109 protein-coding genes (2 of these 109 running past the window's edge) are annotated in these 113910 nt (G+C 67.0%); 57 read left to right on the top strand and 52 right to left on the bottom strand.

All coding sequences use genetic code 11. The annotated features are described in order from the left end of the window. The 4 genes in view from IPI67_26025 to IPI67_26010 are tightly spaced (at most 4 nt apart) and all read right to left on the bottom strand, a layout consistent with a single transcriptional unit that may run on beyond the window. Positions 1–651 carry the 5' portion of a 4Fe-4S dicluster domain-containing protein gene (locus tag IPI67_26025; GenBank protein MBK7583639.1) on the bottom strand. The gene continues 312 nt to the left of window position 1, outside the view, so only the first 651 of its 963 coding nucleotides appear in the window; its start codon is at positions 649–651; its stop codon lies off the left edge, out of view. Further along, on the bottom strand, positions 651–1211 hold the full coding sequence (locus IPI67_26020) for a hypothetical protein (GenBank protein ID MBK7583638.1): 561 nt from the start codon (positions 1209–1211) through the stop codon (positions 651–653). The genes IPI67_26025 and IPI67_26020 overlap by 1 nt, the downstream gene beginning before the upstream one ends. A gap of 3 nt (positions 1212–1214) precedes the next feature. Beyond that, positions 1215–2423 (bottom strand): polysulfide reductase NrfD, encoded by a 1209-nt coding sequence (nrfD, locus tag IPI67_26015; protein ID MBK7583637.1) that lies wholly within the window; start codon positions 2421–2423, stop codon positions 1215–1217. A gap of 4 nt (positions 2424–2427) precedes the next feature. After that, positions 2428–2907 carry a DUF1232 domain-containing protein gene (locus IPI67_26010; GenBank protein ID MBK7583636.1) on the bottom strand — a complete coding sequence of 160 codons (480 nt, stop codon included), beginning with the start codon at positions 2905–2907 and terminating at the stop codon, positions 2428–2430. Between the two features lie 574 nt (positions 2908–3481). Between IPI67_26010 and IPI67_26005 the strand changes: the two genes are divergently transcribed. Continuing rightward, entirely contained in the window at positions 3482–5110 is a 1629-nt protein-coding gene (locus tag IPI67_26005; GenBank protein MBK7583635.1) for a hypothetical protein, read from the top strand. Then, positions 5088–6428: a sigma-54-dependent Fis family transcriptional regulator gene (locus IPI67_26000; protein ID MBK7583634.1), complete on the top strand. Its 1341-nt coding sequence runs from the start codon at positions 5088–5090 to the stop codon at positions 6426–6428. The genes IPI67_26005 and IPI67_26000 overlap by 23 nt, the downstream gene beginning before the upstream one ends. Before the next feature lie 17 nt (positions 6429–6445). On the opposite strand, the gene IPI67_25995 is transcribed toward IPI67_26000, so the two are convergent. Then, positions 6446–7261 (bottom strand): hypothetical protein, encoded by an 816-nt coding sequence (locus tag IPI67_25995; GenBank protein MBK7583633.1) that lies wholly within the window; start codon positions 7259–7261, stop codon positions 6446–6448. Between the two features lie 446 nt (positions 7262–7707). On the opposite strand from IPI67_25995, the gene IPI67_25990 reads away from it, so the two are divergent. Further along, entirely contained in the window at positions 7708–8172 is a 465-nt protein-coding gene (locus IPI67_25990; GenBank protein MBK7583632.1) for a hypothetical protein, read from the top strand. Continuing rightward, the gene (locus IPI67_25985; GenBank protein MBK7583631.1) at positions 8162–8875 is read left to right on the top strand and encodes a hypothetical protein; all 714 of its coding nucleotides are present in this window, start codon (positions 8162–8164) and stop codon (positions 8873–8875) included. Before IPI67_25990 ends, IPI67_25985 begins: the two co-directional genes overlap by 11 nt. A 25-nt stretch (positions 8876–8900) precedes the next feature. On the opposite strand, the gene IPI67_25980 is transcribed toward IPI67_25985, so the two are convergent. From IPI67_25980 to IPI67_25965, 4 genes are all read right to left on the bottom strand, one after another. Continuing rightward, a complete protein-coding gene (locus tag IPI67_25980) occupies positions 8901–10001 on the bottom strand; it encodes a hypothetical protein (GenBank protein MBK7583630.1) in 1101 nt (366 codons plus the stop codon). 178 nt (positions 10002–10179) lie between these two features. Further along, positions 10180–11469: a hypothetical protein gene (locus tag IPI67_25975; GenBank protein ID MBK7583629.1), complete on the bottom strand. Its 1290-nt coding sequence runs from the start codon at positions 11467–11469 to the stop codon at positions 10180–10182. 115 nt (positions 11470–11584) lie between these two features. Further along, positions 11585–11905: a hypothetical protein gene (locus tag IPI67_25970; GenBank protein MBK7583628.1), complete on the bottom strand. Its 321-nt coding sequence runs from the start codon at positions 11903–11905 to the stop codon at positions 11585–11587. Between the two features lie 11 nt (positions 11906–11916). Continuing rightward, positions 11917–12207, bottom strand: a complete 291-nt coding sequence (locus IPI67_25965; protein ID MBK7583627.1) for a hypothetical protein — start codon at positions 12205–12207, stop codon at positions 11917–11919. Between the two features lie 182 nt (positions 12208–12389). On the opposite strand from IPI67_25965, the gene IPI67_25960 reads away from it, so the two are divergent. After that, positions 12390–14462, top strand: coding sequence for a hypothetical protein (locus IPI67_25960; protein MBK7583626.1), 2073 nt, complete (start codon positions 12390–12392; stop codon positions 14460–14462). 17 nt (positions 14463–14479) lie between these two features. Here the strand turns inward: IPI67_25960 and IPI67_25955 are convergent, their stop codons facing one another. After that, positions 14480–15691: a hypothetical protein gene (locus tag IPI67_25955; GenBank protein ID MBK7583625.1), complete on the bottom strand. Its 1212-nt coding sequence runs from the start codon at positions 15689–15691 to the stop codon at positions 14480–14482. Between the two features lie 101 nt (positions 15692–15792). Between IPI67_25955 and IPI67_25950 the strand changes: the two genes are divergently transcribed. Next, positions 15793–16254: a macro domain-containing protein gene (locus IPI67_25950; protein ID MBK7583624.1), complete on the top strand. Its 462-nt coding sequence runs from the start codon at positions 15793–15795 to the stop codon at positions 16252–16254. Positions 16255–16310: 56 nt separating this feature from the next. Here IPI67_25950 and IPI67_25945 read toward each other — a convergent pair whose 3' ends face one another. Both IPI67_25945 and IPI67_25940 read right to left on the bottom strand, forming a co-directional pair. Further along, complete coding sequence (locus IPI67_25945) at positions 16311–17093, bottom strand: hypothetical protein (protein ID MBK7583623.1); 783 nt, start codon at positions 17091–17093, stop codon at positions 16311–16313. Between the two features lie 338 nt (positions 17094–17431). Beyond that, positions 17432–17794, bottom strand: a complete 363-nt coding sequence (locus tag IPI67_25940) for a hypothetical protein (protein MBK7583622.1) — start codon at positions 17792–17794, stop codon at positions 17432–17434. A gap of 133 nt (positions 17795–17927) precedes the next feature. Here IPI67_25940 and IPI67_25935 point away from each other — a divergent pair, with 133 nt between their 5' ends. Both IPI67_25935 and IPI67_25930 read left to right on the top strand, forming a co-directional pair. After that, positions 17928–18221 carry a nucleotidyltransferase family protein gene (locus IPI67_25935; protein ID MBK7583621.1) on the top strand — a complete coding sequence of 98 codons (294 nt, stop codon included), beginning with the start codon at positions 17928–17930 and terminating at the stop codon, positions 18219–18221. Further along, a complete protein-coding gene (locus tag IPI67_25930; protein MBK7583620.1) occupies positions 18211–18573 on the top strand; it encodes a DUF86 domain-containing protein in 363 nt (120 codons plus the stop codon). The genes IPI67_25935 and IPI67_25930 overlap by 11 nt, the downstream gene beginning before the upstream one ends. A 248-nt stretch (positions 18574–18821) precedes the next feature. Here the strand turns inward: IPI67_25930 and IPI67_25925 are convergent, their stop codons facing one another. The 3 genes from IPI67_25925 to IPI67_25915 all read right to left on the bottom strand — a co-directional run bounded on the left by IPI67_25925 (position 18822) and on the right by IPI67_25915 (position 22130). Further along, complete coding sequence (locus IPI67_25925; GenBank protein ID MBK7583619.1) at positions 18822–19736, bottom strand: hypothetical protein; 915 nt, start codon at positions 19734–19736, stop codon at positions 18822–18824. After that, the gene (locus tag IPI67_25920) at positions 19733–20353 is read right to left on the bottom strand and encodes a hypothetical protein (protein ID MBK7583618.1); all 621 of its coding nucleotides are present in this window, start codon (positions 20351–20353) and stop codon (positions 19733–19735) included. The genes IPI67_25925 and IPI67_25920 overlap by 4 nt, the downstream gene beginning before the upstream one ends. Positions 20354–21410: 1057 nt before the next feature. Next, positions 21411–22130 (bottom strand): hypothetical protein, encoded by a 720-nt coding sequence (locus IPI67_25915; GenBank protein ID MBK7583617.1) that lies wholly within the window; start codon positions 22128–22130, stop codon positions 21411–21413. 240 nt (positions 22131–22370) lie between these two features. Between IPI67_25915 and IPI67_25910 the strand changes: the two genes are divergently transcribed. Together IPI67_25910 and IPI67_25905 are read left to right on the top strand one after the other, a co-directional pair. Beyond that, positions 22371–22589: a hypothetical protein gene (locus IPI67_25910; protein ID MBK7583616.1), complete on the top strand. Its 219-nt coding sequence runs from the start codon at positions 22371–22373 to the stop codon at positions 22587–22589. Continuing rightward, positions 22579–22971, top strand: coding sequence for a type II toxin-antitoxin system VapC family toxin (locus IPI67_25905; protein ID MBK7583615.1), 393 nt, complete (start codon positions 22579–22581; stop codon positions 22969–22971). Before IPI67_25910 ends, IPI67_25905 begins: the two co-directional genes overlap by 11 nt. A 38-nt stretch (positions 22972–23009) precedes the next feature. Here IPI67_25905 and IPI67_25900 read toward each other — a convergent pair whose 3' ends face one another. Next, positions 23010–23729, bottom strand: coding sequence for a hypothetical protein (locus IPI67_25900; protein MBK7583614.1), 720 nt, complete (start codon positions 23727–23729; stop codon positions 23010–23012). Positions 23730–23997: 268 nt separating this feature from the next. Beyond that, positions 23998–24534 (bottom strand): hypothetical protein, encoded by a 537-nt coding sequence (locus IPI67_25895; GenBank protein MBK7583613.1) that lies wholly within the window; start codon positions 24532–24534, stop codon positions 23998–24000. Positions 24535–25170: 636 nt separating this feature from the next. Here IPI67_25895 and IPI67_25890 point away from each other — a divergent pair. Continuing rightward, positions 25171–26031, top strand: a complete 861-nt coding sequence (locus tag IPI67_25890; protein MBK7583612.1) for a hypothetical protein — start codon at positions 25171–25173, stop codon at positions 26029–26031. Positions 26032–26162: 131 nt separating this feature from the next. Here IPI67_25890 and IPI67_25885 read toward each other — a convergent pair whose 3' ends face one another. The 3 genes from IPI67_25885 to IPI67_25875 all read right to left on the bottom strand — a co-directional run bounded on the left by IPI67_25885 (position 26163) and on the right by IPI67_25875 (position 29819). Continuing rightward, positions 26163–26441: a hypothetical protein gene (locus tag IPI67_25885; GenBank protein ID MBK7583611.1), complete on the bottom strand. Its 279-nt coding sequence runs from the start codon at positions 26439–26441 to the stop codon at positions 26163–26165. A gap of 104 nt (positions 26442–26545) precedes the next feature. Continuing rightward, positions 26546–27517 (bottom strand): SUMF1/EgtB/PvdO family nonheme iron enzyme, encoded by a 972-nt coding sequence (locus IPI67_25880; GenBank protein ID MBK7583610.1) that lies wholly within the window; start codon positions 27515–27517, stop codon positions 26546–26548. Between the two features lie 10 nt (positions 27518–27527). Next, a complete protein-coding gene (locus IPI67_25875; GenBank protein ID MBK7583609.1) occupies positions 27528–29819 on the bottom strand; it encodes a VCBS repeat-containing protein in 2292 nt (763 codons plus the stop codon). Positions 29820–29944: 125 nt separating this feature from the next. Here IPI67_25875 and IPI67_25870 point away from each other — a divergent pair, with 125 nt between their 5' ends. Both IPI67_25870 and IPI67_25865 read left to right on the top strand, forming a co-directional pair. Further along, entirely contained in the window at positions 29945–30268 is a 324-nt protein-coding gene (locus IPI67_25870; GenBank protein MBK7583608.1) for a DUF559 domain-containing protein, read from the top strand. A 374-nt stretch (positions 30269–30642) separates the two neighbouring features. Continuing rightward, the gene (locus IPI67_25865) at positions 30643–31008 is read left to right on the top strand and encodes a DUF559 domain-containing protein (GenBank protein MBK7583607.1); all 366 of its coding nucleotides are present in this window, start codon (positions 30643–30645) and stop codon (positions 31006–31008) included. 124 nt (positions 31009–31132) lie between these two features. Here the strand turns inward: IPI67_25865 and IPI67_25860 are convergent, their stop codons facing one another. From IPI67_25860 to IPI67_25850, 3 genes are all read right to left on the bottom strand, one after another. After that, positions 31133–32221 carry an AAA family ATPase gene (locus IPI67_25860; protein MBK7583606.1) on the bottom strand — a complete coding sequence of 363 codons (1089 nt, stop codon included), beginning with the start codon at positions 32219–32221 and terminating at the stop codon, positions 31133–31135. Next, positions 32218–33078: a hypothetical protein gene (locus tag IPI67_25855; GenBank protein ID MBK7583605.1), complete on the bottom strand. Its 861-nt coding sequence runs from the start codon at positions 33076–33078 to the stop codon at positions 32218–32220. The genes IPI67_25860 and IPI67_25855 overlap by 4 nt, the downstream gene beginning before the upstream one ends. A 91-nt stretch (positions 33079–33169) precedes the next feature. Then, positions 33170–33919, bottom strand: coding sequence for an SIMPL domain-containing protein (locus IPI67_25850; GenBank protein MBK7583604.1), 750 nt, complete (start codon positions 33917–33919; stop codon positions 33170–33172). A gap of 309 nt (positions 33920–34228) precedes the next feature. On the opposite strand from IPI67_25850, the gene IPI67_25845 reads away from it, so the two are divergent. Beyond that, complete coding sequence (locus tag IPI67_25845) at positions 34229–34552, top strand: hypothetical protein (protein ID MBK7583603.1); 324 nt, start codon at positions 34229–34231, stop codon at positions 34550–34552. A gap of 43 nt (positions 34553–34595) precedes the next feature. Here IPI67_25845 and IPI67_25840 read toward each other — a convergent pair whose 3' ends face one another. Next, positions 34596–35222 carry an adenylate/guanylate cyclase domain-containing protein gene (locus tag IPI67_25840; protein MBK7583602.1) on the bottom strand — a complete coding sequence of 209 codons (627 nt, stop codon included), beginning with the start codon at positions 35220–35222 and terminating at the stop codon, positions 34596–34598. 84 nt (positions 35223–35306) lie between these two features. Between IPI67_25840 and IPI67_25835 the strand changes: the two genes are divergently transcribed. Further along, positions 35307–37523, top strand: coding sequence for a DUF2330 domain-containing protein (locus IPI67_25835; GenBank protein ID MBK7583601.1), 2217 nt, complete (start codon positions 35307–35309; stop codon positions 37521–37523). Between the two features lie 288 nt (positions 37524–37811). Here IPI67_25835 and IPI67_25830 read toward each other — a convergent pair whose 3' ends face one another. Next, positions 37812–38294, bottom strand: a complete 483-nt coding sequence (locus IPI67_25830; protein ID MBK7583600.1) for an SRPBCC family protein — start codon at positions 38292–38294, stop codon at positions 37812–37814. After that, positions 38291–38656 (bottom strand): helix-turn-helix transcriptional regulator, encoded by a 366-nt coding sequence (locus IPI67_25825; protein MBK7583599.1) that lies wholly within the window; start codon positions 38654–38656, stop codon positions 38291–38293. Before IPI67_25825 ends, IPI67_25830 begins: the two co-directional genes overlap by 4 nt. A gap of 140 nt (positions 38657–38796) precedes the next feature. Here IPI67_25825 and IPI67_25820 point away from each other — a divergent pair, with 140 nt between their 5' ends. Next, a complete protein-coding gene (locus IPI67_25820) occupies positions 38797–39570 on the top strand; it encodes a class I SAM-dependent methyltransferase (GenBank protein MBK7583598.1) in 774 nt (257 codons plus the stop codon). Between the two features lie 7 nt (positions 39571–39577). On the opposite strand, the gene IPI67_25815 is transcribed toward IPI67_25820, so the two are convergent. Further along, the gene (locus tag IPI67_25815; GenBank protein MBK7583597.1) at positions 39578–40111 is read right to left on the bottom strand and encodes an ester cyclase; all 534 of its coding nucleotides are present in this window, start codon (positions 40109–40111) and stop codon (positions 39578–39580) included. Between the two features lie 99 nt (positions 40112–40210). Here IPI67_25815 and IPI67_25810 point away from each other — a divergent pair, with 99 nt between their 5' ends. From IPI67_25810 to IPI67_25790, 5 genes are all read left to right on the top strand, one after another. Further along, positions 40211–42139 carry a c-type cytochrome gene (locus IPI67_25810; GenBank protein ID MBK7583596.1) on the top strand — a complete coding sequence of 643 codons (1929 nt, stop codon included), beginning with the start codon at positions 40211–40213 and terminating at the stop codon, positions 42137–42139. 1356 nt (positions 42140–43495) lie between these two features. Next, positions 43496–44785, top strand: a complete 1290-nt coding sequence (locus IPI67_25805; GenBank protein ID MBK7583595.1) for an ISAs1 family transposase — start codon at positions 43496–43498, stop codon at positions 44783–44785. Positions 44786–45031: 246 nt separating this feature from the next. Further along, positions 45032–47746: an aconitate hydratase AcnA gene (gene acnA / locus IPI67_25800; protein MBK7583594.1), complete on the top strand. Its 2715-nt coding sequence runs from the start codon at positions 45032–45034 to the stop codon at positions 47744–47746. A 35-nt stretch (positions 47747–47781) separates the two neighbouring features. After that, complete coding sequence (locus IPI67_25795) at positions 47782–48345, top strand: hypothetical protein (protein ID MBK7583593.1); 564 nt, start codon at positions 47782–47784, stop codon at positions 48343–48345. Between the two features lie 121 nt (positions 48346–48466). Then, on the top strand, positions 48467–49411 hold the full coding sequence (locus IPI67_25790) for an NAD-dependent epimerase/dehydratase family protein (GenBank protein MBK7583592.1): 945 nt from the start codon (positions 48467–48469) through the stop codon (positions 49409–49411). Between the two features lie 18 nt (positions 49412–49429). On the opposite strand, the gene IPI67_25785 is transcribed toward IPI67_25790, so the two are convergent. The 3 genes from IPI67_25785 to IPI67_25775 form a co-directional block, all read right to left on the bottom strand. Beyond that, a complete protein-coding gene (locus IPI67_25785) occupies positions 49430–51106 on the bottom strand; it encodes a family 43 glycosylhydrolase (protein ID MBK7583591.1) in 1677 nt (558 codons plus the stop codon). Between the two features lie 302 nt (positions 51107–51408). Then, the gene (locus IPI67_25780) at positions 51409–52887 is read right to left on the bottom strand and encodes a C39 family peptidase (GenBank protein ID MBK7583590.1); all 1479 of its coding nucleotides are present in this window, start codon (positions 52885–52887) and stop codon (positions 51409–51411) included. Between the two features lie 111 nt (positions 52888–52998). Beyond that, positions 52999–53700 (bottom strand): hypothetical protein, encoded by a 702-nt coding sequence (locus tag IPI67_25775; GenBank protein MBK7583589.1) that lies wholly within the window; start codon positions 53698–53700, stop codon positions 52999–53001. 342 nt (positions 53701–54042) lie between these two features. On the opposite strand from IPI67_25775, the gene IPI67_25770 reads away from it, so the two are divergent. The 5 genes from IPI67_25770 (at position 54043) to IPI67_25750 (ending at position 60618) form a co-directional block, all read left to right on the top strand. Further along, positions 54043–54669, top strand: coding sequence for a hypothetical protein (locus IPI67_25770; protein MBK7583588.1), 627 nt, complete (start codon positions 54043–54045; stop codon positions 54667–54669). Positions 54670–54780: 111 nt separating this feature from the next. Beyond that, positions 54781–56868 carry a hypothetical protein gene (locus tag IPI67_25765; protein MBK7583587.1) on the top strand — a complete coding sequence of 696 codons (2088 nt, stop codon included), beginning with the start codon at positions 54781–54783 and terminating at the stop codon, positions 56866–56868. A gap of 325 nt (positions 56869–57193) precedes the next feature. Then, a complete protein-coding gene (locus IPI67_25760) occupies positions 57194–57862 on the top strand; it encodes a succinate dehydrogenase cytochrome b subunit (GenBank protein ID MBK7583586.1) in 669 nt (222 codons plus the stop codon). 11 nt (positions 57863–57873) lie between these two features. Then, complete coding sequence (locus IPI67_25755) at positions 57874–59808, top strand: fumarate reductase/succinate dehydrogenase flavoprotein subunit (protein ID MBK7583585.1); 1935 nt, start codon at positions 57874–57876, stop codon at positions 59806–59808. A gap of 33 nt (positions 59809–59841) precedes the next feature. After that, positions 59842–60618, top strand: a complete 777-nt coding sequence (locus IPI67_25750) for a succinate dehydrogenase/fumarate reductase iron-sulfur subunit (protein MBK7583584.1) — start codon at positions 59842–59844, stop codon at positions 60616–60618. Here IPI67_25750 and IPI67_25745 read toward each other — a convergent pair. From IPI67_25745 to IPI67_25735, 3 genes are all read right to left on the bottom strand, one after another. Beyond that, positions 60615–61202: a hypothetical protein gene (locus IPI67_25745; protein MBK7583583.1), complete on the bottom strand. Its 588-nt coding sequence runs from the start codon at positions 61200–61202 to the stop codon at positions 60615–60617. The genes IPI67_25750 and IPI67_25745 overlap by 4 nt on opposite strands. A 226-nt stretch (positions 61203–61428) precedes the next feature. Beyond that, positions 61429–61764 (bottom strand): DUF3634 family protein, encoded by a 336-nt coding sequence (locus IPI67_25740; protein ID MBK7583582.1) that lies wholly within the window; start codon positions 61762–61764, stop codon positions 61429–61431. A 79-nt stretch (positions 61765–61843) separates the two neighbouring features. After that, entirely contained in the window at positions 61844–63076 is a 1233-nt protein-coding gene (locus tag IPI67_25735) for a M20 family metallopeptidase (GenBank protein MBK7583581.1), read from the bottom strand. Here IPI67_25735 and IPI67_25730 point away from each other — a divergent pair. Next, positions 63075–63659: a hypothetical protein gene (locus tag IPI67_25730; GenBank protein ID MBK7583580.1), complete on the top strand. Its 585-nt coding sequence runs from the start codon at positions 63075–63077 to the stop codon at positions 63657–63659. The two genes, IPI67_25735 and IPI67_25730, sit on opposite strands and share 2 nt — an antisense overlap. 5 nt (positions 63660–63664) lie before the next feature. Here IPI67_25730 and IPI67_25725 read toward each other — a convergent pair whose 3' ends face one another. Continuing rightward, positions 63665–64276, bottom strand: coding sequence for a glutathione S-transferase N-terminal domain-containing protein (locus IPI67_25725; protein MBK7583579.1), 612 nt, complete (start codon positions 64274–64276; stop codon positions 63665–63667). Positions 64277–64482: 206 nt separating this feature from the next. On the opposite strand from IPI67_25725, the gene IPI67_25720 reads away from it, so the two are divergent. Next, the gene (locus IPI67_25720) at positions 64483–65712 is read left to right on the top strand and encodes an MFS transporter (GenBank protein ID MBK7583578.1); all 1230 of its coding nucleotides are present in this window, start codon (positions 64483–64485) and stop codon (positions 65710–65712) included. An 11-nt stretch (positions 65713–65723) separates the two neighbouring features. Here IPI67_25720 and IPI67_25715 read toward each other — a convergent pair whose 3' ends face one another. Next, a complete protein-coding gene (locus tag IPI67_25715; protein ID MBK7583577.1) occupies positions 65724–66641 on the bottom strand; it encodes a hypothetical protein in 918 nt (305 codons plus the stop codon). A gap of 213 nt (positions 66642–66854) precedes the next feature. On the opposite strand from IPI67_25715, the gene IPI67_25710 reads away from it, so the two are divergent. After that, positions 66855–68342 (top strand): hypothetical protein, encoded by a 1488-nt coding sequence (locus IPI67_25710; protein MBK7583576.1) that lies wholly within the window; start codon positions 66855–66857, stop codon positions 68340–68342. Between the two features lie 35 nt (positions 68343–68377). Continuing rightward, positions 68378–68923 (top strand): hypothetical protein, encoded by a 546-nt coding sequence (locus IPI67_25705; protein ID MBK7583575.1) that lies wholly within the window; start codon positions 68378–68380, stop codon positions 68921–68923. A 42-nt stretch (positions 68924–68965) separates the two neighbouring features. Here the strand turns inward: IPI67_25705 and IPI67_25700 are convergent, their stop codons facing one another. The 3 genes from IPI67_25700 to IPI67_25690 form a co-directional block, all read right to left on the bottom strand. Continuing rightward, positions 68966–69943 (bottom strand): fatty acid desaturase, encoded by a 978-nt coding sequence (locus IPI67_25700; protein ID MBK7583574.1) that lies wholly within the window; start codon positions 69941–69943, stop codon positions 68966–68968. Positions 69944–70136: 193 nt separating this feature from the next. After that, entirely contained in the window at positions 70137–71867 is a 1731-nt protein-coding gene (locus IPI67_25695; protein ID MBK7583573.1) for a hypothetical protein, read from the bottom strand. Between the two features lie 115 nt (positions 71868–71982). After that, entirely contained in the window at positions 71983–74085 is a 2103-nt protein-coding gene (locus IPI67_25690) for a hypothetical protein (GenBank protein ID MBK7583572.1), read from the bottom strand. An 80-nt stretch (positions 74086–74165) separates the two neighbouring features. On the opposite strand from IPI67_25690, the gene IPI67_25685 reads away from it, so the two are divergent. Further along, positions 74166–74933 (top strand): GAF domain-containing protein, encoded by a 768-nt coding sequence (locus IPI67_25685; GenBank protein ID MBK7583571.1) that lies wholly within the window; start codon positions 74166–74168, stop codon positions 74931–74933. Beyond that, on the top strand, positions 74930–75907 hold the full coding sequence (locus IPI67_25680; protein ID MBK7583570.1) for a serine/threonine protein kinase: 978 nt from the start codon (positions 74930–74932) through the stop codon (positions 75905–75907). Before IPI67_25685 ends, IPI67_25680 begins: the two co-directional genes overlap by 4 nt. Positions 75908–75956: 49 nt before the next feature. Here IPI67_25680 and IPI67_25675 read toward each other — a convergent pair whose 3' ends face one another. After that, positions 75957–76415, bottom strand: a complete 459-nt coding sequence (locus tag IPI67_25675; GenBank protein ID MBK7583569.1) for a DUF2269 family protein — start codon at positions 76413–76415, stop codon at positions 75957–75959. Between the two features lie 150 nt (positions 76416–76565). Here IPI67_25675 and IPI67_25670 point away from each other — a divergent pair, with 150 nt between their 5' ends. Genes IPI67_25670 through IPI67_25660 form a run of 3 tightly spaced genes read left to right on the top strand, consistent with a single transcriptional unit; the run spans position 76566 to position 78431 of the window. Then, a complete protein-coding gene (locus IPI67_25670; GenBank protein MBK7583568.1) occupies positions 76566–77375 on the top strand; it encodes a hypothetical protein in 810 nt (269 codons plus the stop codon). Positions 77376–77434: 59 nt separating this feature from the next. Then, positions 77435–78205, top strand: coding sequence for a hypothetical protein (locus tag IPI67_25665; protein ID MBK7583567.1), 771 nt, complete (start codon positions 77435–77437; stop codon positions 78203–78205). Between the two features lie 43 nt (positions 78206–78248). Beyond that, positions 78249–78431, top strand: a complete 183-nt coding sequence (locus IPI67_25660) for a hypothetical protein (protein MBK7583566.1) — start codon at positions 78249–78251, stop codon at positions 78429–78431. Between the two features lie 2 nt (positions 78432–78433). On the opposite strand, the gene IPI67_25655 is transcribed toward IPI67_25660, so the two are convergent. After that, positions 78434–78820: a hypothetical protein gene (locus tag IPI67_25655; protein MBK7583565.1), complete on the bottom strand. Its 387-nt coding sequence runs from the start codon at positions 78818–78820 to the stop codon at positions 78434–78436. Between the two features lie 585 nt (positions 78821–79405). Between IPI67_25655 and IPI67_25650 the strand changes: the two genes are divergently transcribed. After that, positions 79406–80320 carry a cation diffusion facilitator family transporter gene (locus tag IPI67_25650; protein MBK7583564.1) on the top strand — a complete coding sequence of 305 codons (915 nt, stop codon included), beginning with the start codon at positions 79406–79408 and terminating at the stop codon, positions 80318–80320. A 12-nt stretch (positions 80321–80332) separates the two neighbouring features. Here the strand turns inward: IPI67_25650 and IPI67_25645 are convergent, their stop codons facing one another. Beyond that, positions 80333–80776 carry a TM2 domain-containing protein gene (locus IPI67_25645; GenBank protein MBK7583563.1) on the bottom strand — a complete coding sequence of 148 codons (444 nt, stop codon included), beginning with the start codon at positions 80774–80776 and terminating at the stop codon, positions 80333–80335. A 56-nt stretch (positions 80777–80832) separates the two neighbouring features. Between IPI67_25645 and IPI67_25640 the strand changes: the two genes are divergently transcribed. Continuing rightward, positions 80833–81429 carry a YkgJ family cysteine cluster protein gene (locus tag IPI67_25640; protein ID MBK7583562.1) on the top strand — a complete coding sequence of 199 codons (597 nt, stop codon included), beginning with the start codon at positions 80833–80835 and terminating at the stop codon, positions 81427–81429. Positions 81430–81437: 8 nt separating this feature from the next. Here IPI67_25640 and IPI67_25635 read toward each other — a convergent pair whose 3' ends face one another. Beyond that, positions 81438–83207, bottom strand: a complete 1770-nt coding sequence (locus IPI67_25635) for a hypothetical protein (protein MBK7583561.1) — start codon at positions 83205–83207, stop codon at positions 81438–81440. 323 nt (positions 83208–83530) lie between these two features. After that, positions 83531–84568: an acetylxylan esterase gene (locus IPI67_25630; GenBank protein MBK7583560.1), complete on the bottom strand. Its 1038-nt coding sequence runs from the start codon at positions 84566–84568 to the stop codon at positions 83531–83533. Between the two features lie 117 nt (positions 84569–84685). Here IPI67_25630 and IPI67_25625 point away from each other — a divergent pair, with 117 nt between their 5' ends. After that, entirely contained in the window at positions 84686–85324 is a 639-nt protein-coding gene (locus IPI67_25625) for a bifunctional 4-hydroxy-2-oxoglutarate aldolase/2-dehydro-3-deoxy-phosphogluconate aldolase (GenBank protein MBK7583559.1), read from the top strand. Between the two features lie 101 nt (positions 85325–85425). Beyond that, positions 85426–86904: a serine/threonine protein kinase gene (locus IPI67_25620; protein MBK7583558.1), complete on the top strand. Its 1479-nt coding sequence runs from the start codon at positions 85426–85428 to the stop codon at positions 86902–86904. A gap of 35 nt (positions 86905–86939) precedes the next feature. Here the strand turns inward: IPI67_25620 and IPI67_25615 are convergent, their stop codons facing one another. Beyond that, the gene (locus IPI67_25615) at positions 86940–88298 is read right to left on the bottom strand and encodes a S41 family peptidase (protein ID MBK7583557.1); all 1359 of its coding nucleotides are present in this window, start codon (positions 88296–88298) and stop codon (positions 86940–86942) included. Positions 88299–88623: 325 nt separating this feature from the next. Between IPI67_25615 and IPI67_25610 the strand changes: the two genes are divergently transcribed. From IPI67_25610 to IPI67_25600, 3 genes are read left to right on the top strand one after another with little or no spacing between them, the layout of a single operon-like run. Further along, a complete protein-coding gene (locus tag IPI67_25610; protein ID MBK7583556.1) occupies positions 88624–88773 on the top strand; it encodes a TIGR04563 family protein in 150 nt (49 codons plus the stop codon). Further along, on the top strand, positions 88730–89647 hold the full coding sequence (locus tag IPI67_25605) for an alpha/beta hydrolase (GenBank protein MBK7583555.1): 918 nt from the start codon (positions 88730–88732) through the stop codon (positions 89645–89647). The genes IPI67_25610 and IPI67_25605 overlap by 44 nt, the downstream gene beginning before the upstream one ends. Continuing rightward, positions 89644–90678 (top strand): hypothetical protein, encoded by a 1035-nt coding sequence (locus tag IPI67_25600; GenBank protein MBK7583554.1) that lies wholly within the window; start codon positions 89644–89646, stop codon positions 90676–90678. The genes IPI67_25605 and IPI67_25600 overlap by 4 nt, the downstream gene beginning before the upstream one ends. A 33-nt stretch (positions 90679–90711) precedes the next feature. On the opposite strand, the gene IPI67_25595 is transcribed toward IPI67_25600, so the two are convergent. Next, on the bottom strand, positions 90712–91980 hold the full coding sequence (locus IPI67_25595; protein ID MBK7583553.1) for an SUMF1/EgtB/PvdO family nonheme iron enzyme: 1269 nt from the start codon (positions 91978–91980) through the stop codon (positions 90712–90714). A 34-nt stretch (positions 91981–92014) separates the two neighbouring features. On the opposite strand from IPI67_25595, the gene IPI67_25590 reads away from it, so the two are divergent. From IPI67_25590 to IPI67_25545, 10 genes are all read left to right on the top strand, one after another. Next, on the top strand, positions 92015–92236 hold the full coding sequence (locus IPI67_25590; GenBank protein ID MBK7583552.1) for a hypothetical protein: 222 nt from the start codon (positions 92015–92017) through the stop codon (positions 92234–92236). Next, positions 92233–93369 carry a DUF2088 domain-containing protein gene (locus tag IPI67_25585; GenBank protein ID MBK7583551.1) on the top strand — a complete coding sequence of 379 codons (1137 nt, stop codon included), beginning with the start codon at positions 92233–92235 and terminating at the stop codon, positions 93367–93369. The genes IPI67_25590 and IPI67_25585 overlap by 4 nt, the downstream gene beginning before the upstream one ends. 114 nt (positions 93370–93483) lie before the next feature. Continuing rightward, the gene (locus tag IPI67_25580) at positions 93484–95451 is read left to right on the top strand and encodes a 3-isopropylmalate dehydratase (GenBank protein MBK7583550.1); all 1968 of its coding nucleotides are present in this window, start codon (positions 93484–93486) and stop codon (positions 95449–95451) included. Continuing rightward, complete coding sequence (locus IPI67_25575) at positions 95452–95991, top strand: FKBP-type peptidyl-prolyl cis-trans isomerase (protein MBK7583549.1); 540 nt, start codon at positions 95452–95454, stop codon at positions 95989–95991. A 62-nt stretch (positions 95992–96053) separates the two neighbouring features. Further along, positions 96054–96314 carry a hypothetical protein gene (locus IPI67_25570; protein MBK7583548.1) on the top strand — a complete coding sequence of 87 codons (261 nt, stop codon included), beginning with the start codon at positions 96054–96056 and terminating at the stop codon, positions 96312–96314. 152 nt (positions 96315–96466) lie between these two features. Further along, positions 96467–96664, top strand: a complete 198-nt coding sequence (locus tag IPI67_25565) for a DUF1844 domain-containing protein (protein ID MBK7583547.1) — start codon at positions 96467–96469, stop codon at positions 96662–96664. A 53-nt stretch (positions 96665–96717) separates the two neighbouring features. After that, the gene (locus IPI67_25560; protein MBK7583546.1) at positions 96718–97830 is read left to right on the top strand and encodes a trypsin-like peptidase domain-containing protein; all 1113 of its coding nucleotides are present in this window, start codon (positions 96718–96720) and stop codon (positions 97828–97830) included. A 54-nt stretch (positions 97831–97884) separates the two neighbouring features. Then, entirely contained in the window at positions 97885–98700 is an 816-nt protein-coding gene (locus tag IPI67_25555) for a sigma-70 family RNA polymerase sigma factor (GenBank protein ID MBK7583545.1), read from the top strand. Beyond that, positions 98697–99323 carry a hypothetical protein gene (locus IPI67_25550; protein MBK7583544.1) on the top strand — a complete coding sequence of 209 codons (627 nt, stop codon included), beginning with the start codon at positions 98697–98699 and terminating at the stop codon, positions 99321–99323. Before IPI67_25555 ends, IPI67_25550 begins: the two co-directional genes overlap by 4 nt. Positions 99324–99489: 166 nt before the next feature. Next, positions 99490–99849 (top strand): hypothetical protein, encoded by a 360-nt coding sequence (locus IPI67_25545; protein ID MBK7583543.1) that lies wholly within the window; start codon positions 99490–99492, stop codon positions 99847–99849. A 16-nt stretch (positions 99850–99865) separates the two neighbouring features. On the opposite strand, the gene IPI67_25540 is transcribed toward IPI67_25545, so the two are convergent. Together IPI67_25540 and IPI67_25535 are read right to left on the bottom strand one after the other, a co-directional pair. Continuing rightward, positions 99866–101128, bottom strand: coding sequence for a GHKL domain-containing protein (locus IPI67_25540; protein ID MBK7583542.1), 1263 nt, complete (start codon positions 101126–101128; stop codon positions 99866–99868). Further along, complete coding sequence (locus tag IPI67_25535; protein ID MBK7583541.1) at positions 101125–103125, bottom strand: PAS domain S-box protein; 2001 nt, start codon at positions 103123–103125, stop codon at positions 101125–101127. The genes IPI67_25540 and IPI67_25535 overlap by 4 nt, the downstream gene beginning before the upstream one ends. A gap of 92 nt (positions 103126–103217) precedes the next feature. Between IPI67_25535 and IPI67_25530 the strand changes: the two genes are divergently transcribed. Next, a complete protein-coding gene (locus IPI67_25530) occupies positions 103218–103667 on the top strand; it encodes a hypothetical protein (protein ID MBK7583540.1) in 450 nt (149 codons plus the stop codon). Here IPI67_25530 and IPI67_25525 read toward each other — a convergent pair. Next, the gene (locus tag IPI67_25525) at positions 103657–105138 is read right to left on the bottom strand and encodes an insulinase family protein (protein ID MBK7583539.1); all 1482 of its coding nucleotides are present in this window, start codon (positions 105136–105138) and stop codon (positions 103657–103659) included. The genes IPI67_25530 and IPI67_25525 overlap by 11 nt on opposite strands. A gap of 2 nt (positions 105139–105140) precedes the next feature. Next, positions 105141–106550: an insulinase family protein gene (locus tag IPI67_25520; GenBank protein ID MBK7583538.1), complete on the bottom strand. Its 1410-nt coding sequence runs from the start codon at positions 106548–106550 to the stop codon at positions 105141–105143. Positions 106551–106691: 141 nt separating this feature from the next. Between IPI67_25520 and IPI67_25515 the strand changes: the two genes are divergently transcribed. After that, on the top strand, positions 106692–107003 hold the full coding sequence (locus IPI67_25515; GenBank protein MBK7583537.1) for a hypothetical protein: 312 nt from the start codon (positions 106692–106694) through the stop codon (positions 107001–107003). On the opposite strand, the gene IPI67_25510 is transcribed toward IPI67_25515, so the two are convergent. Then, positions 106992–107771, bottom strand: a complete 780-nt coding sequence (locus IPI67_25510; protein MBK7583536.1) for a hypothetical protein — start codon at positions 107769–107771, stop codon at positions 106992–106994. The two genes, IPI67_25515 and IPI67_25510, sit on opposite strands and share 12 nt — an antisense overlap. A gap of 72 nt (positions 107772–107843) precedes the next feature. On the opposite strand from IPI67_25510, the gene selA reads away from it, so the two are divergent. From selA to IPI67_25495, 3 genes are read left to right on the top strand one after another with little or no spacing between them, the layout of a single operon-like run. Next, a complete protein-coding gene (selA, locus tag IPI67_25505; GenBank protein ID MBK7583535.1) occupies positions 107844–109247 on the top strand; it encodes an L-seryl-tRNA(Sec) selenium transferase in 1404 nt (467 codons plus the stop codon). 12 nt (positions 109248–109259) lie between these two features. Further along, positions 109260–111254: a hypothetical protein gene (locus tag IPI67_25500; protein ID MBK7583534.1), complete on the top strand. Its 1995-nt coding sequence runs from the start codon at positions 109260–109262 to the stop codon at positions 111252–111254. Between the two features lie 43 nt (positions 111255–111297). Further along, entirely contained in the window at positions 111298–112803 is a 1506-nt protein-coding gene (locus IPI67_25495) for a wax ester/triacylglycerol synthase family O-acyltransferase (protein ID MBK7583533.1), read from the top strand. A gap of 17 nt (positions 112804–112820) precedes the next feature. On the opposite strand, the gene IPI67_25490 is transcribed toward IPI67_25495, so the two are convergent. Together IPI67_25490 and IPI67_25485 are read right to left on the bottom strand one after the other, a co-directional pair. Continuing rightward, positions 112821–113423 (bottom strand): 2-hydroxychromene-2-carboxylate isomerase, encoded by a 603-nt coding sequence (locus tag IPI67_25490; GenBank protein ID MBK7583532.1) that lies wholly within the window; start codon positions 113421–113423, stop codon positions 112821–112823. 53 nt (positions 113424–113476) lie between these two features. Continuing rightward, a protein-coding gene (locus IPI67_25485) for an MFS transporter (GenBank protein ID MBK7583531.1) crosses the window boundary here: on the bottom strand, positions 113477–113910 show its 3' end. 1723 nt of this gene lie beyond the right edge of the window; 434 of the gene's 2157 nt are visible here — the last part of the coding sequence; its start codon lies beyond the right edge, outside the window; the stop codon is at positions 113477–113479.

The raw sequence follows: 113910 nt of genomic DNA, 5'->3' as shown, positions 1-113910 counted from the left end.
CGCCGCAATGCAGTAGCGGCAGCCGATGCACCAGTCGTAGTCCACGACAACGAGGCCATCGGGCTCTTTCCAGGTTGCGCCAACCGGACAGACCTTGGTGCACGGGGGGTTCTCGCAATGCTGACACTGAACCGGGAAGTAGACCTTGCCCGCCACGGGCACTTCCTCGTGGTTGTAGTAGTGGTTGCCAGTCTCGAGATCGATGGTGCCTCGGTCCATCTCGATCACCCGGATGTAACGGAACTTTGGCTCGTCGGGCAGGTTGTTTTCGCGCGCGCAAGCCTCGGCGCAGCGGCGGTTGCCGTTGCACAGCGACAGATCGAGCGCGTACGCGAACTCCACCCCATCCATTGGCTGGGGGTCGCCAATCTTCACCTTCACGCCGCTCCGCTTCATCACCTCCGCCTCGAGGCGGGCGAAGAGCTGCTTTTTGTCAGCCTCCGTCAGCTCCTTGTAGTGCGCGTGGAACTTCTGTTTGTCGCAGGCCGAGCTGGCCGCTGCGGCGGCCACCGCCAGAGCGCCTTGGGCCAGGAACGCGCGGCGTGAGCCCTTCTGTTTCAACCGAATTTGGACCAGTTGTTCGGTGCGCTGCCCCTCGCTCGGAGGGGCTTCGGCGCAAGGCGAGCAAGGTTTTTCGTCACACTTCGCCATCACAGGCTCCCGGCCTTCTCTGGTGGAACCGGTGAGGCCTCGGGCTCGAGCTTGCTGAATGGCGGATTGTGGGGGTTGTGGCACGCAGTGCACGAGCGCCGAGTCTGCGCTCCCGTCCAGTTGCCCATCGTCTTGCCGTGCACAGCTGTCTTCCAATCCCGCAACTTGTCGCCGTGGCAGGAGCCACATAGGAGATAAGCCTCGTCGAAAGTCACGAGCGAACCGTTGGCGATCACCAAGCGGTCGATGTTGCCCTCGGAGTGGCACTGGTAACACCACGCCTTCGAGTCGCCGTGGTGGAGTTCTTTGTTGCGGACGCTGTGGAAGTCCACGAGTTGACGCTGCACGGGGTTGACGGCGCGTTTCGAGTGGCACCTGGCCGAACACGGGTAGGTGGCCAGGTACTGCGTTCTGTGCTCGACCTGCACCGAGGCAGGGTCCGGATTCGTGCTCGCGATGTCCTCGCGATGACGCTCGGGCTGGTGACAAGCCGCGACGAAAGGCAGCCAGACGCCGAGGAGGGCGAGAGCGAGTGACAACTGAGTCAGGTGACGCACCATGCCTCACTCGTGTTGGATGAACTGGCCGGCCTTGATGAAGACCGGGATGCTGAATTTGGCTAGAAGTGTGTACACGAGCGCGCCGCTCGCCCAGATCCCAGCTGCAATGGCCAGCTCGACCTGGGACGGAACGTACTCGTAAATCTCACCCAAGGCGTCGGGGGTGAAGCCGGGTACGACCAGCCCGAGGCCCTTCTCGATGTAGACGCCGATCAGGATGAGCACGCAGCCGATGTTGAGGAAACGCTTGTTTTCTCGAGTCTTTCGGATGATGAACAGCGTCAGTGCGGTAGAGTTTAGCGCCAGCGCGCTCCACATCAGCGGAACCAGCGCATTGTGTCCGTGCAGCCCGAAGTAGAGGTACTGCATCGGCGCCATGTGCACGCTTTGGCCGTAGAATTCCTTGAAAGCTTCGGCCGCAAACAAGAACAGGTTGAAGGCCAGTGCATAGGAAACGAGCTCGGCGATCTTGAACAGCGCTCGCTCGTCGATGGCGATTCGGAACTGCTTGCCCACCACCTGCAGCACCAGGATCATGAGCGCAGGTCCCGAGCAAAACGCCGAGGCCAAGAAGCGCGGCGCCAGGATCGACGCGTTCCAGAACGGGCGTGCTACGAGCCCGTTGTAGAGGAATGCCGTGACGGTGTGGATGCCAACGGCCCAGGGGATGCTCAGAAGAATCAGGGGCAGGATGCGAGTGTACTTTTCCCCGTGTGCGACCTTGTAGAGGATGAAAAAGAACACGCTGGCGTTGATCACGAGGTAGCCGTTCAGCACCAGGATGTCCCAGGTGAGCAGCGACATCGGGAAGTTCGGTCGCCCGACGCCCGGAAGCAGGTGCCAGAGGTTCTGCGGGCTCCCGACGTCGACCGAGACGAACAGAATGCACATGACGATGGCGGTGATGGCCATCATCTCGCCCAAGAACGCGATCTCCTTGATCGGCTTGAAGTTGTAGACGTACGCCGGGATCACCAGCAGCACGGCGGCTGCCGCCACCCCGACGAGGAAAGTGAAGTTGGAGATGTAGAATCCCCAAGCCACTTGGTTGCGCATGTTGGTGACGACGAGGCCGTCCCTCAGCTGGATGGTGTAGGCCCAGATCCCGAGCCCAATCACGAGCGAGAGGAAGAGGATCCAGGTCTTGAAGCCCCGCCCGCCTCTGGGGACAGCTTTCGCAGCAGCGATGAAATCGGCGAGGCCACCTGACATTCAACTACCTTTTGGCGCGCGTCGAGCGCTCCAGATCCGAGATGAAGTCCTCGATGTTGTGTTGCAGATCGTTGCTCAAATATCCAAGGCAGTCCGCAGTGACTCTGCACACTGCCTCGGTCCGCGGCGCGAGCTCGATGCGGTGAAGCTGCCGAAGTCGCTCGAGCCCGAGCGCACAGATCAGCGCGTCGTCCACGCGGCCCAGCGCCAGGTCATCGCCGATCATGTCGAGTGGATTGCAGACGTAGCTGAGTAGCCCGCCCGCCATGCCGCGCACGGACTCGTTGTCCGTAGATTCCACGATCACCGTCTCGACTGCCCCGACAAGCTCGGGCAGGAGCAGCTGAATGAGGCCCAGACGCACGTGGTCTGCCGCAGAAGCGGCTGGGGCAATGCGACTGCCTGCCTCGAGTTGACCGTCGACGGAGCGCGCTTCGTACTCCCGCGCCATCATGCCCCGGAGCGCGGTGGACATCTCCGCCATTACTCGGTCTCCGTCCCTGGCGCGTCCCTGGCCGCGGGCTTCTGGGCTGCGTGCTGCCTGCCGATGCGAACCACCGCTGCGGCGCCGCCGACGGCAGCGACCAGCGCGGATTTTGCGCGAACCCAGCGCGGTTGATGGCCCCCTGCGGTCCAGATCCGTGTGAACGAGCAATAGAGAGTCCAACTGCCGGGACCGCCGTCGCCGCTCCGGCGATCGCGAGATATATCCATGCCTCCATCGTTCTCCCTCCTTCGTAAGCAGATGCTTTGCACGCGATATGCCAGCGCCCGCAGCGCGCTGCATCAGGCCCAACGCCTGAACGAGGAGCGGAGTCGCCCTTCGCCGCCGAGAGAAAATTCCTCGGCTGGGGAGATCCACCCCGGCGGGCGTGCTATCAATGGACTCGTCGGGGGAGGGGCAGACCGCAGGTCGTTCCAGACCCAGCGACTCCGCGCCAGTGGTTCGCAGTTCCGCGGGCCATCCATGGACCGGGAGGGATGTTTTGGGACCGAATCGCGACATCGCAGCGCTGTCGCGCGAACTGCTCAGGCTTTCGGCGCTCGATGCGCCGAGAATGGAATTCCTTGGCCTGGTGAGTGAATCCTTCATGGCTTTCAGCGAGGCCGACGCCGTGGACGTTTGTTTGCGTGAGCGCGACCGATTCTTCTGCGTCGGCGTCGTCGGGCCGCGCACTTTCGTTCCCGAAGGGAGCGCTGCCGAAGCCGTGAAGCCTCCTCGATTCGCTTCAGGATGCTGCAATGCGGCGGACGGGGTGCGCTGCCCTGCGCTACTCGAGGGTGGTCTCGCGTGCGTGCGGCCGCTGCTGTCCGCCCGCGGATCGCAAGTGCTCGGCGGCAAGCCGAGCGAGATCCGCCTCGCGGGCAGCAACGACGCCGCGTGCGAGGTGAAGTCGACAGTATTGAGCCCGTTTGCGGTGGGCGAAGGGGCTCAGGGGCTGATGATGCTTCGGACCAGCCGCTCGCAGTGGTTCACCGCCGAGCAGACTGAACTCTACGCGAGCCTCGCAGGTTTGTTGGGCGTTGCCGTCGCGCAACAGTCAGCGCAGCGGAAGGTTCAGGTCCGCGCGCGCGAGCTCGGGACGCTGTACCGAGTGGCGCGGCTGGTCAGCTTTCCAGACGCGACCCTCGAGCAGACACTGGACCGCGTCGCTCGGGCGCTGCCAAGCGGCTGCCCTGAGCCCGAGCACACGACGGCCCGCATCGTCATTGACGGGCAGACCTACGGCGCGGAAGAACGTCCGAGCGTGTCCAGCATGTCCTCCACCGTGTCCCGCGATGTCATGATCCGCGGAGAGAACCGAGGGTCCGTCCAGCTGGCGTTTACGTCCGACGCTGAACATGCGGCCGACGATGAGTCGCTCGCTTCCATTTCGCGCCTGCTTGCCGGGGTAGCCCGACAGATCACAACGCTGGTCTGCCGCCTGCAACTTCACGCCAGCAACGTGAGCTCGCAGCGACTGCTCCGCCATGCAGATCGCCTAGCGACGGTGGGCACGCTGGCGTCCGGGCTGGGGCACGAACTCACGGAGCCTCTCACGGCCATCGTGGGCTTTACGGAGCTGCTCCACAAAGACTCCAGCCTGTCAGAGCAAGCGAAGAAGGACCTCGATCGGATCGAATGCGCGTCCAAACACGCGCGCGAAATCGTGCGTCGCTTGATGCTGCTGGCTCGTCAGTCTCCCGCCGGGTGGCAGGAGCTGGAACCGAACCGCGTCGTGGAGGAAGCGCTCTCGTTCGTGGAGCAGCGCTGCATATCGCGGAGCGTCCAGGTGAGCTGCGCTCTAGACCCGGCAGTGCCGGTCATCGTCGGCGACCGCACCCAAATCTGTCAGGTGGTCGTGAACCTGGTGCGGAATGCGGTTCAGGCCATGCCGGACGGCGGGGAGTTGCAGGTCCAGACGCGCGCGGTCTGTTCGGGCCTCGTCATTTCGGTCAAGGACTGCGGCGTGGGAATGAGCGAGGAAGTGCGTGCGCGAGTCTTCGAGCCTTTCTTCACCACGAAGACTGCGCGCGAAGGCACAGGACTGGGGCTGGCGATCGTGCACGACATCGTGAGCTTGCACGGCGGGAGCATCGAAGTGGAGAGTGTGCCCGGGGCGGGCACGACCATCTCGGTAAGCCTGCCGCTCGCTCCGCCCGGCGCGACAACCAGAGGGGACGATGCCGGTGGACACCCCGCTTAAAGCAACGACGCTCGTCGTTGACGACAGCGAAGACTCTCGCGAGCTTGCCCGTCGCCATTTGAGTGCGCACGGGCACACGGTGCGAATCGCCGCGAGTGTCGAAGAAGCGGTCGAGCTGCTGGCCCTTGGACGCTTCGATCTGGTCGTCACGGACATGCGCATGCCCAACGCCAGCGGGCTCGAGCTCGTCCGCTACGTACACGAAAATTTCGCGGCCACCGCGGTCATGGTCATCACGGGCTTTCCCGACGTGGACAACGCAGTATCCGCAGTGAAGTTCGGGGCCGATGAGTACCTGGGCAAGCCGTACACGGAGCTGGAGCTGATCCAGGCGGCACAGCGCGCGCTGCGCGGCCTGACTCGCCGCGTGCTCGGCCTGGACGACGCGGTGCAAGCGAACGTGGCGAAGCACGGAATGATTGGCATCTCGCGGCCCATCCGCCAGGTGTTTGCCCAGATCAGCAGGGTCGCTGCCAGCAACGCGGGAGTGCTGCTGACCGGCGAGAGTGGAGTAGGCAAGGAGCTGGTCGCGCGGGCCATTCACGTCGAGAGTTCGCGGCGACAGGCGCCGCTGGTTCCGGTCAATTGTGGCGCCATTCCCCAAGAGCTCTTCGAGAGCGAGTTGTTCGGCCACGCGAGAGGGGCGTTCACGGGCGCAAACACCGACCACCCCGGGTTTTTTCAAGCAAGCGACGGTGGCACGTTGTTCTTGGACGAAGTCAGCGAGCTCGGACCGAAGCTCCAAGTGAAGCTCTTACGAGTGCTGCAAGACCGTCAGGTCTACATGCTCGGCGCAACACGCCCCCGCAAGGTGGACGTGCGAATCATTGCGGCCACGAGTCGTGATTTGGCCGCCATGATCAGCGAGGGCACCTTCCGAGAAGACCTGTTCTATCGATTGAGCGTCGTGACGATTGACGTCCCGCCGTTGCGCGAACGAGGCGACGATTTGATCTTACTCGCGCGCCACTTCCTTGCACGCTTCGCCGACGAGCAGGACCGACCCCCACCCGAACTGTCCGAACCAGCGATCTGCGCGATGGAGGCCCACTCTTGGCCCGGCAACGTGCGCGAGTTGGAGAACCTCATGCATCACCTGGTGGTGATGGCCGATCGAGGCCGCATCGATGTTGTGGATCTTCCACCGCACATGCGCCACCTGGCACCGGCCAGTGAGAGGACCCCTCGCGCCCTCGAGCAGGTCGAACGCGAGCACATCCAGAAGGTGCTCGACAGCGTCAGCGGTAATCGCACCCAAGCGGCACGTGTGCTGGGCATCGACCGCAAGACTCTGCGCGAAAAACTGAAGCCGCGATGAGCGAGCGTGGCAGCGAGCTAGGGAGTTTTCACGCCTTTTCCCGTCAAATGCCAGTTGCGGTCTTCGCTCGTCAGCTGCCAGGAGTTGATGTGCGGGAACTTCCCGCAAGCGGCCGTGGGACGCAAAAGCAGGGTCACGCTGCGACCCTCGCAGCTGAGCGCCGGCCCGCCTTTCGACCAATCGACCTCGTGTTTGACGCAATCGTCCTCACCGGTGCGCGGGTCCGCTGCGCGCGCCCGCGCTGCCTGGAGCGACTGGGTGTCTAGTTCGAGGTGTTCGCGGACTTCGATGAGATGCCTCGCGCTCTTCACTCGGCGCTCGCCGGGAGTTTCCCCGGCCCACTCGACGTCGAACGGGGGTCTTACGAGACCGCCCAACGACTTCTCGTCTCCCTTCTGGAGCTGTTTGCCGAGCGCTTCCAGGAAGCCGAACGTCGCGTCGGTGAGCGCTGCAATCGAGTCTTGCGGTGGCAGCACCGCAGGTGCATCCGCAGACTCGCAGGTAGCGACGTCTCCACCCAACCTCGCCTGAGTGGTTCGGCAGCTGAGAGCGCTCGGGTGGCTAGTCAAGATAACTGCTCTACTCGAGTAGCGCGTCCCGGAAATCGTATACGCCCACTCGAGGTCTCCGGACGGGAGTTCGAACGTCGTGCTTCGACCTCTGAGCACCCAGAAACAGCCCGCCACGCGCTCGCCAGCGGCGGTGAACTCGAACGAGAGGTCGACGCTCGACCCGTTCTCCACCACGAGGTTCCCCTTGCCGTGGGATGCGCGCGCGCCAGAGCAAGGAGGAAGGCCCAGAATGCCGACGAGCGCAGCGATCAGGATGCGCATTGTTCGGACCAGCGTGCCACGTCGAGCCCGGCCCGTCATCGGAGTGATGGCAATTTTTCGGAGAATGCCCGCAGCGCATGGCCGGAAATCCTTGCGCCCCTGCCGCGACCAAGGCCAGCGGCGCGGAGCAGTAGCGCTGGCTGCACGTCAGGTCACACGTGTTCGCGACCGTCGATTGCTTGGCGGGCAACCCCTGTTGCTTCGCGCTTGCCACGAAGACGAACGGCATGCCGCCCGCAGGGGACGGTTTCGGCCTGCGAGGCCCCGGCGGCGCGTATGCGGTAGAGCAACCAGGCATGGCGCCGCCAGCCGAGCAGTCCAGGCATTACCAACGAATGCAGTCAGAGAAACGCGTTCAGGTTGAGCTTTGACGGCGTGCAGAGCCGCAAGGAGTGCCCCTCCGCGGCTTGCTTGCCCGGTCTCCGCATCGGTCGTAGCCTCGACTTATGACTGGGAAGCTATCCCTGCTCACGCTGGTGATGCTGCTCGGTTGCAGCAGCAACACGACCAACCCGGGCGGCGGCGGCGGGGGGGGTGCTGCGGGCGGTGGCAGCGGAGGAAGCAGTGGTGCGGGCGCGGGCGGGGCTGGGGATGCCGCGGTCTGCGGAGATGGCGGAAACCTGTGCGGGTTCGACAAGACCAACTGCTGCAAGTGCTCGGCGCAACACTGCGCGGCAGCGCTGGAGGCTTGCCTGTGTGACGATGCGTGCGTGCTGGCGCTGGGCTGCGCCGTCACGTGTGGCGACGCCGGCGGCTGTGCGGACGCTTGCGGGCCCAAGCGAGTCTCTTCCTGGCCCTGCGCGTTTGCACCCAGACCGCGTGCAAGGATGATTGCCCGTGAGGCTCCCGCGCGGGGAGGACCTGTACCCGGGGACCGCACGGCTTTGCGAAAGGAAGACCATGTCACGTAGATCCACGAGCCTGTTCCTGGTTGGCGTTTTCGCGCTGGCTGCCTGCAGCAGCTCGTCGACCGCCGAGCCGAGCTCAGGAGGCGGGGGCGCGGGCGGCGCAGGGACGGGTGGAGTATCCACCGGGGGTAGCGCTGGCGTGTCGACCGGAGGCGGCGGCAGCGGAGGTGGCAGCGGCGGCAGCAACCTGGTCGACCGTTGTGACGCGACCTGCAACACGCTCGTGGCCGTCGGGTGCTCCAACGGGCTGACCAAGGCGGGCTGCATGGTCACCTGTAAGGCGCTGACGTCCTCGCCCAAGTGTGACCCCACCGGCAAGGCGTACTTCGACTGCGCCGACGGCAAGAAGGCGACCTGCAACGGCGCCGGCGATCCGGTGATCGTCGATTGCGCGATCGCCAACTTGAACGCCCTCAACTGCGCCGTCGGGGAGAACCCCAACCCCGCCATCGTGGGGCCCTGCGTCAGCTACTGTGATGCCGTGACGGCCAAGAGCTGCGCGAACAACCTCCCCAAAGCCGAGTGCAACACCAACTGCCAGTGGGCGGGAGCCACCGGGATCGGGTGCGACGACGAGTGGAAGAACTTCGTCACGTGCGCCAACGGCAAACCCATCACGTGTGTCGTTGGGTACGCGTTGTCGATCGGTTGCGGCGCCGAGTTCAAGGTCTACACGAACTGTATCAACGCCGCGAGCGCCGGCTGAGCGCCGCGCCGCTGTCATCGAGTCGTCAGAGCGGGTAGGGGGAAGCCCCGATCAAGTAGGTGTGCGAGGCGAGGGCGATCACGAAGATCGCCAAGCCGAGCAGCACCCGCCAGGCTCCGATCTCCGACAACCGGAGCTGGTTGCGCCCGCGCAAAATGGCGACAAAAGGCACGATCGACGTCACCCGTGCAAAGGCCTCCCAGGCCGCTCCGTGGGCCCGGCGTCGTCGACGCTCGATGTGCAAGGTCCCGACGATGGCGAGGAGCGAGATGCTGCCGAACAGGCACAGGGATGCAAAGTCGCCGTTGGGCGGCAGATGCACGAATCCCCAGAGGGCGTTGGCGACGTTGGCCGGATGCCGGGTGATGCGCAGGATGCCGGTCGCCGCATCCGGTTTTTCGAGCGCGGATTCTTGGCCGGCGCTGGCGGGGTTCTTCGTGGTGTAACCGGCGATCATGAGCACGAAGATCAGCGGCATGCTGACTAGTGGCACATGACGCGTCCAGGCCGGTGACGCCCACAGCTGCAGGTATGGCGCCGTGCTCCAGGCGTGCAGCAGCCAGCCGAACACCCCCAGGATCACCAGTGAGTACAGCCCCATGAACGCGTTGGCCCCGAGCTTCGACGTCGCGCGCGAGCGCAACGGGTGCGACGACATCCCGAGGTGCAGCACGACGAACGCGAGCGCTGCCAGGCCCAGGCTCAGCAGTGAGCCACGCGGCTTGGGTTTGGCGTTCTGAGACAGGTGGGTCAGCGCGGCGACGATCGCCCGAGAGTCGGCGTCGCTCAGCGCGAACTTCGGCATCACCCCGGCCGGGAAACCCTCTACGACGTCGGCATCCGGCTCCTTCAGTGAGCGCTCGACGTAGCTGGCATCCACGCTGACGACTCGCAGGCTCTCGCCGGTCTTGACCGAGCGGGAGCTCCCCCAGAGACCCAGGAGGGTTGGACCCACCTGGCGACTGCCATCCAGGGTGTGGCAAGCCAGGCAGCCCTGCGAGCGCAGCAGGCCCAAGCCCTGCTCGGCCTCGCGGCTCGGTGTCTGAGCCGAGCCGGAGCGTGAAACCGCAAACAGCGCGGCGGCGACTGAGAACGCGACTGCGAGCTTGGGTCGCGAGCTCAGCATCGATTCAGCTCCCGAGGCAACCCAGTGCCAGCTCGAGCTTGGCGGTGAAGTCAGCCTGGAGCTTGCTACACAACACGGCGGCGATCGGGGTCAGGGTCGAGCGGATGGACATGATCCAGCGCAGCGTACTCAGGCGTGGGCCGGCGCGCACCCGAGAAGCGTCGCCTGAGCTCGCGCGTCAGGGTGCCAGGCTCTGAAAGATCGCCTTCAGGTCTGCAACGGACTTCTGGGCGCCGGCCAGATTCGGTGCGAAGGGGGCGAAGTTGAAACACCACGTCGCGGGGGCGCCAGCAAAGCACTGGTTGTACACGGGCGAGTATTCGGCTGCGAACCCTACGGGGCTCTGCCGCAGCAGCCAGGACACCCGGAGCCGATCGGTCGAAGCCGTGATCGCCTTCGCCTGCTCGGTGGTCTCGCCGAAACCCGCCGTCACGGCGGCGTCGCGCAAGATGTCTTCGATGGTGTCGCCGGGGAACAGTGAGAGCGCGAGCTTCTCGGTGCCGGCGAGGGTGTTGTAGGTCGCCTGCACGGCGGAGAGCCCGACCTGCCAGGCGTGCTTCGGGTCGGGGCACAGCTCGAGCGGACCGATGTGTTGGTCCGGGGGGACGCTGCAGTTGGAATACGAGAGCGGATTGTTGACGTTGAGGACGCCCTCCTTCAGCGACCACCAGGTCACGTAGGCGCCCTTGTCGACGCGCTCGGCAGCCGTCCCCGGCAGCTTGGGCACGATCTCTCTTGCGATGTAGCGCACCCACAGCTCCTGCTCGCTGTCGAGCTTGACGCCGTTCACCGTCAGCGCCCCCGGGGGCGCACAGGCGACGCTGGTGTGCAGGGTGTACTTTGCATCCGCTGGCAACGAGTCTTTGAAGGCGCTAGAAACCACGTTCGCACCAGTCATGAACACCGACAGGTGCATGCGCGTGGACGCCGTCAGCTTCACCCCCAGCGAGTCCGGTCCGGGCGCTGGTGAGACTGCGGTGACTTGGAGCGCGCTGCTCGAGTAGGGGGTCCCGGAGTCGAAGACCGTGCTGCCCTGTTCGTCGTGCACGATGAGGGCGGGACCCCAGGAGCCCGCGGTGCGGGTGGCGGTGAGCGTGATTTCGACGCCGGCGGGCGCCAGGAGCAGCGCCCGATGGATGTTGTAGTTGCCGCTGGCGAAATTCTCTTGGATGAGCTTGTCGCCGCACGCGCCGAGCGTCGGCACATTCCAGCACGCCGCGCTGGCGCAGGGGTCGTACGCCGGTGGGGTCGGGCCTGAGTCGGGTGACACGCCGGTGTCTGGCGAGCCGTCGCCGTCGGACGATGACGCGTCGAGATTGGCGCCTGTGTCCCCCGCGGCATCTCCTTGCGCGCCACCCTGGCCGCCAGCGGCGTTACCGTCGCCGCTGTCGTCGCCACAGCCCGTGACCCACGTCGCACCCGACAACGCCGCGGTGAAGGCCGCGCTGAGCAGTCGACGGACGAACATGAGCGCTTCGAGAGTACGGCAGCGTCCAGCGATTGCAAGGCCGCGTGGCAGCTCACGGTCGCGGATCAGCGCCGCTCCAAACGATTCCCGTCCCGGGCTTGCGGCCTCGGTCGGCTCAGTTCTGCGCGCTCGACCCCTTGGCCGTGCAGACGATCAGCTGCATCAGACCCGCATCCGCGGCTGCTCGCTTGTCCGTGGTCTCCTGCTGCCGCTTGGCTTTGACGGCACGCTTCTGCTCCGCGGCGGCGGCGCTCCTTTTGTCCTTCACCTGCCGATAGAGCTCCCGCCGCTGCGCCTTCGCTGCCTCTTTCATGGCGAGCACCCGCGGGTCCTTCGCGCGCCGTTCCTTCGCTCTCTGGTACGCCTGCTGGCGCAACTCGCGAGCGAGCTCCTTGCGGGACAGCACTCGTCGTTCGTTCGCATCATCTTGCGACATGCTGGTTCCCTCTAGGCGTCGTCGTTCGCGTTCTGTTCTCGCATCGCCTCGCCAAGCGCCCGCTCGAGCACGTCGACCACCGGGCGGTCCATCGATTTGGCGCGGAGTCGCAGCCCGTCCCATTTGCCGTCGGCCAGCACCGTCCAGAGCCAACTTCCCGGTGCGCGGGTCGAGATGGCCACCGCGGAGCCGAAGCCCGTGTCGATCCGGTAGTCGACGCCTTCGATCTGGGCCTGAACGATGGGTGCCTCGTCGAAGTTGACGTTCCCGGCCGAGGCTGCGCGATCTTGCGTGATTGTCATGGTTTGTACTCTTTTTGGCACTGAGTATCAGTTCAGTATCACGAGAGTTTGGCTCGCGCAATCAGGAAGGTGCGGGCAGCCGTCCACGCTCGCCTGCAGCAACGCACTGACCCGTGTTCGCGCTTCGTTTCCAGCCGAGGGGCGCACTTCCGCGCAGACCAGAGTTGATACGCTGTCCCGGTATGCGCCGCTCAACGCTCGTCGTCGTGCTCATCGGGCTCGCAGCTGCCTGTGCGCCGGCGGCGACCCAGATCGCCCGGGACACGCAGCCTCCGCGCACAGGACCCGCGCCGGCCCCGCGCGGCGACGGGGTCGTCGAGCTCTCGTCCGGCGTGGGTGTCGTGTGCGCGCGCTACGCGGACGGGCAAGGGGTGTGTTTTTCCGCGAACCGAGGGGGTGCGCTCGATCTCGAGGCGCCCAAACCGCTCCCAACTCGAGGGCTCCGCGATCTCCAGGTCGTCGAAGGTCGTGTGTGGGTGAAGGACGCTCGGAGCCGCTGGACGTCTTCGGTGCTCGAGTCGCGGTTCGTCGACGCACCCGTCCCGCCTCTCGCGCCCGCGTCCTTGCATCTCGCCCACGATGGCCTCGCGTGCGGGCGGGGGGACGACGGGCGGGTTCGGTGCGACGTGCACTCCAAATGGAGGGCACCCGCGACGGCCGCCGACAAGATCCTACGCTTGGATTTTCCCGAGGCGGGCAAGGCCAGCACGCTGGCGCTCGCACGCATCGGCGGCGGGCAGTGGCTGTGTGGGCTGCTGGCCAACCGCGAGGTGGTGTGCTGGGGCATGAGCGGCGAGCGGGTTCGCGTCGCGAGCGGTGTGAAGGAGATCGCGGGCGGCGAGCGGTTGTGCGTGCACTTCGCTGACGGGAGGTTGGCCTGTGCTCGAGACGACGCCGACCCGAGCGCGAAGATGAACTGGGACGTCATCGCGACCCATCCGTCGCTCCTGAGCATGGGGGCAGGCCGCGAAATCGGCTGCGCGCAGCTCGCCAAGGATCACGTGGAGTGCTGGTGGTGGCGACAGAAGTACGATGACAACGCCGACGCCGGCACGCTCTACTCCGGTGAGCTTCGCGGACAGCCCACGAGAGTGTCGGGCCTCGAGAGTGTGGCGGCGCTCTCGGTCGGGGATTCCCACGCCTGCGCCCTCGAGTCGGCCGGCAAGGTCTCGTGTTGGGGTCGGGTGACCCCGACGCCGCCCGAGCAGCTCGTGTCTCGGCGCGTGTCGCTGACGCGCGCGACGGCGGTCGCCCTCGGTGGTCGGCATGCGTGTGCGATCCAGCACAGGAACGCCTGGTGCTGGGGCGACAACCAGGCTGGGCAGCTCGGGCGCTCGAAGAGCAGCGTGCGCGTGGTGGAGCCCGAGCCCATCGACGATCTTGGCCCCGTCGTCGAGCTGGCGCTCGGGGAGCGGCACACCTGTGTTCGGACCGAGCTGGGGGCAGTGCATTGTTTTGGTGATCCCAGCGGCGGTGCGCTGGGCCGCGCGGGGAACAAGAATGAGCTCATGACCCGCGTTGCGGGCGTCGACGGCGCAACACAGCTGGCCGCCCACGACGATGCGACCTGCGCTGTGATCCACGACGCCAAGGTGGTGTGTTGGGGCAAACTCGCCGGCGCCGGCGCGCCTCGACCGACCACCGAGATCGCTCAGCTCCGGGGTGCCTCCGAGGTTTCCATCGACGCCGACTCGGTCTGCGCTCGCATCGAACAGAAGGTCCTGTGTGTCGGGCGCCGCGCCGTGGGTGCAAAAAAGCCCGACGTGAGCCCCCGCGTGGCCCAGGGCGTCGCTCAGCTCTCCGGGCCTTGCCTCCGGATGAGCGACGGCCGTGTGACCTGCACGTCGCTCCATTCGTTCAAGGACTACGAAGACGTGGAGCGCTCACAGCGTATCGAGCAGGCCGTGCCGGAGCTCCAAGGGGCGACGAAGATCTGGACCGGAGCGTCGGCAGTGTGCGGGAGCCGCGCTGATGGAACGACGCGGTGCAAGACGGTCGTGCTCGAGACGCGGGATGAGCCGACGGCTCCGCCGCAGCCGCCATCGCCCACGAGCCCGCTCCAGCTCCCCGGCACGTTGCGAGACGTCGTGCATGTTGCGGTGGGGCCGCACCAGGTCTGCGCGGTGACCGGCGCGGGACAGCTTGTCTGCTCCGGTGGCTTCGACGCTCCGGAACCGGTGCCGTGGGCCGATTCCGAGTGGACGTGGACCGCGATGAAGGCGCGATTGCCCGATGTTGCGGGCAAGTCACGGTGAGAGCGGCGCGTGCGAGCTCACGGGGGGCAGGGCTGGTTGCGCAGGATGTGTGAGTACAAGACGGTCTTCTTGCCGGTCACGTACACGTAGTCTCCGAGTACCGCGTACGACGCTCCCTCCAGGTGATCCTGGCCCCAGCTGATGTCGATCTGGGCATCGGGCAGCGGCGGCTGCGCCTGGAACGGCGCGAGCGTACCCTGTGCGTCGATCCTTGCACCGAACACCTTGGCACCGCGGATCACGAACAGCGTGCCGTCGATGACGAACCAGTCGCCTCGCTCGTTGTCCGTGCCGCTGGGCAGTGTGCCAAGCTCGGTCCAGGGTTCGAAGGCTCCGCCCGCGACCACCTTCGCTCGCCAGTACTTCGAGCCGCCGCCCTCCCCGCTGAAGACGTAGCCGTAGTTGGCACCGGGAGGAGACCAAAACTGAGCGCGACCCGGGCGCGTCGCGGGGTGGTTGACGCCGGTCGAGGTGAACGTTGGCTGGAGCGGGACAGCGCTCCGGTAGACGTTGGGTTTGTAGGTGTAACCCGTGAAGCTGAAACCGCCGAGATGGATCACGGTCGAGCCGCCGCCTGAGAACGCCGCAAACACCGCGCTGTCCCAGACGTAGCGGTTGCCACCAAAGGCGGTGTCTGGATTCGCCTCTTTCAGCACGACGTCGCCGGTCATCTTGCCGTTGGAGTCCAGCGGGTAGCGGGCGATGTGGCCGTTGCGGAAGTGGTAGGGCTCCGTGCCGACCACGACGGCCGTGAAGCCGTGCGGGCCGCCACCGTGATCAGCGGAGGCGAGCTGAAATGCGCTCAGGCTGCCGTCGCTCGTTTGCTTGGCGGAGTAGAGCACTCGCTCTCCGGCGGAGGAGTCCATGGTGTGCACGTAGAAGAAGCCGGCGACACCGAAGGACGGCAGTGGGTGGGACACGTGTGCCGCGTCCGCGAAAGCCGCGCTGGATTTCCACGCCGACAGGTTCGTGCAGGCCCCGCCCGCCGTCGTGCCACCCGCTCCGCCGCTACTCGTTCCGCCACTGCTCGTTCCGCCACTCGGGCTGCCACCGCTGTTCGCGCCCGCGGCGGCGTCGGGCCAGCCGCCGTCCCCCACGACTCCGCCTGCTCCGCCCCCGGCGCCGGTGGACGCGCCGGAGCCGCCGACGACCTGGGTCGCATCGTCGGACGCGCAACCGGCGTGGCTCAGCGCTGCACACAGCGCCGCGATGGGCAACCCGGGTTTCACACCGCGAGGATAACGCGGACTGGCCGTCGCACGCTGCCGAGTTGCTCCGAACGGCAGGATTGATGGGCGGACGGCGCGTCCTTGGCGTACCTTGCGGCGCCATGCCCACCGTCTTCACCAAAGGGGATCTGTTCGCGACCGACGGGTTGTCTGCCTACGCCCAGGGTTGCAACGGCGCGGGCGTGATGGACAGCGGCGTCGGTGGGGTATTCAAGCGCAAGTGGCCGCGCATGTTCGAGGAGTACCAGCTGCGCTGCAGCGATGGGCGTTTTCATCTCGGCGACGTGTTCGTCTGGATCGAGGGTGACGAGACCATCTTCAACCTGTGTATCCAGGAGCACTGGAAGAAGAAGGCCAAGCTGGCGGCGCTCGTGCAAGCGCTGCGCAAGATGATCGAGCTCGCTCCGGGCTCCGGCATCGAGCGCATCGGGTTGCCCCGCATCGGGACGGGGCTGGGAGGTTTGGACTGGCCGCGCGTGAAGAAGGTGCTCAGCGAGATGGGGCAGGAGACGGCCGTCACACTCGTGGTGTTCGAGCAGTTCGAGCGGGCACCGGTGAGTTGACCCGGCGAGTCGGCGTGCGCTGCTACAGTCGCGAGTTTGGCGACAGCAGTGAGCGGTCACTTCGGCGGTTGAACCGTGGACACGATGCCGAGGTAGATGTCATCTGCTGCGAAGTCGTTGCCCGCAGCCACCGTGTTCGCGTTCACGAGCTTGAGCGTGACGGAGGTCGCCGATCCAGAGCTCCAGCTCGTCGTGAGGCCTTCCCAGACGCCGAGCTTCGACGAGGTCCGAGTGCCGAGCGGCTGATCGTTCGCGTAGAACGAGAGCTCTGACGGGCCGACTGGGTCGACACCGTTGCCGAGGCCCGAGGCGCAGCAGAGGTTCATCACGAAGGCTTCGAAGTAGTAGTTCGTGTTCGGCTGCACGGCGATGGGCGAAGTCGTGAACCAGACGCGGTCTGGCGTGGCCTTGCCGTTGCCGATGAACATCAGGCCGCTTCCGGTGGTGTGGTCGCCGGCAGTGACGAGCAGGCCATTGAAGGCTTGGGCGTTGGTGCCGACGGTGTACTGGCCCTCCATCGTGTTGGTCGTGGCGTAGGCGTAGTCCGAGCCGAAGAGCGTGTTGCCCTGCGTGAAGTCGCCGTTCGGGATCAGGTTCACCGCCACGGGCTTGCCGTCGGGCGGCGGCCCATCGCTCGGGGGCGAGGCGTCGATGAGCAGCGAGCCTCCGCTTCCGCCACTGCCCCCGGTGCTGGGCTTGCCCCCGCTGGACGCGCCCGTCCCGACCACGCCACCGGCAGGTCCCGCCGTTCCGTCGCTGTCACCGCCACCGCAGCTCTGGCCCGAGGCCGCGGCGAGCAACAAACACGAGCCGGCGATCGAACGCGCGAGTGGGTTCATCGGACCAGGGTAAGCCCTCACGGTAGGAAGCTTCAACTCCCCCGCTGCCAACGAAGTCGCCCTGGCGTCCGCGTGCCTGACTAGGGTCCGCCCTTGGCGGCAGTGGACCCGTCGCGCCCGAGCCGCCCATCGTCAGACCCGAAGCGGGCGGGGAGCTCGTGGGGAACATGAACGACGCCGAAAGCGCCGACCCTCGAGCCGCGAAGAGCTTGTCATGCCAAGTATCCTGGAGACGAGGCCCCCCCAATGCCGCGCCCACGCCGGACCTCGCCACCGGCAAAGCGGTGCCAGCTCGACACTGCAACCGCCAGTCCCCCCCCCGGGCTCTGGCAGCCCTCTCACCCCCGCACCCACCCCGCCCCCGCCAGCTCCCCCGCCAACGCCACCAAGGTCACCCGCGGATCACTCGTGCGCACCGTGGGCAGCGCGGCCAGCGGCGTCTTCTTGTCGACCATGCCGCGCAGCGCTTCGAGCGCGCGGCGCGTCTGGCCTTCGCGCGCGGTGTACGCGTTGCGATAGGCGCCGAGCGCGCCGGCCAGGTCGGGCTCGCTCGCGATCCGCGCCTCGAGCTCGCCGACCCACGTGGGCGCCTCACTGACCGCGCGGTTCAGCAAGACCGCCGACGCTTCCAGCGAACGCTCCCTGAGCTCCCCTAGGGTTGCCCCAACCCGCCGCCGCTTCGTGGCGTCGGTCTTCCCCATATTCGGGCTTTGCCCGAATGGGGAAGACGAGCGTCGTTCCGAGACTGATGTGCTCGTACGGTGTGGCGCCCGCAGCTCACGCAGCTCACGCGGCAGGGGGGACGCGAGGCAAACGACACGGTATACTCATCGCGTGGACCGAGACGTTGCCTTCCAGCGCCTTTCCGAGCTGCTGCCGACTGCACGTACGCGCTTCGGCGTGCTGGACCTCGCCGTGTTCGGTTCGGTGGCTCGTGGTGAAGCGCTGGAGACGAGCGACATGGACGTGCTCGTCGATTTTGTCGGTCCCGCCACGTTCGACGGATTCATGGGTCTCAAGCTCTTCCTCGAGGAGAGCCTTGGGGTCCGGATTGATCTCGTGACCCGGGCCGCGCTCAAGCCCCGGCTGCGCGAGCGCATCGAGGCCGAGGCTCGTCGTGTCGCGTGACGAGGGGTCGTGCATCGCCGACATGGTCGAGGCGTGCGCGCGCATTCAAGACTACACATCGGGGATCGATGCAGCTGCGCTCCGAGGCGACCGCAAGACCGTCGATGCCGTTCGTCGGAACCTCACGGTCCTCGGAGAGGCCGCGAAGCGTGTGTCGGACTCCGTTCGCGCACTTACGGCGGACGTTCCTTGGCGGGAGATCGCGGGGATGCGCGACGTGGTGATCCACGACTACTTTGGGGTGGATCTCGACATCGTTTGCGATGCGGCGCTGGTCAAAGTCCCGAGCCTGCAAGGCTCACTCGAGAGGCTTCTGCTCGAGCTCGGGAGTGGTAGCGCAGATGGCGCCTGAATCTGCGCCGTGCGACCGGCCTCTCGAGTGAGAGCCGAAGCACGGAGAACGCGCCGCCGCGATGTGGGTGGGCCGCCCGAATCGACCCGATGAACACCCGTGACGTGCTCATCAGGGCGGCGGGCAACCAGGAGCGCTCGACGAAAGCCGAGGTCTACATGGACTCCGGCGTCGAGAATCTCAACGCCCGCGTCGATGAGCTCTTCGCGGGCGGCGGTCGCCCTTCGGGCTTGGAAGCCATGCCGAGCTCAGGGCGGGGGCGTCGACTGCCCGTCGCTGTTCGAGCCCCAACACAGGATCTTGCCGTCGACGCGCACCGCGCAGCCGTGCTGATCGCCAAGTGAGAGCTGCGCGAATTGACCTTCCGGCGGGTGCAGCGTGGTCTCGTCGCCGAAGCAGTTGATGGAGCCCGTCCTGCGGATGATGCAGACGCCCCGCCCGCCCGCGGAAACGTACGTGGCGTCCATCCCTGTTGGAGGCGAGAAGCCTTCGGTCTCTCCCCAGCACTGCACGGTGCTGTCGGGCCGAAGCGCACAGGAGATGTAGTTGCCGGCGGAGATCGACCTGAACGTCCCCTCCGGCGCGTTGGCCTGGCCGCCGAGGTTCAGGCCCCAGCAGATGGCCGTACCGTCGGTGCGAAGCGCGCAGCTATGATGACTACCTGCTGCGACATCCTTGAATCTTCCAGGCGGCGCGTCCGTGGCGGCGTGAAGTGAATTTCCCCAGCATAGGAGCTTGTCGTCGAGCGTGACGCCGCAGGCGTGGCTCGATGCGGAGACCTTCTTGAAGAGTGCATCGGGAACTTCCCACGCGCTTGCTAATCCAGGGCTGCTGCCCCAGCACCCGAGCGTTCCCAATGGCGAGACCGCGCACCCCGCCAAACCGCTGAAACTCACATCCGCCCAGACCCCGTCCGGAGGTTTGAGCAACGTCCCGGAGAATGCGCCCCAGCACGCAAGGTGACCCGTGCGGTCGATCGAGCAAGAGGTCTGCCCGCCGACCGAGACCCGCGGATACTCCGGCGCGGGAGGAGGCGCTGCGTCGAATCGACCTCCATCCGTCCCCGGCTGATCGCCGGGCACCGTACGACCGCAGCTGGACGCCCCTCCCAGCGCGAGAGCGACGAGCAGCGCGCAAAGCGAAGCTCTGTATGGTTTGGTCATGGGTACACCGAACCTGAACCGCGGATGATCTTGACGGTGAGCGAGTACGCGACATTGCCCGATGTCGACGGTGGCTGCTTGAGCCGTACCCCGACGTAGATGGGCCAGAACCCTGATTTCGTGGGGAAGAGCGCGATCGCCTTCGCCGGCGGGTCGAACCCCTCGGGGGTGTCGTAGTTCGGTCCGCTCACTGGCGGATACAACTGATGATCCTTGGCGCAGTACTGGATGGTCGTGGGCTCCTGGAAGGGACAGGGTTGCTCGTCGTAGAGGCGGACTTCAATTTTCACGCCCTTTGGTGGGACGATTTCGTACTCCACGCTGTCGCCCTGGCGCGCCTCTTCGTTGATGACGAAGAAGTCCTCCTCCGAGCAGCAGAGCTTGCCGGTGATCGGTCGGTAGTAGGTCAGCCCGGTCGCGATCAGGTTCTCACTCTTCGTCTGCTTGTTGATGATTTCCAGGTGGCCGTGCGCTTCGCTCCCCTCGCTGCCCCGCCCGAACCCGTACTCCGCGAAGGCCCGGCGGACCTTTTCCGAGGTCGCATTTTGAGGCAGAAACCAGCGGTTCTTCGCCAGCTGACCGGCACCCGCTGCCAGCACGTCGATCAGGGAAGACAAGATTCGAGATGTCGGCCAGCACCGGCGGGTTGAGCGTCACCTGCTGATTCAGAAAATCGGACCAGTTCGCGCGCCCGACCTGATGCGAGTTGAGCGGGAAGACTCGCTCGACCGCACCTGTCAAACCCCCGACGTTGACGACCACGTCGGCCATTTCGGGAAGGCCGGGATCGCGGAACGTGACCGGGTAGTAACCGTGGTCGTTCACTCTGCGCACCATGCTCGAGGGACGCGCTCCGCCGCCAGGGAACGGCGCACGCCGCACGACGAGCTGTGGCGGGTCGTAGACTAGCTCGAGCGGTGGCGCACCGCGCGCGAGCAGCGCTTCGCGCGCGATCGCGACAGCTTCTGCTGGAGGCACGAGGGCGGGCGCCGGCGCCATGTCGGGTTGGAAACCGCTGGTGATGGCGCTGATGGAAACCCCGTCGGCCCCCATGTAGAAACTCACCCGCGCCAACTCGACGGGGACCGCGGGCTCACCGCGCGAAAGGACGAGCTTCTGCTGAAATGCCGTGCTGTCGGCGTCCACGCGCCCAGGCATCGGTTCGAGGAGGTCTCGACCGGGTCGAACGCCCAGCAGGTTGCTGATGTCGGCGGACTGCGCCAGCGCGGTGAGCTTCGTGGCCCGCTCGGCGAACGCTTTCTGCAGGGCGACGCCCTGGCCTCTGCCCATCCGAGAGGCGCCGATGATGGCTCGCGCGGAGCGGCTCAGCCCCGGGATCGGAAACGGCCGATCCCAATCCAGCATGCGCACGTCATCCCCCAGCCGATCAGCGTCCGGGGGGGAGCAAGGCGTGTGCCAACGGAGGCGCGAGCCCGAGAGTCAAACCCAACGTTACCGCGATGCGCGCGCGATGACTCTGACTCCTCGACCCCATCACGCAGCTGAGTCTAGATATGCGAGTCGAGCGCCGCAATGTGGGCTTCCGCGCACACTCGGCGCCGCCGCTTCCACTTCGATCGCTGCCCTCCGCCCTTGCTAACCGAGCGAGCGCCCTGACGCGAGATTCTCCCTCCAATGAAGTCGACGGGCGGGCGGAGAGTTCCCGGGGCTGAGCTACCCCCGCACCCACCCCGCCCCCGCCAGCTCCCCCGCCAGCGCCACCAAGATCACCCGCGGGTCGTTCGTGCGCAGCGTCGGCAGCGCGGCCAGCGGCGTCTTCTTGTCGACCATGCCGCGCAGCGCTTCGAGCGCGCGGCGCGTCTGGCCTTCGCGCGCGGTGTACTCGTTGCGATACGCGCCGAGCGCGCCGGCCAGGTCGGGCTCGCTCGAGATCCGCGCCTCGAGCTCGCTGACCCACGCAGGCGCCTCGCTGACCGCGCGATTCAACAAGACCGCCGACGCTCCCAGCGAACGCTCCCGCAGCTCGCCCACCAAATACGCAGCATCGTCCAGCGAGCTGCCGCTCGGGCCGGTCACGATCACGTAGCGCGTGCTCGGCATGCGGATGCGCTCTTCGACCCGGCGGGTCAGATCGAGCCACTTCTCGCGAACCGGCATGAACTCCGCGAACAGCGCCGCGATGTCTCGGATGGCGACGACGCCCACCAAGTTGGACACCAGGTGGCCGACGCGCTTCTTGCCCCAGGCGAGCAGACCGCACCCCTTCGGGTGTCTCGAAGCGCGTCGGTCGTCCGGGCGGTCGTCGAGCGCGGAGCCGGCGAGCTTTGCCAGGCCCACCATCCACTCCAGCGTGCGCGCCTCGAGCATGCGGCCGAGGCGTCCCGGGTAGTCGAGGAACTCGAGGGCGTGGCGCGAGGGAGCCGTGTCGAGCACGACTTCGTCGTAGCGGCCGGAGTGGAGCTCGTGCAGGGTTGCCTCCCCTCGCGTCGCTTCGCTCCGCGGTCCCCTCCTTAGCCGGTGAGCGCGAGCCGCAGCGCCTCGACGAGACTTCGAGCGTCGTGCCGCGGCTCGCGCTCACGCGGCCGGAGGGGACGCGTCCCTCCGAGCCTGTCAGCCGTTCCGAGGATGCCGTGCCACCTTGCCGGCGAACCCCGGCGCGCGTACGTTTGAGTCGTGGCAGCTACGGACCTGGACGCGCTGGTGGAAAGGCTGCGGAGGCTTCCGCCAAAGCAGCTCGAACGGGTCAAAGACCTGGTGGACGAGCTCGCCTCGGATGCGTCCACGCTCAAGCGACGGTTCCGGGCCTTCGCCGGATGCATCTCCAGCGAGGATGCCGAATCGATGATGCGTGCGGTGGAGGATTGCGAACGGATCGACGAGCGTGCCTGGTAGCGTACTTCCAGACACCAATGCGTTCATCGCCCTCATGGGTGGAGACAGTACAGTCGGTGAGATCCTGGACTTCGCCGACGAAGTCCTGCTTTCAGCCATCGTGCTCGGGGAGCTCACCTATGGCGCTCTGAACTCGCGGTCCCCCGATGACAACATCGTCAAGCTCACGGAGTTGCGACGCGAGTGCCGGTTCGTGCCAATCGACGAAGCCGTGGTGGCTTCGTACGGGCGAGTCCGGCTCCTTCTGAAGCAAAGGGGCCGGCCAATTCCAGAGAACGACATCTGGATCTGCGCCACAGCGCTCGTGCACGGGGCGAGTGTGCTGACCCACGACGCTCACTTCAAAGAAGTCGACGGACTTACACTCGTTGCCTGGGACTGACGTTGCGCGCCGCGTTCGTACCGCGAACGTGTCGCCGCCTATCCCCGCACCAGCGCCGATCCCGCCAGCTCTCCCGCGAGCGCGACCAAGATCTCGCGCGGATCGCTGGTGCGCAGGCTGGGCAGGGCCAGGCGTGGCGTCTTCCTGTCCACCATGCCGCCGAGCTCTCCGAGCGCGCGCTCGGTCTGGCCTTCGCGCGCGGTGTACTCGTCGCGATACGCGCCGAGCGCGCCGGCCAGGTCGGGCTCGCTCGAGATCCGCGCCTCGAGCTCGCTGACCCACGCAGGCGCCTCGCTGACCGCGCGGTTCAACAAGACCGCCGACGCTCCCAGCGAACGCTCCCGCAGCTCGCCAACCAAATACGCCGCATCATCCAGCGAGCTGCCGCTCGGGCCCGTCACGATCACGTAGCGCGTGCTCGGCATGCGGATGCGCTCCTCGACCCGGCGGGTCAGATCGAGCCACTTCTCGCGCACCGGCATGAACTCCGCGAACAGCGCCGCGATGTCGCGGATCGCGACGACGCCGACGAGGTTGGACACCAGGTGGCCGACGCGCTTCTTGCCCCAGGCGAGCAAGCCGCACCCCTTCGGGTGTCTCGAAGCGCGTCGGTCGTCGGGGCGGTCGTCGAGGGCGGAGCCGGCGAGCTTTGCCAGGCCCACCATCCACTCCAGCGTGCGCGCCTCCAGCATGCGGCCGAGGCGTCCGGGGTAGTCGAGGAACTCGAGGGCGTGGCGCGAGGGAGCCGTGTCGAGCACGACTTCGTCGTAACGGCCGGAGTTGAGCTCGTGCAGGGTTGCCCCAACTCGCCGCCGCTGCGCGGCGTCGGTCTTCCCCCGATTCGGGCTGCGCCCGAATGGGGAAGACGGGGAAGCGTCCCACCGCAAGTCCACAAGACCGGAACAACACCGGGGGAACTTCAGCCTTGAGTGGAGCGGGCAGTCGCACCGAGGGTTTCGAGCATCGCGGGACAGTGGCAGAGCCGACGTTCGGTGGCTCGGTGGCGGTGTGAAGTTCGCGGCTCGCTCACTTGCGGCGCACACGGTACAGTGCGGTGTGTGGCCACCCGGTGGCGCTGCGTGCTCCGACGAACCAGAGGGCGCCATCTTCGTCGACCACAGCACCCACAGAGCCAAGCTCGGGGGCCGCCTCGCGCCAAGTCACGCCGTCCCAATGGAAAGTGGTCCGGTGCCCGGTGAACCAGAGGTCGGATTCCCGCAGTCCAACTATGGCGTTGGGACGGAATTCGATCGGCAGCGGGATGTAGGTCGTGCTCTGATTCTCGATCCGCGCAACCAACTCGCACGGAGCGCTCGTGTTCACCCCAAGAACAATCGGAGGGATCGAGTAACCAAGCACGATTCCGAACTTCGACATCCAAGCGTGGAGGAAACCAGCAGGCAGAAGGGTCCGACGCCACGAGCGCCCATTGAACGCATGGACGCTCCAGGTCTTGGGACGCATCACAGTTAGCAGGGCGTGACTCCGGCGGGCGATGCCACTGACAATGGCGTCGCGCTCGAGCTCGACCGCCTCGCTTCTCCATCCCGACTCGTCTTGCACTTCTGCGCCCGTCCCTGTGCGAGCGAGCCACACTCCGTCTTCGGAAATCGGGCTCACGGGATAAATGCCCGCACTCTCCGGACAATGGAGCTGCCCGTCCGTGTCCACCCGCGAAACCAGAAGGCGCGTTCCGCTGGTCCCGAGGGCCAGGGCGCCGCGAGCGTCCGCTGCGATGTAGCGGTAGCCCGCGAGCGGTGCTGGCTCGATCGGCGCATGCGGGCCGTCCCCCCCGCGGTCGGCCCCATTGATTACACCGCCACACAACGCCGTCTCGCGAACAACGCGCTTCCCGTCGTGTTCCATCAATGTGTCGGGCGTCAGGAGCCACGCGCGACCGGCGTGTATCGCGATAGCCTTCACTGCGGTGGCGTCCGGAAGAGCCAGCTCTTCGAGCGTGTACCCAAAAGTGGCAATCGGGCTGCGGGGGCACTCAGGCCTAGCTGCAGGCGTCACCACCTGGGGAGCCGGCGCGGGCGGGGGCGCGCTCGGCGCCGGTGCGTGAGGCGAGCTAGGCACCGTCTCGCCCGTTCGGCAACCAACGGCCAGCCGGGCGAGCAACATCACCAAGAGTGCGCGCGGCCACACACGCGAAGCGTAGCTTGACGAGGGAGAAAGAAAAAAATCAATCATCCAATCATGGGGAAGCTTCTGGCATTGGCGCTGGCGTTCCTGGGCGTGTGGGTAGTGTCTTGCAGTGCGTCCAAAGGTGGCGAGAGTGAATCTCGTTCGAGGTCCGCCCTATATGGCGGCACGGTCATCGCGGACGCGAGCCAAGTCGGGATCGTCCACCTCGAGTGGGTCGAGAACCAAAACGACCTCGTCGCCTGCGCATCGAACACCGGCGTCCTCATCACGGCGACAACGGTTCTAACGGCAGGGCACGCCGCGGACTACGAGTATGCCAAGTACCAATGTAGCCCGACCGTACCCAAATTCCTTCGCATCACCATGCCTGCGCCCGCGGACGCGGGAGGAAGCACGACTGCGTGGATATCTTGTGGCACGGCTTGCGGCGAGAAACTGCATCCAAAGTTCAGGGGAACGATCGTCTGCGGCGACGGTTCTTGTGCGATTACCGAAAGCCCGACGTCCTGTTCGAAGGATTGCGCTTCGACGTGTGGGAACAAGATTTGCGAGACAGCCGAAATTGCCGCATGCCCGAAGGACTGTCCAAGTAGCGGCGAGAATGCCGACGGCTCGGACATCGCGCTCATCGAGACTGCGACCACGTTCATAGTCGGCGGCGACATCTTCCACGCACGACCCATCACCCGCAAAGCGACGAGTGAGTTCTACAACACGAAGGTGACCTGCTACGGGATGGCGAAGGGAGCACCGACCACTTTCGTTGACGGGGTTCTTCGCAAGGCAGACTTCACAGTCCTTCCGTTCCCCCACGCGGTTGTCGGATGGCGTATCGTGGATCTTGCCCAACAATCTGGCAGCGCCCGACGGGACGGGGTGGCATTGGCAGAAGGCGATCGGGATCACTTGTGACGAGGTCTTCGCCACCGTCGCGGTGATCAGCGCTCCCAACGCGAAGTTGGTCTACACGGTCGCACGAACTCGGCTCGACGCGCTCGGTCCGGGCCTGCCTCCCGACTGAAGCCCTGCGGGTGCGGCGATGCTCACCCCCGCACCCACGACGCACCCGCCAGCTCCCCCGCCAACGCCACCAATATCACCCGCGGATCACCGGTCCGCAGCGTCTGCAACGCCGCCAGCGGCGTCTTCTTGTCCACCATGCCCCGCAGCGCTTCGATCGCGCGCCGCGTCTGGCCTTCGCGCGCCGTGTACTCGTCGCGATACGCGCCGAGCGCGCTCGCGAGCTCGGGCTCCGAAGCGATCTTCGCTTCCGTTTCGTTCAACCACGCTGGCGCCTCGCCGACGGCGCGGTTGAGAAGCACCGCGGCGGCTCCGAGCGAGCGCTCTCGCAGCTCGCCGACGAGGTACGCCGCGCCCGGGCGCGTTGCCGCCGACTCGCGACCACGAGCTCATTCTGGCTTACTGGTTACTTCGCTTCATCCGCACAGCAGCGGAAGCCGAGCTCGAAGTGCCTCATGCTCACCGCGGGTGACGCAGCAGAGCAGCTCACTGCTGGGCCACCAGAGCTCGTCATGGAGCCGTATCCGTGAAGTGCGCAGCCCTGTCCCGACGGTAGGCATTCCGCCCCCCACTCCTGAACACTGCCAATCAAGTCGTACACCTGGTCAAAGCCCGGGTCCGCCCCGTGGCAGTCGCTACTGTCGACGTCCGCGATATCGCGCGCGGCCACCCCTGCTTTCTTGATCGCAGTGTTGTCGACACAACGTCCCGCGACGTAGGTGTCGCCCCAGGGGTACTTGGTCTTGCCGCCTTGAGTGCAAGCGTTTGCCCATTCACTTTGCGCGGCGTCATCGATGATCTCGAGGCTCCCTGCTCCGCCCCCGACCTTGCCGCACAGGCGCTTTCCGGCCCAAGCGCAGTAGGCGTGCGCGTCACACCAGTCCACGCACCCGACAGCGCGGTTCGGGTAGTTTTCCGGATCGTAGCCTCTGCCCTCGCACTCGTACGGCATGATCTCCCACGCATCGGGTAGGGTGAGCGGACCCATCCACTCCTTGTTCCACGCGCACGTCGCGATCTGGCCGCTGGTGTCGCCGTTCTTGGCCTGCATGAACTCTTGATACTCGCGCGCGGTCACCTCCCGCTGATCCATGCAGTACCCGGTACCGTTCGTGGCCGTGAGGTGGACGAGCTTGGGTGGACGGAGGCCCTCCGCGCACTTGCCAGGCGGGGCGTCGGTGGGTGCGTCGACAGGTACGTCAGCCGGCGCGTCCGTGAACCCATCTGGTAGCGTTTCCGCCTGGGCATCCTTGATTGGTTCCGGCTGCGGCGTTTCGGACGCGCTCTTGTCGCATCCGCTGAACCCGCTGAACCCACCGAACCCCGCGAGCAGGAGGGCCGTGAGGGTGGTCAGCTTCGAGCTGGTGTCGTTCGTCATCAAAACCTCCTCACAGCACCACGCCGCGCTGCGTCCCTATCGATCGTGACTCATGGGTTGTGTAGCCAGACTCCGATGTGAGCCAGTGGATGGTCATCGAGTCCGGATCGACGACCAGAATCTCGGACTTGCCGTCGCCGGTCATGTCGGCAACGCCGAAGACCATGGTGCGCGGCCGATTCAGCGTGGCGAAGGACTGGCAGCTCGATGGCCCGTTGCACGCGGGGTTGCCGCCGACGGCATCCCTGATGCAGAGCCAACCTGGGTCAGAGAAACTGTTGGCCCTGAAGATCACCATGTCGGTATAGAGGTCCAGGTCTCGATCGACATTGACGACGGGAATGTCGTAATCCACGCCCCACCAACAGGTGTTGGGGCTGCTGCTGGAGAAGATGTCCCACTTGGTCACCCACATCGAGTTGTCGACGGACCACAGGGAAAAGACGCGGCGCGGCTCGTACCAACAGCTTACGCCCTGGCAAACGAGCGTGGACCTCGAAATCCCCGACAGCGGAATCGAGCCGCTCCGAGCCCATGCGGCTCCACTGCCCGGCGTGGTGTTCACCTGCGCCGCGTATTGGCTCCCGAAGCAGGACCAAACCAGATTGCTCGTCGACCAATCGAACTGCGAACGCGCCATGTAGAAGCAAGCGTCTGCCGGGTTGTAGACGGCGAGGTCCGTCTTCCAATCGAAGTCGTAGTGGCCGGGCAAGGGGACCATCCCCGACCCGCCCATGAGCCGCGTGGTTTGGGTGAAGCTGCCGATGACCCGCCAGGTCCACTCGCCCGGCGCGTCCATCCGGTAGTACGCGAGCTCCGATGTCGCCGGATCCCCGTCGAAGTCGAGCCCAGGCATTGGCGTGGAGTCGCGGGTACCGAACAAGAAGGGCGAGGGCCACGCGCCGTCGTGCGAACAGGTTGTTAGTCGCGGACTCGACGCCAGGGAGTTGCACCAGCGCCAGATGCCTGTCGGGCTGGCCGGATCATTTCGGGACACGCCGCCCCCCGGCTGAAACACAGCGACGTCAGCGTATCCGTCGCCGTTGTAGTCGGCTGGAACCGGAATGTCTCCGAGTCGACCGAAGCTCACATTCATGGCCAAGCTTGGGCTGAATCCCTGCGTGCTCAGCAGAACGATGAACTGCCCATAGGACGACGCATCCGTCGGCGGGATCCACACGCCGATGTCGCGGCGACCATCATGGTCGAAGTCGAGCTTGTAGCTCGCCTCCCGATTGTGACCCTCCCCCAACTTCGGCCGGTAGCCCGCCGGAGTGAATGGCGCGCCGTTCGCCAGGTACGTGATGTCGTTGGTAGACGCTGCATCGGTCGGCATCTCATAGCGGAGGTAGCGTCGGACGCGCCCCACCTGCGAATCGCTGATGGCGTGTGAGATGGTATTGTCGTCGAGCGCGTAGTAGCTCATCACGTTCGGGCCGTAGCCGGAGGCGAACGTGAACGCGGTCCCCTTCAAGCTAGAGTCCCCGGTAGAGTAGTTCGTGCCGTTGACATTGCAGGACATCTGCCCGGTGTCCTGAACGGTGCAGTTCGAGCCAGTGTCTATCGCTTGGAGGCTCGACATCCACGAGTCGATCGTGGACCCGTTCGAGAAGAACGTGTTGGGGGAACCCGGCACGTAGAAGAGATCCCAGTACTCGGACGGTTTGACCTGCGCGAGGGTCGCGGGATCGAAAAGCCAGACTCCGGTAGGCGCGTTTGGATTCCAGGTCGCCCACTCGCCCGGCTTGAGGAACGAGTGCGAGAGGCCCATGGTGTGGCCGAGTTCGTGCGCAAACTTGTACGCCGGCATGCCTGGACCAGCGATCATCGCTGCGCTTCCCCACTCCGGATGGAAGCCCTGGAAGGCACCGACAAATTCCGGCACCCACACGATCAGCTCCGGTCGAGTTGCGTATCGTGTCGCCGCCACCCTGAGCCATGCGCGCTTGGACAGCGGTTTGCCAGCCGCCCAGGCATTGGCAGGCATCGAAGGAAACACGGCCTGAAGCTCCGCCCACACGGAGGAAAAAGTGAGAACTGCATCGTTTTCCAGGTTGTAGAAGCTCGGCGAAATCCATCGCTGCGTCGACTTCAGCCAGAACTGGACGCCTGCAGCCTTGAACGCCTCATTCGTCGCCTGAATGTTCCGCTGCAGGTCCGAATGGGTGAGGTTGTCTCCTGAAGACTGATATCGAACGATTTGCACGACCTTGATCGGGATGGTCCGCTCCTGCGCCACACTGGTGAAAGCTTCCTCGGTCGTAGAGACCGGAGCCGATGGCGCTAGGGTCCGTTCGTCCACCGAACAAGCTTGACTCAGCGAGCTCACGCCAACGAGGGCGACGACCGCCGCTCCGATGCGCGCGCCGAATCGCTCAAAATTGGGGGGGGGCAGCCCCCAATTTGCTGTCCACCTCGAGTCGACTCATGAGCGCCTCCCGCCCAGCCACGATCGCCGAACGCAGTGCTCAAAGCGATGATCGCTGTCAAGACCGCAACAGGATGCGCTCGCAACGCTTGCGCGTGTGGCTCCGAGATGACCTCCGCACCCAGCATTGGAAGTTTTCTGCTCTGTGCGAGCACGACGTCGAAGTCGATGGTGGCTACCACGCCGCGCGGCGGGCCGCCGATGCGCGGCGGGAGCGCGTGCTCCGGCGGCTGGGTTATCGCGTGCTCCGGCTGGACGCCGAGCTCGTGCTCGGGGCACCGGAGCAAGCGCTCGCGTTGGTGCGCGCGGCGCTTGCGGATTAGGGAACCTCGATCAGCTCGAACACGCGCTTCACCATTCCTGCCCCAACTCGCAGGTGCTGCTCGCGATTCGCGCTCGTACGCGCCTGCGGTCTTCCCCCGATTCGGGCTTGCGCCCGAATGAGGAAGACGGCTCGTTCCCGGACTGGGACGCCGTCGCTCGCTCGGGGCGAGCGGTCTGGTGGTGCCTCGGCCCGGCGCGGTGGGCGGGCCCCGCTCGAGCGGCGGACGCTCTCGGGCCAAGCCGCTTGCTGAACCGAAACGAACTCGCGAGCGTGACAGCGCGCGCGCACAGGGATGCGCTGCGCGCGGCGTGTCACAGATCGTGCGCCAGGGGTCGCGAAGCCCGCCCACCACGCCGGGCCTCGGAGGTCCCCATGTCCGCACGCCCCATCACTCAGCTTCGTCGTCAACAAGTCCTCGCGGAACGCGCCGCCGAGATGCGGGCCGCGCCGACTCGCTCGGAAGCTGCGCTGTGGGAAAAACTCCGCGGTGAACAGCTCGGCGTGCGCGTGCGGCGACAAGTGGTGCTCGGTCAGTATGTCGTCGACTTCTTGGTGCCCGCGTGTCGGCTCGTGATCGAAGTCGACGGTGGCTGGCATCGCCACCGCCGTGTGGCGGACGCGCGGCGCGAGCGGGCGCTCCGGCGGCTGGGTTATCGCGTGCTCCGCCTCGAGGCCGAGCTCGTGCTCAGCGCGCCGGTCCAAGCGGTGGCGAAAGTGCGCGAGGCGCTCGCGGGTTGAGCGCCCGGGCGACTTGCCAGCGACTCGCGATCACGAGCTCATCCGATGAGCGTCATGCGCATTAGCCTGCCCAGCGGAAGTCGTCCCCGAAATCACCTCGTACCGCCCAAGATGGGGCGTGCCCTCACCCCCGCACCCACCCCGCCCCCGCCAGCTCCCCCGCCAACGCCACCAATATCACCCGCGGGTCACTCGTGCGCAGCGTTGGCAGCGCGGACAGCGGCGTCTTCTTGTCCAGCATGCGACCGAGCTCGACGAGAGCACGCGCCGTCTGACCCTCGCGCGCGGCGTACTCGTCGCGATACGCGCCGAGCGCGCTGCTCAATTCAGGCTCGCTCGAGATCCGCGCTTCGAGCTCGCTCACCCACGCCGGCGCCTCGCTGACCGCGCGGTTCAACAAGACCGCCGACGCTCCCAGCGAACGCTCCCTGAGCTCGCCCACCAAGTAAGCAGCGTCGTCCAGCGAGCTGCCGCTCGGGCCCGTCACGATCACGTAGCGCGTGCTCGGCATGCGGATGCGCTCCTCGACCCGGCGGGTCAGATCGAGCCACTTCTCGCGCACCGGCATGAACTCCGCGAACAGCGCCGCGATGTCGCGGATCGCGACGACGCCGACGAGGTTGGACACCAGGTGGCCGACGCGCTTCTTGCCCCAGGCGAGCAAGCCGCGGTCGTCGGGGCGGTCGTCGAGGGCGGAGCCGGCGAGCTTTGCCAGGCCCACCATCCACTCCAGCGTGCGCGCCTCCAGCATGCGGCCGAGGCGTCCGGGGTAGTCGAGGAACTCGAGGGCGTGGCGCGAGGGAGCCGTGTCGAGCACGACTTCGTCGTAACGGCCGGAGTTGAGCTCGTGGTCGATGAAGGCCACGCTGATCAGCTCGTGCACACCCGACAGCGCGTTCGACAGCTCGCGGTACATGCCGTTCTCGAACACGCGGGCCCGCGCGGCCGGGTCGTCGAAGAGCCAGGTCACGAACAGATCCACCGAGCGCTGGGCGTCCGGCATGCGCGCCCAGAGATCCGTGCCGTCCACCTGAATGGGGCAGGCTTCGATGCCGATCTGAACGCCGAGGGCGTCCGCGAGGCGGCGGGCGGGGTCGACCGTCACCACCAGCGTGCGACGACCCTGCCGCGCGAACGCGAGACCGAGGGCCGCCGAGGTCGTCGTCTTGCCGACCCCCCCGCCACCCACGACCACCGTCAGCGCGGCGCTCATGTCGACCCCTCCAGGTGGCGTGCGAGCTCCCGCGGGCTCGGATCGCGGAACATCTCGGGGATCTCGACGATGCGCGCAGTGCTGATGCCGCCGAGCGCGGTGAGGGCGAGCAGCGCGTCGGCGCCGAGCTCCGCATCTTCGGCGAGCGCGTGGGTGAGGGGCGCAAACACCGCGTCGCGCGCGGCAGCAGCCTTCACCTGGATCAGCTCCGCCGGTGTGGGTTTTCTGGGGACCCGATTCACGACCAGCAGATCGGGCGCGCGGGACAGCTCCTGAGTCAGGCGCAGCACCAGCTCCCGGGTCTCCGACGCCACCACCGGCTCCGCCGTCGAGACCACGACCAGCGCGCTGCACTCGGCCGGCAAGATCTCCTCCTGAATGGCTCGGCACATCTTCGCCGCGGGGCCGACCTTCAGGAAACGCTCCGCCGCCGCCGGTACGCGCAACCAGTCCACTGCGTGCCCCGTCGCCGGCAAGTCCACGAACACCCGCGCGTGAGGGCTCTCGCTCCGCAAGGAGCGCACGCGATCGAGCGCCACCAGCTCTCGCACCGCAGGCACCGCTTCGACCACCCGCTTGAGCGTCTTCTGCTTGACCACCAGCCGGCCAAGCAGGCGGCTCCCGAGCATGGACGCGATGGCGTGGCCCAGGGCGTCGATGTACTCGACGACGAGCGGGGTCACTCCGTCGGCTTCGTGGCCGAGCGCGCGGCTGCCCCCCGCGGCGTCCTCGAACTCGACCAGGATGGCGTGCCCGCCGCGATCCGCCTCCGCGCGGGCGAGAGCCGCCGCAACGCTGCTCTTGCCGACACCGCCCTTGCCGGTGACGAAGACGACGGGTTGTCGCAGGAGCCGCACCGCGTCCTTTTTACGACCCCTGGCCCGCAAGGGAAAGCCCCGTGCGGGCCGTGGACGCGTTGTCGCCGCCAGTCGATGGACCGCCGCAGCTTCAGCCGGTAATGCCCCAGCGCACGCGCACCTCGACGGCCACGCTGCCGGTCCCGCGCTCGATGGGCATGCGTGCGACGTCGGCGCCCTCGAGCGGCATCGTCGGCAAGGTCGCCTCGTTCACGGCCACCTCTTCGATGGTGACGGGGCCGCCGAGCCTGAGCCCGCTCAGTCGCGCCAGCTCTTCGGCGCGACGCCGTGCGTCGGCCACCGCCTGTTTGCGCGCGTCGTCGCGGAGGCGGGCCGGATCGTCGAAGCCGAAGCGGATGCCATTGACCCGGGTGGCGTTGCCGCCTGCCGCCGTCGCCTCGTCGATCAACCGTCCCAGCGTGTCGAGGTTGCGAGCCTTGACGTTGACGCTCGTCGTCACCGTGTAACCGACGATGCGCTCGCGTCCGGCGGCCTGGTCGTAGCGGGGTGAAATCGTGAGACTGGAGGTCTGCATGTCCTTGGCCTCGACGCCGTGCCTTTTCAGCGCACCGATGACCTGCTCCGCCGCCTTCGCGGCAGCGGTGCGCGCGCGGGCAACGCTCGATGCGTCGGCCTCGACTCCCACGTCGAAGAAGGCGACGTCGGGGGCGGCGCTGGCTTCGCCGCGGCCGGTCACGCTGATGCCCGAGCTGCTCGGCGCGGACACGACGAGCGGTGTGGGTGCCGCTGGCGGCGATGCACTTGGGCCCAAGGCCTGAGTGCAACCGGACAGGGCGGCGAGTGAAATGAATGAGCAACCAAGAAAGGAGAGTTTCTTCATGCTCGGTGTGACGACCCGCGCGCTCGAAAGATCTCCGGTTGCACGAGGCGCGAGCGGGTTGCCGCGCGGTGACCCCGAACGTGCACACCCCTGCCGGGACCGAACTCCGGACGCACCGTCCGCCTTACACCGAACCGGCCGAAAACGTGGGCGACTTGCCGGGTGACGAAGCGCTGGCACGGTCACTGACCGCTTGGTTCGGGCGCGGGGCGACACCTGGCTATGCGGCCGCGGGTTTTCGTCTATGCTGCCGCGCTTCGGAGGGTTTCATACATGGTGCGTACGTCTCGTTTGACTGTTGGATTGGGCATGGCTGTGATCGTGGTCGCGCTTCTGGCGTGCAAGAAGAAGAAGGAAGAGGAGACAGGCTCCGGCTCTTCGTCCGCTGCGGCAACCGGGGGTGAGACCGGTGTGCCCGAGTGTGACGAGTACCTGACCAAGTACGAGAAGTGCTTGAAGGAGAAGGTCCCCGCCGTCGCGCGCACGCAGATGGAAGAGGGTTTCAAGACTACCCGTGAGACTTACAAGAACCTCGCTTCGAACCCGGCGACGAAGGCGGGCATGGCCGCGGGCTGCAAACAAGCCCTCGAGACCGCCAAGACCGCCATGGCGAGCTACGGCTGCAGCTGGTGATGTTCCCGGTCCGTGAGGCGCGCGCCGCTGTGTCGGTCGTGCCTCACGGGTTCGTGGGCTTCCACACGACGCGGTAGTTCTGCTCCGACGCGGTCACGCTGCCGAGCGCCTCGAAGGCGAGAGCGGGGTCGTCGCCGAGCTGCTTGCGCATGGCTTCCGTCACCAGGATCTCGCCGGCCTTGGCGGTGTCCTCACCCAGCTTGCTGGCCGCGTTGACCTCGCGCCCCCAGACGTCCTCGTCCCCGATGCGCAGCACTCGCCCGTACCCGATGCCGACGCAGAGCAAGATCTGGTCCTCGGGTTTGCGGCGCTGACTCACCTGACTGCACGCGCGCTGCATGGCGATGGCGCAGTCGAGCGCCCGGCGCGGTCGGCGAAACAGCAGCATCAAGCTGTCCCCTTCGGTCTTGAGCAAGAGCCCGTCGTGAGCCGCAATGATGGGGGTGAGGAGCAGCTGGTGCTCCCAGATGACCTGCAAGAAGTGGATGATGCCGAACTGCTCGACGTTGCGGGAGAAGCCGGCCAGATCCGTGAACACGACCGTCCAGTCTTCGCCGAACAGATCCCAGATCCGCTGATCGAGGGTCTCCACGTCCGCGCCGGTCGTCGCGCGCTCGGCGATCAATTTCCAGAGTCGCGCGCCGCTTCTGCCCAGATCCTGCTCATCCATGGCCACGCAGCGTAGATCGAGCCGCGCGCAGCCGTCGATGCTGGTGATCGACGTCGCGCGGCAGTTGCGCTTACTCTCGGCGGCATGTTCACGCGCCGCACCCTCACGCTGGGTCTGTTCCTGGCCCTGGTCGTCAGCTGTTTCTGGCCGCTCCGCGACGCGCGGGCGTGTGGCATGTTCGTCGCCGAGCTGAAGAGCCAAGCGCCGCCCAGGATGGAGCACGAGCGCACGCTGATTTTGTGGGACGCCGCCAGCCATCGGCAACATTTCGTGAGGGAGGTGCGCTTCACCAGCACCGGTGAGCTGCCCTTCGGGTTCATCGTGCCGACGCCTGCCCGACCCGAGGTGAACGACGTGAAGAGCCCGCCGTTCGACGCTCTCCAGGGACGTTTTCCGCACACCCTGCTCGACACGCCCGAGAGCGACTTCGGTGCGCCCGGTGGCAAGGGTCAGGGTGAAGGGGTCGGACGGGGGATTGCTTCCGGAGGCGGAGCGCCGGTGCAGGTGCTCGAGAAGAAGCGCGTGGGGGACTTCACGAGCTTCGTACTCGCGGCGACAGACGCGAAGGCGCTGGCCGACTGGCTCAAGAAGAACAAGTTCCGCGCCAGCGAGGCCGGGCAGAAGTGGATCGAGCGCTACGTGAAGCTCGGGTTCTTCTTCGTTGCCCTGCGCTACGAAGGCAAGAAAGTGAAACTCGGCGAGGAGCAGGAGCTCGTGAGTCGCTCACTGCGGCTCAGCTTCGATACTCCGCTCCCGTACTACCCGTACGAGGAGCCGGCGGACGCACCGGACCAGTCCGGTCGCGAGCTGCAAGTGTGGCTGGTCACCCAGGGTGTGCACGTTCCGCTCGCGCCGGTCGTGCGGGGAGGGCGGGTGGAAATCCGTCGGCCCTGGAGCGAAGGGGTACGCTATGAGGGTGCGGCGGAGATCAGCTCGGTGCTCGGCGCGGACCTGGGTGCGTTTGTGTTAGCGGGTGCGCAGTTCCAGACGTTTGGCGATTGGGGGCGGCAACGCCAGGGTTTCGGCGATCTGATCCTGGTGCCTGCCCGAGCGGAGGGCTGCGACGCGACGTGTGTGACGGAGCGCCGGCCGCTGATGGTGCTGCTCGATCCCACGCTGACTGAGGTGACGCCAGCGCCCCCCTCAGAGCTCGTCATCGCACCTCCCGCACCTCGCACGCCGACCACGTGGACCGCGCCGCGCCAGCAGGCGCCGGCGATCGCGACGGGCTCTCCCTTCGGAAACAGCCTCAGCCTCGATTTGCACTCGGGGCTCGCGTGCGGCATCGCGAAGACTCCCCGCATGCCCGGCCTCGGATGTGCGCTCATGCTCGGCGCAGTCGGTGCGCTGGCGCTGCGTCGTCGCTCCCTCGTGCTCGCTTGTGCCGGCCTCGCGCTGGTGCTCGGCGCGAGTTGCGCAAAGCCGCCGACCCCACTGCCGAACACAGCGCCCGTCGCGGCTGGCTCGGCGGCGCCGTCCGCGAGCGCTGGCGAGGCGGTCGTCGCAGAAGACACGTCACCGCTGCCCGGTGTGCTCGAGGCGTTCAGCCTGCCGAGCGAAGCTGTGGCGCGGCAGAGGGCCGTGATGGGACTGCTCGCCGGCCATCCGGGGGACAAGTTGATCCCCGTGTGGTCCAACCGGGACGAGCGCGGCATGGGTCACGCTCGTCACCAGCCGACGAACGCGGTGCGAGATGTGGGTGCCATCGAGCAGCGCTGCGCGGCGGACCCCCGCGTCGAGGGTCTGGTGAGCTACGTCGTCGACAGCAACGAGTCGGGGGCGCCCCGCGCGCTGGTCGAAGGGCCCATGCCCAAGGGCGTGCTCGGCTGCGTCGAGGCGGTGCTCGTTGGCGGCGGTCCCCGCATTGGTCGGGGAGTCGAGCGCGGCGTCCTGTCGCTGGGGCCACTGACGCCGGAGACGATCGCGCTCCGGCGCAGCATCAAGGACGCGAAGCTCGGTGTTGGTGTGCCGCGGAACTCCCTTCGCTTGAAGCGCATCAGCACGACTGTGTCGGCGGGCCTGCCGCGCGAGGTGGTCGATCGCATCTTGCGCCAGCACTTCGCGCGTTTCCGCCAGTGTTATGCCAACGCGCAACACCCCGCCAACAAGGGCCAGGTGACTCTCAGCTTCGACATCGGGCGAAGCGGTACGGTCACCAGCATGGCCGCCAGCACCGCGGACGTCGCTGCGTCGACGGGGATTTGCATGGGCAACGCCACGCGCGCCCTGTCGTTCCCGAGACCGGAAGGTCAGGGCGCGGTCAAGGTGCGAGTCACGATCGGATTCGAGAATCCGAAGTGATTCGGCTTCGTGGGCATCGCGCTTCGAGCCCACGCGAATCAGCTGGGCGCCACGCCGGGGGTGACGCTCCGCGCTTGCCAACCGCCGAGGCATCGCGCAGCCTGGCGTCGAATGTCCTCAACCCCCGCCCGCGTACCGCGCCGCCGCGCTCTCGTCGCGCCCTTCGTCGTCACCGTCCTTGCCGTACCGGGATGCGGCGGCAACGTTGCCCCGACCGCGGACCCGAGCGGAGTCGGGCCGCAAGCCTCCTCCGCGAAAAAAGACCCTCCGTGACGCACGCTGAGTCGCTCAACCTGCCTTCATGTGAGCGACGAGCTGCTCGAGCGCCTTGCCCCAGCCGGAGTGAAAGCCCATCTCTTCGTGCTTCACGCGGCTCGCCCTGTCGGTATGCATGGCGATGGCCGTGTACTTCGTGCCCTCGCCGTGCGGTTCGAGCAGGATGGTGGCCGTGAAGTGGAACGGGCAGTTCTCACCCGGCGCTTGGCGTGACGGCCGGTACTCCGGCTCGAGCGCGTCCGTCCAGACCAGCTTCCGGTTAGGGATGATTTCCAGATAACAACCGACGTTCGGGAACTCCTCGCCCTCCGGCGAGCGCATGACCGTGCGAAAGGCGCCGCCGGGGCGCAGATCGATCTCACACGCCGTCGTGGTCCACGGCGCCGGCGTGAACCAGTGTTTGATGCGCTCTGGTTCGGTCCACGCCCTCCACACGAGCTCGGGTGATACGTCGACGGTCCGCTCGAGGACGAGATCTAGTTCCGGATCGATCATTTGCTCTTCTCCAATGCTCTCTTCTGTTCGGGGTGGGACTTCGAGTCTTCCAGGTAGCGGTCGAGCTGATCGAGCCGGCGCTCCCAGAGCGTGCGTTGTTTGACCATCCAGCTCTCCGCCGCTTTCAAGGGCTGCGGCGAGAGCCGGTACGTTCGGACCCGGCCGGATTTCCGCGAGCGGACCAGACCGCAGCTCTCCAGCACACTCAGGTGTTGCAGGAACGACGGCAGCGCCATGTCGAACGGCTTGGCGAGCTCGCTCACGGGAGCCGCCCCGCCGCTCAGCCGCTGCAGGACCGCCCTCCGCGTCGGGTCCCCGAGCGCGTGAAACACACGATCGAGCTGGGCGGGTTGATTAGGCATGTGCCTAACCATAGGCGCAGTTAATGGTTAGGTCAATACCTGAGTGTTGGCGGGCGCGGGCGCACGGCGAGCCGGAGGCAACGCGCACAAATGGCGGCGTGGGCAGGTCGCCCCAGCGCGTGATACGTTCCGCTCCCGTCATGCGAGATGCGATCCGTGCGCTCTTTCCTTCCGAGTGGCAGCCGCCCCGCGATGTCCCGCGTCGGGTGCTGGACCGCGTCGGGTTCTTCCGCGCTCGCACCTGGTTGGCCTCCCACGGCGAGCCGGTGCCGGACGCCGGCCTGTACCAGCCGCTCTATTCACCCTGGCTGGGTGACGCGGAGTTCGAGGCGCTGTTCGCGGTGGCCGACGGCCACACCCTGGTCAGCCGTGATCGTTGTTTCGTGCTCTGGAAGACGCTGGAGCAGGCGCTCAGGGTGCCCGGCTCGGTCATGGAGTGCGGAGTCTTTCGCGGCGGTACGGCGGCGCTGATCGCTCAGGTCTTGACGAACGCCGGAGCGGCGCGGCGCCTCAGCCTGTTCGACAGCTTCGAGGGGTTCCCCGACACGACCCGCGGTGTCGATCGCTTTCGCGCCGGCGATCTCGGGTCCACCTCGGTCGAGGACGTCCGGCGGCTGCTGTCGCCGTACCCGTTCATCGAGCTGCATGTCGGTTTCATCCCGGACACGTTTGCGGGTGCGAAGATCGCACAGGTCGCGTGGGCTCACGTCGACGTCGACATCTACCAGAGTGTGCTCGACGCCATCCTGTTCATCTACCCGCGCCTGGCAGCGGGTGGATACCTGATCTTCGACGACTACGCCTTCCCGAGCTGTGCCGGCGCGCGTCGCGCCGTCGACGAGGCGTTTCGCGACAAACCCGAGGTGCCGCTGTGTCTGCCGACCGGGCAAGCGCTCGTGGTGAAGTTGCCGTGAGTCGAGCTCACTTGAGCTGACGCAAGAGCGCAGCGACGTCCGTCAGCGACCAGACCTCGGCGATCCTGCCGTTCTCGAGGCGGTACACGGCGAAGTTGGCGGCCTTGACCTTGCGGCCGGTGGGTTTGATGCCCGCGAACTCACCCTGATGGGTGCCTTCAATGGTGACGCGCGCCGCCAGGCGGTCCTTCTCCTGCACCACATCGTCCACCGTGACCTTCACGTCGGGGAACGCGGCGATCAGTCCCTTGGCCAGATCCTTGAGGTAGGCGGTGCCACTGCCCCCTTCGGCGTCCGGGGCGACGCTGTTCACCTTCACGCTCGGCGTGAAGTACTTGTCGATCGCCTCGGGATCGTGACGGTTGTAGACCGCCTCGATGTAGTCCCGATAAGAAAATGGCGCCGTCGGTCCATCGGACTGGCTCGTGCCGCCCGGGCCGGCGACCTGGGGCAGGGGTTTGCAGCCAAGGGCGAGGCCAACGACGAGGGCTGCAGCCAGCCCGAGCCGCAGGTGCTTCCGTCCGCCCGCCATCACGCTCACGACGGTTGCACGAATTCCCGGGCTTCCGCAACGGGTTCGGGGGCCGCGTCCCCGCGATCCGGTTGTCCTTCGGGCCCGCGCTCGGGCACCATGCGGTCGATGCGCCGCGCAACGCTGTTGTTTCTCGTCCTGGTCATTGGTGTGTCGTGTGACAAATCCAAGCCCGGCGGCACGGGCGCGGCACCCTCGGCTCCGGCGCTCTCGGCCGAACCCAGCGCAGCGGCGGCGACCGGTCGCCTGGTGTTCGAAGCCAACTGCATTTCGTGCCACACCGTCGGGGAGGGGGACCGCACCGGCCCAGATCTCAAGGATGTCGGCAAACGCCGCACTCACGACTGGCTGGTGCGCTGGATCAAGAACCCTGCGCAGATGGGCGAGTCGGATCACATCGGTCGCGCCATCTCCAAGAAGTACGGCGACGTCATCATGCCCACGATCGCCCTGACGGACGCTCAGATCGATCAGCTGCTGGCGTTCGTCGATGACGCGAGCGTGCGCGGCTACAAGATCCCCGCGCGCCCGGCCAAGCAGCTCTCCAGTGCCGAGCTCGAGAAGGCACAGGGCATCTACTTCGATCGCTGTGCGGGCTGCCACGGCTCACTGCGGCAGGGTGCGTCGGCCCCCGCGATCGGCGCCGAGCGCGCCAAACAGATCGGTGCGGCCGGACTCGTCGCGACACTCAACCACGGGCGCCCGGGTGGCATGCCGGCATGGGGCGAGCTCGGGATCTTGTCGACCGCCGACGTCGAGCTGCTCTCGAGCTACCTGCAGCTGCCACCTATCGCTCGCCCCGAGTTGCCGCTCGACGTCGCAAAGAAGAGCTGGAACCTCACGACACCGGTCGCGGAGCGGCCGAAGAAACCGGCTCACACTCGCAAGTACCAGAATTTCTTCGCCGTGGTCCTGAAGTACCAGGGTTACGTCGCGATCCTGGACGGAGACACCCGCGAGCGCCTTGTGCAGGTCGACGTGGGCTTCGCCGTCGAGCTCGTGCGGGCTTCGGCTTCTGGTCGCTACCTCTATGCAATGGGGCGAGACGGTCGCATCACCCTGATCGATCTCTACACAAATCCGCCCGCCATTGCGGCCCAGTCACGCGGCTGTTTCGACGCGCGCAGTCTGGAGGTCAGTCGCGCGGCGTCCGACAAGTTCTTGATTCAAGGTTGTTACTGGCCACCGCAGTACGTGGTCTACGACGGCACCACGCTCGAGCCGCGGCACGTCGAGCCGCTCGCGCCGGCTGCGGACGGCGGGATCGCCGTGGCCGAGGCTCGGGTTGGCTCGATCGTCTCGCCGCGTGGCAAGCCATTCTGGGCGCTCGGGCTCATGGACTCTGGCGAGGTTGCGCTGGTCGAGTACGGCAAGCCGGGCTTCGGCGTGAGCGCGCGCTTCGCGGCCGAACGCGAGGTGATGGCCGGGGGGCTCGACCCGAGCGGGCGATATTTTCTCTTGCCCGCGCCCACGAAGAACCAGGTCCTGATCGTCGACCTCGAGGAGAAGAAGGAGATCGCACGCGTCGCGACAGGCAAGAACCCGCGGCCGGATCCCGGCGCACGCTGGGAAGATCCGGAGTTCGGCTGGGTCGCCGCAGTGCCGCAGCTCGGCGCGGAGAACCTGCTGGTCTTCGGCATCGACCCCAAGAAGCCGGAGCACCTGTGGAAGGAGGTGCGGAAGATCGAGGGTGTGCCTTCGGGCGCCCTGTTCGTGCGCACCCACCCGAAGTCACCCTGGGTGTGGCTAGACTCCCCCGCCAACTCGAAGCCCGAGCTCGCGCGCCAGATCTGTGTCATTTCCAAGAAGGAGGGCAAGGTGCACAAATGTTGGGCCCCTCGCTCGAGCGGTCGCGCGACGCACTTCGAGTACAATCAGGCGGGCACCGAGGTCTGGGTCTCCGGCTGGGACAAAAAGGGCGCGCTGATCATCTACGAGGACGCTTCGCTGGCAGAGGTGCAGCGCATCGAGGCGGACTGGGTGGTCAACCCGATGAACAAGATCAACGTCTACAACTCGGCGAACGACGTGTACTGAGGCGAGGTCCTCCCAGTCGCGGGGGCGCACGGCCCTCGCGCGCCGCAGCTCGGCGGTCGCACACACCGATGCCCCCTGAGCCAGGTGCAGCGAATCCGCCGCGTCGAGCGCCTCGGCGCATCCCCGCTCGGTAGTCGGGCCGGCTGAGGGGTGAGAAGTCACGCGTGTTCGATCACTTGGGCTCGGTTGAGCGGGTTCGCGGGGGCGGGCACAAATTTGCAACGGCGTTTGGTGTGGGTGCCCCCCGCTCGTCCGTCCTCGGCCGCTACGCGGCCTGCGGGCGGCCGTTCCCCCCCCTTGCGTCCGTCCTCGGCCGCTGCGCGGCCTGCGGGTGGCCGCGGGGGGGAAACCGGCGCCCGGCAGCCACTTCGCGAGCGCGAGAGCGAGGGTGCAGCGCGCAAGGCGGGGGCGTGCGCGTAGTGCGAGTGCGAAGGGCGAAGAGCGAAGAGCGAAGAGCGAAGGGCGAAGAGCGAAGAGCGAAGAGCGGGGAAGGTACGGCTCGCTCGGCATTCTCATTCTGTCACCGTGCTCGGCGGCGTCCCAGGCCACAGCCGCGGCTGCGCCGCGGTGCTCGGGCGCTACGCGCCCTCGCAGCCTGGACCCCGCCTGTGCGCGGTGACCCTCCTTTGCCGTCGGCTTGCGCCGACAAGGAGGAAGAAGATGTTGCGAATCTATCCAGTCATTCTCGAAGTCCTGCGTGAGCTCCGCGCCCTCATCGCTCAGATCGAACGCCGTGACTCCGATCTCACCAGACAACTCCGCCGCTGCGCCGCCAGCATCGCCCTCAACGTTGGCGAAGGCATATTCTCGAGGCAAAATTCGGGGGGCCCGCTATCACACCGCTCTTGGCTCCGCTCGCGAGGCGCTCTCCTGTCTCGAGGTCGCTTGCGCGCTTGGCTATGTCGTTTCGCTAGTGTCGTGAGTCCGCAATTCGCAACCGAATTGCGGACCGCGCTCCGCGCGGCGCTGCTATCGCAGCGCGGACACTATCTTCCTCGAAAGGGCGCCGCGCGCCCCTCTCGCGCTTCGCGCGATTCACCCCGCGGAATTCGCTCCGCGAAGTTCGCTAGTGTGCCGAGGTCACATCTTGCCCGATTTGCGGACTCGGCACACTAGAGCCTGCGCTCGTCGCCAAGCTCAATCGCGTCATCGGCACGCTCGTTCGCTTGGTCGGCAGCTGACCCCCTGCATTCAGCCCGGCGCCGCCTTTGTCGCGGCGCCGGGCTCTTTCATCGAATGCCTGACGTTGCTGCCGCGACAGATCGAGTCGACGCAAAACACGCCACCACGACCCAGCGCAGGCAACAGCAAGAGTGTCCTGACTGTTTCGTGGTCGCAATCACGAAGGAGAGCGAGATGGCACAGTCCGTACGCAGTAAACGCAGGATCCTGGGTATGCTGGTGAAGCGGGTCGGTGAAGCGCGGCTCGACGAGGTCGTCGACCCACACGACCCACGTGGGCGCCGTTGGGCGCTCGAGACGTTGTTGACCGGAGCGTTGCTCGGGCTCGTGGCGGGAAGCCGGAGCCTGAAGGACGTCGAATGGATCACCGACGAGCTGACCCCGGCGGTCCGCGCCAAGCTCGGCATCTCACGGCGCGTTCCGGACACGACCCTGCGCGACACCCTCTCCGCGCTGTCCCCCAGCGATCTGCGACCAGCTCTGCACAACGCCGTTCGTGCCGCCCGGCGCAGAAAATCCCTCGAGCCCGATGACCTGCCCTTCGGTGTTGTCTCGCTCGATGGCAAGGGCACGGCAGTACCCGCGGCCGATGACTTCTACGCCCAACGGCAGACCGCGGGCGAAGACGGCCCGCTCCTCGGTGTCGTACGCACCCTTACTGCCACGCTGACCAGCAGTTGCGCTCGTCCAGTCATCGACGTGCTCTCGATCCCAGCGATCACCAACGAGATGGGCGTGTTCCGTCGAGCCCTCGACGAGCTCATGGCGGCCTACGCAAAGAGCGACATGTTCCGGCTCATCACCTACGATGCTGGCGCCTGCTCCAAGGAAAACGCCCAGGCAGCGCGCGACCACGGCCTTCACTACCTCTTGGCCATCAAGAGCACGCAGCCGACGCTGCACGAGGCGGCCGTGCGTTGGTTGGGTGCCCTTGGCGCAGAGAGTGCGACCGCTACCAGCAGCGACATCGCCCACGGCAACACCGTAGTGCGCCGGCTCTACGTGGGTGACGCGGTCGCTGCGCCGGAGGGCTGGGACCACCTGCGCACCGTGCTCCGGGTCGAGGTCGAGACGCTCGGCGCAAACGGCGCGCGCATCGCCCACGAAAACCGCTACTTCATCTCGAGTCCGACCCGCCGCCGGCTGACCGACGCGCAGTGGCTGCTCGTCGTGCGCCAACACTGGGGCGTCGAGACCTCTCACCCGATCATCGACACCGCCTTCGCCGAGGACGACCACCCGTGGATCGAGCAGAACCCGCGGGCGACCGTCGTGGTCATGCTGCTGCGGCGCATCGCCTACACGCTGCTCACGTTGTGGCGCGGCGTGACCTTGCGCAGCGACGAGCAACGCACGATGCCCTGGCGTGACGTGATGCGCGACATCCTGCTCGCCGCCGTCACCGCCACCGCCGAGCAGCTCTGCGCCCTGCGTCGCCACCGACTTGCGCACGCTCCGGCGTAGCCACCGTGCCAGGCCCTCGCGCCGGCTCGCTCTTTGACAGATCCCGCCCCGGCCGCCGGCCCCGGCCCCCGCCCCCGCGCTGGCTGTGGTGCTGGTGCGCCGCGTGCGGCCCCCGCCGCAACCACCGACCCCGTCACCTCCCATTGGGCGCCGGCGGCCGCGCTCGGCGCAGAGACTTCCGATCAAGGGTGCGCCTCGGCGTGGTGTTCTTGCAGCGCTTTGTCGGTCGCGCTACTGCCGCTTCCCATGTCCCGATCCCGCGACTCGTTCTCCACCAAGACTGACCTGATCGTCGGCGCAAAGAAGCTCTCGTACTTCTCGCTGCCCAAGCTCGCCGCGAAGACCGGCAAAGACGTGAGCCGCCTGCCGGTGTCGCTGCGCATCTTGCTGGAGAACCTGCTCCGCCACGAGGACGGCAAGGTCGTCGAAGAGAAGGACGTGCAGGGCTTGCTCGCGTGGGATCCGAAAGCGGCACCGGACAAGGAGATCGCCTTTCACCCCGCACGCGTCGTCTTGCAAGATTTCACGGGCGTGCCGGCGGTCGTCGACCTGGCGGCGATGCGCGACGCGATCGCCGAGCTCGGTGGCGATCCGGACAAGATCAACCCGCTCTTTCCCAGCGAGCTGGTGATCGATCACTCGGTGCAGGTGGACAACTTCGGCTCCGCCGACGCGCTGGTGCGGAACACGGAGCTCGAGTACGGCCGCAACCAGGAGCGCTACGCGCTGCTGCGCTGGGCTCAAGGCGCGTTCAACAACTTCAAGGTGGTGCCGCCCTCCACGGGCATTGTCCACCAGGTGAACATCGAGCACCTCGCCCGCGTCGTGTTCGACAGCGATGGGCTCGCCTATCCGGACACCTTGGTGGGCACCGACAGTCACACCACCATGGTCAACGGTCTGGGGGTGCTCGGGTGGGGTGTCGGCGGCATCGAGGCGGAGGCCGCCATGCTCGGTCAGCCGATCAATCTGCTGGTGCCTCAGGTCATCGGCTTCAAGCTGCACGGCACACTGCCGGCCGGGGCGACCGCGACGGATCTCGTGCTCACGATCACCCGCATGCTGCGCGACAAGGGTGTGGTCGGAAAGTTCGTGGAGTTCTACGGCTCGGGGCTGGGCAATCTGCCGCTCGCCGACCGCGCGACCATTGGCAACATGAGCCCCGAGTTCGGCTCGACCTGCGGCATCTTCCCCATCGACGACGAGACGCTGCGCTACCTGCGGCTCACCGGACGAAGTGAAGAACAAGTGCAGCTGTGTGAGGCGTATGCCAAGGCTCAAGGGTTGTTCCGCAGCGCCGACACACCGGACCCGCTCTACACGGACACCCTCGCGCTGGACCTCGGCAGCGTCCGGCCGACCCTCGCCGGTCCGCGTCGGCCCCACGACAAGGTGCTGCTCGACGAGATGAAGCCGGCGTTCGGCAAGGTGCTCGGCGAGATGATCGCCCAGGGCAAGGCCAAGAAGGGCGGCGGGGCGGCGACGCCCGAAGATCTCGGGCGGCGCATGCAGGCCTCGGTCGACGGGCAAGAGGTCAGCCTCGGCCACGGCTCGGTCGTGATTGCCGCCATCACCAGCTGCACGAACACCTCGAACCCGTACGTGATGCTGGGCGCCGGCTTGCTCGCGAAGCGAGCGGTCGATCGCGGCCTCAGCGTCAAACCCTGGGTCAAGACCAGCCTCGCGCCCGGCTCGAAGGTCGTCACGCGTTATCTCGAGAGCGCAGGCGTGCTCAGCTCGCTCGACCAGCTCCACTTCAACATCGTCGGGTACGGCTGCACGACCTGCATCGGCAACAGCGGTCCCATCGCCGAGAGCGTCAGCAAGGCCATCAAAGACGGGGAGCTCGTGGCCGCAGCGGTGCTGAGCGGCAACCGCAACTTCGAGGGACGCATCCACGCGGACGTTCGCGCCAACTACCTGGCGAGCCCGCCGCTGGTCGTCGCGTACGCGCTGGCCGGCCGTGTCGACATCGATTTTCAGAAGGAGCCCATCGGTCAGGACTCCAGCGGGAAAGACGTGTTCTTGAAGGAGATCTGGCCTTCGTCCGCGGAGGTCGCCGAGGCGGTCGCCAAGCACGTGACCGCCGAGGCCTACCGAACGGAGTACGCACGCGTGTTCGAGGGTGACGAGCGCTGGCGCGCGTTACCGGTCCCGGAGGGCAGCCGTTATTCGTGGGATCCGGCCAGCACCTACGTGCGCCGGCCGAGCTTCTTCGAGAACCTGCCGCGCAAACCCGCGCCGCTCAGTGACATCTCCGGAGCACGCGCGTTGGCCGTACTCGGTGATTCGATCACCACCGACCACATCTCACCCGCCGGCGGCATCGCGAAAGACTCACCGGCGGCGAAGTACCTGACGGAGCACGGGGTGAAGCCCAGCGAGTTCAACCAGTACGGCGCGCGCCGCGGCAACCACGAGGTGATGATGCGCGGCACGTTCGCCAACGTGCGGTTGAAGAACCTGCTCGTCCCCGGCATCGAGGGTGGCGTCACCCGGCACCTGCCGAGCAATCAGCAGATGAGCATCTACGACGCCTCGATGAAGTACCAGGCGGACGCGGTGCCGCTGATCGTGCTGTCGGGCAAAGAGTACGGCTCTGGGTCGTCCCGCGACTGGGCGGGCAAGGGCACCCTGATGCTGGGCATCAAGGCCGTGATCGCCGAGAGCTACGAGCGCATCCACCGCTCGAACCTGATCGGCATGGGTGTGTTGCCGCTCCAGTTCCTGGAGGGCCAGAGCCGCGAGAGCCTCGGGCTGACGGGCGAAGAGACGTTTGCCATCGGCGGCATCAGCAAGGGGCTCGCGCCCGGCAAGACCCTGACGGTCGAGGCGGTCGCCGCGGACGGGACCAAGAAGAGCTTCGAGGCCCGTACGCGCATCGATACCGTGGTCGAGCTCGAGTACTACGCCAACGGCGGCATCTTGCAGTACGTGCTCCGGCAGTTGCTCGAGAGCTGAGCTTCTTGCGGGCGTCCTGCTACGCTTCGCTCGAGATGCGCGCACTCTCGCTGTTGCTGCTCGGGCTCGTGGGGGTTGCCTGCAAACCCGACGGCGTGAGTCGAACGACACCCGACGGCACTTCGCCGCTGGCGCCGGCTCCGGCTGGGGACTCTTCGGCTCGCGGCGCCCCGGCTGCGCTGCCGACCGTCGAGCTCTCGCGCGACGGCGCACTCGTGAAGCTGGACGAAGCCGCACGCCGCGCGCTGATTGCGCGGGTCGAGAAGGCGCTCGGGATCTGCAACTTCAGCTCCGACACGTCCCCCAAGCTCTTCGGCGCGGATCCCCTCGACGAACAGTGGAAGCGCCGCGAGGCGGCGGCTCACTTGCGGCTCAGCTACCCGGTGCCGAGGACGCTAACCGCCATCGCCGGCGCGCTCAGCTTTCGCGAGGTGTTGCTCTCGATCGGTCAGCCCTACGGGCCGGAGCCCGCGCTGATCAGGGACGAGCGCGGCGTGGTGGGGCTGAAGAAATGCGGCTACGACGACCGGTTCCTCGGCTGCGTCCCCGAGCTTGCTGCGCACTTCGCCAAGCCCGAGGCCTGCCCGCCGGGCTTTTGAAGCCTGCGCGCCAGTGCGCACACGGAGGCCAGAGGTTTTACAGGAAGGCGGAAGGACGGGGGGGAACTTCAGAATCAAGAGTCTTCACAGCCAGCCGGAAGGGCGGGAGGATTTGGAATCGATGCACGTTGCCTTCATTGGTGGGACGCGCTTCATCGGGCGGGCTGCGGCTCGAGAGGCGCTCGAGCGAGGACACACGGTGAGTGTGCTCCACCGGGGCGAGCATGCGTGCGATCTGCGTGGGGTGCGGGACGTCCGCGTCGATCGCAATGATCCCTCCGCGCTGAGCGCTGCGCTCGCACGGCTAGCGCCCGATGTCGTGGTCGACACACGCGCAATGACCCGGGTCGATGCGCAGGTGACGAGCCTCGCGCTCCGGGTCGTCGGTGTGCCGGGGGTGGTGCTGTCGAGCATGGACGTGTATGCGCAGTTCGGACGACTCAACGGTCTGCCGGCGCCCGAGCCCGAAGCGGTAGTCACCGAGAGCTCGCCGCTCACGATCCCGTTTCCTTTTCGAGGCATCGCGCCGGATCTCGGGCCGGACTACGACAAGAAGGAGGTCGAAGCCGAGCTCGAGTCGGCCGTTCGACAGGGTGGCCCGCCAGTGACCGTGCTCCGGCTTCCGGCGGTCTACGGTGACGGCGACTACCGTCGCCGTCTTGCCGGCGTCGTGGCGCGCATTGACGTGGGGGAGCGAATCTTTCCCTGTGTGTCCGGAGCAAGCTGGCGGCAGTCCCACGCCCACGTGCGGGACGTGGCTCATGCCATCTTGCTCGCCGCCGAGCGGGCCGCGAGTGGCTACGCGGTGTTCAACGTCGGAGAGCGAGAGACCCCGACGATGCGCGCCCGGGTGGAGGCCATTGCCCGGACCCTCGACGTGAGCGTCGAGTGGCGGGAAGAGTCCGGTGAGCTCGTGGACGAGCTCTCGTTTCTCGGAGCCATGCCCAACGACTTCGTCGTGAGCACGGCGGCGCTGCGCGCGGCGCTTGGCTTCGACGAGCTCACCACGGAGCGCGAGCGCCTGGCCGATCTGATCGACTGGTCACGTCGCAGTCGCCCCAATTGAGACGAGCACGTCTGGCGCCTACGGCATGGGTTGTGATCGCGAAGCGGGCGCGCCGCGCATCTCCGGCCAGCCAGCCACCCACTGCACACGATCGACGAGCACCACCCGCCCGGGCGGCGCCTGGATCTTGCCGGCCTCCCACGAGTGATAGACGTGCACCCAGTCCCCGGATGGACCTTTCAGAATGGAGCCGTGACCAGGACCCGCCCAGTCGCCCTTGCTCGACAAGATTGGCGCGCCCTTCTTGGTGAAGGGGCCAAGCGGTGAGCTCGCCTTCGCGACGCCAACTCCGTAGCTCGAGCTGGCGTAGCCGTTGCCGCTGTAGAACAGATAAAAGCTCCCGCCGTACTCCACCATCCACGGCCCTTCGACCAGGGGCCCTTCCCAGCCAAGGGTGTTGGTGAGGATCGTGGTCGCTGAGCCAATGCGAGATAACCCGTCCGCGGCGAGCTCCTGGATCTTGATCGGCGTCTTCTGGCCAACCGCGTTGCCGTCGACCTTCCACAGGACGTAGTGTTTGCCCGTCGAAGCACGGAAGTAGTGCGCGTCGATGGCGCCCGGGCTCGGCTCGGTCACCAGGGGTTTGCCGATGTCGGTGAACGGGCCCGTGGGGCTGGGCGCGCTAGCCGCACCGATCGCGAACGTGCCGGAGGTGCTGCTCTTGGCGCTGAAGTAGGCCACGTATTTTGCGCCGACCTTGTGGAGCTCCGGCGCCCAGTAGCTGCCCGATCCCCAGCTTGGTTTTGTCGCATTCGTGAAGATCGTGCCGGCGCTCTTCCAGTGCACGAGGTCCTTCGACGAGCGAATGGGATAGGCAAACCCCGGTGTGCACGCCATGTAATACGTGTCGCCGTCCTGCATGACGCCGGGATCCGGGCAGTCCACGCCAACGACCGGGTTTTCGTAGAGCCCGCCGCACGCGGTGTGTCGGAACGAGAGGTCACAGGCATTCCCCCCTGTGAAATGCGGAGCCCAACCGTTCGAGAGTGTGGCCGCAGAGTCGCCGCCGCTCGCGGCACAGACTCCGTTCCAGGTCACGACGCCGGGCACGTCGTCGTTGAACGCCGGGTGATTGGGTGCGGGCTGCCACTTCGGTCCGTAGCTGATGCGGGTCTCACAAGCGCTCGGGACACCGCTGCACGCCCCGCTGTAGTCGAGCGCGATGATGCAGTTCTTGCCCTTGAAGTAGGGAGCCCAGCCGTTCGACAACGTCGCCTGGCCGTTCCCCGAAGCGTCGACCTTGCACGAGCCGTCCCAGGTCACCTTGGCGGTGACGTCGTCGTATGCGTTCGGGTGGTTCGCGCCTTTGATCCACGCGGATCCGTACGTGATGCGGGTGGTGCACGGTGTACTGCCGCCGGTTCCACCACTGCCGCCGGTGCCCGCGCTGCCGCCGCTGGCCGCGCTCCCTCCGCCGTTGCCTGTGCTCCCGGCAGCGCCCGCGCTGCCTCCGCTGTTCGACGTTCCACCACCGCTCGTCGCCGCCACGCCGCCGCCCCCGCTCACACCGGCGCCACCCCCGAACGACGTACCACCCCCACCGGATGAGCCGGCGCCTGCTCCCGCCGCTCCCCCCGTGTTCGCGGGCCCCCCATCACCGGAGTCCGAGCCGCAACCGCCGGCCGCCAACCCCACATTGGCGGCCAGCAACAAGACCCATCGCAACTTCCGCGAACAAGCGCGCATCGTCACCATCGACGAGACTAGCCTCGACCCGAGCGTCTTTGCCCAGCGAAAAGACTGCTACGAGAGGGTTTCTTCGAGGTCACCCGCGGCGCGCGATCTGCCAGAAATTCGCGACTCATCCCAGGCACCCGGAGGCATCCGCCGGCCTCGCCGGTAGTTCAAGTGGGTTTTCGCCGCTCATGACGATCGTGATCTGTCATCGCAAAACTGCCCAAGTCGACCCTGAGCAATTGCCGTGCCCGGGGCGCGGGCGCCGCGCGGTCCTCAGAGTGCCAGCGGGTACGCGGTGCGCGCCGTCACGCGGTCGCGCGTCAACCGGAGAACACGAGGCTGAGCACCTCGGCCTCCCACTGTTTCTGGAACGTTCGCATGTCCGGCTCACCGAGGAGCTTCACCAGGGTAGCGTAACCGCTCGGGTCGGTGGCCCGTGCGCGGTGGAAGTCCGCGTAGTAACGACGCAAGAGCTCGCGCTCTTGCAGGTAGTAGAGCAGGTAGCGGGCCATCGCGTAGTGCTCGCCGGTGTCATCCGCGTAGAACTCGGCGTTGGTCGTGTTCGTCAGAGCCTGGAATGTAGGCACCCGTCGCGCGCGAATGGCGCGCTTCAGTCCCGCCAGACGCCAGTTCGTCAGCCCGACGATGTGGCCGTCGCGCTCGGCGCTCTGCTCGAACAGCGAACCAAGGCCTTCGTTGAACCAGGCCGGACACTTGGGAAAATTGGCCTCGATGTAGGGGTGCACGATCTCGTGCACCAGCGTCCCGCCGCCCGTGCGGATGTTCATGATCAGGGCGCCCTGCTCGCGCGTGTAAAAGCCGTAGGGTGTGCCGGGTTCGTCGCCGGTGATGGCCTTGGCGGTGCGTTCGTAGCTCGCCGCGCTGCCGAGCAGCCACACGTTCAGGATCCGCTGCGGCGGCCCGGGAAAAAAATCCTGCTGCAGCAGCCGCACTGCCCAGCGCACGGTGCGCTCGGCGCTCGCCTTCACACTCTGCTCGCCGCTGTCGCCGATCACCACGAACGGCGACTCGACCACCACCGACATCTCGCGCCCCAGGGTCTCCCGCAGTTTCATCACGTGCTGGGCAAAATCCGCAGGGTGAAACCCGGGCGGTCGCGCCGGGAGCTCGACATTGCCCGGCTCGAGGCGCAGGCGGACGACCGTCCACTCTGCCTCGCTGTAACGCAGCGGCCAGAGCGAGAGGAACCGCGCCCGACTCATGCGTCGATAACCGCCCGCGTCTTCCGCCGGCTCGTGATACACGACCTCGTCCTTCTGCTGGTCGTAGCCGAGCACCAGACGAAAATGCTCCGTCGTGTTCGGGCGTTCGTCGTAGCGCATGCACACGATGGACGGCACGTTCCGCGCGAGATCCGCGTGCAGCTCGGCGAACAGTGCGGCGAGCTCCGGTGCGGCGCGGGTTGCACGCACCCGATTCCAGATTTTGCCGGGGTGAAAGCCGAGCTGTTCGAGGGCCGCCCCGAGCTCGCGCGTCGTCACCCCCATGCCGCGCGCCGGATCCATGCCGGAGGCGTCGAAGACCGCGTCCTGATCGGCTCGTTTTCCTAGGGCGAGGAGCCAGCTTGCCGCCACGGCCTCGCCGCAGAAGTCGGGTTTTTGCCGGACGTGCGGCACATTCGAAATGAGCACACTCGGCAGCGCTGGTGGCGCCGGGATCGGCACCGGCTGTCCTGGACGGCGGCCCACGGCCTCCGCGTTTCGCCGGTTCTCACAGCCCCCGAGCGCGGATGGAGCGAGGGTGGCGGCGAGGCCGGTCAGAAATCTGCGTCGATCCACGATCATGTTTGGCTTGGACGCGGCCGCGGCCGGGTCATTTGGCAGGTACTTCGGTCGCCGCCCTGGAAGTGTGACCGACGGCTCTTCTTCCGAGCGGCGCATCCGCGCGCGTCAGCGGCTGGCCACGCTTCGTCCAGGCGCCGCTGAGATCGGCGAGGCGTCGAAGGTCCAGCCGACGGTGACAACGGCCCCGAGCCGTTCGCCGCCGAGCACCCGTTCTCCCGAGCTAGTGCTGTCGGAAAGAAGGCCGCCGGTCTTCGTGTAGTGAACGCGTCGCTTCTCCAGGTCGGCGCCGTAGAACCCTTCGAGCCCCAGCTCGAGGTGGGAGCGCCCGCGAGACCAGAAGACGTACGACGCACCCAGGCGGGCGCCAGCGTAGGGCAAGGTCGCGGCGGCCCCGCCGCGCCGACAGAACATGTTGCAGTCGACGCCCATGTACGAATCGCTGCCGATGACGCCGCGCAGTGAGAAACGGTAGCCGGCGTCCGTCTGCAGCACGGCGCCGAGCGAGACTCCGACTGCGGCGTACGTTCCGCCGAACGGTCGCGCGCCGAGATCTGCGACCAGCGCTGGCTCGAAGTACCCGTAGCGGTAACCGGCCGTCAGCGAGTGGACGAGCGCACCGCCCAGGACGTTGTCACGACTGAAGCCCGGGCCTCCGCTCACGTGTACGTCGTCGACGGCGCTCCCGTGTTTGCTCGTCGGGGTCGTTGCGGCCCCGTCATCGTGGGGCTGGGACGGGGTCGCGCTCGCACGCTGGCAGAGCGCGAAGGTCACGACGAAGGCGGCAACGACTGCAATGAAGCGGCTCATGCTCCAGGCTTCACAGCACGCCCTGTGCCAGCCGCGTGGGGGCCGGCCGGCTGTGAACTTCGCCGAAAAACGCCGGCCGCGAAGCGAAGTCCGCTCCCAGCGCGGCCGGGCGTGGCAACCCGCCACGCCACGCTGTGGTCCGCGATTCACAGCCAGATTGGGTGACTGCGAAGGCTGCTTCCAGGTGGGTATCCGCTGCGAAATGTCCCTGCAAGCCCCTCACAACCCGCCGCCCGCGGCGATCTGATGCTTCTTGCCCTCAGGTTCGCGGCGCGGGTAGGGCGCCCACGCACACAGCGGGGGTTGCCTCGCGATTGCCGGGTCGGGCTACTATTCATGTCAATGAAGACTGCGCTCCGATCCGCCTCCAAGCTCACGTTCGCGCTCACCGCCTCTGCGCTTGCCCTGTTCTTGCCCGCACTCGCCGAAGCTCAGATCAAACGTCCCGGCGCGCACCCCAAGTACTCCGTGGAGCTCGAGCCGCATTTGGTGCTCGAGTGGGGCGGACACAACGGGCCTGGAGACGACGACGGCGTCGGGCTCGGCATGCGCGCCACGATCCCCTTCTTGGACAACGGGCCCATCAGCAAGATCAACAACAACATGGGCATCGGCTTCGGCCTCGACTGGGCCCATAACGGTGATGCTTGCAAGGGCTGGCGGTTTGGAAATCGTTTCTACGACGACCAATGCACCGTCGATGTCTTCATGTTGCCAGTGGTGGTGCAGTGGAACTTCTTCCTGACCCCCATCGTCAGTGTGTTCGGCGAAGCAGGCCTCGAGATCGAGCACACGCGCTGGGAATGGGACAACTGCCCGTGGGCCAACAACTGCAAGGACACCGACACGGACGTCGAGCCGGTCTTCTGGGGCGGCGGGCGCTTCCTCTTCGGGGCCAACAGCAACGTGGGTGGGGTCGTGCGGCTGGGCTGGCCCTACATCTCCCTCGGCGTGGGCATCCTGCTCTGACTCGAACACCCGTGAATACATCGGTGCAGGCTTGCATCTAGTCCTGCCGAGCTGAACGGGAGCGCCCGCGACTCGTTCGTCGCGACGTGACGCCCAAGCTCGGGGTATTCCATGAAGAACGGGCTCAATCGGCTGCTCGCAGCCGCGGTGGTGTCGTGTGTCCTCGGCTGTTCGTCGAGCGACGGTCAGAGCGGGCCGGGCTCCGGCGGCGTGGGGACCGGCGCAACCGCGGGAAGCGGTGCGCAGGCCGGGAGTGGCGCATATGCCGGGAGCGGCGCCATCGGAGGGGCCGGCACTTCGGGGGGCGGGGGCTCCGCCGCGGGCGGCGCGGGTGGCGCGATGGGCGGCGCGGGTGGTTCGTCTGGCGGCGCCGGTGGAACCACCTCGTGTGCTCACGACGTGTGCACGATTGGCGCGCCGCTCGCGGTCGGTTGTGACGCCTGCGTCGACAAGGTCTGCGGCGCGGACGCGTTCTGCTGCCAGGCCGGTTGGGACGACATGTGTGTCGGCGAGGCTTCGCAGTTCTGCGGTGGGATCTGCGGCAGCGGCGGCTTCGGTGGCGCTGGCGGTTATGGGGGGTTTGGTGGCTACGGCGGTGGATATGGCGGCAGCGGCGGCAGCGGCGGCGCTGGCAGCTGTGGCTACGACTCGTGCCGGGACGGCACAGGCCAATGCGTGAAGGCCACCGAGACCCTGTGTGGCAAGAGCGGCGCAGCCTGCGTCGACTGCACGAAGCTCGGAAGTGTCTGCACTCAGGGCTACGGTTGCGCCGAGTGCAAACCGAGCTGCAGCGGCAAGAAGTGCGGCGACTCCGATGGCTGCGGCGGTGCCTGCAAGGTCGATTGCGCCGCGGGACAGTTCTGCGACGTCACGGGCTCGATGAAGCCTGGCTGTTACACGTGCGGCCCGACCACGTGCCCAAACGGCTGCTGCACCAAGGACGGGCAATGTGTGAGCGGCGGTGTGCGCAACGAGTGCGGCAGCGGCGGGCAGGCGTGCGCGGACTGCGGCGCACAGGCATGTGTTGCGAGCAAGACCAGCTGGCCGACGAAGTACGCCTGCGGCGCCTGCGGAGCTGGATGTTCTCCGGTCTACCCGGGCATGCTGGCGATGTGCCAGGCGGACGGCTGCGGGAACCTGTGTCCCGGCGCCGCGTGTGACCCGCAGTACGGAGGAACCTGTCAGGCCACCGGCGACAGCAGCGCCACTTGCGCCCCACAAGGATTCTGTGACCCCTATTCCTGCGCCAGCGGGTGCTGCGACTATTCCGGGGGCTGGTTCAGCTCCAAGTGTGTGACCGGCAACCTGCCGAGCCAGTGTGGTTCCGGCGCGGTGCAGTGCGTGGACTGTGTCGCCAAGGGTGGCAGCTGTGAGCCAAAGACCAAGGCGTGCACGAGCTGCACTCCAAAGTGCGATGCGGCGGCCTCCTGCGGTCAGGCCGACGGATGCGGCGGAAAATGCACCAGCAAGAACGGCGGGAAGTGCAGCGGGACGGGCGCGAGTTGCGGCGATGATGGCGTCTGCGGCTGCGCGATGAGTGGCAAGGCGCTCTGCTACGACGCGGACACCAAGGTTCAAGCGTGTATCGACGTGCTCGCCGACGCGAACAATTGCGGCGCCTGTGGCGTGAAGTGCCCGAGCGGAGTCGCGTGCAACGGCGGCGTGTGTGACTGCGGCCCCGGTTCGTTGTTCTGCAAGTCGGGTGACGCGAAGCTCCCAGGGGTCTGCACGAACCTGGCGACCGACGTCAAACACTGCGGCAGCTGCGCGACGGCCTGCCCCGGGACTTCCTGTACGGCCGGCAAATGCGGAGCGTGTGCAGCCGGCACGACTCAGTGCGGGTACACGAACCCGGTTTGCGCGGACCTCACCGAAGATCCGCTGAACTGCGGCCAGTGTCAGAACGCATGCCCGAGCGGCGTCGCTTGTGTCGCCGGGAAGTGCCAGTGCCCGACGGGGCAGACGTCGTGCTACGCCAAGTGCACCGACACCACCAATGACGCTGCAAACTGCGGCGCTTGCGGGGTCAAGTGTCCGACGGGCGTCTCGTGCAGCGCTGGCCAGTGCCAGTGCCCGTCTGGGACGACGTGGTGTCAGTCGAGCGGGACCTGCACCAACCTCACGGTCGACCCCAAGAATTGTGGCAAGTGCGGCACCTCGTGCCCCAGCAATTTCTGCTCGAGCGGGAAGTGCCTCTGAGTCGCCGCTGAGCGAGCACCGCGGACCCGAGCGGCGGGGCTGCTGTCGCAAAAACGCGAGCTCTTTGGCTCTACTCGGGGGTCTACGGCCGCTGGCGCGGGAGCGTCCGGCGGCCCTAGCACGTGTTTGGGGCGAAAAGCTTTCGCGGGGCTGCCGAGCGCGCCCTTTCAGACCCATGACCCGGCAGAGTTTGCTCCACTTCGCGCTCGCTTAAAGGCGGGTCAATGGAGTAATTATCCAGCCGCGAATCGCCCTCCCCTGACGGGTGCGGTGAGCCGCTAGCGAGCGCGGCTCGAAGCAAACGAGCCGCGAGACAAGCATGCCCATGGCCAAAGCGATCACGCTCTACGACACGACGATCGGCAAGAAGGTCGTCCTGGCGGTGACGGGCCTCCTGCTCTACGGGTTCGTCGTCGCTCACATGGTGGGCAACCTCCAGGTCTTCATGGGGCCGGAGCAGCTCAACGGATACGCGAAGAAGCTGCATGACCTCGGTCCGCTGCTCTGGGTGGCGCGGGGAGTGCTTCTCATCGCGTTCGGGTTGCACGTCGTGACGGTGGTGCAGCTCCTGGCGCGCACCGCAGCGGCGCGCCCCACCGGCTACCGCAAGAAGAAGAACCTGACCACGACCTACGCGGCGCTGACGATGAAGTTCGGGGGCGTCGCGCTCTTGTTGTTCGTGCTCTATCACCTGGCCCATTTCACCTTCCCAGGTGTGGCCATGGCCTCCAGCTACAAACACGACGCGCTCGACGTCTACTCGAACGTCGTGCACGGCTTCAAGGTGCCGTGGGTGACCGCCATCTACGTCGTCGCGCAGGTGTTCCTGGGCATGCACCTCTATCACGGGGCGTTCAGCCTGTTTCAGACCCTCGGCTTCAATCACCCGCGCTACAACGAGAAGCTGAAGTTCCTCGCGCAGACCCTGGGTGTCGCGGTCGCCGCGGCCAACATCGCGATGCCGGTTGCCGTCGTCGCGGGCGTCGTGAAGTGACGGAGACAGCGATGGCCATCAAGCTCGAAAGCAACGCACCCTCCGGCCCCATCGAGACGCGCTGGGACCGCCACCGCTTCGCGATGAAGCTGGTCAACCCTGCCAACCGCAGGAAACACACCATCATCGTCGTCGGCACCGGGCTGGCGGGCGGCGCCGGCGCCGCCTCGCTCGGCGAGCTCGGCTACAACGTGCTGTCGTTCTGCTACCAGGACAGCCCGCGCCGCGCCCACAGCATTGCCGCCCAGGGTGGGATCAACGCCGCCAAGAACTACAAAAACGACGGCGACAGTGTGTACCGTCTGTTCTACGACACGGTGAAGGGCGGGGACTTCCGCGCTCGCGAGAGCAACGTGCACCGGTTGGCGCAGCTGTCGGTGAACATCATCGACCAGTGTGTGGCGCAGGGGGTGCCCTTCGCCCGGGAGTATGGCGGGCTGCTCGACAACCGCTCGTTCGGTGGCGCGCAGGTATCGCGGACGTTTTACGCCCGTGGACAGACCGGTCAGCAGCTCTTGCTCGGCGCATACCAGTCGCTCGCCCGTCAGATCGAGGCGGGCACCGTCAAGAGCTTCCCGCGAACGGAGATGCTGGACCTGATCGTGGTCGACGGCGTGGCGCGCGGCATCGTCACGCGGGACATGGTCAGCGGGAAGATCGAAGCCTACACGGCGGACGCCGTGGTGCTCGCCACGGGCGGCTACGGCAACGTGTTCTTCCTGTCGACCAACGCCAAGGGCTGCAACACGACGGCCATCTGGCGCGCCCACCGCAAGGGGGCGCTGTTCGCCAACCCGTGTTTCACGCAGATCCACCCGACGTGCATCCCCGCGAGCGGCGACTATCAGTCCAAGCTGACGCTGATGAGCGAGAGCCTGCGCAACGACGGGCGCGTGTGGGTGCCGAAGGACGCGGCGGATTGCGGGCGAGATCCCGCGGAGATCGCCGAAAAAGACCGCGACTACTACCTGGAGCGGATCTACCCGAGCTTCGGCAACCTGGTGCCCCGCGACATCGCCAGCCGTCGCGCAAAGATGGTGTGCGACGAGGGACGCGGCGTCGGCTCGGAGGTCGACGGAGTGCGGCGCGGTGTCTACCTCGACTTCCGGGACGCCATCAAGCGTCTGGGGGAAGCCAAGATCCGTGAGCGGTACGGCAACCTGTTCGACATGTACGAGCGCATCACCGGCGAGAACCCGTACAAGGTTCCGATGCGCATCTACCCCGCGACCCACTACACGATGGGCGGGCTGTGGGTGGACTACAACCTGATGACGACGATCCCGGGCTGTTTTGCCGCCGGCGAGGCGAACTTCAGCGATCACGGTGCCAACCGCCTGGGCGCCAGCGCCCTGATGCAGGGGCTGGCGGACGGTTATTTCGTGTTGCCGTACGTGCTCGGCAACTACGTGGCCAGCACCAAGCTCGAGAAGGTGGACGCGGGTCACATCGAGGTGAAACGCGCCGTGGCCGAGGTCGAAGAGCGCGTCGAGAAACTCCTAGGTATCGGCGGAGAGCGAACGCCGGACTCGTTCCACCGAGAGCTTGGCAACATCATCTGGAACAACTGCGGCATGGCGCGAAACGCAAAATCGCTGGAGTCGGCGCTGGAGAAGATCCCGGCTCTCCGCGAGGAGTTCTGGAAGAACCTCAAGGTCACCGGGAGCGGAGAGAGCCTGAACCAGACGCTGGAGAAGGCGGGCCGTGTCGCCGACTTCATGGAGCTCGGAGAGCTCATGTGCCGCGACGCTCTGGCGCGCGACGAGAGCTGCGGCTGTCACTATCGGGAAGAGCACGTCACCGAAGAGGGCGAGGCCGCGCGCAACGACGAAGAGTTCCAGTACGTTGCCGCCTGGGAGTACACCGGTGACGTCTCGAAACCGGCTTTGCACAAGGAACCTCTCGAGTTCGAGTATGTGAAGCCCGTGCAGCGCAGCTACAAGTGAGGAAGAGGAAAACAAGCTCACATGTCGAAGACGATGAATCTCACGCTGCACGTTTGGCGACAGAAGGCCCAGGCTGACGTCGGTGCTTTCGAGACCTACGCGGCTCCCGACATCGACGAACACATGTCGTTCCTGGAGATGCTCGACGTGGTGAACGAGCGACTGCTCGCCGAGGGCAAGGAGCCCATCGCGTTCGACAGCGACTGCCGCGAAGGCATCTGTGGCATGTGTGGGCTGGTCATCAACGGTGTTCCCCACGGGCCCAACGCCGCAACGACGACCTGTCAGCTTCACATGCGGCACTTCAGCGACGGGGACGAGATCACCATCGAGCCATGGCGCGCGGCGGCCTTCCCGGTGCTCCGCGACCTGGTCGTCGATCGGGCGGCCTTCGACCGAATCGTGCAGGCCGGTGGCTACATCAGCGTGAATGCCGGCAGCGCGCCCGAGGCCAACGGCCTTCCGGTGCCGAAGGCGAACGCCGAAAAATCGATGGACGCTGCCGCATGTATCGGCTGCGGCGCCTGCGTCGCGGCCTGCCCCAACGCCAGCGCCATGCTGTTCGTCGCGGCGAAGGCCGCGCATCTCGGGCTCTTGCCCCAGGGCCAGGCGGAGCGCTGGGAGCGCGTGAAGAAGATGGTCGGTCAGATGGACGCCGAGGGCTTTGGGCACTGCACCAATCACTACGAGTGCATGGCGGCGTGCCCCAAGGAGATCAGCGTGGAGTTCATCGCACAGCTCAATCGCGATCTGCTGCGCGCGACCGTGATCGAGAAAGAGCACGAAGAAAAGACGAGCGGGTCCGGCTAGAACGCGAAGGCGGTCGCAAAGACCAAGGCGCGCTCCCCGAACAGCGCGCTCTCGAAGCGCAGGTCGAGACCCGAGACGGCCTCGGTGCTGACGCCGAAGCCGAGTGAATAGTGGTAACGGTCGCCGCCGATGCGGTCCTCGCCGGCGCGGCGGAACGTCACCGGGCCACCGAAGCCGCGGGCGAGCGCGAAGGGTCGGAGGCGGCCGAAGAGGGTGACGCCCACGTCCAGGCCGAGGCGCAGATCCGACGCGGAGAGCGCCTGGTCTTCCCCCGACTCCGCGTGTTCGACGTGGGTGCGCGAAAATCCCATGGACAGGCTGGTGATGCCAAAGAGCTGTTGATCGTCACCTCCGAAGATCCGGTACGCGCCCGTCACGCTCGCGAGCCAGCCGGTGCCGACCCGATAGCGACGGCCTTCGCCCTCGAAGGCGCCCCCACCGATCAGTCCAGCGCTGAGCACGACTCCCGTTCGATCCCCGAGCCGGCGACCGACGCTGAGAAGGTACGACTGTTGGCGCAGCGTGTAGGCTCGCCCATCACCGAAGGAGAGCTCCGAGGTGAAAGCAGCCGCGGCCGCGCCCACCAACCAGACACGTTCCTTGGAGTCCGGGTTGCAGCCCGCCTGACCGACGGGCGCTGCGAGCCCTCAGGCTCTGGCGAAGCGCGGCTCGACGCAGAGCGCGGTCAGTCCGATGGCGAGAGCGAGCAAGAAATCGTGTCGCATGCCGGCAAACTTGTCGGTGAATCCGCTGAACGTCAACGGGCGCGCGGGAGCCGTTGGCGCGGCTCGCGGATTGTGACCGCTGAGCTCAGCGCGCGCGGCCACCCGCGCGGATCGCCGCGACCGGAAAGGTTCCAACCACGTTGCGCAGCTGTTGCAGCTGATCGGGCGGCACGCTGCCCTGATCCACGACCACGCGCGCCGCGCGATCCTCGACGACGACCCGGATGCGAGCGGACCGCAGGGGCGGGCGCCCGAGCACGTCGCCGAGCTCGTCCAGCAGGCGCTGCGGTAGACGTCCGCGCACGACGCGGGCCTTTCCGCCCCGGACCTGGAGACAGAACAGCTCGTTCGAACGAGAGATCGCCACCCAGAGTGGCAAGCCGAGCAGCACCAAGATCAGCAGGCCGACGAGGGTGCTCACGAGCTCACCCGTAGCAGGGTCGGGGCGCCCGAGGCGCGGCCGCCTCCGCTGGACAAAGACCTCGCCGCGTTCATCGTCGTCAGCGCGGCCACTCGGCCAGGAAGCGGATCAGCGCCCGGCTGCGACTGAGCAGCGTCGGTCCCTCGATGTGCTCGTCGTGCGTGTGAAACCCGCGCCCCCTCGGACCCAGGCCGTCGATCACCGGGACGCCGAGCGCCCCCACGTCGTTGGCGTCGGAGCCGCCGCCGAGCAGCGGGCTCTCCGGCGCAGCGAGGCCCTCGGCCTTGGCGTGAGTCGCGTACTTTTCATACAGCGCGACGGACGCCTCGGTTCGTTCGAGCGGAGGGCGCCGGATGCCACCCTCGAGCACGAAGCGTGCGGAGGTCTCCGCCTCGATGCGACGGGCCGCGGCGCGGAGCTCCTCGACCACGCGTTCGCCATCAGCACGGCGCGCCATCCTGAAGTCGAGCGTGCACTCCGCGCGGTCCGGAACCGTGTTTTTGCTGGTTCCGCCGCTGATCACGCCGACGTTCACGGTCACGCCCGCCTCGTAATCCGTCAGGGCTTGTGCGGCCTGAACGAAAGAAGCGAGGGCCGCGATCGCGTTCACACCGTCGGCATGGTGGTTACCGGCGTGGGCCGCTTTGCCGTGGACGATGGCTCGGAGGCTGCCGGTGCCCTTGCGCGCCGTGATGACCGCATCGGTCGGTCGACCCGCCTCGAAGACCAGCGCCGCGCGCGCACCTTCGGCCCAGCAGCGCGTGAAGGCTCGGGAGTCGGGCGAACCCACCTCCTCGTCGGCGACGGAGACGAATGCGAGCGGGAGAGCTGCGAGTGAACGGGTAGCCGAGAGCGCCGAGAGCGCTGCGTGAACCGTCGCGATGCCGCCCTTCATGTCGAGCACGCCGGGGCCACGGATCCGCTCACCATCTTCGTGCCATCCGCAGAATGTCCCGGGCGGGAACACGGTGTCGTGGTGCCCGATCAAGAGCAGCCGCTCTTCCGGGTGCTCGTCCCAGGCTCGGGTGCGGAAACACAGATGGTCGCCAAAACTCTTGCCGGGCTCTACCTCGAGTAAGAGCTCTGGCAGTGCGAACGCTTCCCGGAGCAGCGCGCCCATCCGGTTCACGTCTGCTACCGACTCGGTGTACGAGTCCTGCTCGACCCAGCGCCGAAGCAGGGAGAGGGTGGCCGAGCGCGCGGTTTCGGCTGCAGAGAGGGCGGCGTCGGGAGTCGGCACGTTCGAGCGGATTGTACACGGGATCGCCGTGGGGCTTGAGTAGCCCGACGGGGGGTGAGAAAGTCCGGCCATGTCAAAGCGGCGCGCAGGGGCGGAAGGTCTTGGGTTCGTATTGCTGCTCACGCTGGCCCTGATTGCCTGCAAGAAGAAGAGCGCGCCCAACGTCGAGATCAACGCGGCCCAAGACGGTGGTTCGGTGAGCGTGGACGGCGAGAAGGGCTCGGTCACGGTGAACGGCCAGAAGGGCTCCGTCAGCGTGAACGGTGAGCAGGGCTCCGTCACCGTCAACGGGGACAAGGGCTCCATCACCGTTCAAGGCGCCGACGGTGGCAGCGTGGAGATGGGCAATACCGGTGGGGACTGCAAGGCCGGGGACAAATGCGCCTGCAGCGGCATGGGCAACTGCACCAAGACCTGCGCGGGCGCCGGCTGTGAGTTCGAGGCCAACGGTATGGGCAACGCCACTTTCCGCTGTCCCGGCGGCAAGTGCTCCTTGAAGAGCCGCGCCATCGGCAACACCACGCTGGACTGCAAGGGCGGGGGCTGCAGCTTCGAATGCACGGGCACGGGCACCTGCACGCTGACCGGCTGCACCTCCGGCTGTTCGATCAAGTGCAAGGGTGTGGGGACCTGCAGCTGCGCCGGCGGGTGCTGACGCGCTCAGTCGTGGGGGAGCCCCGGCGGACGAGTCGCCACGAACGAGGGGCGTTCACCGATGCGCTGGTGCCAGCTCGTCAGCGCAGGGCAGCTGGAGCGCCAGTCGTGGGGGTGGCGCAGATCGATGTAGTCGAGCGCAACACCCAAGGCGATGTTTGTTAGGGTGAGCTGCCCATCGACCAGGTACGGGGCGACTGCACGTTCGTCGGCGTAAGCGAGCGCGCGGGTCAGCTTCTCCTCTTGCCGGGCGAAGGCTGACTTCGATTGCTGTTCCGGCTTGCGGCGGGTCTCCAGCAGACGTTGCACCGTTGCGTCCATCATGCCGTCGGCCAGCGCCTGCCAGCGCAAGACATCGAAGCGGTCCTCGGCTTGGGAGGGAATGAAGGCCGGTGGTGCTGCCGCGTCGAGGAACTCGATGATCACGGGTGAGTCGAACAATGCGGAACCGTCGTCACGCACGAGGACCGGCACCTTGCCCAGCGGATTCAAGCTGGGCACCGGGCTGTCCTTGCCAGTCGGGTCGGTCTCGACAAGCTCGCAGCGGATCGATTTTTCCGCCACGAGGATGCGGATCTTCCGCGCGAAGGGCGAGGTCAAGGAGGCGTAGAGTTTCATCGCGGCGGCAGTCTATTCGGATTTCGCTGGGGCGTCCGTGCTCTATCGCGGCGCACGAGCGGGAGGTGCCGCCCGCGCCTGCGCGAGCGTCCGTTTGCTGCTCCCAAGGCTCCCGCGCGCGCACTCCGGCCTTGTGGCGCAGCGCCACCTGGCCCATGAAAGTGCGTGGAGCGATTGGCGTCGTTGTCCCTGCGAGAGCCCAGCTGATGGCCCAGAGCGTGCCGCTGCCGGTGCCCGTGATCACAGAGCGCAAGCTGCTCGTCGTGCTGGCGATGGTGCAATTCGTCAACGTGCTCGACTTCATGATGGTCATGCCGCTGGGGCCAGATTTCGTGGACGCCCTGGGGATCCCGAGCTCCTCGCTTGGGCTGGTTGCGGGCAGTTACACCGCGTCCGCGGCGCTGTCCGGTCTGGTCGGTATGTTGTTCCTCGATCGCTTCGATCGGCGAGTCGCGCTCGTGGTCGCTCTGGGAGGTCTGGTCGTGGGCACCGCAGCGGGGGGCTTTGCGACGGGGCTCGCGTCTTTGATGTTCGCGCGTGTGATGGCGGGTGCGTTCGGCGGTCCAGCCACCGCCCTCGGGTTGGCCATCATCGCCGACGTGATCCCGCCGGCTCGACGCGGGCGAGCGCTGGGCGCGGTGATGGGCGCATTCTCGGTGGCCTCGGTGCTCGGGGTGCCTGCCGGACTCGAGCTCGCGCATCTTGGTGGGTGGCAGCTGCCGTTCTTCGCGGTCGCGACGCTGGGCGCTACGGTGGCGCTGGCTGCCGCGTCGCTCTTGCCGTCGCTCACGCTGCACCTGGTCGCCGCGCGAACCGCACCGCCCGTCGCATTGGCGGAGGTGGTTCGTCGCCCGGTCGTCCTCTACTCGATGGCGGCGAATCTCGTCACCATGCTGAGCATCTTCGTGATCGTCCCCAACATCGCCACCTACTTGCAGTTCAATCTGGACTACCCGCGATCGCGCCTTGGCCTGCTCTACTTCGTGGGAGGGGTCTGCAGCTTCTTCACGATGCGGGTGGCCGGACGCCTCGCCGACCGTTACGGATCGAGTTTGATCGTTGCTGCGGGAACTGCTCTGTTCGCGGCGGCGGTAGTCGTCGGCTTCGTGGTGGAGCGACCGCTCGTGCCCATCATGCTGGTGTTCGTGGCGTTCATGATCTCGGGCAGCTTGCGCATGGTGCCGATGAACGCGCTGATGACGCGAGTGCCGCGTGCTACGGAGCGCGCGCGTTACATGAGCTTGCAGTCCACCACGCAGCACATCGGCGCGGCGGTTGGGGCCGGTTTGTCTTCGGCCATCTTGATCGAAGTTCCGGGCGGAAGCGTGCTCCGCATGCGCGAGGTGGCGCTGGTGGCCATCGGGTTTGCCGCACTGTTCCCGCTCCTGATCTACGCGGTGGAAAAACGCGTCCGGGCGGCGGAACGGAGCGGCTGAGGCTGCGCATTTCAGCGCGGCAGCCGGTGTGCCGTGCGGGTCGGTCCGCGTCTGCGTCGGATTGCCGCGAACGCACCCAGTGCAGTCAGCCACCCGAAATGGTCGGTGCGAGGCGAGCCCACACGACAACTGCAACCTCCGGCATCGTCTTTGGACGAGGGAGGGTTCGAGTCTCCGCCGGAGCCCGGTGTGCCAGCGCTGCCTGATGTCCCCGCACCGCCCGCGCCCGCACTGCCGCCGCTCGCGCCGGCTCCGCCGCCGCCCGTGCTCGCGCCGCTGCCCGCCGCGCCCGCCGCCCCGCCGCCGGACGTCATGCCGGCCCCACCGCCTGCACCCCCGCTGGTCGCAGCATCGTTGCTGGCATCGAGGGAGACCGGCCCACCGGGGCAGCCGATGGGCGTCGCGGGATCGACGAGCGTCACCTTGACCGAGCGCTTCTCGCTCCAGCCGACGCTCGAGCTTCCGAGCAGGTACTGGGTAATGAAGGGGCTCGCGTCGAGGATCGGAAAGTGCCCGCCGCACGAACACGAACACGCCGCCTGCTCGACACAACGATTCGGACCGCAGTCGCGGACCTCCGCGACACACGACTTGCCCTGCGCCTCGACCAGCAGCTTGGCCTTGCAGCCGAACCGCGCCGAGTCCGCCACGTAGGCCCAGGTGCCATCCGCTGTGCCGCCGCAGCTCATCGGCTGGGTGTCGGAGCCGCCGCCGAAGGTCGTGACGTAGAAGAGGCCGTCGGCCGGGACGTCCGAGTAGCTCAGGCTCGAGCAGCCGCCCGAGGTGGGACAGTTGCAGCCGCCTACACTCGCGGCGTTTTGCACGCGCCCGGTCACGTCCTCCGGATCGGAGTCCGCGGAACACGCGAAGAGCAGCGAAGCTCCGAGGAGCCGTAGTGTCTGCTTCAGGCACAGAATGGATCGCGGCATATGCCTCCCGAGGCGCGACCTGATGGTACACGGTCGCGGACGGGAGCGTGGGCCAGAGCATCCGCGCTTCCTTGTCGATCATGCCGCGGCGCGTCGACTCCTGGTCTGGCCAGGTGAGCTCTCCGCGCCTGACGCCGGTCCTGGTTCCGTTCGCTTCGCATCGCGTATGCTCGCTGGCGGGTAAATTCCGTGGGGCCGGTCTACTTGAGCGGGGTGCTGAGCGCCTGGTGCCTCGCCCAGCTCGCGCTGGGTGTGTTCTTCGCTGCGGCGTCGCTCGTCGCCCGGCGCGAGCGCGATCTGCTCATCTACGGCGCGATGTGCTTCGCGCTGGCGTTTCACAGCGCGTCGAGCGCTCGCGCGCACGTTGCTCCGGACGTTGCTGGGCGCCTGGTCGCGGTGACGGGTGTCATGCAAGCCGCGATCTTGGCCGCCGCCATCAACCTCCATTTCGTGGTCGAGTTCGCCGGCGTTCGGGGGCGTCGCCGGTTGGTGTACGTCGTTTACGCCGTGGCCATGGCCTTCGAGCTGGTGCTGATCTTTGGTCAGTGGTGGCGGGTGGACACCGCGGTCTTGGCCCATGCCCGCGTGTTCGGCGCGGAGTTTCGCAATTGGCGTGCGGAACCAACTTTGTTTGCCCGGGCGGGTTTCGCCACCGTCGCCATCGAGCTCGTCTTGGGCCAGATCTGGCTGCTGCGCGCGGCGCGCGCCGGGCAGCACGAGGCCTTCCTCGCCTTCGGTGGCGGCTCGATCCTGGTGCTCGCAGCCGCAAACGACATGCTCCTGAGCATGGGGGTGCTCCAGAACGCGCTGTTCCTGGTCCCGCACGCGTACATGATTTACGCCCTCAGTGTCGCGAGCACCCTGGTGTTCCGCTACCGGCGCACGATCGGCGAGCTGACACGAACCGAGCGCGAGCTCCGATCCACCGCGAACCAGCTCTCGGCTTCGCACACGGAGCTGCGGGAGATGCAGTCCGAGCTGACGCGGAAAGAACAGCTGGCTGCAGTGGGGGAGCTGGCCGCTGCCATCGCTCACGAGGTGCGGAACCCACTGGCGATCATCGCCAACGCCGTGGCCGGGCTCCGCCGCCCGAAGCTTGCCGATCCCGACCGCACCACGCTGCTGCAAATCGTCAGCGAAGAGGCCGATCGACTGAACAACCTGGTGACCGATCTCCTCAGATTCGCCCGCCCCACCCAGTTGAAACCCTCGCGCATCGATCTGCTCGAGTTGCTCCAGCGAACCAGCCTGCCCCCCGGCGAGAGCCACACGCTCGAGGTGGAGCGTGACGGCGAGCTGCCGCTGATCGAGGCGGATGCGGCGCTCCTGCTGGTGGCGTTTGACAACCTGCTGCTGAACTCCGCGCAAGCCATGCCGGCGGGAGGCAGCATCGAGGTCACACTCTCCGAGGGTACGGGTGTGCGGGGCGGCGTCACCGTGAGCATTCGGGATCGTGGTTCGGGGATGGATTCGGCGACCCTCGCGCGCGCGCTCGACCCATTTTTTACCACCCGACCGAGTGGGACCGGGCTCGGGCTCCCCATCGTGCAGCGGGTGGTACAGGCACACGGCGGGACGCTCGAGCTCGAGAGTGAACGCGGGCAGGGCACGACCGCGCGGGTCTGGCTACCCGTGGACGCCGGGCGCGCCGAAGGGTCGGATGCAGAGCAACCGGCCGCCACGGAGTCAGGGCTGGGTTGACAGGCAATCGAGGGCGACCGACCGTTCTGGGCGAGATGCTCGGACCGAAGTTGGCTCGCCTGTGCCGGGACGAATTTGCCGAGCTCGCGGTATCCGACTGGGCACGGAGCTTGTCGATGCTGGCCGAGCTCACCCCGGAAGAGTGGGCGCGTGCCGGGGAGATCGAGGCGGTCTTCGAGGTCATGTACTTGATGGCGTCCGCCGACGGTGAGCTGGGGAAGGACGAGCTGCTGCTTCTCACAGCGAGCGTGCAAGCCATCATCGAGGCTGGCGAAAAGAGCGGCGGCTCTCGTTACGAGCTCGGGGTCGTGCTGCTCAAGCTGGGGGATATCATCCAGCGTTTTGGTGGCAGCCTCGAGCGCGAGGGTATGGATGCTCGAATCGCGAGCATGCCCTCACGCCTCGTCGGCGCACCCGCGCGGCGGCTGGCCCTCGGGCTGGCGGCCGGCGTAGCTTTTGTGGACGATTTCGTCGCGCACGGCGAGATGAAGACCCTCGATCAACTCGCCGAGGCGCTCGGCTTCGACCACGAAGACGCGCTGCGCGTCCTCCGCGAAGCCCACGCTGCGCTCGACGAGTGAGGCGGCTCGCGCAGAGCTCGAGGCGGCAGAATCACGCTGGGGTCACGCGCGCAGAATGATTTCGTTCGTGCCCTCTTCGCCGATGCCGACGTTGGAGGCCGAGAGATCGAGCGCGCTCGGTTTGCCCTCTGGCGGATCGTACGGCGCGCGACCGACCTGGGTCGTGCCGAGCGAAGGGAAGAGCGCTGCCAGGAAGTACTGCTGGAAGAAGTACCACCACATGCTCTTGTGCATCAGTCGGGGGTCGACCTGGTCCACGTACTTGGCGTGGATCTCTGGAAGCTTGGTCCAGTGCGCGCCCGCATTCTCGTGATGCGCGCCGTGCAGACCGTTGTTGAACAGGAAGAAGTTGGTCCAGAAGCCGACGAAGCTGCGGGAGTGGCTGTGGTCCGACCAGGGATCGGTGTGGATGTGCTGGACGTAGTTGAAGACCATGATGGTCCACAGCGCGAACAGCGCCGGGACGAGGCAGACGAGCGACCACAGGACCAGCCCCTGGCGTGTGCCGTGCAACCAGATGGCGAGGGCGAGCAGCGCAGCGTGGCTGCCGAGCCACACGACGTACTGGATCTGGATGCGCCGGAACAGCTTCGGGTTCTTCACCTTGGCCTGGCGGATGAAGGCGGCCGTGGGCTCCGACTGGTAGTACGCCGAGATGATCGGATACGTGACCAGGACCAGGAGGTTGTTCTTCTTCGAGTGGCGCCAGGTGATGGTGGCGTCGCCGGCACGATTCACGAACTTGTGGTGATTGAGGTTGTGCGTCGGGATCCAGGCGAAGGTCGGGTAACCGTAGAAGATGCTGATCACATGCCCGAACAGCTCGTTGGCGCGCTTGTTCTTGAAGGTGGGGCAGTGATTGTGATTGTGGGCGATGACACCGCAGGCGAGGGCGAAGTACGCGCTCAGCCAGAACAGGTACGGCGCATAGTCGGGCCGCGCGAACTGGAAGGCGACCAGTGCGATGGTCATGCACACCCAGAGCAGTGTGCGAACGTCGGCGGCAAAACGGAGACCCATGGCGGTGTCCTTTCGGGGCGGAACCTCGCACAAGTCAGCGGTCCGGTAAAGGTCTGGGCCGGAAACGCCTGCGCCACGACTGGACACAAGTGCGCTCTTCGCTCCGCTTCCCTGCCCGACCAGGCGCGTAGGCGAGTTCGCACGCGCGCGGCGCCCCGGGCGGGCGCCGCGATTCAACGAGCGCGCGCGGCGCTCACTTCGAGCAGAGCACCACGCTCGGGCCGCCGTCCACACAGCCGCTTCCCCAGCTGTAGAACTGCGCACCAAAGTTGTGCGTGTAGCAGGTGTTGTTCGTCTTGTTGAACCAGAGCGACTCGACACAACACGAGACGTCTCCCAGATTCGTGCAGCCGAGCTGGCTCGTGACGCTGGCCATCACGGTGGCGTCCCAGGTGACGCCCGACGCGTATCCCGGCGGACCCTGGTTCAGCCCGACCCGGGCGCAGGCTTGCGCCTGGTTCTCGATGCAGTCCTTGGTCGGTACCCAGCAATAACCCTGGTTGAGGGCGGTCCCCGCCGGGCACGAGTACGACACACACTTGCTGGCGACGCAGGCCTGGGAGGCACCGCAGGCGGCGCCACAGCCGCCGCAGTTCTGAGGATCGTTCGCCGTGTTCACACAGGAGTTGCCGCATTTGACGAGGCCGCTCGGACACTGGAGTGAACACGCGCTGTTCTGGCAAACCTGACCGCTTGGGCAGACGTTGCCACAGCTACCGCAGTTCTGCGGATCGATCGAGGTCGTCACACAGGTACTGCCGCACTTCGTCGTGCCGGGCGGACAGATCAACGTGCAGACACCGTTCGAGCAGGTCTGCCCCGAACCGCAATTGGTGCCGCAGGCTCCGCAGTTCAGCACGTCGCTCTTGGTGTTGACGCATGAGCTGCCGCACTTGGTGCTGCCGCCGACACACTGAAGCGAGCAGGTCCCGTTCTGGCAAACCTCGCCCGTGGCGCACGCCTTGGCGCAGCTGCCGCAGTTGGCCGCGTCGTTCGCGGTGTTGACACACGAGCTGCTGCACTTGGTCGTGCCGCCGGCGCACTGGAGCGCGCACTGGCCCGCGGAGCAGACCTGACCGGTGGTGCAGGCGGTGCCGCAGCTACCGCAGTTTTGCGGGTCGCTCTCGGTGTTCACGCAGGCCCCGCCGCAGTTCGTCGTACCCCCGGCGCACTTGAGCGAGCAGACCCCGCTCTCACACACCTCGCCGGTGCCGCAGGGTTTGTCGCAGCCGCCGCAGTGGGCAGGATCGTTGTTGGTGTTGACGCAGGACCCGGTGCAGTTGGTGGTTCCGCCCACACACGACAGAGCGCAATCGCTGGCTTGACACACCTCGCCGCTGGCGCAGGCCTTGGCGCAGGTCCCGCAGTTGGCCGGGTCGTTGTTCAGGTTCACACACGCACCGCTGCAGTTCGCGGTGCCGCCCGAGCAAGCCAGGCTGCAGGTGCCCCCTTGGCAGATTTCACCGACGCCGCAGATGTTGCCGCAGGCGCCGCAGTTCGCGGGGTCGGTCGACAGGGTGACACAGGCGCCGGTGCAGTTGGTGCTGCCTCCGGAGCAGGTCAGCGCGCATGCGCCGCTCTGGCAGACTTCACCGCTCGCGCAGGCCTTACCGCAACTCCCGCAGTTCTTGGGGTCCGTGTTGGTGGTCACACACGAGCCGGTGCAGTTCGTGGTGCCACCGACGCAGTTGAAGGAGCAGGCCCCGCTCTGGCAGACCTCCCCGCTTGCGCAGGCCTTGCCGCAGGCCCCGCAGTTTTGCGGGTCGACCTTCTGATCGACGCACTTTCCTGCGCAGCTGAGCAGTCCGCCACAAGGAGCGGCGCTCGAGCCCGAGTCTTCGGAGCCACCGCAAGCCGCGGCAAACACCACCGCGAGGGTCACCGAAACCACCATGCCACCTACGCGGCGAAGCCAATGCGTCATCTACAAGCCTCCAATCAAACACTATACGCGAAGCGCTCGGGCCGCGTCGAGCCGCGATCGAGGTGGCACCTTCACATACACGAGTGCGAAGCGGAGTCGGAGTGGGCTCAGTGCATCATTTTGGGGTGAGGATGCGCGCGCTCCTCGGCGGCACGCTCAGGCTCGGACCGGCCACCTGCGTGCCGGTCAAAAGCTCGTCGTAGTTGCCGTTCGGGACTCCGCCGACTGACTGCGCTCCGTCGCCGCGATTGATGAGCACATACACCGCGTCCGCGTTGTGTTGCATCTTGTACGCAAGAGTTTCGTCACTCGCCGAGAGGGCGGTGCGGGTGCCGCGGCGAAGCGCGGGGTGCGCGGCTCGAATGGCGGTGAGCTTCTTCACGTGGGCGAGCAGCTGAGTCTGGCCAGCACCCAGGCCGCTCCACTGCATCGCGCGGCGGTTGTCCGGATCTCCACCCCCGGCCATGCCGATTTCGTCGCCGTAGTAGAGGAGCGGCACGCCCTGAAGCGTGAAGATCAACGTGTAGGCGTTGGCCAGACGCTCGAAGGCACTCAGCCCGGACGGCAGAGTTGGCGGGTTGTTCCACGCCTTGTCCTTGCCGTCCGACCACTCGTTGCCCCAGGTCGGTGTGTCCGCGGCGAAGTGGATGGAGCGGGGCACGTCGTGGTTGCCGATGAACGTGCTCATGATTCCGGCGCCGTAGAAGCCGTCGTTCCCAGCCAGGAACGCCGCGAGGTCGGTCAGCGGCACACTCCGGGTCAAGAGAGCCGCCACGGCCTTGGCGCGCAGCGGAAAGTCGAACTGGCCGTCGAGCTTCGTGGTCGGGTCGACGTAGTACTTGATGGCGTTTCTGTCGCCGGTGAAGGTCTCGCCGACCATGTAGAAGTGCTCACCGCTGGTGGCCTCGACGTCGGTCTTGACGCGTGCGCGCAGATCCGTGACCCAGGCATCCTCGATGTGTTTGACGGCGTCCAACCGGAAGCCGTCCACGCCCGTGTCCTTGACCCATTGGATCGCGTTGTCGACGCTGAACTTGCGCGCCGCCGCGTTGGTGAAGTCGAAGTCCGGCAGGTAGTCCCGGAACCAGCAACGTTTGGCGTCCGGGCCTTCGAACGCACAACCCTCGCCACACACACACTGCTTGCCACCCAGATCCAGCGGCCAGAACCAGTCCGGGTGCTGCGCGAACACCGGCGACGATTTGTGCACGTGGTTCATCGCGTAGTCGAGGATCACGCGGATGTCCTTCGCGTGTGCTTCGGCGACGAGCGCCTTTAGATCTGCAAGGCTCCCGAAGTGCTCCTCGGTCTGGTCGAGGTTCTGGGGCCAGTAGCCGTGATAGGCGCTGTATTGATGGCCATCCGTGCCGGCTCCCGCTTGGTTCGGGTTGTCCATGGGAGCGGTCAGCCACAGCACGTTGACGCCGAGGTCCGAGAAATATCCGTCCTTGATCCGCTGCCGGACGCCCGCGTAGTCGCCGCCCTGATAGGCCGCGGGGGGCTCGACCCCCGAGATCGGGCTGCCGTTGTTCGACGGGTCACCGTCCAAGAATCGGTCGACGAACACGAAATAAAGCATCGCGTCGCGCCAGTCGAAGGTGCCGCTGACGACCGGCACGCAGGTGAAGTTCGTGCAGCTGATGGGGGCGAGCACGGAGTTCTCGCCGCCGAGTCCATCCGAGACCTTGTTGGGGTTGGTGGGATCGGTCACCCACTTCGAACCGTCGACCCAGTACTTGTAGTGAAGCTCGACGCCGAACGGCACCTCGACGCTCGCCTGCCACTCTCCGCCGGACTTTGCCAGCTGCACCCCCGTGTCCCAGCCGTCCGGAGCGAAGTCACCGCGCAGCTCCACGCTGGTCTCGTTCGTCAGCGGGTACTTGAACACGTGTTGGCAGCGCTTCGAAGCGTCGTCACACTGTGGCGCGCCGCCCGCGCCCGCGGCCCCGGCTGCGCCGCCGGAGCAGTTCCCGCTGCTCGCACCCGCGCCCGTGGATGCGCCGTTGCCGGTCGATGCGCCGTTACCGGTCGATGCGCCGTTGCCGGTCGATGCGCCGTTGCTCGTGCACCCACCGACGCCTCCGCCGTCCGAGCTGAGCCCGCCGCTGCCGCTCGCGCCGCCGGCTGCCGGCAGCTGCTTCCGCGGTTCTTCGGCCGTTGCACACGCGACGAGGGCGACGCCCAGCACCAGCCCGACGACCCAACGCAGGTTTCGCACACCCGAGGCCTAGCGTTTGGGTGGGGCCGGGGCAAGCAGCGGCACCCAGCAAGCGGGCGGAGCTGATAGCGTCGTGCTGCATGGGTGACCGGAGTCGGGGTTATTTCGACGAGGCGAACGGCCTCGGGGGGCTGGTGGCCAAGATGCGACTGGCCTCGATGGCGCAGCTGACCTCCACCGAGGCCGCGGCGGTCGAGGACTCGCCAGAGCTTCTCGAGCGGCTCGAGCACGCGATGGCGCGCTTGCGCACTGAATTCACCCAACCCACGACGCCCAGGCCCACCCCGGGTATCGGGGCCATCTCGCCTTCTCGGGCCGGGGGCGACGAGACCCGATCGTTGCGTCGACATCTGGCGACCTACGTCGAGCTGATGACACAACGCAGTCTGTTCGTCGGGGACGTGGACGCCACGGTGCGGCGGATCAACGAGGCCGCATCGAGCGCGCTCGACGTCGAGCGCGTGAGCGTCTGGTTCCTCGACACCGAACGCACCAAGATCACCTGCGCCGACCTGTTCGAGCGGGCGACGGGCTCGCACGCCTCTGGCGTCGAGCTGTTTGCCAAGGACTTCACGCCCTACTTCAAGGCGCTGGCGACCGAGCGGACGATTGCGGCGCACGATGCCCACAAGGACCCACGCACTTCGTGTTTCTCCTCGGTCTACCTGGCGCCACTCTCGATTTCGTCGATGCTCGACGTGCCGATCTGGGTGAACGGGAGGATGGTCGGGGTGGTGTGCCACGAGCACGTCGGGCAGCAGCGAACCTGGAACAGCGACGAGGAGACGTTTGCCTATCTGATGTCGAGCTTCGTCGCGCTTGCGCTGGAACGTCGCGGACGCACGTGAGCACGTCGGCAACCGGCCCGCTGGTGCGCCAGTATCGACTGCTCGGGCGCATCGGGCAGGGCGCCATGGGCACGGTCTGGGAGGCCGAGCGGGTGAAGGATGGTCACCGCGTCGCGCTGAAGTTGCTCAAGCGCGAGCTGCTCGACGAGGGCAAGGCGCTGCATCGTTTTCGGCGTGAGGCGCGGCTGAGCGCCCGGCTCGATCATCCCAGCGTGGTCTCGACCCTGGATGCGGGGGTCGACGAGGAGTCCGGGCAGCCGTGGATTGCAATGGAGCTCATCCGCGGCCCAGCGCTCTCGGCGTGGCTCGCGGAGCACGGCAAGCCCGCGCTCGACGCAGGCTTCCGCTTGCTCGAGCAGATCTTCTCTGCCGTGGCCCGCGCCCATGAGCTCGGCATCGTGCATCGGGACCTGAAACCGGAGAACGTGCTGCTGCTGCTGGACGAAGCCGGGGCGCCGACTGCAAAGGTGTCGGACTTCGGCATCGCAAAGGGGCTCGCGGACAAGAGTCTCGCGTCTACCGAGGCGGGCTTGGGTACGCCGCTCTGGACAGCGCCGGAACAAGCTCGGCCGGGTTTTGTGCCGTCCCCCTCGGCAGACGTGTGGGCGCTCGGGCTGTTGACGTACTTCGTGCTCACCTCGCACCACTACTGGCGGCACGCTGGTGCTGGTTCGAGTGTCGTCGATTTGATGCTCGAGCTCGAACGCGGGGAGCTCGAGCCCGCCTCGCTCCGGGCGGCGGGCGTCGGCGCGGGCGACGCGCTGCCGCCTGGGTTCGACGCCTGGTTCGCGCGTTCGGTCAACCGGCGGCCCGAGCAGCGTTTTGCCAGCGCGGGTGAGGCTTGGGTGAGCCTCGCGAAGATTCGGAAGGGTGAAGCGGGCGAGGCCTCGGAGTCACGCCGGCTCGTGTACGTCGTTCTGTTGGGGGTCGTACTGATCGGCGTCGCCGCCGCGGTCTACTTGGGGCGGGGGTAGGGGGCCGTGCGTGCGCTGAGCATCGCAAGACTGCCCAAGTCGAGACTAGCTAGAACGGCTTGAATACCATCAGCCCCAGGATGATCAGGATCCCGATTGATTCCACCCAGGCGAGCACGAGGCCCCGGGGTGATTGCAGCAGGGAGTCGAGCTCGGTCTGGTTCGGCGGATCTGCCTCCGCGGCCTTGCGGATGGCCTTGAAATACGGAACGGCCAGCGGAAACGCCGCGGCGAAGAGCACGATGAGCAGCACGAGCGACGTCCAGATCCAACCCGACGACCACCATTTGCCGTGGAAGCCCGCGCCGATGCCGCCGAGCAAGAGCAGCAAGAACGAACCGTGCATGACCCCGCGGGTCGAGCGCGAGAGATCCAGGTAAGCGCGGACCCGCGCTGGATCGCGCTCCTTGCGCAGCTTGAACGTGACGGCGGCGGTGGCGCCGTGGGAGGCGACGAAGCCAAACGCGCCGAGCAGGTGGAGGAAACGTTCGATCAGGTAGCCGGTCATGCGCGCGCGAGCCTAAGACACGAGGTCAGCTTTCGGAAGCCCGCGCTGCCAAGTTGACAAGTGGGCGGGAGAGCGGACGCAGAAACCTCCCGGATCCGCGCGACTGCAGCAGCTCGAGTCTCTGGCACGGCGCTCGCAAACGGGGTGCGCATGCGTCGACAGTTGCCGCTCGTCCTGCACGCGGTCGTGGTTGCGCTCGGGGTGCTGGCGCTGAGCGTGTTGCAGGCGCACGCGCTCTCGACGCTGATCGCCGGCGCTCTCGGGCCGCCGGCGCTTCGGATCGAGTCCGGCGACCGTGCGACTGCGCTCCGGCCGGCGGTGCCCCAGCGTCCGCTGACGGCCGCCGAGCTCGGCGCTGCATGGGGCTCTCGCTCCTCCGAGTCACATGGGCTCGCCGGCGAGCAAGCCTGTCCGGGGATCGCAGCTCGGATCATCACCGAGTCCGCCGACCCGACCTGGTCTCTCGCGACCCTCACGGACCAGGCCGGCCAGGCTCGACTCGTGCGGATCGGCGATCACTTCGGGGACCGGACCGTCTCGTTCATTGGTCACGCGGGCGCGGCGGCGTCTCCCAGCGTTTGGCTCGAGCGGAACGAGAGTCGCTGCCGGGCAGAGCTCTCTCTGATCTCGGCGGCGCAGTCCACTCCGGTGGCCGCCTCGCGCGCGCGCCCGTCGCCTCAGTCGCCTGCGGTTGCGCCGGCGGCCGCTCGCTTCTCCCTCGGCGGAGCACGGTTCGTCCGCGCGCCCAACGGGTTCCGACTGCTGGGAGTCCGAGCAGGGTCACTGCTCGCCAGCATCGGCCTCGTCGAAGGCGATCTCGTCACGCAGCTGAACGGCGCCGACGCCAGGCGACCCGAGTCGGCGCTCTTGGCGCTTGCGGGGGTCAGACAAGGCAAGGAGCTTGGTGTCACCGTGGAGCGAGGCGGGCGCACACTCGTGCTGCACTACCGCCTGCGCTGAGCCCGACTGCCGCCCGACTCGTTCCGTGGTAGGCGGCTGGGCACGAGGTCGTGATTGCCATGCGCTATTTCAAATCGAAGAACGTCGTTGTGTTGCAGGGCCTCGCGCTCGCGCTCGGGCTGTTCGTCTCGAACCGCGCGCTCGCGGAAGACTCGGCCAAACCCGCACGAAAATCCTTCTCCGGTGGTGTGGGCCTCTTGGGTGTGGCCGGTGGAAACTTCATCAGCAAGCCCGGGGACAAGACCCTGACAGTTCCGGGCGTGGGCACAGGACAGGCCGAGTTTTATCCAGGCTTCGGCGGAACGACGCTCGGCGGTGGGTTGATGTTCGATGCGCGGTTCATCGACCTCCTCGGACTCGAGGTCGACGCACTCCGCACCACCGATCGCGGCAAGGGCGACATCACGTTCAATGGTGTCTACAAGGTGACCATCAGCATCGAACAAGGTGCGTGGCACGTGCCCATTCTGGCCAAGATCGTGGTGCCGGGGCCGGTGGTGCAGCCGATGTTCTTCGTGGGTCCGGAGCTCGTGTTCCCGAGCAGTGCCAAGGCGGAGGTGGACAAACCGCTCGGGACCGAGATGGAAGCGCGAGCCGACAACTACACGATGCTCACGTTCGGCGGTGGAGTGGAGATCAAGCTCCCGGTGCCGTCCATCGACCTGCGCATTCCGGTCGGCCTCCGGGGCAGCTACAACCCCGGCGTGTCCGACAAACTGGCCGACCGCATCGACGTCGTCTGGGCCTCCGGCGCGGCTCAGAAAGTCACCTATCACACCGAGTGGCAATACCAGGTCGTGATGACCCTGGGTGTTGCCGCATATTTCTGAGCGCCGCCAGGGAAGAGCGGCCGGGGCCGCGCGTAGGAGGGGCGTGAATCCGGGTAACTCGTGGGTCTTGGGCGTCTCCCTCGCCGCCGCGCTCGCCGCGGGCGTCGGGGTCCAGGGTTCAGTCGCGGATGTCGGGGCGCGGGTCTCGGCGGCGCTGCTCGTGGGGCTGGCTGTCCTGATGTTGGGCGGCTGGGTCGCGGCGCGAAATCACGCGACCGACCGCTGACCTCACGGCGGCGGCGGCGGCTTCGGGGCCTCGAGCGCCGCCGGCTCGTCGCGGTCCTTGCGTAGCCGTTCCACGCGCACGAGCGGCGCGGCGTCCAGCATGAGTTGACCGTCATCCTCGTCGACCTGGAGCTGCAGGCCGACCAGGCTGCCGCTCCGATCGCGCGCGAGCAGGTACACATCGTCGAAGTGGTAGCCCAGCGCACGCTCGTGTTTCGCAGCGAGTGCCTCGAGGCGCTCCAACGCATCGACCTTGGGACGCTCGTCCATCAGCCGCTTGAACAAGAAGTCGTCGTTCAGCACCGGGCGCTCGGTGTCGCCGACCAACAGGTCGCCGATGCGACGCCGTCGCAGGGCTTCCGAGCACGTCGTTGCCGAAGGTACGGGCACCGGACAGCCAGCCTGGCGTCTCCTTGATCGCGCGTGGACCCCGCGGACGCAGCCCCGCTACCTTCAGGCCGGTGCGCGACAGAAAGGCGATCACTTCGAAGCCGCCGTCGTCTTCGTCGCTGCCGCCGTCTGCGTTCGGCGCGCGCAGGATCAGCGTGATCTCCATCGCGAACGCAAAGACCTCGAGGTCGCGAGCCGCCGGTCTTGGCTGCTCCGCACGGACGAGTCGGTTCGGGTCGCGTTGCCGCTCGATGGGCACGCCGACCTCCGGGAGCGGGCCACCGTCCAGAGCGGCGAGGGCGATTTGGCGCATCGAATTGGCGAAATCGGTGATCGGCGAGGGCGGAAACAAAGCGCGCGGATCGCGGGGTGGTCCGCTGAGAGAGGGTGGCGACTGGGCGGGCCGGGGCTCTTTCGCGGGCGCAACCGCGACCACGGCGGGTCTTGCTCCAGGCACGATCGGGCCCTGCGACCCGCACGCCATGACGCCAAAGAGGAACGAGGCCGACCACGGGAACACCGCGCGCATGCCGCGACGATACGGCAAAACGCCTCCGGTCTCGTGCTAAAAGCCGGGCTCACCCCATGGGCTCCGAACAGAAACACGGTACCGGCCACATCCTTCAGTCGCTGGTCGTCAACGCCGTGATCGCAACCGGCAAGGGGGTCGCAGCAGTGCTCACGGGCTCTGGCGCCATGCTCGCCGAGACGCTGCACTCTGCCGCCGACTGCGGAAATCAGGGGCTGCTGCTGCTTGGAGTGCACCGGGCGCGGCGCCCGGCCGACGAGCGCCACCCGCTCGGTTACGGCCGCGCGCTCTACTTCTGGTCGTTCATGGTGGCGCTGCTCTTGTTCTCGGGCGGTGGCGTGTTCTCGGTGTACGAGGGGATCCACAAGATCCGTCATCCGGAGCCGGTCGACAGGGTCTGGATCGCCCTGGTGATCCTGTTGTGTTCCCTGGCGCTCGAGGGCGCTGCCACGCTGTCGAACATCAAGGAGATCGGGCGCCGCCGCGGCGACGTGCCCTTCATGCGTTATCTGCGCGAGACGAAGGACTCCGATCTGGTGGTCGTGTTCGGGGAGAACATGGCCGCGACCCTCGGCCTGGCGCTCGCGACGGTCGCGGTGATCGTCTCCCACTATACCGGTGACACGCGCTGGGATGGGGTGGGCAGTGTTGCGATCGGGGTGGTGTTGATTGGTGTCGCCGTCTTTCTGGCCGTCGAGATCAAGTCGTTGCTGATTGGAGAGGCCGCCGATCCGAAGATCAGTCGCGCCGTCGCGGATGTGGTGACGGAGCTGTCGCGCACCGAGGAATTGCTCTGGATGACGACGATCCAGCAGGGGCCGGGTGAGGTCATGGTCGCCGTGAAGCTGCGCTTTGCCGCCACGCTCACGACACGTGAGCTGGCTCAGGCCATCGACGAGTTCGAAGCCGAGCTACGTAAACGCTGCCCCGAGGTCCGCTGGTTGTTCGTCGAGCCGGCGCTGGAACCCTGAGCTCGGGTCGAATCAGCGCAGCGGTCGGCCCTCGGCGTCCGTCGGGTCGGACGCGAGGATCACGATCCCATCGATGATGGGCCAGAGCAGCACCAGGGCCGTCAGGCCGCAGGTGAACCATGAAAAGACCCACACGCCGAGCATGCACGCCACGAGCTGACCGACCGCCATGCCCGTGTGGCCGGTGTAGAAGCGGCCGATGCCGAACTTGCCCAGGAAGATCTGCAGGATGCCCGCGATGACCTTCTGTTTGTCCGAGTACGGTCGTCCGGTCCGCGGTTCTATACCGTACGGTGCGCGGGGATCGTACCCGTAGCCGTAGGGCGCGATCGGTGGCGGCGCAAAAGCTCCGCCGCCGGGCGGGGTGGGCGGACCGTACGCCGGCGGACCGTAACCCGGCGGCGGAGGTCCCCAACCGCGTGGGGGTTGACCCGTCACGGGCCGAGCATAACCCAGGTTGTGTCAGAGCGCTTTACTCGCCCGTCCGCGCGCGTAACCCTCGAGCGCGCCGCATGGCGTCCGGTCTCCATCTTGCACGGCTCCGCTGCACCGGCTGTGGTGAGTGTTGTCGCAATCTGCGCGTGCCGCTGACGTTCAGCGATCTCGCTCGCCTCAGCGCAGCAACGGGCCAGCCGCCGACGCGGCTCGTCAGCTGGGCATCCGCCCACGAGGTCGACATCGCCGGTGAGCCGAGCAGCCTGATCTGGTTGCCCGAAGGCCCTCGCGTGATGTTGCTCGCGCAGCGAGCGGGTGTGTGTCAGTTCTTGGAGCCGGATGACCGCTGCGGAGTTCATACATCCCGCCCCACGGCATGTCGTGCGTATCCGCTCAGCGCGACCCTTGGGCCCAGGAACGGGATCCGCCGGCTCCGGGTGCTGACTGCGGTCGATTGCCCCTACCAGCTCGCGGAGCCGTCCTTGCTCCGCACTGTGCGCCGGGATCAGGCGCTGCTCCGGGACGAGCTCCGGCACCATCACCAGCTCGTTGCCCGCTTCAATCGTGCTCAGGCCCGCCGCCGGCGCTTCAAACACAGGCTGGCGGGCCCCGAAGAGCTGTTCGCCCAGATCTTCGGCGCGCCAGCGCGGTCAGAGCATGTCGGCGCGAGGTGAGCTGGGGCTCAGCCCGCCTCGTCCGCCCCGATGTCGACGAGACCGTTGTTCTTCGGTCGCGGGTCGCCGTCGATGTCGGTCTTGGGCGCTTCCGTCGCGGTCCCCTTGTTGATGCACTGAGAGCCGCTGGTCAGGTGCCAGGTGGTATCGGTGCCGGGGCTCACGTTGACGCTGCTCCCGACGGTGAGCTGCACCGTGGTGCCGTCGACCGCGTTGGTCGTGGTGTGGAGAGTCTGCGCCGAGCCGTCGTAGGCCCGGTAGAGCGCGCTCGTGGCCGCGGTGTTGCCAGACAGCCAGAAGTCGTTGTTCTCGAGCGCGACCGGGTGCTGCGTCTTGCCGGGCGGGGCGTCCTCGTACACGCCGAACCGGGTCCCACCGCCGCCGGCCCACAGGATGTTGTTGCGGATCTTACCGACGAAACCGTTGAAGCCGCACGTAGGGCAGTTGCCCAATCTCAGGACCAAGGCGGCACTCGTGCCCGTGTTCACACCTCCACCGTGCAGCGTGTTGGCGTTGAGGATCACTGCGCCTCCCGCGACCTCGAACTCGGCCAGCTGCACCGCGACGCTCCACGGCGCGGTGATTCCGATCACGATGTTGTTGGTGATGACCGAGGTCGAGCTCGCGCTGAGAATGCCGCCGCAGTAGCCGCTGCCGATGCAGTTGCCGACCTTGCTCTGATCGACGTTGATCTCGTTGGCGTCGATCTCCAGCTCGCCGCCCACGCTGATGGCCCAGGCGTCGCCCGAGGCGTTGTTCGAGCTTCCGGAGTAGATCTTGTTCTTCGCTACGCGCGTTCCAGTGCCGGAGGTGCCGGCGCCGATGCCGCGCGCGATTCGCCCCTTGCCGCCCTGGATGAAGTTGTTCGTGACCACCGCGTAGGACTTGCCGGAACCGCCGTTCTCGAAGCCCAGCGCAATGCTCACGTCCGCCTGGCCGGCAGTGATGGTGTTCTGATCGATGACCGCACCGGTCGAAGCGTTCGACGGGCTGAGGATCTGGAGCGCGATGCCGCGCGCGCCTTGTCCCGTTCCTGTGACGTCGGGTCCAACGATCACGTTGTTGCTGACCGTCGGCGTGCCACCCTTGAGGGTCACCGCCATGCGCCCCGTGCCCGCGGCGCCGCCATTGGCCCCATAGATCTTGAAACCGTCGAGCTTGGTCGCCTGTGTGATCGAGGCGCCCGCGAGCAGCCCTTCGGCGTCGGTGGCCTTGATCGTCGAATTGTAGCTCGCTGGATCTCGCGCCCAGCTGCAACCCGAATTGTCGCAGTGGTGCCCGCCGAGCAGGTTGATCCCTTGGACCATCACCACCTTCTCTTGATAGGTGCCCTCGGCGACGTACACGTCCACGTTCGAACCCAGGGCCTGCGCCTTGGTAATTCCCACCGCGATGGTCTTCACCGGTGACGATTGGGTGCCCGGGTTGTTGTCGTGGCCAATCGCCTGCGAGACGTAGGTGCCGATTCCGCTGCCGCCGTTGCCGCCGCTTGCGCCACCGGTACCTCCGGAGCCGCCGCCGGCGCCCGCGGCGCCGCCCGTTGCACCGGCGCCCGCGGCGCCACCGACCGAACCACCCGCACCTGCGGCGCCGCCCGTGGCCCCGCTCCCGCCTGCACCGCCCGCGGTCGTACCTCCGGTCCCGCTCCCCGCCGCGCCTCCCGTCGTGCTCCCTGCGGTGCCTCCGGTCCCCGTGGACTCGAACGCATCACCTCCGCCACAACCGATCGGTAACCAAACGGCTGCACACAGCAGCCCGAGCCACCCGAAATGTCGCATGCCGGCGTCCTCTCCAAGAAACCTGAAGCTGGGCCGCAACGGTCGTGCCACCTAGGAAATCCCGCAGCGCTCGAAGCGCGGCCCCCTGTTCCGGGCGCGGGAGGATATGAAAAGTTTGCGGGAGTCGGCGTTCGCTGCGGGGCGCGGGCACGGGGTCGGCGACGACCCTAGAGCGCCGAACAGGTTGAACGTCGTTTGTTTTCAGCGACTTGCAAGGTGTTCGGCGCTCGCGCGCGGAGCGCGCACGGCCGAAGGCCGGGGGTTTGGGGCGCAGCCCCAACGTAAAGGTCCTAGAACACGAGCAGAGCAAGCTGATCGGTGTTCTAGGCCCAGGCCAAGCGGGTCAGGCGGCGGGCTTCGGGCCACGCGGACTCGGGGTAAAAGCGGTGGCCGCCCTCACCGATGAGCAGCGAAGCCCGGTCCGAGGCGCCATGCGCCGCGTACACCTCAGCCACCCGCGCAAAACACGCCTCGACGCCCGACAGCGGAAACAGCGGATCGTCTCGACCGTTCACGGTGAGCAGCGGACGCGGGGCGATCAGACCTGCGATGTCCGCCATCTCAGCCACGCGCAGGATGCCGGGCACGTAGTTGTCCGCGCAGTGATACACGCTCATGAGGGAGTCGCGGAAGCGGCACAGTGAGCACGACGCGAGCACGAACCCGATGCGAGGCAACAGCGCTCCCGCCCACAGCGCGACCGTCCCCCCGCCCGAGTTGCCCATGATGCCGACTCGCGCCCGGTCGAGCTCGGGTCGCGTGGCGATCCAATCGAGCGCGCGTTCGACGTCGTACACCCGTTCGCCCAGCAGCGTCCTGCCCAGCATCAGCGCGTGCAGCGCTGCGTCGTGACAGGGGTTGTACTGGTTGACGTGAGGCTGGTGAGACTCGCGGCGCTCTCCCAGTGAGCGCTGCTCGATGCAGAGCGCGGCGTAACCCTCGGCCAGCGCTTGGCGCCCGAAGTCTCGCCCACCTTCGACCCTGATCTCGCGCATCTCGTCGTCTGACGCGAGCCCGAGCGAGTTGTGCATGCCGGTCGAGTGCCCCTGGAGGCAGACCATGACGGGGAATGGCGGAGTGCCCGTGTGCGGTAGCGCCAGATAGGCCGGCACGTCTGCCAGCGGCTCCGAGGTGAAGTGGAGCTTCTCGACCCGGCCCCAAGCGTATTCGCGGCGCCACACTGCAACGGGCGCGAGCGGCACATGCTCCGTGGGGAGGGCATCGAATCCCAGAGCGGAGCGGAGCGCCGTGGTCAGGCCGGCGCGCCAACCCGCGAGATCGGTGGCGTCGAAGGCGTGGCTCGGCGTCAGGCGATCGAGCAGAGCGTGGTGCAGTGGCGAAGGGGAAAACAAACGTGTCACTCCCGGTCGGCAGACAGCCAGCCTCGGGCCGCCCGCTCTGGACGCTGTATCAGGCCCGAGGCCGCGGCGCCGCATCCGCGAGCCCTCCGGGCCGGCGCTGTGGCAAGCTCCGCGTCGATGAACCCAGACGAGATCGTGGAGCGCTTGGGCCGGGAGCGCGCGATCGCGATCCTGCGCACGGCGCGCGCCGAGCGAGTGCGCCCTGCCCTCGACGCCGCGGTGCGAGGCGGCTTTCGCGCCCTCGAGGTCACCTTGAACACCCCGGGCGCCCTGGATGCCATCGCAGCGCTCGCGGCGGACCCCGAGCTGTTGATCGGAGCGGGCACCGTGCTCACCGAGCGCGACGCCCGCGACGCGGTGCAGTGTGGTGCTCGTTTTCTCGTGTCACCAGTGTTCGATCTAGAGGTCGTTGCGCTGGCTCGCGAGCTGGGTGCCGTTGCGATCCCGGGCACCTTCACCCCCACGGAGATGCTGGCTGCGCAGCGCGCCGGGGCGCCGCTGCAGAAGCTCTTCCCCGCGCCGCCAGACGGACCTGATTACGTCCGCGCGTGCCTGGGTCCGCTGCCGTTCCTGCGCATCGTGCCCACGAGCGGAGTGACCCTGGCCAATGCTCGGGCGTTTCTCGACGCGGGCGCCTTTGCGCTCGGCTTCGTCCGCTCGCTGTTCGAGGCGGGCGATCTGGAGGCCGGCGCGTTCGCGCGGATCGAGGAACGCGCGCGGGCGATCATCAGCTGTGTACGCCCGACTCCGACTTGATCGGTCCCGGTTCCGACCGATCAACCGCGGCGACCCTCGAACCCGAACGAACATGGGTGATGGACGGTGCGCTCCGGGCGCGCCCACGTATACTGCGTGGCGTGAACGCCTCCGCCGATCGCGCCCGGGACCGGGTGGGCACCACTCTTCGGGGAAAATGGCGCCTCGACAAACTCCTGGGGGTGGGTGGCATGGCTTGGGTCTACGCCGCCACACATCGCAACCAGAGCCGGGCCGCGCTCAAGGTGCTGGCGCCGGAGCTCACCCACGACCTCGAGATCCGTCGCCGCTTCCTGCGCGAAGGCTACGCCGCCAACTCCATCGGTCACCCCGGCGTGGTCATGGTCTATGACGACGACGAGGACGAAGACGGCACGGCGTATCTGGTGATGGAGCTGCTCGAGGGGGGCACGCTGAACGAGCTGCGCGCCGCCGCGGGCGGCAAACTGCCTGTCGCCGCGGCGCTGTCGGCTGCGGAGCAAACCCTGGACGTGCTCGCCATCGCTCACGACCGCGGCGTGGTGCACCGCGACCTGAAACCCACGAACCTGTTCGTGCTCCGCGACGGGCGGCTCAAGGTGCTCGACTTCGGCATCGCCAGCGTGCGCGGTGCCAGCGTTGCAAGTGAGGACGACGGCATGCAGCTCGGGTCCTTCGCGTACATGGCGCCGGAGCAAGCCCGCTCAGACTGGGAGCGGGTCGACGCGCGGTCGGACCTCTTCAGCGTCGGCGCGACGCTCTTTCGTCTGCTGACGGGGGAGTACATCCACCCGGCGAAGACCGACCGCGAGCTGAGTGACATGGCCACGAATCGGCCCGCGCGCCCGCTGATCACGGTCGCACCAGAGCTGCCGGCTGCGCTGTGCGACGAGATCGACCGTGCGCTTTCCTTCGATGCCAAGGACCGACACCCCGACGCCCGCGCATTTCAGCAGGCGCTGGCCAGGATCGCGGTCTCGCTGCCCAACGCGCCCACGTCGAGCCTGGCCGAGCTCGCAGGCATTTTGCCCGAGCCTTCCGGGGCGGCCGTGGCACCCGCGCCGCTGGCCGCCGAGGCGGGTGGAGCCACCGTCGTCGCCTCACCCAAGGGAGCAAAACGCCAGCCCGTCCTGTCGATGTCGCGGCACGACGCCCTCGCGCGCCTGGCGCTCTTTGGCATCCGCGGAACCGACGTCTATTTCATCGACACCATCCCGCTGCTCGAAATGATCTGGGCCGACGGCATCGTGCAACCCGAAGAGATCCAGCTGCTGGAACAGTTCCTGGCGGCGCACGTCGAGAACGTCAATCAGCTCGCCGGTGAGAGTGTGGTGACGTTGGAAGGGGCACGCGCCTTCGTCGCCCCGTACTTGAAAGAGCGACCGAACGCGGAGCTCCTGGGCCTGCTCCGTCGATTGTTACCCGACACCGGAATCTCCGGCGAAGAGCCCCACAGCGTGCAGCGGCGACGCGCCATCTTGAGCTTCTGTCTGGACATCGGTGCGGCGTGCATCGCCGCCTACCCGGACGGAGATCGCGATCGATTCTGTTCCAGCGAACAACGGGCGTTCGAAGAGATTTTTCGCACGCTTGGCGGTTGACGGAGGGCGGGCGCTCGTGGCGAACGTGCCACGGCTCAGGGTTTCTTCGACAGCACTCCGCGCACGATCTGGTAACCAATGCTGAGCGCGAGATCGGCGCCGCCGGTCGGGTTCTTGGGAACTTCGCGCGTCACTCCGAGGTGGGTGTCCGGCACCCCACCGTCGGCGGTCACTGCCGCGGCGGGTGGTGCGGCGTCCGGCTTGTCGGGCAGCGCGGTGCCGGGCGCACCCTCGGCCGGCAGGTGGTTCTGCAGATCCGATTCACGGATCACGCCGAAGGTCTTGTCCGGCACGTAGGCCGCTTCCACCAGCACGTCGGGTTTGATGCCCTGGGCCTGAATGGCGCGCCCGCTCGGCGTGTAATAACGCATCGTCGTGAGCCGCAGGCCCGCCTGACCCGGCAAGTCGAGCAGCGTCTGTACCGAACCCTTGCCGAAGGTCTTGGCACCGACCACGCTGCCGCGTTTCTGATCTTGGAGCGCTCCGGCCACCAGCTCCGCCGCGCTCGCGCTGTATTCGTTGACCAAGATGACCAGCGGGCCCCGCCGCAGCACACCTCCGAGACCGGCCTTGGCTTCGTCCACCACCCGCCCGCGGTGACGGGTCGTGTAGATCACTCCGCCGCTCAGAAACTCGTCCGCCACGGCGGCGGCTTCGTCCACCAAGCCGCCGGGGTTGTTGCGCAGGTCCAGGATGACCCCTGCGAGCTCCCCGCCGTTTTCCTTGCGCAGCTTGGCCGCGGCCACCAGGAGCTCGTCGTGGGTGCCGTTCTGGAACTGCTTGATGCGCACGTAGCCCACGTTGTCGTCGAGCAGCTTCTGGGCAACGCTCGAGACCGCGATGATCTCGCGGGTGAGCGTCAAGTGGAGCAGGGCGTCTTTGCCGCCGCGCTTGATACTCAGCACGACCTTCGTCCCGGCTGCGCCCCGCATCAGGCGGATCAGATCGTCCGGGCTCTTGTCGCGCACGTCCGTGTTGTCGATGGCGACGATGTGGTCGCCGGAGCGCACGCCCGCGCGTTCGGCCGGCGAGCCTTCGATGGGAGCGATCACCAGCACGTACTCACCGCGGAAGTCGACCTCGACGCCGACCCCTCCGAACTTGCCTTCGGTGTCGGACTGGAAGATCGACCAATCTTGCGGGGGCAGGTAGCCCGAGTGGGGATCGAGCTCGGCGACCATGCCCTTGATGGCGCCCTCGACCAGCCGGTGGCGGTCTACGGGCTCGACGTACTCGTTCTCGATCAGCACCAGGACCCGGCTGAGCTGTTCGATCATTTCGTACGGGCTCTCGCGGGCCGGGGTGGCGGTGGCCAGGTGCGCGGTCATCGCGCCACCCGCAAAAGCGGCTAGGGTGGTCAGGAGAACGCGGGGCGAGGGTAGGCCGAAGGGCATGGGTGCAGGATACTCGGGGCCGGGGCGCGGTCGCCCGGGGTCGCGTGGCCCAGTCCGTTCCTTCCACGCTCGAGCCGGGGCGGCGGCCGTCAAAGAGGGGCTTTTGTCCGGGCGGACGTGGGCGACCTCGGGGTAAGTAGCGGAAGGTCGTTGATTTTATTAGCCTGTGGGTGTTACTCCCCTATTAGAGTTCTTCTGGTGACACCCTCTTACAGGGCCACCCAGAGTGTTCCAAAACGACTTTCCCCGATGAGGTTCGAGCGTGGCTGACGAGAACAAGGGCGGCAGCGACAAGCGCAAACAAAGCCTCTATTTCCCTGAGGCAATGTTGCAGGAGATCAAGGACGAAGCGGCGCGGCTCGACCGCTCGCTGTCCTGGGTCGTTCAACGCGCTTGGAAGATGGCCCGGGTCGACATCAAGAAGATCCCGAGTGTCAACGATATCGGGGACGACGAAGACGGCGAAGCCACCTGAGTCTGGGGTCGTCGAGTCGGTAGCCGAGGGACCGGACGGCACTCGTTTGTACGTGCGTCGGCGCGCTGGCCCCTCCGCGACCACACTGCTTCTGTCGGACGGCATCTGCTGCGACGGGTTCATCTACAAATATCTGTGGGACGACCTGGCGAAGATCGCTTCCGTTGCTCACTGGAACTACCGCGGCCACGGCCGCAGCGGCAGCCCGGTCGATCCGGAGCAGGTTGGGGTCGAAGCCCACGTCGCCGATCTCGATGCGGTCCGGCGTCACCTCGGCGACCCGCCGGTCGTACTGGCTGGGCATTCCTTCGGAAGCCAGGTCTCGCTCGAGGGTTACCGCAAACGGCCCGACAACGTCCGCGGCATCATGCTCCTGTGCGGCAGCTACGGGCGCGTGACCCACACCTTCAAGAACAGCGAGATGCTGGCCAACGTGCTGCCAAAACTCTCGGAGCTGGCACTCAAACATCCGCGACTGACCCGCGCTCTCTGGTCTCGCGTCCCGACCAAGACCGCGCTCCGCATTGCGCTCTTCACTGGGGACATCGATCCGAACACCGTGCGTCCCGAGGACGTGGAGCCGTATTTTCACCACGCAGCGCACGTCGACTTCCCCATGTTTGCCCAGATGCTGACTGCGGCGGGCGAGCACTCTGCAGAGGACCTTCTGCCCTCCATCGAGGTGCCGGTGCTGATCGTCGCGGGAGATCGCGACTCGTTCACGCCGCCGGAGCTGTCGCAGCGCATGGCGGAGGTCATTCCGCGGGCCGAGCTGGTGATGTTGTCCGGCGGCACCCACGTGGCACCGCTCGAGCAACACGAGCTCGTGAGCTTGCGGATTGAGAAGTTCTTGTCGGAGCACGGCCTCACATGAGTCGTCGACCCCGAGAGTGGATGACGGCGGCTTTGATCGCGCTCGGGGCAGCCTGCAGCAAGACTCAGCCGGAGGGGACCGGACCCAACACCACGGCGTCAGCTGCGGCGGCGACGTCGGCGAGCGCAGCCTTGGCCACGGCGTCGGCGAGTGCAATCGAGCCGTCGGCGAGTGCGTCGGGTTCGACCGGGACGGCCCCACCCACCTCGGGAATTGCCCTGGTCGAGGCGGCCACGCTGGCGAAGCTCACGTTCGAAAAAGGGATGTGGGTGGCGGAGCTCGAGCGGACGCCTCCGGCTCGAGCCTGGCTCACTCTCGCAACCAAAGAAGCGCCCCTCGCGCCGCGCTCGCGGGCGGCACACTTCCGCATCGCCGAGCGTGTCGCACCTGGCGTGGTGGCGCCGACCGCGCTGCGTGCGCTCAGCGTGGCCGAGCTCAGCCGCGTCGCGGACGCACCAACCCGCAAGCGACTCGAGAAGCAGGCGCGCGTGCTCGCCAACGGGACGGTTGAGGTTGCGCTCACTCTGGCGCCCTCGCCGGCGCTGACGCGGGTCGAGGTGCGCGACATCGGCGAAGAGTCACCGGTGCGCGCGTGGGAGACCCGCCTCGGCGCACGCGAGCCGGTGCCCGGTGCCGAGCGTCTCGGCCTCGCCCAGTACCAGGCCCTCTTGGTGATCGACTACGTGTCGGACAACGGAGCGCGCGTCACCGTGTTTCGTCACGACAGGAGCGGGCGCATCACGGCTGCCGAGGGCAACGAAGCCTTCTCGGCGGTGCCGAAGGAGGGTGCGCAGAACGACGCGCTCACCCGCTTCTCCCGGCACATGACCTACTCGAAGTCCCTGGCAGAGCGGCTGGACAAGTTGGAACGAGCGGATCTCGAGAGCGCGCTCGGCTGGGGACAACCCCCTACGCTGCTCGTGACGCCCAAACAGATCGACGAGTGTGTCGACCGCCTGCGCAGTGTGCGTCGGCTGATGGCCGAGCGCACGAAACAGCGCGGCAAGGACCTCGCGCTCGGGCTTCCCTGACGGCCACCGCAAACGAGCGCGTTCTCTCGCCGATCACGGCTGTACGATCACCACGGCGTCCGGATCTCGGTGCAAGATCTTGCCAGTTTCGCCGGGGCATCCCCAGCAGCTGCTGAAGTGCAAGCGAGGGCGGATGTAACCGCTGTAGGCGAGCGCCACGGGCCCCGGTTCGTTCTTCATGATGAAGCTCGAAGCGAGGCGATACTCACCGCCGCCGAGCACGTGGAACGCCACGACGAACGAGGTGTTCTCGCCGGAGCGTGCTGCCACCACGAGGTACTCGGAGCCCGCCACCGGATTCCAGATCAACGGAGCCACAGTGAACAGGAAGCCCTTCTTGTCGCCAGGTCCACGCTCGACGACGGTGTTGGCGGCGTCGGGCTCGCGGAAGTATTTCACGTCCTTGCCCAGCTCTGCCGTGCGCGGATCCGCCGCCAAGATCATCGCTAGCTCCTCGGCGTTCACCTTCGCGCGCTCGAAGGTCTGCCCCAGCGTGGGTTCCTTGATCAGTGCCGCGTTGGGGGCACCGTGGCAGCAGCGGAACCCCAAGTCTTCGCTCTCGGTGCCCGAACCAATGCCGGTGCGAGCTGCACAACGGTGCTCGTAGGCGGGCGCTTTCGGGCCCGCACCCCGGAGCGCTGCGCGCCGGCTGGCGTCCTTGTCGGTGGGGATCACGTCGCTGGCCGTCCACTCGCGGAGCGCAGCGCCCATGCCCAGTGCCTCGAAACCGGAGGCACAGCTACGCGGCTCTTCGGCGCAGCGGGGATCCCAGGCAGCCCCGGTCGGAAAGGTCTCACTCGCGGGGCCCTTGCAGGCTCGTTCCCACTCGAGCTCGGTACACAAACGCGCGCCTCGCTCTGCGCAGCGGCGCTTGGCGTCGTCGCGACTGACGCCCGTGAGCGGCGGCTTGGCCGGGTCGTTGGGGAACGGCAGGCTATCGATCTCGAACGGCCCGAGCTCCACGCTCGCCTCCACCGGCTCCACATCCGGGCGGCGCCCGGGATCTCCCGGCCGACTGCCGGCACGAAATGCGCCTCCCGGAATGCTCACCTTTGTGTCGGCCTTGGCCTGGTCTTTCGGGGGACGCACCGACCCCACGGGCGGCGCAACCGATGGGCTGGCGCTCGGCGCCGAACCGCCGGCGGGCGCGGGTGCGCCCTTGTTGCAGCCCGCGGTTGTCGCAAAAGCGATGAACAGCGGCAGCGCGGCGTACACGGCTCGACTACAATTCGGCATGACCAGATGCCGGCGACCTTGACGAAGGATGCCCTCATCTGCAACCCCTTTGCTCGGGGAACCCATGACGCACCCGTTAGCCAGTCGCTTGGCACCATTGATGAACCACGAGCTCGTCGAGTTGCACTGCATCGTTGCCGAATGGGTGCTCGACGAGAGTGACGAGCACGAGCGGGCCCGCTACCGGGTGTTCGGCTCGGAGCTGAGCGCGGTGCAGCGGCGCATCTCGGCGCGACCTTCGCCGCCGACCCACGAAGAAATCGAGATCGCGCTGACCGCGGTCTTGGCCTTGTCCGGACGCCGTGTCCGGGGCCGTGCGTGAGCTCGTTCGCGGAGCGCGCCCTCGCCGAGCTGCCGGGCGGGCTGGTCTCCGTGCACACACCTCGGCCCGCCGCTGCCGGAACGTCCGTGCTCGAGCTCTGCCGTGCGGCCCTCGCGAGCCCGATCGGGGCTGCTCCGCTCGCCGAGCTCGCGCGGGACGCTCGGCGCATCGCCGTGCTCGTCAGTGACGGGTCGCGGGACGAGCCCCGACCCGAGCTGCTCGGCGCCTTGCGCGAAGTCCTGCCCTGGGAGCGGGTGACGCTGGTCGTCGCCTCCGGCACGCATGCCGCGAACAGTGACGTGATCCCAGAGCTCCATCGCGATCGCCCGGTTGTGGTGTTCGGCGAGGGCGCCGAGTGCGAAGACCTGGGGCGCACGTCGCGGGGCACGCGGATTCGCATCCTGGTCGAGGTAGCGCGCGCCGATCTCGTGGTGAGCACAGGCCGCCTGAGGCCTCATTACTTTGCGGGCTTCTCTGGCGGCGCAAAGAGTGTGTTCCCCGGCTGCGCGCTGGCCGAAGACGTGCTCGCGAACCACCGGCTGAAAGCCCACCCGAGCGCGCGCTTGGGTCAGGTCGACGACAACGTGTGCCGGCTCGACATGGAGGAAGCGGCGGGCGCGCTGCCGGGGCGAACGTTCCTGCTCAACGTTTTGTGTGACGTGGACGGCAACCCGGTGGCAGCCGCCGCCGGCGATCTGCTCGCGGCGCATCGCTCACTCATCCCGCGCGCCCGTGAGCTGTTCACGGTACGGGCCCCGAAGAGCCGCGTGGTCATCGTGGCGGACCGCCCGCCGGTCTCCCGGAGCCTGTACCAAGCATCGAAGCTCTTGCCGCCCGCGGGCGCCTTGCTCGAAGCAGGCGGAGTCGTCATCCTGGTGGCCGATCTGTCGGATGGTGTCGGCCCCCACGAGCGGGTCATGCGCGGGATCTACGAGCTCGGAGTGCGTCCGCAGCTCCCGGCGGGTCATCGAGTGTATCTGGTGAGCGAGCTCCCGCGGTCGGTGACGGAGACGACCTATGCCGAGCCCCGCGACAGCCTGGAGGGCGCCCTCCGAGATGCGCTGTCCGTGACGGGTGCCAGGTGTGCCGTGGCGCTCTGGCGGGCGGGCGAGCTGGTCGCCGAAGCAGAATGACGCGCCGCAGGAAGCCCCGGCCGACGGCGATCCGCGGTCGGCGGGGCGGTTCCGTCATGACGGAGCGCGACATCCGGGCTAGGTTCCTCGTCCCCGCCCCGGGAGGCCGCGTCGATGAGTGAACAAAGCGTCCGGATCACCGGACGAGTCCTGTACCTGACCGAGGATGCGGAGCTGCTCGACCGGCAGCTCGCTGGTGAACAGCTCGCCCACGATCCGAGCCGCAAGCTGATCGACAACATCTCCACGGACGAGATCACGCCCGGTTGGGTTTGTTATTACTTCGACGAGACGCTGGCGCGCTTCAGCCTGGTTGGGCTGAGGGGCGGGGCAATCCAGAAGGACGCGATCAAAGAGGGTGGCTTTGGCGTGATCGTCAGCGGGCGCAGCAAGGGTTGTGGATCGTCCCGAGAGACTGCGCCCTACTCCGAGCTCAAAGCCGGAGTTCAGCTGGTCATCGCCGAGAACATCGAGAAGATCTATCGGCAGAACGCCCAGAACATCGGGCTGCTGACCTCGACCGATTTCTCGCTGCTGGAACGCATCGAGCGGGGTGAGGCCATCCCTGTCAGTGAGTTCACCCGGGGCCTCGATCCAATCAGCGCGCAAATCGTCGAATGCGGGGGGCTCTTTGCCTACAACCGCAAACGCATGGCGGGTGAGATCGCGCCGCCCCCGGTCGACACGGCTCGGCGTCCGCTGAATCTGTGCGAGAAAATCATCGCGGCCCACGCCGTTGCCGACGCCCGCACCGGCGTGCTCGGCACTCCGGCGGTGAAGCCCGGGGACGCGCTGTTCGTGCGAACCGACGTGCGCTTCAGCCACGAATACGTGACACCCATGGCCGACTCGCTATTTCGCGCGGGTTTTGGCGAGGGTGCGAAGCTGAGTGAGCCGGAGAGTGTGTTTGCGTTCCGGGATCACCTGACCTTCCTCGAGCTGGTGATGCCCGAGCAGCACAAGAAGATGGGACTCGACGCCCAAGCCGCGTCCCTGGCCACTGTGCAGGAGAGTTTCAGCAAGCGCCACGGGATCCGGCTCTACGGTGAGGTGACCCGAAACGGCAAGACCGTCGGCAGCGAAGCGATTTGCCACAACAAGGTGATCGAAGAGCTGGCGCTCCCCGGCCAGATCGTGGCGGGCACCGACTCCCACACCTGTATGGCGGGCGCGCTCGGTTGTTTTGCCTTCGGCGTCGGCAGCACCGACATGGCGAACGCGTGGTTCACGCGGGACGTGCGGGTGAAGGTGCCCGAGACAGTGCAGTTCGTGCTGACCGGTGAGCTTCGACCGGGCGTCTGTGCCAAGGACGTGATGCTCCACATCCTGGCCCTCGAGCATTTCAAGAGCGGCAAGGGCATCGGGCAGGTCCTCGAGTTCTCCGGTGACGGCGTGAAGAAGCTCTCGCTGGACGAGCGCGCCACCCTCACGAACATGGCGGTGGAGGCAGGCAGCTTCACCGGGATCATCGAGGCGGACGAGGTGGTGGTCAGCTACCTAGCCGAGATGCGCGGCCAGGATCCGGCCAAAATGCGCGCCTTGATCGTGCGCGCGGACGCCGGCGCCGAGTACGCCGCCACCTTCAGCATCGATCTGAGCGCCATCGTCTCGATGGTCGCGACCCCAGGTGATCCGAGAAACGGTGTGCCGTTGACCGAGCTGGCGGCGGGCGGCGACGTGAAGATCAACATCGCGTACGGCGGCTCGTGCACCGGCGGCAAGAAGGCCGACATGGACATGTACGCGGCCGTGCTTTCCCGGGCGCTCGAACAGAACCAGAAGGTCGCCGAAGGCGTGCAGCTCTACATTCAGTTCGGCTCGCAGCACATCCGGGACTACGCCGAGAAGATGGGGTACATCCAGATCTTCCAGCGGGTCGGAGCCAATCTGGTCGACCCGTCCTGTGGTGCGTGCATTCGCGCCGGCCCGGGCGTCTCGATGGGCCCCGACGAGGTCACGGTCAGCGCCATCAATCGAAATTTTCCCGGACGCAGTGGTCCTGGAAAAGTGTACCTGGCGAGTCCATTGGTTGTCGCCGCCAGCGCCATTGCGGGCAAGATCGTGGCGCCGGAGAGCCTCTGAGTGGAGCGGGCCTACCAGGCCGGACCTGAAGTCGTCGTCACGCTCACGTACGAGGTCTTCGACGCAGACGGGGAGTTGATCGGTGGCAGCGAAGGGCCCCTCGAGACGCTGTTCGGTTTCGGTGGGCTCTTGCCGCCGGTCGAGCGGGGCTTGGAGGGTGCGGTGCCGGGCCAGAGCCGCACCCTGCGCATCAAGGCCAAGGACGCCTTCGGGGAGCGGGACCCGAGAGCCGTGCTGGAGGTCGATCGCGAGGAATTCCCGGCGGAGGTCGCCGCAGGAGACAGCTTCGAGGCCGACGGACCCGAGGGCGAGACGGTGATCTTGCGGGTGCTCGAGGTCACCCCCGACGCCGTGGTGATCGACCAAAATCATCCGCTTGCGGGCCAAGCGCTCCGGGTCGAGGTCCGAGTCCTGGCGACGCGACCCGCGACGGTGGGCGAGCTGGAAGCCGCGGCGGAGGCGCTCCAGGGGTCAGCTCAGACTGCAGACTCCCAGCTGATTGTGGCCGAGCGCTTGCTTCGCGGGCCCTCCAGGCGCTAGGAACCCCATCGCCGTCCGGCATTTTCGCCGGGCTTGTCCCGATGCGGGGGACGGAGAAAATCATGACCGACCCGGAGCTCTTCAAGTACGACGTTCGCATTCGCGAGCGCCTGATGCGTCGCGGCCTCGTCAACGACGCGGATGTCACTCGCCACCTCGAGGGCCTGGTCGACAGTGAGGCCAAGAGCGAGACGCTCCCTCAGGCGCAGCCGGCGCTCGGACAGAACGACCCGCATCGCGCGTCGCCCGTCGGCTCCGTTGACTCCGTTGACTCCGTTGACGAAGAGGAAGACGAGGGCGACGACGACGAGGGGGCTTCGTGAGCGCGGACGAAGTGGATGGGCCGAGCAGCGGTCAACTGCGCGACGCGCAGGAAGCCTTCGATGCTGCCAATCAGGAAGGTTCGCAGTCGAGCGAGCGCCTTCCGCCCGTCGACTTCGTGACCTTCGTCTTGTCCCTGTACCACTCCGCGCGCATGCACCTGGGCGACGCCCCCGGGCCCGAAGGGACTGCGCCGATGGTCGAGCTTCCGCTGGCCCGGCAGACCATCGACCTCATGGCAATGCTCCAAGAAAAGACCCACGGTAACCTGACCGGCGAGGAGGAACGCATCGTGGAGCAGACGCTCTTTGATCTGCGTATGCGCTACGTGGAGGTTGCGAAGGCGACGTGAGCCGCTCTCAAGCTTTTCCCATCGCGCTCTCTGGGCTCGTGGGGCTCGCAGTGCTGGGTTGCCGGCGTGGCGCCTCTCCGAGCCCGACGGCGACCACAGCACCGAGCACCCTACCGAGCGTCGCTCCGGTCCCGACACCGGTCGGTCCCGCCGCGCCGCCGGCGGACACACCCCGCAGCTTCGCGGATCTTGCTGCAAAGGCCGACCCAGCCGTCGGTTTCGTCAAGACGTTGCAGGAGCAACGCGGACGCACCGGTCGTCGCAGGGTAGTCGGCGAGGGTTTGGGCACGGGCTTCGTTTATGACGCGTCGGGCTTGGTGCTGACCAACAACCACGTGATCAAGGATGCGACCGACATCCGGGTCATCATCCAGAAAAAAGAGCTGAAGGCTACCGTGGTCGGTCGCGATGGCCCGACCGACATCGCCGTCCTCCGGGTCGAGGCCAAGGAGCTGTCGCACTTGCCGCTCGGGGATTCGGACGCGGCGCGGGTGGGAGACTGGGTCGTCGCGATTGGCAACCCGTTCGGGTTGTCCCACACGGTCTCGGCCGGCATCGTCTCCGCCAAGGGTCGTACGGGGAACGACGTAAAGGGGCTGGGCGACGGCAGCGGTTATTACAACTTCATCCAGACCGACGCCAGCATCAACCCAGGCAACAGCGGCGGACCGTTGCTCGATATGGCGGGGCGCGTGGTCGGAATCAACACCGCGATTCGCGCCAACGCCAACAGCATCGGCTTCGCGATTCCGATCAACATGGTCAAGGAGCTCTTGCCGCGCCTGATCAAGGACGGCAAGATCACCCGCAGCGCCATCGGCATCGTCGTGTCTTCGCTGATCGACGAGGATGCCACCCGTCTCGGGTTGCCGGACGCCTCCGGTGCGCTGGTTCGCTCCGTTCTACCGGGTGGCCCCGCCGACAAGGCCGGGGTGCAGGCCGACGACGTCATCACCGCCTTCGAAGGGGACGCCGTGCCCAGTCCGGAGAAGCTGCGCTGGGCCGCGAGCCTGGCTGGGGTTGGAAAGACCGTCACCCTGCGCGTGACCCGAGGAAAGCGCACCTTCGACCTCAAGATGAGCCTGGGTGAGCTGCCGGATCAGGATGATTCGCGAGAGGAGCCTCCGGAGGACCCCCCCTTCGGATTACCCCCTGGTCACCCGTGAGTCGGCTCCTCGGCCGGGGGCACCCGACTTGCAGGGGGCGTAGAGTGAACCGTGATGGCTGAAGGCACCAGGCCCCAATCCGTGGCTGGCCCGACTCGGGACGTAAGCCCCACGTCGGGGCCGCGTTCAGCCACGGTGAAGGGCAACGGTGCCGAGCGCTCGACCGCAAGCGTGCTCCCCAAGGGGGATGATCCTGCTGTCAGGGTTGGCGTGAATAGCACTGCGCGCGCGGCGTCCAACCGTTTGGTTAGACAGGCAGAAGCCGAGGAAGACCGTGCCCTCATCGAGCGCGCCCGAGCGGGTGACAAACAAGCCTTTCGAAAGCTGGTGGACCGCCACCAACGTCGGGCTTTTGCCATCGCCCTCGCCTTGGTGCGCGACGAAAACGACGCTCGCGAGGTGGTCCAGGAGGCCTTCCTGCGGGTCTTTCGCGGAATCGACTCGTTTCAGGGTGGGTCGAGCTTCTTCACCTGGCTCTATCGAATCGTCACGAATCTCGCCATCGACCTCATGCGCAAGCCTTCGCGACGCGAACAGGAGCTGGACGAGACTCGCGAAATCAAGGACGAGCTGGACATCCCGCTGCTCGCGCGCATCGACGGCGCCGATCCGGCGGACGTCGTGCGCCGCGGAGAAATCCGCGCGCGCATCCAGACCGCGCTCGACGCACTCCCTCCCTACCATCGTGGCGTCATCGTCATGCGTGAGGTCGAGGGCATGAGCTATGAAGAGATGGCGCAGGCCATGGGCGTGTCCAAGGGCACCATCATGAGTCGTTTGTTTCACGCGCGGCAGAAGCTCCAGCGGGCGCTCGTCGACTGTTACGAAGAGCAGATCGGCGCGCATCCGCGCGTCGTGGAGGATGCATGAAGCGCCACATGGAACTGATGCAGCTCCACGACGGAGAGCTGTCCGAAGCGGAGGCGGCAGAGCTCGAGGCGAGCCTGAGCGACGACGAGCGCCGTGTCGCGAGTGGAATCGAGCAGCTCGGCGACGTGGTTCGAGCGCTCAGTGCCTCCCGCACCGACGACTTCGAGAGCCTGACTGACGCGGTGATGGCCGCGGTCGACGCCGAGCCGGCGCCGAGTACGAACGTGGTTGCCCTGCCTCGGGTCGAAGTCGCGGCGAGTCAGCCGGGCAGCAAGCGTCAACGTCGTGCTCCCAGCGCTTGGGTGTTGGTCGGGGGTCTAGCACTCGCTGCGGCCGCTGCTCTGTTGATCTGGATGAACACTCCGACGAGCTCACCGACCGCGCCGGCACCGCTCGCCGTCACGCCGCCGTCGCTGCCCGTTCCGGAGCCCGCGAGTGCAACGCCAGCCGGCGACCCCGCACCGGAGCTCGTGGAAGAAGATTCAGCCCCGGCTGCGTCCATCGAGGCGGTCGATTTCGGCAACCAGCCCGGGTCCATCTTCATGGTCCCTGCGGGTGAAGAGACAACGCCGGTCGTTTGGTTGGTCGATGACCCAGCGGGAGCTAGGATGGAGCCGCTATGAGAGCTGCGCGCCTGCTACTCGTCTCGGCCTTGCTTTCGTTTTCGCTGCCCGCCGTGGCTGACGACAAAGGCGGCAAGGCGGCAAGGCGCCGCCGGCCAAGCCGAAGGATCCCAAGGCCAAGGACGGGAAGAAACCCGCCGAGGCGGAGTTTGGTACCGAGGTGATGGTGCTGCACGCCACCAACTCGGGGAAGGGCATCGACGCTCGGATCGGCAGCATGGGTGAGCTGCGCAAGCCGCCCTTCTCCTCGTACGACAGCTACCAGCTGCTATCGAAGACGCGTCTGCCTCTCTCCAAAGAGGACAAGACGATGAGCCTGCCGAACGGCAGGGTTCTGAAGACCAAGCTGCTCGAGGTGCTGGCGGACAAGGAGCACCTCAGAATCAGCGCCAGCATCAACCAGCCCGGCGGCAAGACGTTCTTGCCCTTGCTCGAAGTGAAGGCGAAGGTCGGTCAGGCGTTCATCGTGGCCGGTCAAAGCTACAAGGGCGGGATCCTCGTGCTCGTGATCCGCGTCGTGAGGTAGCCTCCAGGCTGGCGCCTCACAGGCCCGGTGGACGCGTCGATGCGCGGCGGACGGCGGCGGGAAGCTCCAGCAAGAATGCGGTGCCTTGGCCGAGGATGCTCGTCACGCGCACGCTGCCCCCGTGCGCGTTGACGATGTCCCTCACGATGGACAGCCCGAGCCCGGTGCCTCGTCCTTCGGTCTTGGTCGTGAAGAACGGCTCGAAGACCTGATCGACGTGCTCGGGGTCGATGCCAGCTCCGTCGTCGTCGACGGTGATCGAGACTCTGTCGGCGCTCAGCCCGACCGACGTCGTGATGGTCAGCGTGCCTCCGCCATCACTCATTGCGTGGGCGGCATTTGTGAACAGATTGACGAAGATCTGGGTGAGCTGCCCGCTGATCCCCATGACCAAGGGGCCCTCCACGTGCCAGCGACGCTCGACCCGCACGCCCGATTTTTCGAGCTCGTGTTCACAGAACACGAGCGCCTTGTCGATCACGTGAGGCAGGAGGACAGCGCTGGCTGTGTCGCCGGAAGGTCGCGCGTAGGCCACGAGATCGCGCGAGAAGCGCAGGATGCGGTGAGCAGCCTCGGCAATGCGCTGGGCCCGCTCGACGTCGTCGGTCTCACCCCGGGTCTCCAGCCTGCGCTTGAGGAAGTCGGCGTAGGCGACGATGGAGGTGAGGGGGTTGTTCAGCTCGTGCACGACACCCGCCACGATCTGACCGAGTGAGGCGAGCTTCTCGTTCTGGATGAGCTGTGCCTGAAGCTTGTCGATCGCGCTGCCCGCGGTCTGGGTGCGGTCGACGCTGCGTGCGCGGACCAGGGCCTGCTCGAGCAGCGGGACGGCCCGGGTGAGGATCCCTCGCGCGGCCTCGGGGATGCCTGATGCTTCGTCCGAGCCCAGATGGAAGGTCGAGCCAGTCAGCGATTCGCCGAGGCGCACGATCTGCTCACGGAGCAGCGCGGGGAACAAACGGCTGGGGTCGTGCTCGGTGCCAGCGTCGACCCCTTCCGGCAGCCGCAGGTCGACCAGCCGCCCGCCGGCGCTGGGATCGACCAGGCAGACCCCGAGCGCGATGGTTGGCAAGAGCTCCGAGAGTCGATCGAGATACACCCGGACGACCGCATGGGAACCCTCTTCGACGGGCAGAGCCACGGCGAGGTCGAACAGGCGCTCGAGCACGGCGTTGTCGATTGGGCGCTGGACCCCGGAGGGAGTCGGGGCGAGCTCCCGCAGATCCGAGACCACCGCGGCGGGGCGCTCCGTCAGGCGATCTTCGTCCGACCTGGTCATCGCCGCGCTCGCTCCGAATCGGTGTCCTCGACTGCCTTCTCGAGGTCGAGGATCTTTGCGCCGCCCACGTAGCTCTTGGTCTCGTACTTGGTGATCTTGCCGATCTTCCGCACGATCTCGGCCATGCGCTCGGCTTCGGAGATGATCACCTCGGTGGCGTTGACGAGAGGGGAGCTCGAGCCGAGGCCGCGCCGCAACAGCTCGGCGTAGCCGATCACGCTGGTCAGCGGCTGGTTCAGCTCATGGGCCGTGGCGCCCGCGAGCTCGGCGACCACCGACATCTTCTCGCGCGCCTGCAGCTCCTCTTGAGCGCGGGTCAGCCGCGCTTCCATCCTCAGCCGATCCCGGATGTCGGTGAACACACCCACCGAGCCGACCGCCTTGCCGTTCTCCAAGATCAAGGCCGCCGACAGGGTCACCGGGATCAGCTCGCCGGTTGCGCTGATCATGTCGACCCGGCAGTCCTCCAGGCGCCCGGGGCCCCCGACGTTCGGGTCGCGGATCTTTGCCATGATCTCCCGGGCCACACCCGGCGGATACAAGGACACGACGCTCCGCTTGCCCACCACCGCGTCGGCTGCGAAGCCGAAGATTCGAGAAGCGGCGCGATTGAACAACAGCAGTCGGCCGCTCATGTCGGCGCTGACTATGCCGTCCACCGAGCTCTCGATGACCCGCTCGAGGAACTCCTTGGTCTGTTTCAACTCGATGGCGGTGCGCCGTTCTTCGGTGACATCGCGGAAAGCGAACAGGACCGAATCGTCCTCGTGCAGCACGGAGCTGAAGCTGACACTCGCGATGATGCTGCCACCGCCCTTGGTTCCGAGGCGCACGTCGATGCTCTGAGGGAATTCACCCTGGCTGAAGCCGTCCATCAGGCGATCGGCCCGGGTTTGGTCTTCGGCGAACAGCTCGCGGAACGGCAGGCGCATCAGCTCGGTCTCGTCGTAGCCGAGGATTTCCCGCGCGCGGGGGTTGGCAAACAGCACCTGGCCGGCGCGATCGGAGACCACCATGCCGTCCGCGGCGCTCTCGAAGATGTCCGCGTAGCGCTGGAACAGTCGCACGCGGCGCTCCGCTTCGACCCGAGCGAACGCGCTCTGCATCGATTCGTCACGTAAGAGCTTCAGGATGCGTGCGTTGCGCAAGGCGATGGCCGTGGCGTTGGCCACGGTGTGCACCAGGGAGATCTCATGGTCCGCGAAGGCGGCGACGCCGCGCGAGCGCAGGAAGATGACACCCATCGGGCGCTGTTCGTGGGAGATGGGCACGAGCGCCAGCGAAGTGAAGCCAAGGCCCTGCTCCGCTTGCCGGACGGCTTCTAGGAGTGGGTGCTTGCGGGCGTCACGGATCACGAGGGTGCTGCCGGTGCGCAACACCTCGCGGATCTCGGGATACTTACTCAGCTCGATGGTCAGATCGCGGAGTTGCTCGTCGTCACTGGTGGCGACGACGTGACCCATGCCCTCGTTCTCAGCCACCAGCACGATGCTGCAGCGGTCGACGCTTGCGACCTCCGCGACCCGGCGCACGACCGTGAACAGGATGTGGCGAATGTTGAGCGTCGAGGCGAGCGCCTGGGTGAGCTCGAGCACCGTCTGCGAATCGCGTTCCCGGCGGCTCAGGCGTTCGACGTATTCGCGCATGCGCAGCTGGCCGCGGATTCGCGCCACCAGCTCCGCGGCTCGGAAGGGTTTGTGGACGTAGTCGTCGGCGCCCGAGGCAAAAACGGCGCGGATCTCTTCGTCGGAGTCCAGGCCGGTCAGCACCACGACTGGGGTCTCTGCGATGGCCGGGTTCTCACGGATGAGCCTCAGCACCTCGAAACCGTCCGGTGCCGGCATGACCAGATCGAGCAGGACCAGCGCCGGCGCGTGGCTCTCGAGCCACGCAAGCGCTTCTTTTCCGGAGCTCACGGCCTCACTTTCGATGCCGGCGGACGCGAGCGTCTCCGTCAGGACTCGGCGACTGACCGCATCGTCGTCCACCACCAGGATCGGGGCGTGCTCCGGCACTTCCCCTCCAATGTACCATGCGATCGGCGCCTGCTCGGAAAACCCCGGCGACTTTCGGTATAGTGCGGCCCAGCATGCCTCCCCAGGACGGAGACGACGAGCTCTTGGAGGAGATCGACGACGACGCGATCGTGGCCCAGCAGGCCCCGGCCCACGCCCCCGCGCCTCGCGCACACGTCACCGATGAGGCGCGCACCATCGTCGTGGAGGAGCCGCCGGCGGCGGCGGGGGAGACTTCGCGGATGCGGGCGCTCTCGCGTGGACGAAACGACCCGACGATGCTGATCCGTACTCTTCCCCACGCAGGCCCCTCCGGTTACGCTCCGGGGTCTCAGCGCGGATACCCGCTTGCGGGTTCCGCCCCGAAGAACGCCTGGCCGAGCTGGTTGCCATGGTTGGTGTGGGGCGTTGCCGGAATCATCGCTTTTGCGATCGGCGGCGCGCTGGCCGTGGTCGCCGCTCGGCGCGACGCGGCACCGCCCCCACCCGCGCCGTCGCCGGTCTCGACCGCTATCACTCGGTGAGCTCGGGCTTGGCTTCGGAGAGGGAGAACCCTGCCTTCTCGAGAGCCGGCCCGATCTCGGCGCGGTCACCGACGATCACCACGACGAGTCGGGTTTCGTCCAGGCGCCTGGCCTCGGTCGCGACCTCGGCTGTGGTCCGCGCCGCGAGCAAGCGGCCGAACCCGGCGTAGTAGTCCGGGCCGAGCCCCTCCGCGAACGCGACCGCGAGATCCGACGCTACTCGGTCGACCTCGACCAGATGCGCCCCGAGCGAGCTCACGAGATCCGCCCGCGCGCGCGAGACCTCGTCGTCCGTGATCGGCGCCCCGAGCTTCGGGTCCCGGGCCTTTGCCAGCTCGCGGGTGAGCTCGACGAGCGCGGGCGCGGTAACGCCGGCCTCGACGCGGGTGGAGACCACCAGCGCGCCCCAGTCGCGGGTCGCGATCGCGTCGGAGCGGGCGCCGTAGGTGTAAGCGTTCTTCTCGCGCAAGTTTTGGTTGATGCGGGAGGTGAACAACCCACCCAGCAGCGAGCTCAGCAGCCGTCGCGCTTCGTGACCAGGTTCGGAGCGTTTGGGAAACGGCTGCGCGACGAACACCGCGCTCTGGACGGCTCCGGGACGATTCACGATCAACACGCGGGTCTGCTGGGGCGCCGCGGGGAGCTCGGGCGCGGCGGCCGCGGGCGGCGGCTTGCCCTGCCAGGCGCCGAAGAACTTCATGGCCACACTCTTCAGGTGCTCGAAGTCTTGATCGCCGACGACGACCAGCGCGCTCGCGCTGGGCACGTAGTGCGCGGCGTGGAACGCGACGAGATCTTGCCGGGTGAGCTTCTTCACATCCGGCACGCTGCCTCCGACCGGGGCGCCGGTGGCGTCGCCAAGCAGCACTCGAAGCCCCGCGAGGGACGCGAGTCGGTCGGGGGACTGGCGCTCGGCGGTCAGTCCGTCGAGCCACTCGGTGCGCACCCGAGTGAGCTCTCTGGGAGCAAAGGCAGGCTGCTGGACCACCTCTGCCAGGAGCTCGAGCCCGCGCTCGAAGTCTGCCGTCAAGGTGTCGATGCCGAGCGTAGAGTAGTCGCGACCCGCGTCGTGACCCAGGCTCGAACCGAGTGACTCCGCCGCCTCCGCCAAGAGCGACGCGGAGCGTTTTTTCGTACCCTCGGTGAGCATCCGAGCGGTGAGGGCAGCGAGCCCACTCTTGCCCGGCGGGACCGAGCTTGCCCCGTGTCGGATCACCACCGACAGGGAGGTCACGCGCGCCGGGCGCTTCACGAACAACACACTCAGACCGTTGGGCAGCGTGGTGCTCTCCGCGGTCGGGTACACGAGCTCCGCGGGTTTGCCGGGAGTCGGAACTTTGGACCGCCAGCTGTCGGCGACCGCCGGCGGTTTGGCTTTGGCTGGCGGTGCAGGGTGCGCGGACGGCGTTGCCGGGGGCGTGGCGCAGGCGAGGGCCAGTGCTCCGAACCAAGACAGCAAGCTCGGCTTCATGGTCATTTCGCTCCCGCGGGCTGCTTGGCCTCGGGCTTTGGTGCGGGTCTTGGCAGAGTGGTCACGATGACCCGCCGAGAGAGGGCCAGGTGCTCTCGCGCGACGCGCGCGACGTCGGCGCGGGTGACGGCCTCCAGACCTCGGTAGTACTGCTTCAAGTAACCCGGATCCCCGACGTACTGGTTGAAGCGCTGCAAGAGCCCGGCTCGTCCCGACTCTCCGCCTGGACCGTTCAAGAGCTGGAGCGAAGACGACAGCTCGAGGAGCACACGCCTGCGTGCCCGCTCGAGCTCCGCATCCGTCGGGCCCTTGGACGCGAGCAGTGTCAGCACTTCGTCGATGGTCGTCTCGACGAGCTTCGGTGCCTTCCCGGAAGCGGCGACGGCGCTCACCGAGAAAACGCCGGCGAGGGCGTTCGGATCCAGCTCCGCCTCCACGTCGCTGGCGACCTTCTTCTCGACCACCAGGGTCTTGTAGAGGCGGGTCGCCTTGCCCCCGGCGAGGACCGCCGCCGTCAGCTCGAGCGCCGCAGAGTCAGGGGAATAGGCGGGAGGAGTGATGAAGCCCATGCTCACCTTTGCGAGCTCCACATTCTCGGTGACGTCGACGCGCGTCACCTTCGTGAGCGCCGGTGTCGGGTTGGTCTTCTGACTGGGTTTGGGCTTCTTGGCCAGGCCGCCGAAGTAACGGGTGAGCCACAGCTTGACCGTGGCGGGATCGAAATCGCCCGCGAGCGTGAGGGTGGCGTTGGACGGTGCGTAGTACGCTCGGAAGAACGCCTCGGCATCGCTGAGCTTCGCCGCGTCCAGATCCGCCATCGAGCCGATCACCGCGCCGTGGTACGGATGCCCGGTCGGGAAGAGGGTGTCGAGCAGCGCGAGGCTGCTCGGCCCGTACGGGGAATCTTCATAAGACTGCCGGCGCTCGTTCTTCACGACCCCGCGCTGGACCTCCAGCCGCTCGCTCGAGAGGGTGTCGAGAAAAAATCCCATGCGATCACTCTCGATCCAGAGGCAGAGCTCGAGCTGCTCGCGCGGGACCGTCTCGAAGTAGTTCGTGCGATCCCAGCTCGTCGTACCGTTGACGTTGGTGGCTCCAGCGCTCTCGAGCAGCTGGTCGAAGCGCTGCCCAACGTGTTTGGAGCCGGTGAACATCAAGTGCTCGAACAGGTGCGCGAACCCGGAGCGCCCGGCGGGTTCGTTGATGGGCCCGACGTGGTACCAGACACTGACGGCGACGAGCGGCAGCGTGGAGTCTCGGTGCAGGATTACCTCGAGGCCGTTGGCGAGCTGGTACTTCTCGAACGGGATCTCCGGCGCTGCGCTCGGCGCGGCTGACTTCTGCTCGGCGGCGACCGGGGCGGTGAGGGCCAGAAGGCCGAGGCAAACGGCGATTGCACGACTTCGTCGCATGGGAGTGAAGCTACGACGGTGACGTCCGCACAGGAATAGCCCATGACCCACGGGAGCTTCGGTTGGCCACTCGTGCGCTCAACTTGCCGAACTTCTCAACTGGGGTACTCTCGGCCGCGGTTGGCAGCCGGGGAGGCTCAAATGGCGAATCGGAGAAGCGTTTGGTTGTTCGTGACTCTCGTCGGTGCGGTGGCGCCGGCGTTGTCCGTGATCACGGTCGCTGACGACGCACTCGCGGCTCCCGCTGCGCGCTATCGCGTCGGCATGCGTGTGAAGGCCAAGCGCACTTGCACGGTCCAGGGCTACGAGGTCAAGAAGGGCGTCATCCTCAGCGTGGCCGCCGTGCAGAGCGACGACAAGGGCAAGGTCACCACCCTCGACCTGAACTTCAGCGGCATGACCATCGGCAACGTGCCCGCGCAGGTCGTCGACTCGCTCTTCTCAGCCGCTTGAGCTCGAGGGACCCGGCTTCGGCAGGGGGGATCCCGTCGGAACGGAATCGGTCCCGCCGAGGGTGCGCCACACGGCGGCGGCCCACTGGTAGCCTCCAGTCCAGCTCGGGTGGCGGCCGTCTTCCATGCGGGGAAGCTCGAGCTTGGACGAGTCGAAGTAACGGCAGTGTCCGAGGTTCTGCTTCAGGAGCTCGATGAACCCCGTGTCCTTCTTCCACAGCGGTGGACCGATCCAGAGACACGGGCGTCCGCGAGTGTCGGCGACGATCTGTTTCACTGCGGGACCGCGGCGCTCCGGCCTAGGGTCGAAGAGCTCGTTCGAGCCGAGGGAGATCAGGATCAGATCCGGATCGTATTTGTACATCGCGTCTTGGAGCAGGCGCTTGCCGGCCCAGTCGAGGGTGCTGCTCGAGACCGTGGCCTCCACCCAGTAGTTGCGGCCGCTACGCCAGAAGATCGATCTCAGGTAGTTGCCGACCAGCGGCGCCATCGAGTCCCCGACGTGCAGCACACGCATGGCCTTGGCCGCGGGCACGAGCCCGGCGTCCGTGGTCAAGAGCAGCGGGCCGGTGGGGTCCGCGCTCGGGGCGGCAGCGGGAGCGGCGCCGGCGTTCGGAACGCTGCTGCCCATCGCGCGCGAGGTGCTGTCCGCCGGGGAAGGTGGGCTGTCGTCGGCGTGAGCCGAGGCCGTGCCCGTGGCGTTCCGCCCCGCCGTCTCCGGCGAGCAGGCCAGAGCAACGAGCCAGACCAGGGCCTGAGCCTTCCGCACCGAGGCATTGTCCCATCATCTCTTGCCAGGTGGGCAAGCTCCGGGGCGCTGATTCCGCTATGGTCCCCGGCCGTGCCAGCCGGAAAGCTGCCCAAGGTGGACCGGGTCGTCGACGCGCCGGAGCTCACGGCCGTGCGGCAGCGGCTCGGGAAAAAGGCCGTGACGGTGCTCGTGCGGCGTGAGCTCGCCGATGCGCGGCGCTTGATGCTCGCCGGGGAGGCGCCGATGGCTTTTGGCGCGGTCGTGGCACGGGTCCGCGTGCGCGCCGAGGCGCGCTTGCGAGCGGGCCTTCAGCCGGTGATCAACGCGACCGGTGTGCTCTTGCACACGAACCTCGGGCGAGCGCCGCTTCCCCAGGCCAGCATCGCGCGAATCGTCGAGACAGCCGGCGTTTACTCGAGTTTGGAGCTCGACGTGGAGACGGGCGTGCGCACCCGGCGCGGCGTTCAGGTCGAGCTGGGCCTCTCGGAGCTGGTCGGCGCCGACGACGTGCTCCTGGTGAACAACAACGCCGCCGCGGTGCTGCTCGCGCTGAGCTCGCTGGCCGCTGGACGCGAAGTGATCGTGTCGCGGGGTGAGCTCGTGGAAATCGGCGGTGGCTTTCGCATCCCCGAGGTGCTGGCGCGCTCCGGCGCGCGGCTGGTCGAGGTTGGAACCACGAACCGCACGCGAGTCGAAGACTACGCCAACGCACTGACCGAGCGCACCGCGTGCCTGCTGCGTGTGCACCCGAGCAACTTCAAGATCACCGGCTTTGCGGAGCGACCATCCCTCGCGGAGCTCGCGCGCCTTGGGCACGAACGCGGAGTCGTCGTGGTCAAAGATCTGGGCGGGGGACTCGTCTCGGAGCTGCCTGCCGCGATCGCCGCCTCGGATCTCGCAAGGGAGCCGAGTGTCACGAGCTGTTTGCTCGCGGGGGCCGACCTCGTTTGTTTCAGCTTGGACAAGCTGTTCGGCGGGCCGCAGGGGGGTGCCATTGCGGGGCGCGGGGACCTGGTTGGAAAGTTGCGCGACGATCCGCTGGCGCGCGCGCTGCGGCTCGACAAGCTAGCGCTGGCCGCCACCGAAGGCGTGCTGGATGCCTACCGGCGCGGAGCTACGTCCGAGATCCCGGTTCACGCGCTGCTCGCGACGCCGCTCGAAGTGCTGAGGTTGCGGGTCGAGAGCTGGCGTGCAGCGCTCTCCGAGCAAGGCATCGCCATCGAGTGCGTGGAGTCCGAAGGGGCGATCGGCGGGGGCACTCTGGCCGAGGCTCCGGTGGCTTCGGTCGCCCTCCGGCTGACACACGGCAACCCCGACGTCCTGGCAGAACGCCTTCGCGCTGGCAGTCCGGCAGTGCTGGGGCGTGTCGTCGAAGGTGCGCTGCTCCTGGACGCCCGCACGGTTTTCCCCGGGCAAGACGCCGCGCTGACAACGGCGCTCCAGCTTGCGATCGACGAAACACGCGCTGGGCTCGAACCCGGTGGGGAGCCGTAGTAAGCTCAGGTCGTGGTCAGGCGACTCCTCGTTACCTTGGGCTTTGTGCTGATGCTGGTGCCCGCCTTCGGGGGCTGCGGGATCACGGAGGAGGGCGGCCTCTCGCCGGACGGAGGAACCGGCGCCGACGGCGGCATCGGCGGGACCGGGGTGGGCGGCGGGACGTGTTTCCCCGGCGCGAAGGTGTGCCCGGATCCGAAGAACCCGAAAGACTTGTTGTGCCTGACCGCGGACGAGCCGGCGTATGGCTGCAGCAACTCGACGGCGTGCTCGCCCTGCCTTCTGCCCCACGCGAAGGCCAAGTGCAACGCGGGAAACTGCGCCGTCGGTAGCTGTGATGCGGGTTGGGACGACTGCAACGGCAACCCGGTCGACGGCTGTGAGACCGACCTGACGGGCGACAAGGAACACTGCAGCAAGTGTGAAAACAACTGCCTCACCGCCGCGGGTCAGGGCCCGGGCTGGATCTGCACGAGCGGCGTGTGCGAGGTCAATCAGTGTTGCCCGGACGGGAATCCGGCCTGTGTCACCAAGCAGGACTGCGACCTGAACAAACAGAACGGCTGTGAGGTCGACCTCGCGACGGACGCCAACAACTGCAAGACCTGCGGCAACGTCTGCTCACTACCCCACGCCCAGAGCTCCTGCTCTCAAGAGACCTGCGTGGTCACGGTGTGCAGTGGGGGTTGGGCGAACTGCGACAAGAACGACGTCAACGGCTGTGAGATCAACATCAGCCAGGGGGACAAGGGCAACTGCGGGGCCTGTGGTAAGGCCTGCAACGAGACCAACGGCGGCGCGACCTGCCAGGGTGGCAACTGTGTGCTGGCTTGTTTCCCCGGGTTTGGCAACTGCGACAACAACCCCGACAACGGCTGTGAGACGGATCTCAAGAGCAACCCGCTCCACTGCAACATCTGCGGCAAGGCCTGCAATCCGCAAAATGCTCAGGCCGCGCTCTGCGACAACGGGGCGTGCAGCTACACCGCCTGCAAGGCCGGGTTCGCGGACTGTGATGGCAACAAGGCCAACGGTTGCGAGATCAACATCCTTCAGGACAAGAACAACTGCGGGGGGTGTGGCTCTGGCTTCGTCTGTCAGGCGCCCTCGGGCGGCAGCGTGGTGTGCAACGCCGGCACCTGTGCGCAGGCCTGCGGCAGCGGGCTGACCAACTGCAGCGGCGTGTGTGTGCCGACGGCGACGGACATCAACAACTGCGGTGGCTGCGGCTCGAAGTGCACCCCGCCCGCGAACGCTTCGGCCACGTGCAGTGGGGGCGGCTGTGGTTTCAACTGCAATGGCGGCTGGGCGTCGTGTGGCACGACCCAGTGTTATCAGAACGGGAGTGACCCGACGCATTGCTGCTCTGGAGGCGGCTGCAACAATGCGTGCACCAACTGCCCCGGCCCCGGCAGCGGCACCGGGAGTGCGACGTGCAGTGCCGGGACTTGTGGCATCAACTGTAGCCCGCCGACCGCGGGCAAGTGCGGTAGCAGTTGTTTCGACTTTCAGACGGACAAGAACCACTGCAACAACTGCGCGACCAAGTGCGTGGACCCGTCAAACGGCACCAACAACTGCGTCACCGGCGCCTGCAAGCTGACGTGCGACTCGGGCTACCACGACTGCAGCGGCCTGTGTAAGTCGAGCTCGGATGTCGGGAGCTGCGGCACGAACTGCTCGCCGTGTCCGGGTCCGTCAGCGGGCACCGGGACAACGACCTGCGGGAGCGGAACTTGTGGCATCAACTGTACGGGAGGCACTCCGGACCTGTGTGGTACGGCCTGTGTCAACAAGCAGACGGACAAACTGAACTGCGGCACCTGCGGGAAGACCTGCTCGGCGAGCGAGACCTGCTGCAGCGGCGGCTGCGCGGATCTCACGAACGACGACAACAACTGCGGCGTCTGCGGCAAGAAATGTCTGAGTAGCGAGACGTGTACGGCCTCGAAGTGTTGTCCAAACGGCGGGGGCGCGGACGGCGGCGGAGCGGATGGTGGCTGCTGAGACGAGCCGGCCCCGTCTCGTGCGCGCGTAGAGTCGACGCGTCATGAGCCACTGGGAACGCCTCTCCGCCCTCGACGTATCGTTTCTGTACGCCGAGAGCCCGACCGCCCACATGCACGTGGGTTCGCTCTTGTTCTTCGAGGACATTGGCCTGACCGAGGCCGAGATCTTCGACCACATCGCCCGCCGCTTGCACCACGTGCCGCGGTTCCGGAAGAAGGTGCGCTGGGTGCCGGGCGGGCTGCATCGCCCGGTCTGGGTCGACGATCCACACTTCGACCTGCGCTTCCACGTGCGCTGGACCGGCCTGCCCAAACCCCGCGGCGAGCGCGAGGCTCTCGCCCTGATGGGGCGCGTGATGAGCCACAACCTCGATCGACGGAAGCCCCTGTGGGAGATGTGGGTGTTCGATCTGGAGGACGGGCGCCGGGGCATCATCCAGAAGACGCACCACTGCCTGATTGACGGCGCCAGCGGCGTCGACCTCGGCACGGTGCTCCTGGATTTTGCGGCGGACGCGCCGCCGCCCGAGGCCGAGCCCTGGAGTCCCGAGCCGGAGCCCAGCGACGCGGAGCTGACCCGCGACGCCTTGCTCGACCTGTCCGAGCGACCGCGTCAGCTACGCGCTGTCGCGCGCCGGGTCATGGACAAACTCGAGGGCAGTGAGCCGCTCGCCGACAAGGCTCGGGACATCCTGGATGGCATCAAGTCGTTCGGGCGAGCGGCCACCGAGCTGATGCCGATGACCAGCCTGAACGCCAGCATCGGCCCTCACCGCCGCTACGACGTGGTGCGCCTGGAGCTGGCCGACGTGAAGGCGGTGCGCCGGCGCTTCGAGTGCACGGTGAACGACGTCGTCTTGTGCCTGGTCACGAGCGCCCTGAGAACACTCCTGATCTCTCGCCGGGAGAACGTCGAGGGCTTGGTCATGAAAGCCATGGTCCCGGTCAGCGTGCGCGATGCGTCGCAGGCTCGCACCTGGGGCAACAAAGTCAGCATGATGGCGGCGGAGCTGCCGGTCGGTGAGCCCGATCCGAGAGCTTGCATCGTGATCCTGCGAGATCGCATGGCCGATCTGAAGCGCTCCGGCCAGGCCGTTGGCGCGGATTTCTGGGTGCGCTTGGGCGAGTACGCCCCGCCGACCTTGCTCTCGCTCGCGGGGCGCGCCCTGGCGCTCCAGCGCATGGTGAACCTGGTCGTCACCAACGTGCCGGGCCCTCAGTTCCCGCTCTACCTGCGGGGCGCGCGCATGCTCGAGGCGTTTCCTTACGTGCCGGTGTTCGCGCAGAACCCGCTCAGTGTCGCCGTGCTCTCCTACGACGGCGCGCTCGGATTTGGACTCACTGGCGACTGGGATCGCCTGCCCGACCTCGCGGTATTTTCCGAGGGCATCCACCAGGCGCTCGCGGAGCTGATGAGCGACGCCCCCGACCTCGCGGCGTCTAGCTCGTCCCCGGCGCCGGAAAAGGCGGTCGGCGCAAAGCCGAAGAAGAAGCGAAGGCCCCTGAGCAAGAAGAAAGCCGCGGCGTCCGCCGCTCGCGAGCGCTGAGGGCTCAAAGGGTCAGGTCAGGCCGAGGCTCTGAGCGCATCCTCGACGAAGTCCAGGCGGTCCTTGCCGAAGAACAAGTCGTCCCCGACGATACACGCCGGCGCACCGAAGATTCCGCGAGTGCGCGCCGCCTCGGTCGAGGCCTTGAGCGCCGCTTTTGCTTCGGGCCCCCGAGCTCTCTCGAGCGCGACCTTCGGGTCGGCTCCGAGCTTCGAGAGCAGCTCGCCGAGCACGGCCTCGTCAGCGATGTCACGGTCCTGGACCCAGTAGGCGTCGAAGACGGCCTCCGCCCAGGCTCGATGCGCGAGCCCGAGCTCCTGGCTCGAGAGCGCGATGCGCAGCGAAAGGAGTGTGTTCATCGGAAAGCGAGACGGGAAGCGGAACGGGATGCGATGTTTTTGGCTCCAGCGCTGCAGGTCCAGCAGGCTCGCCGCGCTCTTTTCCGGGCTGGTCATGCCCGGCGTCTGCGACACGTCCAGCAGCTTGAACAAACCCCCCAGGAAAAACGGGCGGTACTCGATGGTCGCCGACGTGCGCTCGGCGATGGCCGGCAACATCAGCGCCGCGAAATAGGCGTTGGGGCTCGAGAAGTCGTAATAGAGTTCGACGATCTTCGACATCCGTTCGGAGATAGCGGAGCGCCGCCGCCCTGGCAATCCGGAGCCCCGGGGTCTCAGGACAAGAGGCGCCGGGCCGCCTCGAAGATTTCGACCTCGTCCACCAGCACCAGGTTCGCGGCGTCACCCAGGGGGATGAAGCTGTCGGCGGCGTTGACCCGTTCGAAGCCTACGGCTGCCTTCGCGTCGAGCAGGGCGGCGGCCAGCGCCTCCGACACGCTTCCGCTCCTTCGGCACTCGTCGACCACCAGCAGTTTGCCGCACTCGACCGCGTGCTGAACGACCTCTGCTTCCGGCAGCGGCACCAGCCATCTGAGATCCAGAACACGGGCACGTTTGCCGAGCTCGTGCTCGATGCGCCGCGCCACGCGCAGGCTCATCCAGAGGCCATTTCCGTAGCTGGCGATCAGCAAATCGCGGGCGTCGGCGTGATACACGCGAGCCCGTCCCGACGGGGTGCTCGTCGCTGGCAAGGGCGCGGCCCAGGCGC

The organism is Myxococcales bacterium, from assembly GCA_016706225.1.
GTDB lineage: Bacteria > Myxococcota_A > Polyangia > Polyangiales > Polyangiaceae > JADJKB01.
The sequence above is the reverse complement of the archived record's forward strand: the minus strand, read 5'-3'. Positions and strand labels throughout refer to the sequence as shown.

Excerpts from the sequence above, each read along its gene's own strand:
- IPI67_25890 (MBK7583612.1), top strand. The coding sequence starts at position 25,171 with ATGGGGAAGCTTCTGGCATTGGCGCTGGCGTTCCTGGGCGTGTGGGTA.
- IPI67_25830 (MBK7583600.1), bottom strand. The coding sequence starts at position 38,294 with ATGATCGATCCGGAACTAGATCTCGTCCTCGAGCGGACCGTCGACGTA.
- IPI67_25525 (MBK7583539.1), bottom strand. The coding sequence starts at position 105,138 with ATGAAGCCGAGCTTGCTGTCTTGGTTCGGAGCACTGGCCCTCGCCTGC.
- IPI67_25615 (MBK7583557.1), bottom strand. The coding sequence starts at position 88,298 with ATGCCCTTCGGCCTACCCTCGCCCCGCGTTCTCCTGACCACCCTAGCC.
- IPI67_25610 (MBK7583556.1), top strand. The coding sequence starts at position 88,624 with ATGTTGCAGGAGATCAAGGACGAAGCGGCGCGGCTCGACCGCTCGCTG.
- IPI67_25770 (MBK7583588.1), top strand. The coding sequence starts at position 54,043 with ATGAAGACTGCGCTCCGATCCGCCTCCAAGCTCACGTTCGCGCTCACC.
- IPI67_25945 (MBK7583623.1), bottom strand. The coding sequence starts at position 17,093 with ATGAACCCACTCGCGCGTTCGATCGCCGGCTCGTGTTTGTTGCTCGCC.
- IPI67_25625 (MBK7583559.1), top strand. The coding sequence starts at position 84,686 with ATGAACCCAGACGAGATCGTGGAGCGCTTGGGCCGGGAGCGCGCGATC.
- IPI67_25870 (MBK7583608.1), top strand. The coding sequence starts at position 29,945 with ATGAGCGCCTCCCGCCCAGCCACGATCGCCGAACGCAGTGCTCAAAGC.
- IPI67_25600 (MBK7583554.1), top strand. The coding sequence starts at position 89,644 with ATGAGTCGTCGACCCCGAGAGTGGATGACGGCGGCTTTGATCGCGCTC.
- IPI67_25495 (MBK7583533.1), top strand. The coding sequence starts at position 111,298 with ATGAGCCACTGGGAACGCCTCTCCGCCCTCGACGTATCGTTTCTGTAC.
- IPI67_25595 (MBK7583553.1), bottom strand. The coding sequence starts at position 91,980 with ATGGGTTCCCCGAGCAAAGGGGTTGCAGATGAGGGCATCCTTCGTCAA.
- IPI67_25750 (MBK7583584.1), top strand. The coding sequence starts at position 59,842 with ATGAATCTCACGCTGCACGTTTGGCGACAGAAGGCCCAGGCTGACGTC.
- IPI67_25635 (MBK7583561.1), bottom strand. The coding sequence starts at position 83,207 with ATGCGACATTTCGGGTGGCTCGGGCTGCTGTGTGCAGCCGTTTGGTTA.
- IPI67_26010 (MBK7583636.1), bottom strand. The coding sequence starts at position 2,907 with ATGGCGGAGATGTCCACCGCGCTCCGGGGCATGATGGCGCGGGAGTAC.
- IPI67_25835 (MBK7583601.1), top strand. The coding sequence starts at position 35,307 with ATGTTCACGCGCCGCACCCTCACGCTGGGTCTGTTCCTGGCCCTGGTC.
- IPI67_25960 (MBK7583626.1), top strand. The coding sequence starts at position 12,390 with ATGCGCCGCTCAACGCTCGTCGTCGTGCTCATCGGGCTCGCAGCTGCC.
- IPI67_25950 (MBK7583624.1), top strand. The coding sequence starts at position 15,793 with ATGCCCACCGTCTTCACCAAAGGGGATCTGTTCGCGACCGACGGGTTG.
- IPI67_25965 (MBK7583627.1), bottom strand. The coding sequence starts at position 12,207 with ATGACAATCACGCAAGATCGCGCAGCCTCGGCCGGGAACGTCAACTTC.
- IPI67_25590 (MBK7583552.1), top strand. The coding sequence starts at position 92,015 with ATGAACCACGAGCTCGTCGAGTTGCACTGCATCGTTGCCGAATGGGTG.
- IPI67_25925 (MBK7583619.1), bottom strand. The coding sequence starts at position 19,736 with ATGACCAAACCATACAGAGCTTCGCTTTGCGCGCTGCTCGTCGCTCTC.
- IPI67_26005 (MBK7583635.1), top strand. The coding sequence starts at position 3,482 with ATGGAATTCCTTGGCCTGGTGAGTGAATCCTTCATGGCTTTCAGCGAG.
- IPI67_25735 (MBK7583581.1), bottom strand. The coding sequence starts at position 63,076 with ATGGCCGGACTTTCTCACCCCCCGTCGGGCTACTCAAGCCCCACGGCG.
- IPI67_25880 (MBK7583610.1), bottom strand. The coding sequence starts at position 27,517 with ATGACGAACGACACCAGCTCGAAGCTGACCACCCTCACGGCCCTCCTG.
- IPI67_25995 (MBK7583633.1), bottom strand. The coding sequence starts at position 7,261 with ATGCGCATCCTGATCGCTGCGCTCGTCGGCATTCTGGGCCTTCCTCCT.
- IPI67_25720 (MBK7583578.1), top strand. The coding sequence starts at position 64,483 with ATGGCCCAGAGCGTGCCGCTGCCGGTGCCCGTGATCACAGAGCGCAAG.
- IPI67_25755 (MBK7583585.1), top strand. The coding sequence starts at position 57,874 with ATGGCCATCAAGCTCGAAAGCAACGCACCCTCCGGCCCCATCGAGACG.
- IPI67_25760 (MBK7583586.1), top strand. The coding sequence starts at position 57,194 with ATGGCCAAAGCGATCACGCTCTACGACACGACGATCGGCAAGAAGGTC.
- IPI67_25515 (MBK7583537.1), top strand. The coding sequence starts at position 106,692 with ATGGCGAATCGGAGAAGCGTTTGGTTGTTCGTGACTCTCGTCGGTGCG.
- IPI67_25555 (MBK7583545.1), top strand. The coding sequence starts at position 97,885 with ATGGCTGAAGGCACCAGGCCCCAATCCGTGGCTGGCCCGACTCGGGAC.
- IPI67_25860 (MBK7583606.1), bottom strand. The coding sequence starts at position 32,221 with ATGAGCGCCGCGCTGACGGTGGTCGTGGGTGGCGGGGGGGTCGGCAAG.
- IPI67_25805 (MBK7583595.1), top strand. The coding sequence starts at position 43,496 with ATGGCACAGTCCGTACGCAGTAAACGCAGGATCCTGGGTATGCTGGTG.
- IPI67_25530 (MBK7583540.1), top strand. The coding sequence starts at position 103,218 with ATGCCTCCCCAGGACGGAGACGACGAGCTCTTGGAGGAGATCGACGAC.
- IPI67_25700 (MBK7583574.1), bottom strand. The coding sequence starts at position 69,943 with ATGGGTCTCCGTTTTGCCGCCGACGTTCGCACACTGCTCTGGGTGTGC.
- IPI67_25570 (MBK7583548.1), top strand. The coding sequence starts at position 96,054 with ATGACCGACCCGGAGCTCTTCAAGTACGACGTTCGCATTCGCGAGCGC.
- IPI67_25825 (MBK7583599.1), bottom strand. The coding sequence starts at position 38,656 with ATGCCTAATCAACCCGCCCAGCTCGATCGTGTGTTTCACGCGCTCGGG.
- acnA (MBK7583594.1), top strand. The coding sequence starts at position 45,032 with ATGTCCCGATCCCGCGACTCGTTCTCCACCAAGACTGACCTGATCGTC.
- IPI67_25820 (MBK7583598.1), top strand. The coding sequence starts at position 38,797 with ATGCGAGATGCGATCCGTGCGCTCTTTCCTTCCGAGTGGCAGCCGCCC.
- IPI67_25695 (MBK7583573.1), bottom strand. The coding sequence starts at position 71,867 with ATGACGCATTGGCTTCGCCGCGTAGGTGGCATGGTGGTTTCGGTGACC.
- IPI67_25580 (MBK7583550.1), top strand. The coding sequence starts at position 93,484 with ATGAGTGAACAAAGCGTCCGGATCACCGGACGAGTCCTGTACCTGACC.
- IPI67_25730 (MBK7583580.1), top strand. The coding sequence starts at position 63,075 with ATGTCAAAGCGGCGCGCAGGGGCGGAAGGTCTTGGGTTCGTATTGCTG.
- IPI67_25985 (MBK7583631.1), top strand. The coding sequence starts at position 8,162 with ATGTCACGTAGATCCACGAGCCTGTTCCTGGTTGGCGTTTTCGCGCTG.
- IPI67_25975 (MBK7583629.1), bottom strand. The coding sequence starts at position 11,469 with ATGTTCGTCCGTCGACTGCTCAGCGCGGCCTTCACCGCGGCGTTGTCG.
- IPI67_25850 (MBK7583604.1), bottom strand. The coding sequence starts at position 33,919 with ATGAAGAAACTCTCCTTTCTTGGTTGCTCATTCATTTCACTCGCCGCC.
- IPI67_25980 (MBK7583630.1), bottom strand. The coding sequence starts at position 10,001 with ATGCTGAGCTCGCGACCCAAGCTCGCAGTCGCGTTCTCAGTCGCCGCC.
- IPI67_25790 (MBK7583592.1), top strand. The coding sequence starts at position 48,467 with ATGCACGTTGCCTTCATTGGTGGGACGCGCTTCATCGGGCGGGCTGCG.
- IPI67_25540 (MBK7583542.1), bottom strand. The coding sequence starts at position 101,128 with ATGACCAGGTCGGACGAAGATCGCCTGACGGAGCGCCCCGCCGCGGTG.
- IPI67_26000 (MBK7583634.1), top strand. The coding sequence starts at position 5,088 with ATGCCGGTGGACACCCCGCTTAAAGCAACGACGCTCGTCGTTGACGAC.
- IPI67_25785 (MBK7583591.1), bottom strand. The coding sequence starts at position 51,106 with ATGGTGACGATGCGCGCTTGTTCGCGGAAGTTGCGATGGGTCTTGTTG.
- IPI67_25670 (MBK7583568.1), top strand. The coding sequence starts at position 76,566 with ATGCGTCGACAGTTGCCGCTCGTCCTGCACGCGGTCGTGGTTGCGCTC.
- IPI67_25685 (MBK7583571.1), top strand. The coding sequence starts at position 74,166 with ATGGGTGACCGGAGTCGGGGTTATTTCGACGAGGCGAACGGCCTCGGG.
- IPI67_25970 (MBK7583628.1), bottom strand. The coding sequence starts at position 11,905 with ATGTCGCAAGATGATGCGAACGAACGACGAGTGCTGTCCCGCAAGGAG.
- IPI67_25565 (MBK7583547.1), top strand. The coding sequence starts at position 96,467 with ATGCACCTGGGCGACGCCCCCGGGCCCGAAGGGACTGCGCCGATGGTC.
- IPI67_25940 (MBK7583622.1), bottom strand. The coding sequence starts at position 17,794 with ATGGGGAAGACCGACGCCACGAAGCGGCGGCGGGTTGGGGCAACCCTA.
- IPI67_25845 (MBK7583603.1), top strand. The coding sequence starts at position 34,229 with ATGGCTGTGATCGTGGTCGCGCTTCTGGCGTGCAAGAAGAAGAAGGAA.
- IPI67_25725 (MBK7583579.1), bottom strand. The coding sequence starts at position 64,276 with ATGAAACTCTACGCCTCCTTGACCTCGCCCTTCGCGCGGAAGATCCGC.
- IPI67_25550 (MBK7583544.1), top strand. The coding sequence starts at position 98,697 with ATGAAGCGCCACATGGAACTGATGCAGCTCCACGACGGAGAGCTGTCC.
- IPI67_25665 (MBK7583567.1), top strand. The coding sequence starts at position 77,435 with ATGCGCTATTTCAAATCGAAGAACGTCGTTGTGTTGCAGGGCCTCGCG.
- IPI67_25775 (MBK7583589.1), bottom strand. The coding sequence starts at position 53,700 with ATGAGCCGCTTCATTGCAGTCGTTGCCGCCTTCGTCGTGACCTTCGCG.
- IPI67_25640 (MBK7583562.1), top strand. The coding sequence starts at position 80,833 with ATGGCGTCCGGTCTCCATCTTGCACGGCTCCGCTGCACCGGCTGTGGT.
- IPI67_25520 (MBK7583538.1), bottom strand. The coding sequence starts at position 106,550 with ATGCGACGAAGTCGTGCAATCGCCGTTTGCCTCGGCCTTCTGGCCCTC.
- IPI67_25795 (MBK7583593.1), top strand. The coding sequence starts at position 47,782 with ATGCGCGCACTCTCGCTGTTGCTGCTCGGGCTCGTGGGGGTTGCCTGC.
- IPI67_25715 (MBK7583577.1), bottom strand. The coding sequence starts at position 66,641 with ATGCCGCGATCCATTCTGTGCCTGAAGCAGACACTACGGCTCCTCGGA.
- IPI67_25765 (MBK7583587.1), top strand. The coding sequence starts at position 54,781 with ATGAAGAACGGGCTCAATCGGCTGCTCGCAGCCGCGGTGGTGTCGTGT.
- IPI67_25810 (MBK7583596.1), top strand. The coding sequence starts at position 40,211 with ATGCGCCGCGCAACGCTGTTGTTTCTCGTCCTGGTCATTGGTGTGTCG.
- IPI67_25705 (MBK7583575.1), top strand. The coding sequence starts at position 68,378 with ATGCTCGGACCGAAGTTGGCTCGCCTGTGCCGGGACGAATTTGCCGAG.
- nrfD (MBK7583637.1), bottom strand. The coding sequence starts at position 2,423 with ATGTCAGGTGGCCTCGCCGATTTCATCGCTGCTGCGAAAGCTGTCCCC.
- IPI67_25675 (MBK7583569.1), bottom strand. The coding sequence starts at position 76,415 with ATGACCGGCTACCTGATCGAACGTTTCCTCCACCTGCTCGGCGCGTTT.
- IPI67_25490 (MBK7583532.1), bottom strand. The coding sequence starts at position 113,423 with ATGTCGAAGATCGTCGAACTCTATTACGACTTCTCGAGCCCCAACGCC.
- IPI67_25650 (MBK7583564.1), top strand. The coding sequence starts at position 79,406 with ATGGGCTCCGAACAGAAACACGGTACCGGCCACATCCTTCAGTCGCTG.
- IPI67_25990 (MBK7583632.1), top strand. The coding sequence starts at position 7,708 with ATGACTGGGAAGCTATCCCTGCTCACGCTGGTGATGCTGCTCGGTTGC.
- IPI67_26020 (MBK7583638.1), bottom strand. The coding sequence starts at position 1,211 with ATGGTGCGTCACCTGACTCAGTTGTCACTCGCTCTCGCCCTCCTCGGC.
- IPI67_25865 (MBK7583607.1), top strand. The coding sequence starts at position 30,643 with ATGTCCGCACGCCCCATCACTCAGCTTCGTCGTCAACAAGTCCTCGCG.
- IPI67_25840 (MBK7583602.1), bottom strand. The coding sequence starts at position 35,222 with ATGGATGAGCAGGATCTGGGCAGAAGCGGCGCGCGACTCTGGAAATTG.